Source organism: Paracoccus aurantiacus (genome assembly GCF_007993065.1).
Lineage (GTDB): Bacteria > Pseudomonadota > Alphaproteobacteria > Rhodobacterales > Rhodobacteraceae > Paracoccus > Paracoccus aurantiacus.
In genome coordinates this window covers 279,010-394,352 of sequence record NZ_VOPL01000002.1, presented here as the reverse complement: position 1 = coordinate 394,352, position 115,343 = coordinate 279,010, and the positions used below count along the sequence as shown (strand labels likewise).

102 protein-coding genes, 3 tRNA genes and 1 pseudogene (2 of these 106 only partly in view) are annotated in these 115,343 nt (G+C 62.3%); 34 read left to right on the top strand and 72 right to left on the bottom strand.

Features of this window, described 5'->3' with window-relative positions; all coding sequences use genetic code 11:
• Positions 1–6,948, bottom strand: the 5' portion of a protein-coding gene (locus FQV27_RS07405; RefSeq protein WP_147097217.1) for a hypothetical protein. It extends 684 nt beyond the left edge of the window; only the first 6,948 of its 7,632 coding nucleotides appear in the window; its start codon is at positions 6,946–6,948; its stop codon lies off the left edge, out of view.
• A gap of 490 nt (positions 6,949–7,438) precedes the next feature.
• On the opposite strand from FQV27_RS07405, the gene FQV27_RS07400 reads away from it, so the two are divergent.
• Positions 7,439–8,698, top strand: a complete 1,260-nt coding sequence (locus FQV27_RS07400; protein WP_246133028.1) for a hypothetical protein — start codon at positions 7,439–7,441, stop codon at positions 8,696–8,698.
• A 67-nt stretch (positions 8,699–8,765) separates the two neighbouring features.
• Here the strand turns inward: FQV27_RS07400 and ileS are convergent, their stop codons facing one another.
• On the bottom strand, positions 8,766–11,666 hold the full coding sequence (gene ileS / locus FQV27_RS07395; RefSeq protein ID WP_147097216.1) for an isoleucine--tRNA ligase: 2,901 nt from the start codon (positions 11,664–11,666) through the stop codon (positions 8,766–8,768).
• Between the two features lie 211 nt (positions 11,667–11,877).
• Between ileS and FQV27_RS07390 the strand changes: the two genes are divergently transcribed.
• The gene (locus FQV27_RS07390) at positions 11,878–12,708 is read left to right on the top strand and encodes a DUF6635 family protein (protein ID WP_147097215.1); all 831 of its coding nucleotides are present in this window, start codon (positions 11,878–11,880) and stop codon (positions 12,706–12,708) included.
• On the opposite strand, the gene queF is transcribed toward FQV27_RS07390, so the two are convergent.
• Positions 12,705–13,166, bottom strand: coding sequence for a preQ(1) synthase (gene queF / locus FQV27_RS07385; protein WP_147097214.1), 462 nt, complete (start codon positions 13,164–13,166; stop codon positions 12,705–12,707). The genes FQV27_RS07390 and queF overlap by 4 nt on opposite strands.
• A 146-nt stretch (positions 13,167–13,312) precedes the next feature.
• Between queF and FQV27_RS07380 the strand changes: the two genes are divergently transcribed.
• From FQV27_RS07380 to FQV27_RS07370, 3 genes are all read left to right on the top strand, one after another.
• Positions 13,313–14,215: a DMT family transporter gene (locus FQV27_RS07380; RefSeq protein WP_147097213.1), complete on the top strand. Its 903-nt coding sequence runs from the start codon at positions 13,313–13,315 to the stop codon at positions 14,213–14,215.
• 108 nt (positions 14,216–14,323) lie between these two features.
• Positions 14,324–14,728 (top strand): group III truncated hemoglobin, encoded by a 405-nt coding sequence (locus FQV27_RS07375; protein ID WP_147097212.1) that lies wholly within the window; start codon positions 14,324–14,326, stop codon positions 14,726–14,728.
• Between the two features lie 47 nt (positions 14,729–14,775).
• Complete coding sequence (locus FQV27_RS07370) at positions 14,776–15,099, top strand: VOC family protein (RefSeq protein ID WP_147097211.1); 324 nt, start codon at positions 14,776–14,778, stop codon at positions 15,097–15,099.
• Here the strand turns inward: FQV27_RS07370 and rnr are convergent.
• The 4 genes from rnr to FQV27_RS07350 are packed head-to-tail and all read right to left on the bottom strand — an operon-like array spanning position 15,096 to position 19,760.
• Complete coding sequence (gene rnr, locus FQV27_RS07365; RefSeq protein WP_147097210.1) at positions 15,096–17,351, bottom strand: ribonuclease R; 2,256 nt, start codon at positions 17,349–17,351, stop codon at positions 15,096–15,098. The genes FQV27_RS07370 and rnr overlap by 4 nt on opposite strands.
• A 58-nt stretch (positions 17,352–17,409) precedes the next feature.
• On the bottom strand, positions 17,410–17,823 hold the full coding sequence (locus FQV27_RS07360) for a GNAT family N-acetyltransferase (RefSeq protein WP_147097209.1): 414 nt from the start codon (positions 17,821–17,823) through the stop codon (positions 17,410–17,412).
• Positions 17,820–18,962, bottom strand: a complete 1,143-nt coding sequence (gene dapE, locus FQV27_RS07355) for a succinyl-diaminopimelate desuccinylase (protein ID WP_147097208.1) — start codon at positions 18,960–18,962, stop codon at positions 17,820–17,822. The genes FQV27_RS07360 and dapE overlap by 4 nt, the downstream gene beginning before the upstream one ends.
• Positions 18,963–18,992: 30 nt before the next feature.
• Positions 18,993–19,760 (bottom strand): sulfite exporter TauE/SafE family protein, encoded by a 768-nt coding sequence (locus FQV27_RS07350; RefSeq protein WP_147097207.1) that lies wholly within the window; start codon positions 19,758–19,760, stop codon positions 18,993–18,995.
• Positions 19,761–20,051: 291 nt separating this feature from the next.
• Between FQV27_RS07350 and FQV27_RS07345 the strand changes: the two genes are divergently transcribed.
• Positions 20,052–20,525, top strand: coding sequence for an META domain-containing protein (locus tag FQV27_RS07345; protein ID WP_186827248.1), 474 nt, complete (start codon positions 20,052–20,054; stop codon positions 20,523–20,525).
• Between the two features lie 6 nt (positions 20,526–20,531).
• Here the strand turns inward: FQV27_RS07345 and FQV27_RS07340 are convergent, their stop codons facing one another.
• The gene (locus FQV27_RS07340; protein WP_147097205.1) at positions 20,532–20,993 is read right to left on the bottom strand and encodes an Lrp/AsnC family transcriptional regulator; all 462 of its coding nucleotides are present in this window, start codon (positions 20,991–20,993) and stop codon (positions 20,532–20,534) included.
• A gap of 150 nt (positions 20,994–21,143) precedes the next feature.
• On the opposite strand from FQV27_RS07340, the gene ald reads away from it, so the two are divergent.
• A complete protein-coding gene (ald, locus tag FQV27_RS07335; protein WP_147097204.1) occupies positions 21,144–22,256 on the top strand; it encodes an alanine dehydrogenase in 1,113 nt (370 codons plus the stop codon).
• A gap of 80 nt (positions 22,257–22,336) precedes the next feature.
• Here ald and mscL read toward each other — a convergent pair whose 3' ends face one another.
• The 6 genes from mscL to argH form a co-directional block, all read right to left on the bottom strand.
• A complete protein-coding gene (mscL, locus tag FQV27_RS07330; protein WP_147097203.1) occupies positions 22,337–22,777 on the bottom strand; it encodes a large conductance mechanosensitive channel protein MscL in 441 nt (146 codons plus the stop codon).
• A 268-nt stretch (positions 22,778–23,045) separates the two neighbouring features.
• The gene (locus tag FQV27_RS07325) at positions 23,046–25,673 is read right to left on the bottom strand and encodes a DUF4175 domain-containing protein (protein WP_147097202.1); all 2,628 of its coding nucleotides are present in this window, start codon (positions 25,671–25,673) and stop codon (positions 23,046–23,048) included.
• A gap of 64 nt (positions 25,674–25,737) precedes the next feature.
• Complete coding sequence (lysA, locus tag FQV27_RS07320; protein ID WP_147097201.1) at positions 25,738–27,006, bottom strand: diaminopimelate decarboxylase; 1,269 nt, start codon at positions 27,004–27,006, stop codon at positions 25,738–25,740.
• Positions 27,006–27,245 carry a DUF2834 domain-containing protein gene (locus tag FQV27_RS07315; protein WP_147097200.1) on the bottom strand — a complete coding sequence of 80 codons (240 nt, stop codon included), beginning with the start codon at positions 27,243–27,245 and terminating at the stop codon, positions 27,006–27,008. The genes lysA and FQV27_RS07315 overlap by 1 nt, the downstream gene beginning before the upstream one ends.
• Before the next feature lie 13 nt (positions 27,246–27,258).
• Positions 27,259–27,402: a hypothetical protein gene (locus FQV27_RS18840; RefSeq protein WP_186827247.1), complete on the bottom strand. Its 144-nt coding sequence runs from the start codon at positions 27,400–27,402 to the stop codon at positions 27,259–27,261.
• The gene (gene argH / locus FQV27_RS07310) at positions 27,399–28,802 is read right to left on the bottom strand and encodes an argininosuccinate lyase (protein WP_147097199.1); all 1,404 of its coding nucleotides are present in this window, start codon (positions 28,800–28,802) and stop codon (positions 27,399–27,401) included. The genes FQV27_RS18840 and argH overlap by 4 nt, the downstream gene beginning before the upstream one ends.
• Before the next feature lie 23 nt (positions 28,803–28,825).
• On the opposite strand from argH, the gene FQV27_RS07305 reads away from it, so the two are divergent.
• Positions 28,826–29,383 (top strand): TlpA disulfide reductase family protein, encoded by a 558-nt coding sequence (locus tag FQV27_RS07305; RefSeq protein ID WP_186827246.1) that lies wholly within the window; start codon positions 28,826–28,828, stop codon positions 29,381–29,383.
• Here FQV27_RS07305 and FQV27_RS07300 read toward each other — a convergent pair.
• Entirely contained in the window at positions 29,361–29,945 is a 585-nt protein-coding gene (locus FQV27_RS07300; protein ID WP_147097198.1) for a DNA-3-methyladenine glycosylase I, read from the bottom strand. The two genes, FQV27_RS07305 and FQV27_RS07300, sit on opposite strands and share 23 nt — an antisense overlap.
• 84 nt (positions 29,946–30,029) lie before the next feature.
• Between FQV27_RS07300 and FQV27_RS07295 the strand changes: the two genes are divergently transcribed.
• The 3 genes from FQV27_RS07295 to phbB all read left to right on the top strand — a co-directional run bounded on the left by FQV27_RS07295 (position 30,030) and on the right by phbB (position 33,108).
• Positions 30,030–30,851 carry an EAL domain-containing protein gene (locus FQV27_RS07295; protein WP_147097197.1) on the top strand — a complete coding sequence of 274 codons (822 nt, stop codon included), beginning with the start codon at positions 30,030–30,032 and terminating at the stop codon, positions 30,849–30,851.
• Positions 30,852–31,109: 258 nt separating this feature from the next.
• Positions 31,110–32,282 carry an acetyl-CoA C-acetyltransferase gene (locus FQV27_RS07290; RefSeq protein ID WP_147097196.1) on the top strand — a complete coding sequence of 391 codons (1,173 nt, stop codon included), beginning with the start codon at positions 31,110–31,112 and terminating at the stop codon, positions 32,280–32,282.
• A 100-nt stretch (positions 32,283–32,382) separates the two neighbouring features.
• Entirely contained in the window at positions 32,383–33,108 is a 726-nt protein-coding gene (phbB, locus tag FQV27_RS07285; protein WP_147097195.1) for an acetoacetyl-CoA reductase, read from the top strand.
• Positions 33,109–33,241: 133 nt separating this feature from the next.
• Here phbB and FQV27_RS07280 read toward each other — a convergent pair whose 3' ends face one another.
• The 3 genes from FQV27_RS07280 to FQV27_RS07270 all read right to left on the bottom strand — a co-directional run bounded on the left by FQV27_RS07280 (position 33,242) and on the right by FQV27_RS07270 (position 34,425).
• Positions 33,242–33,406 (bottom strand): YdcH family protein, encoded by a 165-nt coding sequence (locus tag FQV27_RS07280; RefSeq protein WP_147097194.1) that lies wholly within the window; start codon positions 33,404–33,406, stop codon positions 33,242–33,244.
• Positions 33,407–33,470: 64 nt separating this feature from the next.
• A complete protein-coding gene (locus tag FQV27_RS07275) occupies positions 33,471–34,223 on the bottom strand; it encodes a tRNA1(Val) (adenine(37)-N6)-methyltransferase (protein ID WP_147097193.1) in 753 nt (250 codons plus the stop codon).
• Positions 34,216–34,425 (bottom strand): putative signal transducing protein, encoded by a 210-nt coding sequence (locus FQV27_RS07270; protein ID WP_147097192.1) that lies wholly within the window; start codon positions 34,423–34,425, stop codon positions 34,216–34,218. Before FQV27_RS07270 ends, FQV27_RS07275 begins: the two co-directional genes overlap by 8 nt.
• A 72-nt stretch (positions 34,426–34,497) precedes the next feature.
• Here FQV27_RS07270 and FQV27_RS07265 point away from each other — a divergent pair, with 72 nt between their 5' ends.
• Positions 34,498–35,496, top strand: a complete 999-nt coding sequence (locus FQV27_RS07265) for a polyprenyl synthetase family protein (RefSeq protein WP_147097191.1) — start codon at positions 34,498–34,500, stop codon at positions 35,494–35,496.
• 70 nt (positions 35,497–35,566) lie between these two features.
• Here FQV27_RS07265 and FQV27_RS07260 read toward each other — a convergent pair whose 3' ends face one another.
• Complete coding sequence (locus FQV27_RS07260; RefSeq protein ID WP_147097399.1) at positions 35,567–36,946, bottom strand: ammonium transporter; 1,380 nt, start codon at positions 36,944–36,946, stop codon at positions 35,567–35,569.
• Positions 36,947–37,222: 276 nt separating this feature from the next.
• Between FQV27_RS07260 and FQV27_RS07255 the strand changes: the two genes are divergently transcribed.
• Complete coding sequence (locus FQV27_RS07255) at positions 37,223–39,601, top strand: transglycosylase domain-containing protein (RefSeq protein WP_147097190.1); 2,379 nt, start codon at positions 37,223–37,225, stop codon at positions 39,599–39,601.
• 78 nt (positions 39,602–39,679) lie between these two features.
• Here the strand turns inward: FQV27_RS07255 and FQV27_RS07250 are convergent, their stop codons facing one another.
• Together FQV27_RS07250 and FQV27_RS07245 are read right to left on the bottom strand one after the other, a co-directional pair.
• Positions 39,680–40,240, bottom strand: coding sequence for an MlaC/ttg2D family ABC transporter substrate-binding protein (locus FQV27_RS07250; protein ID WP_246133045.1), 561 nt, complete (start codon positions 40,238–40,240; stop codon positions 39,680–39,682).
• A gap of 22 nt (positions 40,241–40,262) precedes the next feature.
• A complete protein-coding gene (locus tag FQV27_RS07245) occupies positions 40,263–40,970 on the bottom strand; it encodes an MlaA family lipoprotein (protein WP_246133026.1) in 708 nt (235 codons plus the stop codon).
• Between the two features lie 150 nt (positions 40,971–41,120).
• Between FQV27_RS07245 and FQV27_RS07240 the strand changes: the two genes are divergently transcribed.
• On the top strand, positions 41,121–42,860 hold the full coding sequence (locus FQV27_RS07240) for a type I secretion system permease/ATPase (RefSeq protein ID WP_147097187.1): 1,740 nt from the start codon (positions 41,121–41,123) through the stop codon (positions 42,858–42,860).
• The gene (locus FQV27_RS07235) at positions 42,857–44,185 is read left to right on the top strand and encodes an HlyD family type I secretion periplasmic adaptor subunit (RefSeq protein ID WP_147097186.1); all 1,329 of its coding nucleotides are present in this window, start codon (positions 42,857–42,859) and stop codon (positions 44,183–44,185) included. The genes FQV27_RS07240 and FQV27_RS07235 overlap by 4 nt, the downstream gene beginning before the upstream one ends.
• A gap of 179 nt (positions 44,186–44,364) precedes the next feature.
• Here the strand turns inward: FQV27_RS07235 and FQV27_RS07230 are convergent, their stop codons facing one another.
• From FQV27_RS07230 to FQV27_RS07210, 5 genes are all read right to left on the bottom strand, one after another.
• The gene (locus FQV27_RS07230) at positions 44,365–45,099 is read right to left on the bottom strand and encodes a dienelactone hydrolase family protein (protein ID WP_147097185.1); all 735 of its coding nucleotides are present in this window, start codon (positions 45,097–45,099) and stop codon (positions 44,365–44,367) included.
• A 63-nt stretch (positions 45,100–45,162) separates the two neighbouring features.
• Positions 45,163–45,747, bottom strand: a complete 585-nt coding sequence (gene plsY / locus FQV27_RS07225; protein ID WP_147097184.1) for a glycerol-3-phosphate 1-O-acyltransferase PlsY — start codon at positions 45,745–45,747, stop codon at positions 45,163–45,165.
• Positions 45,744–47,006, bottom strand: coding sequence for a dihydroorotase (gene pyrC / locus FQV27_RS07220; RefSeq protein WP_147097183.1), 1,263 nt, complete (start codon positions 47,004–47,006; stop codon positions 45,744–45,746). The genes plsY and pyrC overlap by 4 nt, the downstream gene beginning before the upstream one ends.
• A complete protein-coding gene (locus FQV27_RS07215) occupies positions 47,003–47,590 on the bottom strand; it encodes an aspartate carbamoyltransferase catalytic subunit (RefSeq protein WP_147097182.1) in 588 nt (195 codons plus the stop codon). The genes pyrC and FQV27_RS07215 overlap by 4 nt, the downstream gene beginning before the upstream one ends.
• Positions 47,583–48,548 carry an aspartate carbamoyltransferase catalytic subunit gene (locus FQV27_RS07210; RefSeq protein WP_147097181.1) on the bottom strand — a complete coding sequence of 322 codons (966 nt, stop codon included), beginning with the start codon at positions 48,546–48,548 and terminating at the stop codon, positions 47,583–47,585. Before FQV27_RS07210 ends, FQV27_RS07215 begins: the two co-directional genes overlap by 8 nt.
• Positions 48,549–48,649: 101 nt before the next feature.
• Here FQV27_RS07210 and FQV27_RS07205 point away from each other — a divergent pair, with 101 nt between their 5' ends.
• Complete coding sequence (locus FQV27_RS07205) at positions 48,650–49,492, top strand: uracil-DNA glycosylase (protein WP_147097180.1); 843 nt, start codon at positions 48,650–48,652, stop codon at positions 49,490–49,492.
• Between the two features lie 10 nt (positions 49,493–49,502).
• Here FQV27_RS07205 and FQV27_RS07200 read toward each other — a convergent pair whose 3' ends face one another.
• Genes FQV27_RS07200 through FQV27_RS07160 form a run of 10 tightly spaced genes read right to left on the bottom strand, consistent with a single transcriptional unit; the run spans position 49,503 to position 55,554 of the window.
• Positions 49,503–50,033, bottom strand: a complete 531-nt coding sequence (locus FQV27_RS07200; protein WP_147097179.1) for a hypothetical protein — start codon at positions 50,031–50,033, stop codon at positions 49,503–49,505.
• Between the two features lie 7 nt (positions 50,034–50,040).
• On the bottom strand, positions 50,041–51,411 hold the full coding sequence (locus FQV27_RS07195) for a glutamate--cysteine ligase (RefSeq protein WP_147097178.1): 1,371 nt from the start codon (positions 51,409–51,411) through the stop codon (positions 50,041–50,043).
• Between the two features lie 51 nt (positions 51,412–51,462).
• Positions 51,463–51,987, bottom strand: coding sequence for a hypothetical protein (locus FQV27_RS07190; protein WP_147097177.1), 525 nt, complete (start codon positions 51,985–51,987; stop codon positions 51,463–51,465).
• Entirely contained in the window at positions 51,978–52,415 is a 438-nt protein-coding gene (locus FQV27_RS07185) for a molybdenum cofactor biosynthesis protein MoaE (RefSeq protein WP_147097176.1), read from the bottom strand. Before FQV27_RS07185 ends, FQV27_RS07190 begins: the two co-directional genes overlap by 10 nt.
• Positions 52,415–52,666 carry a molybdopterin converting factor subunit 1 gene (gene moaD, locus FQV27_RS07180; RefSeq protein ID WP_147097175.1) on the bottom strand — a complete coding sequence of 84 codons (252 nt, stop codon included), beginning with the start codon at positions 52,664–52,666 and terminating at the stop codon, positions 52,415–52,417. Before moaD ends, FQV27_RS07185 begins: the two co-directional genes overlap by 1 nt.
• Positions 52,663–53,286, bottom strand: coding sequence for a CDP-diacylglycerol--glycerol-3-phosphate 3-phosphatidyltransferase (pgsA, locus tag FQV27_RS07175; protein ID WP_147097174.1), 624 nt, complete (start codon positions 53,284–53,286; stop codon positions 52,663–52,665). Before pgsA ends, moaD begins: the two co-directional genes overlap by 4 nt.
• A gap of 39 nt (positions 53,287–53,325) precedes the next feature.
• Entirely contained in the window at positions 53,326–53,541 is a 216-nt protein-coding gene (locus tag FQV27_RS19010) for a GNAT family N-acetyltransferase (RefSeq protein WP_222611673.1), read from the bottom strand.
• A 36-nt stretch (positions 53,542–53,577) separates the two neighbouring features.
• On the bottom strand, positions 53,578–53,790 hold the full coding sequence (locus tag FQV27_RS19005; RefSeq protein ID WP_222611672.1) for a GNAT family N-acetyltransferase: 213 nt from the start codon (positions 53,788–53,790) through the stop codon (positions 53,578–53,580).
• A 9-nt stretch (positions 53,791–53,799) separates the two neighbouring features.
• Positions 53,800–54,363 carry a L,D-transpeptidase family protein gene (locus FQV27_RS07165; RefSeq protein ID WP_246133025.1) on the bottom strand — a complete coding sequence of 188 codons (564 nt, stop codon included), beginning with the start codon at positions 54,361–54,363 and terminating at the stop codon, positions 53,800–53,802.
• 9 nt (positions 54,364–54,372) lie between these two features.
• The gene (locus FQV27_RS07160) at positions 54,373–55,554 is read right to left on the bottom strand and encodes a MalY/PatB family protein (RefSeq protein ID WP_147097173.1); all 1,182 of its coding nucleotides are present in this window, start codon (positions 55,552–55,554) and stop codon (positions 54,373–54,375) included.
• Between the two features lie 71 nt (positions 55,555–55,625).
• On the opposite strand from FQV27_RS07160, the gene def (FQV27_RS07155) reads away from it, so the two are divergent.
• From def (FQV27_RS07155) to FQV27_RS07130, 6 genes are all read left to right on the top strand, one after another.
• The gene (gene def / locus FQV27_RS07155) at positions 55,626–56,153 is read left to right on the top strand and encodes a peptide deformylase (protein ID WP_147097172.1); all 528 of its coding nucleotides are present in this window, start codon (positions 55,626–55,628) and stop codon (positions 56,151–56,153) included.
• A complete protein-coding gene (def, locus tag FQV27_RS07150) occupies positions 56,153–56,656 on the top strand; it encodes a peptide deformylase (protein WP_147097171.1) in 504 nt (167 codons plus the stop codon). Before def (FQV27_RS07155) ends, def (FQV27_RS07150) begins: the two co-directional genes overlap by 1 nt.
• A 58-nt stretch (positions 56,657–56,714) precedes the next feature.
• Positions 56,715–57,608 carry a methionyl-tRNA formyltransferase gene (gene fmt / locus FQV27_RS07145; protein ID WP_147097170.1) on the top strand — a complete coding sequence of 298 codons (894 nt, stop codon included), beginning with the start codon at positions 56,715–56,717 and terminating at the stop codon, positions 57,606–57,608.
• Positions 57,609–57,658: 50 nt separating this feature from the next.
• Positions 57,659–57,732 (top strand) — tRNA-Gly (locus tag FQV27_RS07140).
• Between the two features lie 125 nt (positions 57,733–57,857).
• A complete protein-coding gene (locus FQV27_RS07135) occupies positions 57,858–59,156 on the top strand; it encodes a tyrosine-type recombinase/integrase (protein WP_186827244.1) in 1,299 nt (432 codons plus the stop codon).
• Positions 59,157–59,298: 142 nt separating this feature from the next.
• The gene (locus FQV27_RS07130; RefSeq protein ID WP_147097168.1) at positions 59,299–59,844 is read left to right on the top strand and encodes a hypothetical protein; all 546 of its coding nucleotides are present in this window, start codon (positions 59,299–59,301) and stop codon (positions 59,842–59,844) included.
• Positions 59,845–60,764: 920 nt separating this feature from the next.
• Here FQV27_RS07130 and FQV27_RS07125 read toward each other — a convergent pair.
• Entirely contained in the window at positions 60,765–61,265 is a 501-nt protein-coding gene (locus FQV27_RS07125; protein WP_147097167.1) for a very short patch repair endonuclease, read from the bottom strand.
• A gap of 67 nt (positions 61,266–61,332) precedes the next feature.
• Here FQV27_RS07125 and FQV27_RS07120 point away from each other — a divergent pair, with 67 nt between their 5' ends.
• On the top strand, positions 61,333–62,868 hold the full coding sequence (locus FQV27_RS07120; protein WP_186827243.1) for a DNA cytosine methyltransferase: 1,536 nt from the start codon (positions 61,333–61,335) through the stop codon (positions 62,866–62,868).
• Between the two features lie 16 nt (positions 62,869–62,884).
• Here FQV27_RS07120 and FQV27_RS07115 read toward each other — a convergent pair whose 3' ends face one another.
• The 11 genes and pseudogenes from FQV27_RS07115 to FQV27_RS07060 form a co-directional block, all read right to left on the bottom strand.
• Positions 62,885–63,799 carry a DUF2971 domain-containing protein gene (locus FQV27_RS07115; protein WP_147097165.1) on the bottom strand — a complete coding sequence of 305 codons (915 nt, stop codon included), beginning with the start codon at positions 63,797–63,799 and terminating at the stop codon, positions 62,885–62,887.
• Positions 63,789–65,873 carry an AIPR family protein gene (locus FQV27_RS07110; RefSeq protein ID WP_147097164.1) on the bottom strand — a complete coding sequence of 695 codons (2,085 nt, stop codon included), beginning with the start codon at positions 65,871–65,873 and terminating at the stop codon, positions 63,789–63,791. Before FQV27_RS07110 ends, FQV27_RS07115 begins: the two co-directional genes overlap by 11 nt.
• On the bottom strand, positions 65,866–66,828 hold the full coding sequence (locus FQV27_RS07105; protein WP_147097163.1) for a PD-(D/E)XK motif protein: 963 nt from the start codon (positions 66,826–66,828) through the stop codon (positions 65,866–65,868). The genes FQV27_RS07110 and FQV27_RS07105 overlap by 8 nt, the downstream gene beginning before the upstream one ends.
• A complete protein-coding gene (locus FQV27_RS07100) occupies positions 66,815–69,565 on the bottom strand; it encodes a Z1 domain-containing protein (RefSeq protein WP_147097162.1) in 2,751 nt (916 codons plus the stop codon). Before FQV27_RS07100 ends, FQV27_RS07105 begins: the two co-directional genes overlap by 14 nt.
• Positions 69,558–71,066, bottom strand: coding sequence for an ATP-binding protein (locus tag FQV27_RS07095; protein WP_147097161.1), 1,509 nt, complete (start codon positions 71,064–71,066; stop codon positions 69,558–69,560). Before FQV27_RS07095 ends, FQV27_RS07100 begins: the two co-directional genes overlap by 8 nt.
• Positions 71,067–71,268: 202 nt before the next feature.
• Positions 71,269–71,622, bottom strand: a pseudogene (locus FQV27_RS07090) (site-specific integrase); the annotation flags it as partial.
• A 1,147-nt stretch (positions 71,623–72,769) separates the two neighbouring features.
• The gene (locus FQV27_RS07080; RefSeq protein WP_147097160.1) at positions 72,770–74,380 is read right to left on the bottom strand and encodes a PQQ-dependent sugar dehydrogenase; all 1,611 of its coding nucleotides are present in this window, start codon (positions 74,378–74,380) and stop codon (positions 72,770–72,772) included.
• A gap of 128 nt (positions 74,381–74,508) precedes the next feature.
• Positions 74,509–76,326 carry an ABC transporter transmembrane domain-containing protein gene (locus tag FQV27_RS07075; RefSeq protein WP_147097159.1) on the bottom strand — a complete coding sequence of 606 codons (1,818 nt, stop codon included), beginning with the start codon at positions 76,324–76,326 and terminating at the stop codon, positions 74,509–74,511.
• A gap of 61 nt (positions 76,327–76,387) precedes the next feature.
• On the bottom strand, positions 76,388–77,023 hold the full coding sequence (locus tag FQV27_RS07070; RefSeq protein WP_147097158.1) for a 5'-methylthioadenosine/S-adenosylhomocysteine nucleosidase: 636 nt from the start codon (positions 77,021–77,023) through the stop codon (positions 76,388–76,390).
• A 25-nt stretch (positions 77,024–77,048) separates the two neighbouring features.
• Positions 77,049–77,134, bottom strand: a tRNA-Leu gene (locus FQV27_RS07065).
• Between the two features lie 116 nt (positions 77,135–77,250).
• The gene (locus FQV27_RS07060) at positions 77,251–77,898 is read right to left on the bottom strand and encodes a TetR/AcrR family transcriptional regulator (RefSeq protein WP_147097157.1); all 648 of its coding nucleotides are present in this window, start codon (positions 77,896–77,898) and stop codon (positions 77,251–77,253) included.
• Positions 77,899–78,049: 151 nt separating this feature from the next.
• On the opposite strand from FQV27_RS07060, the gene FQV27_RS07055 reads away from it, so the two are divergent.
• Positions 78,050–79,477: a Glu/Leu/Phe/Val family dehydrogenase gene (locus FQV27_RS07055; protein WP_147097156.1), complete on the top strand. Its 1,428-nt coding sequence runs from the start codon at positions 78,050–78,052 to the stop codon at positions 79,475–79,477.
• An 80-nt stretch (positions 79,478–79,557) separates the two neighbouring features.
• On the opposite strand, the gene FQV27_RS19260 is transcribed toward FQV27_RS07055, so the two are convergent.
• The 9 genes from FQV27_RS19260 to FQV27_RS07010 all read right to left on the bottom strand — a co-directional run bounded on the left by FQV27_RS19260 (position 79,558) and on the right by FQV27_RS07010 (position 89,392).
• Positions 79,558–81,081 (bottom strand): cytochrome c1, encoded by a 1,524-nt coding sequence (locus FQV27_RS19260; RefSeq protein ID WP_147097155.1) that lies wholly within the window; start codon positions 81,079–81,081, stop codon positions 79,558–79,560.
• 12 nt (positions 81,082–81,093) lie between these two features.
• A complete protein-coding gene (petB, locus tag FQV27_RS07045) occupies positions 81,094–82,416 on the bottom strand; it encodes a cytochrome b (protein WP_147097154.1) in 1,323 nt (440 codons plus the stop codon).
• Between the two features lie 10 nt (positions 82,417–82,426).
• A complete protein-coding gene (gene petA / locus FQV27_RS07040; RefSeq protein WP_147097153.1) occupies positions 82,427–82,987 on the bottom strand; it encodes a ubiquinol-cytochrome c reductase iron-sulfur subunit in 561 nt (186 codons plus the stop codon).
• 250 nt (positions 82,988–83,237) lie between these two features.
• The gene (locus FQV27_RS07035) at positions 83,238–84,038 is read right to left on the bottom strand and encodes a purine-nucleoside phosphorylase (RefSeq protein ID WP_147097152.1); all 801 of its coding nucleotides are present in this window, start codon (positions 84,036–84,038) and stop codon (positions 83,238–83,240) included.
• Positions 84,022–84,987, bottom strand: a complete 966-nt coding sequence (locus FQV27_RS07030) for an ABC transporter permease (protein ID WP_147097151.1) — start codon at positions 84,985–84,987, stop codon at positions 84,022–84,024. Before FQV27_RS07030 ends, FQV27_RS07035 begins: the two co-directional genes overlap by 17 nt.
• A 3-nt stretch (positions 84,988–84,990) precedes the next feature.
• The gene (locus tag FQV27_RS07025) at positions 84,991–85,629 is read right to left on the bottom strand and encodes a LysE family translocator (RefSeq protein WP_147097150.1); all 639 of its coding nucleotides are present in this window, start codon (positions 85,627–85,629) and stop codon (positions 84,991–84,993) included.
• Positions 85,626–86,723: an ABC transporter permease gene (locus FQV27_RS07020; protein WP_147097149.1), complete on the bottom strand. Its 1,098-nt coding sequence runs from the start codon at positions 86,721–86,723 to the stop codon at positions 85,626–85,628. The genes FQV27_RS07025 and FQV27_RS07020 overlap by 4 nt, the downstream gene beginning before the upstream one ends.
• Complete coding sequence (locus FQV27_RS07015; RefSeq protein WP_246133024.1) at positions 86,723–88,399, bottom strand: ABC transporter ATP-binding protein; 1,677 nt, start codon at positions 88,397–88,399, stop codon at positions 86,723–86,725. The genes FQV27_RS07020 and FQV27_RS07015 overlap by 1 nt, the downstream gene beginning before the upstream one ends.
• 3 nt (positions 88,400–88,402) lie before the next feature.
• Positions 88,403–89,392 carry a BMP family lipoprotein gene (locus FQV27_RS07010; RefSeq protein ID WP_147097148.1) on the bottom strand — a complete coding sequence of 330 codons (990 nt, stop codon included), beginning with the start codon at positions 89,390–89,392 and terminating at the stop codon, positions 88,403–88,405.
• A gap of 185 nt (positions 89,393–89,577) precedes the next feature.
• Between FQV27_RS07010 and radC the strand changes: the two genes are divergently transcribed.
• Both radC and FQV27_RS07000 read left to right on the top strand, forming a co-directional pair.
• A complete protein-coding gene (gene radC, locus FQV27_RS07005) occupies positions 89,578–90,372 on the top strand; it encodes a RadC family protein (protein ID WP_147097147.1) in 795 nt (264 codons plus the stop codon).
• Between the two features lie 156 nt (positions 90,373–90,528).
• On the top strand, positions 90,529–90,774 hold the full coding sequence (locus FQV27_RS07000; protein ID WP_186827242.1) for a DUF333 domain-containing protein: 246 nt from the start codon (positions 90,529–90,531) through the stop codon (positions 90,772–90,774).
• 12 nt (positions 90,775–90,786) lie between these two features.
• Here FQV27_RS07000 and hflX read toward each other — a convergent pair whose 3' ends face one another.
• The 13 genes from hflX to FQV27_RS06935 form a co-directional block, all read right to left on the bottom strand.
• Positions 90,787–92,085, bottom strand: a complete 1,299-nt coding sequence (hflX, locus tag FQV27_RS06995; RefSeq protein ID WP_147097145.1) for a GTPase HflX — start codon at positions 92,083–92,085, stop codon at positions 90,787–90,789.
• Positions 92,086–92,319: an RNA chaperone Hfq gene (hfq, locus tag FQV27_RS06990; protein ID WP_147097144.1), complete on the bottom strand. Its 234-nt coding sequence runs from the start codon at positions 92,317–92,319 to the stop codon at positions 92,086–92,088.
• A 94-nt stretch (positions 92,320–92,413) separates the two neighbouring features.
• Positions 92,414–94,069, bottom strand: coding sequence for a potassium transporter TrkG (locus tag FQV27_RS06985; protein ID WP_147097143.1), 1,656 nt, complete (start codon positions 94,067–94,069; stop codon positions 92,414–92,416).
• The gene (trkA, locus tag FQV27_RS06980) at positions 94,069–95,445 is read right to left on the bottom strand and encodes a Trk system potassium transporter TrkA (RefSeq protein WP_147097142.1); all 1,377 of its coding nucleotides are present in this window, start codon (positions 95,443–95,445) and stop codon (positions 94,069–94,071) included. Before trkA ends, FQV27_RS06985 begins: the two co-directional genes overlap by 1 nt.
• 60 nt (positions 95,446–95,505) lie before the next feature.
• Positions 95,506–96,681, bottom strand: a complete 1,176-nt coding sequence (locus tag FQV27_RS06975; RefSeq protein WP_147097141.1) for an ABC transporter ATP-binding protein — start codon at positions 96,679–96,681, stop codon at positions 95,506–95,508.
• Between the two features lie 27 nt (positions 96,682–96,708).
• The gene (locus tag FQV27_RS06970) at positions 96,709–98,253 is read right to left on the bottom strand and encodes an alpha-amylase family glycosyl hydrolase (protein ID WP_147097140.1); all 1,545 of its coding nucleotides are present in this window, start codon (positions 98,251–98,253) and stop codon (positions 96,709–96,711) included.
• A complete protein-coding gene (locus tag FQV27_RS06965) occupies positions 98,253–99,383 on the bottom strand; it encodes an ABC transporter permease subunit (protein WP_147097139.1) in 1,131 nt (376 codons plus the stop codon). The genes FQV27_RS06970 and FQV27_RS06965 overlap by 1 nt, the downstream gene beginning before the upstream one ends.
• Positions 99,383–100,378: a carbohydrate ABC transporter permease gene (locus FQV27_RS06960; protein ID WP_147097138.1), complete on the bottom strand. Its 996-nt coding sequence runs from the start codon at positions 100,376–100,378 to the stop codon at positions 99,383–99,385. Before FQV27_RS06960 ends, FQV27_RS06965 begins: the two co-directional genes overlap by 1 nt.
• A gap of 55 nt (positions 100,379–100,433) precedes the next feature.
• The gene (locus FQV27_RS06955; protein ID WP_147097137.1) at positions 100,434–101,789 is read right to left on the bottom strand and encodes an ABC transporter substrate-binding protein; all 1,356 of its coding nucleotides are present in this window, start codon (positions 101,787–101,789) and stop codon (positions 100,434–100,436) included.
• Between the two features lie 464 nt (positions 101,790–102,253).
• Positions 102,254–102,329: transfer RNA gene (locus FQV27_RS06950), tRNA-Thr, on the bottom strand.
• Between the two features lie 74 nt (positions 102,330–102,403).
• Positions 102,404–104,260: a heme biosynthesis protein HemY gene (locus FQV27_RS06945; protein ID WP_147097136.1), complete on the bottom strand. Its 1,857-nt coding sequence runs from the start codon at positions 104,258–104,260 to the stop codon at positions 102,404–102,406.
• Positions 104,261–104,271: 11 nt separating this feature from the next.
• Complete coding sequence (locus tag FQV27_RS06940) at positions 104,272–105,747, bottom strand: COG4223 family protein (protein WP_147097135.1); 1,476 nt, start codon at positions 105,745–105,747, stop codon at positions 104,272–104,274.
• A gap of 58 nt (positions 105,748–105,805) precedes the next feature.
• Entirely contained in the window at positions 105,806–106,507 is a 702-nt protein-coding gene (locus tag FQV27_RS06935) for a uroporphyrinogen-III synthase (RefSeq protein WP_147097134.1), read from the bottom strand.
• Positions 106,508–106,569: 62 nt separating this feature from the next.
• On the opposite strand from FQV27_RS06935, the gene tsaD reads away from it, so the two are divergent.
• Genes tsaD through FQV27_RS06910 form a run of 5 tightly spaced genes read left to right on the top strand, consistent with a single transcriptional unit; the run spans position 106,570 to position 109,580 of the window.
• Positions 106,570–107,634: a tRNA (adenosine(37)-N6)-threonylcarbamoyltransferase complex transferase subunit TsaD gene (tsaD, locus tag FQV27_RS06930; RefSeq protein WP_147097133.1), complete on the top strand. Its 1,065-nt coding sequence runs from the start codon at positions 106,570–106,572 to the stop codon at positions 107,632–107,634.
• Positions 107,631–107,951 (top strand): hypothetical protein, encoded by a 321-nt coding sequence (locus FQV27_RS06925; protein ID WP_147097132.1) that lies wholly within the window; start codon positions 107,631–107,633, stop codon positions 107,949–107,951. The genes tsaD and FQV27_RS06925 overlap by 4 nt, the downstream gene beginning before the upstream one ends.
• The gene (locus FQV27_RS06920) at positions 107,948–108,892 is read left to right on the top strand and encodes an NAD(P)H-dependent glycerol-3-phosphate dehydrogenase (protein WP_147097131.1); all 945 of its coding nucleotides are present in this window, start codon (positions 107,948–107,950) and stop codon (positions 108,890–108,892) included. Before FQV27_RS06925 ends, FQV27_RS06920 begins: the two co-directional genes overlap by 4 nt.
• On the top strand, positions 108,892–109,164 hold the full coding sequence (locus FQV27_RS06915) for a YciI family protein (protein ID WP_147097130.1): 273 nt from the start codon (positions 108,892–108,894) through the stop codon (positions 109,162–109,164). The genes FQV27_RS06920 and FQV27_RS06915 overlap by 1 nt, the downstream gene beginning before the upstream one ends.
• Positions 109,164–109,580: an EVE domain-containing protein gene (locus FQV27_RS06910; RefSeq protein ID WP_147097129.1), complete on the top strand. Its 417-nt coding sequence runs from the start codon at positions 109,164–109,166 to the stop codon at positions 109,578–109,580. Before FQV27_RS06915 ends, FQV27_RS06910 begins: the two co-directional genes overlap by 1 nt.
• A 3-nt stretch (positions 109,581–109,583) precedes the next feature.
• Here the strand turns inward: FQV27_RS06910 and FQV27_RS06905 are convergent, their stop codons facing one another.
• Positions 109,584–110,255 carry an HAD-IA family hydrolase gene (locus FQV27_RS06905; RefSeq protein WP_147097128.1) on the bottom strand — a complete coding sequence of 224 codons (672 nt, stop codon included), beginning with the start codon at positions 110,253–110,255 and terminating at the stop codon, positions 109,584–109,586.
• 105 nt (positions 110,256–110,360) lie between these two features.
• On the opposite strand from FQV27_RS06905, the gene glmU reads away from it, so the two are divergent.
• From glmU to FQV27_RS06890, 3 genes are all read left to right on the top strand, one after another.
• Positions 110,361–111,728: a bifunctional UDP-N-acetylglucosamine diphosphorylase/glucosamine-1-phosphate N-acetyltransferase GlmU gene (gene glmU, locus FQV27_RS06900; RefSeq protein WP_147097127.1), complete on the top strand. Its 1,368-nt coding sequence runs from the start codon at positions 110,361–110,363 to the stop codon at positions 111,726–111,728.
• Positions 111,729–111,734: 6 nt separating this feature from the next.
• Positions 111,735–113,552 carry a glutamine--fructose-6-phosphate transaminase (isomerizing) gene (glmS, locus tag FQV27_RS06895; protein ID WP_147097126.1) on the top strand — a complete coding sequence of 606 codons (1,818 nt, stop codon included), beginning with the start codon at positions 111,735–111,737 and terminating at the stop codon, positions 113,550–113,552.
• Between the two features lie 64 nt (positions 113,553–113,616).
• The gene (locus FQV27_RS06890) at positions 113,617–114,789 is read left to right on the top strand and encodes a M20 aminoacylase family protein (protein WP_147097125.1); all 1,173 of its coding nucleotides are present in this window, start codon (positions 113,617–113,619) and stop codon (positions 114,787–114,789) included.
• Positions 114,790–114,806: 17 nt separating this feature from the next.
• Here FQV27_RS06890 and moaA read toward each other — a convergent pair whose 3' ends face one another.
• Positions 114,807–115,343, bottom strand: partial view of a GTP 3',8-cyclase MoaA gene (gene moaA, locus FQV27_RS06885; RefSeq protein WP_147097124.1) — the 3' portion only. The gene runs 468 nt beyond the window's last position; 537 of the gene's 1,005 nt are visible here — the last part of the coding sequence; the start codon falls outside the window, past its right edge — the gene reads right to left on this strand; its stop codon occupies positions 114,807–114,809.

Genomic DNA, 115,343 nt, shown 5'->3' with positions numbered 1-115,343 from the left:
CGCAGCGATGCTGGTATCGACATAGATTTGTCCCTGACCGAAACCCTGAACCGCCGTTGCAGAGCGAAGCGTTGCGGAGCCCGCGCCCTGTGCCTTCGGAAGACCCAATTCGCGCATGATGTCGTCCGTGATCGCATCTGTGGCATGGCCCGCCGATGCGGCCGCGCCCACCAAGTCGACGGTTTCGGTTACACCCGGCAATTGCCAGTGACGCGGCACCACGATCACGCTGCCGAACATCCCATGCGCGGGCTGCGAGATCATGTCGCCCGTGACGCGCAATGGAACAGATCCATAGGCATATGGGATCCAATGCACTTGCCCATCCGACAGCAGCATATGCGCCTGAACGGCTTCGGCAGCGATGGCATTTGCAAAACTGCGCACAGCCACCGCGCAATCATCCGCGCTCAGCGTGTGGGAGCACAACCTGTCGCTGATCGCGCCGGCAGCGCCCACGGGCGCAAACGGATCTGGACCCATGGGCTGGATCAACCACTCCGCAGGAGGCGTTGCAGTGGCTGCATCGACAAGTTTCAACGTCTTTCCGGCTGTCCCGGCGGAATAGGTGAAATCGCCGCTTTCGCCGGAAGAACCGGCGCTGAGCTCAAGCGGCGGATCGGCCTCAAGCCCGTATTGCGTCCGAAGCGCATCCAGACGCGCACCCACAAAATGACGGGTGCAGTTATCGAGCTGCGCCGAAAGCGGCACATCGTCGCGTGCGCAGGCCGGCCAAGGGCTGCCCGGCCCAGAAGCCTCTGGCCAGCCTCGATATGCTACACGACCGGCATAGTAAGCAAACAGGGGCGAGATTGTGGCCATTTTGCCCGACGCGGCCTCCATCGGGGCGGCATTGATCCCGAAGCCGAGCGGCAGATCGGCCACCGCCGCGCCGCCGGGAAGCCCAAGCGTCAGCGCCAGCCTTGCTGACGGGCGCAGCCCGGTTTCCGGCACATTGTCCGACACCATTTCACCGCTGAGTGATAGGCCGCTTTCATCCTCGTCGACAGAGTATTCCGGGTCAGTGTTCAACGGCGTGATCGGCGGCAGGACCGCATCGCCCAACAGATCGACGCCGCCCGCCCCGCGGCTGCTTTCGGTCAGCGTGTTGATAAAACGCAGCATCACGCAATCGCCCGCGTTCACACGCAGGGTAAATGGTTCTGGTCGGTCATAGGCCGCGCGTACGGCCGATAGCACCGCGTTGCGGTCGATCACGCCCCATGCCGACTGATCCGGTTCATTTGGCAGTTCAGGCAGCAGGGCGAGCATCTGTCCGTTCCGGTCGAACTGGCCCATCCCATAGGGGGTGCCGCGCAGCCGGTCTGTCAGGTTCGTGTAAAGATCGAATGTCCGCATCGCGACGACATAGGCCTTCGTGATCCGCAGCTTTCGCCCGGGAACCGGCAGCGGACATGTCGGCAGCCCCATCGAACTGACCAGAGAGGAAAGCGCAACTGGCGAGGCCGAGGCGGATTCGAACCGCTCGGGGGCGCCGGAGACGATAACGGGATCATACTGTTGCAGCGCAGCCAACCGGTCGCCAATCGCGGCACCGCCCTGATCCTGTTCAAGCGGGTGCGGGTCGGGTGCCGCCTCGTCCTGATAGATGCGGATCAGACCCCAATCGCCGTTCCACAGCGAATCGAGCGTCCCGAAGTTGTAAAGATAGTCGGAAATCCGATCATCCCCGTGATGCGCCCGTGTCCCGGAACCCGCAGGTTGAGAAGCCGGTGCGGTCTGCGATGTCACGCGCAGTTCGGGCGTGAAGGCGACATCCTGACGCAAACGACCGCGCATCTCGAAATGCTCGGAAATGCCCACCTCCTGCGCGAAGACCATCCCCTCGATATTGTCGCAACGGGCAAGCGCCTGGCTGACATCGTGCCAGCGTCGCTGCTGAGCGGGATCTGCTGATGCCGTGATCAGCGCCTCGGCCTCGGCAGGGCTGAGATCGTCATAGCTGGGGATGCGCCCACGCAGCCAGTCGTCATATTCCTCGGGGTGAGAGCGGCGCAGCGCGGCGAAACATTGTGCGCGCGCCGGGGTTTGCGTCTGGGCCAGCGGACGCATCGCCTGCGGATAGGTCTGGTCGATATTGCGCCGGAAGGGCAACCCGGCGACGTTGAAGACGTGCTGGACCTCTTGCGCGCCCTGGATCAGCCGGAAGACCAACCGCTCGCCCTGATAGCCTTCGAGGATCGGCGTTTCGGGGTCGCGCGCGGGATCGAACAGATGCGCCTGACGCGCCGCGTCATAAACCGGGTTGCGCGAACTGAATGCGAATGCCGCATCCCCCCTTTCGCCCGCAAGCTGAAAGCGGAACGAACAGGGCGGAAGACTGCCTTCGCTCAGCTTCGATACCACCGGGCTCGGCGCGCCGCTGCGCCCCGGCCATGACATCGGATACATCGCGCAATTGTCGTCGGGCGAGCCGTCGGCATTCTTCGTGCCCAACCGCAGCGGCAACGCCGCCATGCGGTAATTGACCAGATACGGATCGTGATGATCGACCGAGATCGATTCAGGCCGAGCAGGGGCCGCGACGGGCTGGGCAAGGAGCTGGCTTTGGTCGGTCGCCGCAGCTTGTGCCGCGGCGGTCGGATAGGCCGCCGCCAGACGATGGCCCAGAAGCTGCTCTCGAAGAATGTCTGCATCCGCCTTGTCGACGGGCTGGCCGTCAGCGCCGCGTTCGCCCGCGCGCAAGAACAGGTTGCCGGCAAGATCGCCCCGATGATCCTGTCGGTCGCCGGGCCGCCCCCCTGCAAGCCACGCAGGCGGCACATCTTCGCCGCGTGCGAAATGAAGCCCGCCCTCGGCGACAAGCGCCGAGCCACAGGCGCTTTCCATTCCGGCAGCGTCTTGGCGGGTCGCGTAATCGGCTTCGCAGAACAACGTCGCCATGCCCTTTAACGCCGCACCGTCCGCTGAACCGACCACGCCTGTTTCCGGAGGTGCGGGCGTTCGGTCGCGCGGATCATAAAGCAGCGCGAAATCGGCAATGGCGAGCGCATATTCGCGATAGTTCGGATGCAACGGGTCGTGGCGGCCCATGTCGATCATCTTGGACGCGCCGACCAGTCCGTCGGGGCTTTCGGCAGGCACATCCATCGAGGCGCGAAGCTCGGTGCAGCCCTGCGCGGGATCATTCGGGCAGACAGTCTGCGGGCCCGCCCCGGCAATATCCGGGCCTGCATACGGCTCGATCAGCAGCGCGGTGTAAAAGCCGTGCTGCTGAATCGAAGACGGCCCGAAGTGGTCGTGACTGAACACCGTGCGCATGGTCCGGTCGACCTCGTTGCCGTCACCGTCGCGCGTCAGGATCGGGTCGGCAAACCAGCGCTGGGTTGTCGTCTGGAAAAGATCGCGATTGGTCAGGTTGCTGCCTTCGACAGGCGGCACCGTATCGCCCAGCCTGCGCCGCCAGATGCCGCCGTCGTCGAGGCTTTCACATTCTGTCGCCTCGGGAATGCGCGTCCCCCACGCCGCCAGCTTGCCGGTATCGCCGCCGTGAGCCGCAAAGCCATCCGCCGCGACCGCGCAGCGCCGCGCCATCAGCTCATCCGCCGCGAAGGTTCCGTCTTCGTAGTTCCACCCATTGCCCGACCCGTCCGAGGCGGTGACATCGAATTTCACCAGATGGATGTGCTGCCCGATCGTGTCGGTCGGGGTCTTGACCTGAAAATCGTCTAGAGCAAGCTCCTTCGGCAGTTCGTTGGTGTGACGGAACTCGATACATTCACCCGAAAGCGCGCGGAAGAAAAACGGTTCTTCCTGATCGCTGATCCGTGGCGAAATGATGCCTTCGCCCAGCTTATAGGTGTCCGAATTCGCCGTCAGGACGTTTATGCGGGCCTGCGGGTCGTGCCAGCCGGCCTTGTTGACGACCATGTCCAGCTGGACTGCCGATGCCTCATAGCGGCGAAACCCGATCAGCTTCGGATCTGGCGCGAAATCGCCGCCCTCGGTCAGCGGGTCGATGCCGGCGGGGCGGTCTGCATCAGGCGCGACCCCGCAAGGGTCGGCGAAGGGCGCGCCGGGACGCGCTGGCGAGGCATTAACCTCGTAGCGCCCGGTTTCCAGTGGCGCAGCGCTCGCACCCGGCACAGGGGCCGTGTGCAACTGATAGCCGCCATCCGAGAACGCCGCGCCGGTGCCGTCCGGATTGGTCATACCAAGCCCCGCGCCGTTATGGTGAAAAGCCATCGCCGCCTTTTCCAGCTCAGTGCCCTCCGGGGGCAGGGTCAGGATTTCGGCATGGTGAAGATGCGCGGTCATATCGCCCATCGCCACTGCCTTGGCGAGGATCTGCGCGCGCAGGCGTTCCAGCTTCAGTTCGGCATCGGCATCACGGGTGTCGCGGTCTGCCGAAAGCCCGTCTGAAAGCGATTTATCGGCGTCAGCCGCGTCCTTCGGCAGATTGACCCCTGCTGTGCGCTCCGCCTCTGTCACGACATGGCGGCCAAGCCCGCCGGACAGAAGCTGGCCATCCGGTGCCTTCGCGATGTCCAAGGGTGCCTGCGGCGGCCGGTGGCCGGATTTGCCCGCGATATAGAACGGGTATCCCGGCATCGCGGACATCCGCGCGTCGGCCCCGGCATCGTCAGGCATGACATCAGCAGAAGGCGCTGCGGTTTGCGCTTGCATCCCCACATCCGGCGCTGCCGATGTTACAGGCGACGGTTCTTGCGCGGCGCTATCTGCCGGCACATTCATTTGCGTCCGAAATAGCTTTTCCGGCATCGCATCCGCCGCCATGCGCGCCTGACGCCGCGCACCGAAGCGCCCCGGCAGGTCCTTGGGCGCGCGAAGACGCAGATCGGCGCTGTCATCGGGGTTCGGGGCATAGCTGGGCAGCGGCGGCACCGGCTCGCCCGGCAGCGGAACAAGGGCCGGGATCGGCGTCCCCTCGGCATCGCTCCACCTGCCGGTTTCAGGGTCCACGCTGCCCTGACGGATCATCTTCGCCTCATCCGGGTTGCGGATATAGGTCGAAAGGCCCGGCTGCGCCTGCCCGTCTGGCAGCTTGCGGGTCCCGTCCTCCAGCACGTCGTGAACACGCCACAAAGCCCACATCCCCTGCGCGAAATGCGGATAGAGGTGGCAATGGAAGATCGAATCCCCGACCGTGCGATTTCGGTTGCCGGAACCGCCCGCGGCCCATTTGCCGGGCCGACCGTCGCGCCCACCGTGATAGATGTTATGGGTGAAACCCTGCGCGGGGCCGACGGTCTGGCTGTCCAGATAGCTGCCCCGCCCCGGATCATTGCCCGAGAACCATTGATGCGCATGAAGGTGGAAGACATGCGTTTCCTTCGGTCCGGCGTGAAAGTTCCGGAACACCACCGGATCGTTCAGGTAAGAATGATGAACGTTCGATGGATCGGCGTCGAATACCTCCAGCAGGGCCGGATCGCCATTCGCCCATGAGGTCAGGAAAAACTCCTCGTAAAGGCATTCCATGCAGGACGCGGCTGGCCCGATCCCCTTTCGGTTGGCCAGCAGCAATGTTCCCATGCCGGACGCGCCGTAGTTGATCGCGAAACCGTCCCGCACGCCTGCAAGCTGCCCGAAGCTGCCCAGCTCGGCGAAGTTGCGGGTATAGAAGGTCTTCAGCTCGTCGTGGAAGAAAACAGAAAACTCGCGGAATGCGCGCGTGTCAGGCTCCTGCGTTGGCTGCTGCGCCGCCGGTGCCCCGGCGTCACCAAGCGCCTCGGCGGTTGGCACCGCGCAGCCAAGGGGCCCGTCAGACTGACGAACATGCGCCACGCCCATGGTTTCATCGCAGAACACGATTGCATTCAGGTCGCCGTGAACAAGCTCCACCGCCTCCGCATCGGCGAAGTCAGCCTGCGGCACATCAAGCGCCTGCGCCATGTTCAGGTATGGAACATTCGTCGCAGGATCGGTCGCTTCATAGTCCAGCCTTGTCATCCGCGCGTGGCGGGGTGCGTCGGCGGGGGGATTGCCGCGCTGCCAGGCCTGATCCAGCGTGCGGGGCGAAACCTGACTGCGATACCACCGTGTCCCCGGTCGCTCTGCCAGGAGTGCACCGAAAAGCCCGTGGGTGACCGACCCGCCATCGCCCTCGCCCCCTGATGGTGCGGCGTTGGAGGCGAAGAAATGCGTTCCCTCCTGTCCGACCAGATAATGGCATTCGAACGTCTCGCCCGGCGGAACGGCATCGGTGCCAAGGCATGCGCCTGACACCTTTCCATCGACCGGCAGCGGCAGCATACCCTGAACCACAAAGCTGAGATTGCGCGTCCGGGGCCAGTTGCCATCAGGCTGCGAGGCCGTGGACAGCGCATCTTCGTCGCACGTGACCTCTCCATGATCGGCGCGGTCGGCGCTGCCGCGCGACAGTTCGGCGCGCACGGCCTCGCGCTGACGATCGCCGGTCGCCGCCCCGGCGCACATCCCGGCCGAGAAATCCGGTCCCGGCATCGGCTGAAGCAGGTTGGTGACGCGCAGCACCAGCGTATCGCCGACATTGGCGCGCAGAACCAGCGGGCGCGGCCGTTTGCAGTCGCGCAACCGCGCATCGCCTGCGCCCGGCATGTCTGCCTGCGCGAAGGACTGGCTATCCGTATCGTTTTCGCACTGCGGATCGACGCCAACGGGCACAGCCCCGTTCAGCGGGACGACTTCGCGCGAAAGCGAGAATATCATTCCATAGGGATTGAAAGAGCCGAAGCGGTTATAAACCAGTGTCTGATCCAGCGCGACAATATCAGCGCAAACGATCCGTCCACCATTTTCGCGCAGGATTCCCTTATCGAGAATATCACTGCAGAAGCGACTTCCATCGTCATTATCTGCAGCGGCCTGCCCTGAATTCGCCTCTGCGTCCGCGTTCAGCGAATAAGCGGGTGCAGCGGCGGCGCCAGCCGCCAGAATACCAGCAACAAAAAATGCGCGCGTCGCGTGACCAAAGGGGAAGACCATGAAAAAACACTCCCTTACAAGACCCTAGGGAAATAGAAACATGAAACTGCATAAAATAGCCTTGGAATTTACAGGATACTGAAATTGCGCGATTCGTTCCAATGAATATTGCCGGGAGAGCGCTTAATCTCATAATCGGCCGCATTATCTGATGCTACCGGAGGCGGAATAAGGCGCATTCACCTTGCGCCTCGCCATACGTGCAGAACTCGGGCACTGGCGCGAACTATCGCGGCAGTCGTCGCATCGATTCCTCAGGTCCGGTCTGCTGTGGGTGATCGTCCGGAATGCGAAACAGGCAGCAAGATTTTCTGATGAGGTGCAAAGCGGACGCGTATCAACGCCCCGCATCGACACCGCACTGATCGACCGTTACGCCATCTCTGCGGCGATCAACGACTGAACCCGCAGAAGTCCATCGGCGTTTTGGCGGTTTTTCTACCTGCGTAAACTTTGTAGACCTGCCGAAGCAGAGCGGGCGGGAAATGCCATGACGAAAGACGATACAGGCAAGCCCAGATTGACCGAGGCTGAAAAAATCGCCCGCCGCGCGAAGAATGCTGCAAATCGCGCCCGACGTGAAGCGAAAGCGGCAGCGCGTCTGGCCGCCGCAGAGCCTTCAAAACCGGCAGGAATCGGCAAAAAATCGCTTACGAAAACGCCTGACAAGGTCGAATCCAATCCCAAACCGCGTGCTGCGCTGCCGCAATCGGCGAAAACCGGCCGAAAACGACAAATCGCAGACATTACGAACAATAAGCCCGCCGCGCCATTCAATATCCTTGTAGTCGCGCAGTCAGGCAGGCTGGAATATGAGGCGCTTCTGTTTGCAGAATCCCTCCGTCGGAATGCCCCTGACTGGCCCGGTCGCCTGATCGTTGCCGAACCGAGGCCAGAGGCCGCATGGGCAAACACGGCCACCTCGATCTCGCCGCAGGTGCGCGATGCGCTTGAGGCGCGCGGGGCCGAGTTCACGCCCTTCACAGCGCGTCATTTCGGCGCGGCCTACCCGCATGGCAACAAGATCGAAGCGCTAAGCCTTCTGCCGGCAGGCGAGAACTTCGTGTTCCTTGACAGCGATACGCTGATTACTGGCCCAATCGACCGGGTCGGGTTTGATTTCAGCCGTCCTTCCGCCTCGATGCGGCGCGAAGGCACGTGGCCGAAGCCGCCGCTTTACGGGCCAGGCTATGCGGACATATGGGAGGCGCTTTACCGGCGCTTCGGCCTGGATTTCGCCACCTCGCTGGACCGCGACCAGCCCGACGAACATTGGGAACGGTATCTGTATTTCAACGCAGGCTGGTTCTTCGGTTCAGACCCGAAGATTTTCGGACAGCGCTATCTCGACTGGGCCCTTGCGATCCGGGACGATCCCGGCGACGCGCTCGCCTCTCAGGAACTGTTCCCGTGGCTTGACCAGATCGTGCTGCCGCTTGTGATCCACAGCCTGGGGGGGGGCCGCCCCGGTCCGGAGCTTGCCGGGCTGGATGGTTTCGCGACATGCCACTGGCGCAACCTGCCGCTGCTATACGCTCGGGAAAGCGAGATCGCCGTCGACGCATTGGAAAGCGCCGCCGAAGCCCCCGACATCAAAGCGTTGCTGCAGGGATGGGAGCCTGCGGCGCGCCTGATTTACGAGGGTAACGGTCGCAACGCACTGCGCCCGGCCATTGACCGTGAACGGTTGCCCCTGCGCGAACAGGGCTTGCGCAAGCAGATCAAGCGCTTGGGCTGGTGGTTGCTGTAATCGCAGGCTGCTGACGGTCGCCGCGCCCTTGTCAGGGACGCGGCGACCAACACAATGACCGGCGGGATCAGAGGCCCGCTTCGGTCAGAACCGCATCACAGCGGGCGCAGGTCCCCGGATGGCTATGCGTGCCGACATCGGGCAGGATCTTCCAGCAGCGTTCGCATTTCTGGCCCTCGGCCAGCTCGAACACGACGCCAACACCCTCGATATCGGGCATGCGGAACGCCTCTGCCGGTATCGGGTCGGCGGTCAGCGACAGGTCCGAGGTGATGCAGATATCGGCGAAATTCACCGATTTCAGCGCCTTCAGCATCGTGTCGTCCCGGACATGAACGATCGGCGCGGCCTCCAGACTGGCACCGATGGTCTTGTCGGCGCGCTTGACCTCCAGCGCTGCGGTCACCGCGCGCCGCGCACGGCGCACGCCGTCCCATTTCAGGGCCAGCGGCTCGTTCAGCCAATCCGCAGGCGTTTCGGGGAAGTCGTGCAGATGCACGCTGTCGTCGTCAGACGGGAAGCGCGACAGCCAGACATCCTCAATCGTGAAAGGCAGGATCGGGGCGAGCCATGTGACAAGGCGGTGGAACAGCAGGTCCAGCACCGTCCGCGCGGACCGGCGGCGGATGCTGTCCGGCCCGTCGCAATACAGCGCATCCTTGCGGATGTCGAAATAGAAGGACGACAGGTCCACCGTCGCGAACTGGAACAGAGCCTGGAACACGCCTTGGAAATCATAGGCGTCATAGCCCTGCCGGACCTTGTGATCCAGTTGCGCAAGGCGGTGAAGCACCCATTGCTCCAGTTCCGGCATATCCTCGGGCGCGACCTTTTCTGCGTCGCTGAACCCGGACAGATTCCCCAGCATGAAGCGCAGCGTATTGCGCAGCCGGCGATAGCTGTCTGCGGTGCCCTTCAGGATTTCCGGCCCGATGCGCTGATCGGCGGTATAGTCCACCTGCGCCACCCAGAGCCGCAGGATATCCGCGCCGTATTGCTTGATGACCTCGGCAGGCACGATGGTATTGCCAAGCGATTTGGACATTTTCATGCCCTTTTCGTCCAGCGTAAAGCCATGCGTCAGCACGCCGCGATAAGGCGCGCGTCCCTTGGTCGCAGAAGCCTGCAGCAGCGAAGAATGGAACCAGCCGCGATGCTGGTCGGTGCCTTCCAGATACAGATCGGCGATCCCGTCGGGGCTGCCATCCGCCCGGTCACGGATCACGAAAGCATGGGTCGAGCCAGAGTCGAACCACACATCAAGCACGTCCATGACCTGTTCGTAATCGTCCGGGTTGATGATGCCGTCCAACATCTGCTGCTTGAAGCCGTCGCGATACCAGACATCCGCGCCTTCGGCCTCAAACGCCTCGACGATGCGCTTATTGACCTGCGGATCGCGCAGCAGGAAGTCATCATCGGTCGGCTTCGCGCCCTTCTTCACGAAGGTCGTCAGCGGCACGCCCCAAGCGCGTTGACGCGACAGCACCCAGTCGGGGCGGTTTTCCACCATGCTGAAGATACGGTTGCGCCCGGTCTTCGGGGTCCATTTCACCAGATCGTCGATGCTGGTCAGCGCCCGCTGACGGATGGTCTTGCCATATTCGTCCATCCCATCGTCAAGATCCTTGTCGATGGCAGCAAACCATTGCGGCGTATTGCGATAGATCAGCGGCGCTTTGGAGCGCCAGCTATGCGGATAGCTGTGCTTGATCTTGCCCTTGGCCAGCAGCTTTCCGGCATAAGCCAGTTGCTTGATGTTTTCGACATTCGCGCCACCATCCTTGCCGTCCTGCTGGATGATGAACTGGCCACCGAAAAGCGGCAGATCAGCGCGATAGCTGCCGTCCGGTTCGACGTTATAGGTCATCGGCAGGCCATGCTTCAGGCCAAGCTGATAGTCGTCGTCGCCGTGGCTGGGTGCGTTATGCACAAAACCGGTTCCGGCGTCGTCGGTAACGAAATCGGCGCCAAGCAGCGGAACATCGTAATCCCATTCGCCATTGCCGCCCTCGACCCCGCGATAGGGGTGGGCAAGCGTCAGGCCCTGCAGTTCGTCCGGTGACACATCGCGCAGGCGTTTGTGGCTTTCGACCTTGGCCGACTGCATGACACCTTCGGCAAGGGCATCGGCCAGCACCAGCTTCTCGCCCGGTTGCGCGGTCGAGTTTTCGGCAACTTCCATGACCTCATACAGCCCATAGGCGATGTCAGGGTTGAACGAGACAGCGCGGTTCTGCGGAATGGTCCAGGGCGTCGTTGTCCAGATGACCACGGATGCACCGTCCAACTCGCCGCCCGTAGGCGAGAACCGCACCCAGATCGTGTGGCTGGTATGGTCGTGATATTCGACCTCTGCCTCGGCCAAGGCCGTCTTTTCGACGGGCGACCACATCACGGGCTTGGACCCCTGATACAGCGAGCCGTTCATCAGCAGCTTCATGAACTCCTCGGCGATGACCGCCTCGGCGTGATAGTTCATGGTCAGATAGGGGTCGTCCCATTTGCCGGTGACGCCCAGACGCTTGAACTCCTCGCGCTGGATATCGACCCATTGATCCGCGAAGCGGCGGCACTCCTGACGGAACTCGACCGTATCGACGGTGTCCTTATCCAGACCCTTCTGGCGATACTGCTCCTCGATCTTCCATTCGATCGGCAGGCCGTGGCAATCCCAGCCGGGGACATAGCGCGCATCGCGGCCCATCATCTGCTGGGACCGGGTGATGAAATCCTTCAGCACCTTGTTCAGCGCGTGGCCGATATGCAGGTTGCCGTTCGCATAGGGGGGGCCGTCATGCAGGATGAAGGGCTTCCGCCCCTCGCCCTTGGCACGCAGCGTGTCATAGATGTTCAGCCGCGCCCAGCGGTCCAGCCATTCCGGTTCGCGCTGCGGAAGGCCGGCGCGCATGGGAAAGTCGGTTTCGGGCAGGAAAACGGTGTCGCGGTAGTCGGGGGTATCGCTCATCGGCGGGAATCCTTCAGGGGTAGATCAGGCATGCGAAATCCCGGCGGCGAGGAACCCCTACGCCGCCGGGCGGATAATTCGTATGATCCGGCCCGTTCTGAACATGCTGCGCTATATAAAAAGCGCAGGCCGGGGCTGCAAGCGGACTTGGCACTTGCCGGGCCGCGCGCAGCACCTATCTGCAAAGAACACGCCCCTGCGGACATGAATGATGCCCCAACCCGCCCCTGCCCGCTTCGACATGGCGCGAGAAACCGCGGTCAACCGCTTTGTGCGCGCCCGTTACGGGCTGCGCGGCACCTTGGCGCTGCACCGAGAGGCGCTTGGCTGGGATCTTCTGCGTGCGCCGCTGAACGTGGCGCTATCGCCGATCTTTCTGCTTTTGCGGCTGACAGGCGGGTTGCTGTCGATGTTGGGCGCGAAACGGGCGGGCGACTGGCTGAAGTCGCGGCAGGTCTTCCTGACCTCTGACGTGGCACGCCGGATCGAGGCGGATGTGACCCAACTGACCGAAGACCTGACCGCGCAGGGCATCGGCCCCAAGGCAGATCCGCAGGTCGTCCGCGCCGAAATCACCGCCCATGCCGAGACGCGCAACGCGGTGGCCGAAATTACCACCTCGCTGCTGGTGCTGGCGGCGGGGCTGTTTCTGTTCCGGCAGGCGACGCCGGGGATCATTTCACTTGCCGGGCCGTTGGCCGAGTACCGCGCCCATGGCACCGCCGTGCGGGATTTCTGGCTGGGGGACCGACTGGGTAGCGCGTGGTATTGGGCCTTCCCGGTCGAGCTGTCGCCCTGGGCCGTTATCCTGACCGGCGTCGTTCTGGCGGTGCTGGCGTCGCTTGCCACGACATTCGCCGGATTGATAGCCGACCCGTTCCAGTTGGCCACCGGCACCCATCGCCGGCGCTTGATGCGCATGTATTCCCGCCTCGACCGGGCTGACGCCACGCAATCGGGCGGGCTGGCGCGCGAACATCTGCTGGCGCGCTTGGGTGATCTGTCTGACGCGGTGCTGAGCCTGCTGCGCGTCTGGCGTTAACCGCGCCCGCGATAGGTGGCGACGCCCTGATCGGGCAGCCAGATGCCATCCGGCACAGGCCCCGTCTGCCAGAACACGTCGATCGGCATGCCACCCCTTGGATACCAGTAGCCGCCGATCCGAAGCCAGCGCGGATCGAGCACTTCGACCAGTCGCTTGCCGATTGTGACCGTGCAATCCTCGTGAAAGGCACCGTGATTGCGGAAGCTGCCAAGAAACAGCTTCAGCGACTTGGATTCGACCAGCCAGTCGCCCGGCACATAGTCGATGACCAGATGCGCAAAGTCGGGCTGGCCGGTCATCGGGCACAGGCTGGTGAATTCGGGCTGGGTGAAGCGCACGACATAGCCCTCTCCGGCCTGCGGGTTCGGGACGCGTTCCAGCACGGCCTCATCCGGGTTGGCGGGCAGTTTCGTGTCCTGACCAAGCTGGGTCAGGTTGTCTGTATAATGCGGCATGTCGGCTCCTGTTTTGTCCGGGTGGGCTGCGACCGGGTGTGGTGCAGATATCAGCAAGCGGTGGCCGGGTCAAAGCGGCAAGGTTGCAGCGTCGGATCGTTAGCGTTAACATCATAGTATTCATTGGGTTGATACAGGGTGCTGGCATGTATGTTACGCCACAGGAAAGCGTGAATGGCGGCGTCTGGTTGCGGTTGCTGGCGGCGTTCCTGATTACCGCCATGTCGGCGCTGATCCGCGAGGCATCCGACACGGCCACGCTGGGGCAGATCATCTTCTGGCGCTCGGCGATCGCGATCATCCCGATTTGCATTTACATGGCGATCCGCGGTCAGTTTCCGGCTGCACTGCGCACCCGCCGCCCGGGCGCGCATTTTCTGCGCGGCGCGTTGGGGGCGGCGGCGATGGCGCTGTCCTTCATATCGCTGGCCTATCTGCCCGTCGCCTATGCCGAGGCGTTGGGCTTTCTTGGCCCGGTCCTGTCCCTGCCGGTCGCCGCGTATTTCCTGCGAGAGCGGATCACGCTTTGGCTGGCCGCGGCAGTTGCTATTGGCTTTGCCGGAGTCATCGCGATCCTGTGGCAAGGGCTGACCATGCCGGGCGAAGGCGCGCTGATCGGCATCGCTGCGGGTCTGGGTTTTGCCGCGCTGATCGCGGTCTATCGGGTTTACGTGAAAACCATGACGCGAACCGAAAGTGCGGCGACGATTTCCTTCTATTTCGCGCTGTTCACCACCTGCGTCGGTCTGGCGACATGGCCCTTCGGCTGGAACAGCCTTGGCCTTTACGCGACGCTGGTACTGATCGGCGCGGGGCTTCTGGGCGGGCTGGCCCATATCGCCGCGACCGAGTCGATGGCCCGCGCCCCGGTATCCGTCCTTGCCCCGTTCGAATTCACGGGCCTCGTCTGGGCGGTCATCTTCGATTTCGTGCTTTTCGCGACGCTGCCCGGCGTTCCGGGCTGGATCGGCATCATCGCGATCACGTTGGCTGGGCTGATGGTCGTGATCCCGCCAGAGCGGTTGTTGCGGCCTCGGCGCGATGCTTGACGAAATGCAGCACAGGGCTCTGATCGCGCAATAACATGATTCAGGGTGCCGAAGACTGCGACAATTCCGACCCTTGCCGCGCAGCATGGACAACGCCATCTAGACGGCATGAGCATTCCGCCCCGCCTTGACGTGACCCCCGACCAGATCGACCGCGTGGTCGCTGTCTTCTACGCCGCGATCCGCCGGCACGAGGTGCTTGGCCCGATCTTCGCCAACCATGTCACCGACTGGCCCGCGCATGAGGAAAAGATCGCCCGTTTCTGGCGCAACGCGATCCTGTATGAGCGCAGCTATGACGGAAACCCGATGCGCACCCATATCCAGGCAGGCGATGTGCGGGCCGAACATTTCGCGCCTTGGCTGATGCTGTTCGACGAAACCCTGCGCCGCACCCTGCCTGCAGATGCCGCTGCCGGCTGGTCGGCACTGGCGCACCGCATTGGTGGCGGTTTGCGCATGGGGGTCGAGGATCTGCGCAAATCGCCCTCCGGTCCGCCGATCTTGCGTTAACGCGTGAATAGGCGCAAACAAAAGAAGAACATCGAAGGGGATTCGCCATGAAAATCGACTATATCGAATTCGCGTCACCCAGGATGGAGGCAACCAAATCCTTCTTCACCGATGCCTTCGGGTGGAGCTTCAACGACTACGGACCCGACTATCAGGAACTTGCAAATGCGGGCGTGTCGGGCGGGATCGCAGCGGGCGAAGCGTCGCCGCCACTGGTGATCCTGAAAGCCGACGATCTGGAAGCCGCATTCGCCAAGGTCAGCAGCGCGGGGGCCGAAATCACGCGGGAAATCTACAGCTTTCCCGGCGGTCGGCGCTTCGAGTTCCGCGAACCCGGTGGCACCGCGATGGCCGTCTGGTCCGAAACCTAACTGCGGCGCTTGCGCTTTTCCTTCTTCGCCGCAGCCCGTGCCTTGGCCTTGACCTGCGCGGGCCTGCGGCGGACCGGGCGACCGCGCCGTGACTTCGGACCGGCCGGGACGGTCGCACCATCGAGTTCCAGCAGCTCAAGGATCAGACCCCCGGTCAGCGGTGACGCTTCCGCAAGCCGCACCTTCACGCGCTGACCGATTGTAATCTCGACGCCCGTTTCCGACCCGACCAGCATCTGTGCGTCCCGGTCAAAATGGAAATACTCGTTTCCGATCTCGCGGATCGGCAGCAGACCGTCAGCCCCCGTGCCGTCCAGCTTCACGAAAGCGCCGAACTTCTGGACTCCGCTGATCCGGCCCGTCATCTCGGAACCGACACGCTCTGCGAGGTAGGCCGCAAGATAGCGGTCGGTGGTGTCGCGCTCGGCCTCCATGCTGCGGCGCTCTGTGGCAGAGATCTGGGTCGCGGTATCGGCAAGGTTTTCGATATCCCAGTCCGACAACCCATCCTTCCCCCAGCCATGACCGGCAATAAGTGCGCGATGCACGATCAGGTCCGAATATCGCCGGATCGGGCTGGTGAAATGCGCATAATTCTTCAGCGCAAGACCGAAATGGCCCAGATTGTCGGGGTGATAATAGGCCTGCGTCATCGACCGCAGCGTACTGATGTTGATCAGTTCATCGAAATCCGATCCCTCGGCCTGCGCCAGCAGCTTGTTCAGGTGGCTGGTATGCAGCACCTGCCCCTTGGCCAGCACGAACCCCGACGCCTGCGCAACTTCGCGCAGCGCCTCCATCTTCTCGGCCGACGGCTCCTCGTGGACCCGGAACAGCAGCGGGCGTTTCAGGCGGGTAAGCTCCTCGGCTGCGGCGACATTGGCCAGGACCATGAATTCCTCGATCAGCTTGTGCGCATCGAAGCGGTCCTTGAAGTTCACCGACTTGACGCGACCGTCATCGCCCAGAACGATCTGACGTTCCGGCAGATCCAGGTCGAGCGGTTGCCGCCGCCCGCGCGCACCCTTCAGCAGATCATATGCCTGCCAGAGCGGTTTCAGCGCCGTGTCCAGAAGCGGTGCCGTCACATCGTCCGGCCGGCCGTCCATCGCCGCCTGAGCCTGTTCATAACTGAGGCTGGCGAGAGAATTCATGATCCCGCGATGGAATTTCTGACCGATCTTGTTGCCCTGCGCGTCGATCCGCATCCTGACAGCGATGACGGCGCGGTCCACGCCTTCATGCAGGCTGCACAGATCGCCCGACAGCACATCGGGCAGCATCGGAACCACCCGGTCGGGAAAATAGGTCGAATTGCCGCGCTTACGGGCCTCGCGATCCAGCGCACTGCCGGGGGTGACGTAATGGGCGACATCCGCAATCGCCACCCAGAGGATCATGCCGCCCGGATTTTTCGGGTCGGTATCGGGCATGGCAGCCACCGCATCGTCGCGGTCGCGCGCATCGGCGGGGTCGATTGTCAGGAACGGAATATCGCGCAGATCATCGCGGCCCTTCATCGTCGCGGGCTTCTGTGCGTCGGCCTCGGCGATTACCTCGTCAGGGAAGTCATCGGGGATATTATGCTGATGAATGGCGATCAGGCTTACGGCCTTCGGCGCAGACGGATCGCCCAGCCGGTCGGTGATCCGCGCCTGCGGCAGGCCCAGCCTGCCCTTGGGACCGGATTGCTCGGCCTCGACCAACTCGCCGTCTTCAGCGCCCTGACTGTCCGCCTCGCGCACACGCCATTCGCGGTCGGCGCCCTTGTCGATGGGCAGGATGCGCCCGCCTTCCGTGCCTTTGCGATAGACGCCCACGATCTTGTGCTTTGCCTCGCCGATGCGGCGGATCATCCGGGCGATGTAGTCGTGATCCTCGCCCCGCTCCTCGATCAGGCGGGCGAGGATACGGTCGCCGGGGCCAAGTGCGGGGTCAGCGTCGCGCGGACGGAACAGGATGCGCGGCTGTGGCCCGTCGCCGCGCAGTTCCATCGGCTTGACGAAAATATCCCCGCCCCCATCCGGCGGCAGGATCTGGACCACGGTGACGGGCGGCAGCGTTTCGGCATCCCGATAGGTCTTGCGGCGACGCTCCAGCCGGCCTTCTTCCGCCAGCTCCTTCAAAAGCCGCTTGAGATCAATCTTCTCCTGTCCCTTGACGTTGAACGCCTTCGAGATGTCGCGCTTCGATGCGGCGTCAGGATGATCTGCGACCCAGTCGAGGATCTGCTGTTTGTTCGGCAATGCCATGACGGTCCTTTCCCCGGACCGTTCACGCGGTCCGCCCAGACACAATACGCAGGCTGCGCTACAGTTCCAGAACCATGTCCCGATGCGGGATGCCGGCATCAGTATATTCCGGCCCATATGCCGTAAACCCGAGCCTTTCATAGAACGGTATCGCCTGCACCTGCGATGACAGCTTCGCCTTCGCGATCCCTCGCTCGCGCAGGGCATCGACTGCATATCGCATGATTGCCGCGCCTGCCCCCGTCCCGCGCGCGCTTCGCAACACGCAGACCCGGCCGATCTTGCCTGTATCGCCTTCGATGAACATTCGCGCGGTCGCCACCGGACGATCGTCCTGCCAGCCGAGGACATGCAGCGCCTCAGGGTCGCGGCCGTCCCATTCCTCGGCCTCGCTCACGCCTTGCTCTTCGATAAAGACGCGGCGGCGCAAATGCCGGCAGGTTTCCAGATCATCAGTCAGCTCGACCTTCATGCGAAATACTCCGACAGGATACGGCCATAGACGCGCTGAAGGGCGCGGATCTCGCTTGCAGGGACACGTTCGTCCACCTGATGCATGAAGCGTCCGACAAGCCCGAATTCCAGCACCGGGCAGTGATCCTTGATGAAACGTGCATCCGATGTTCCACCCGTGGTGGACAGGACAGGCCGGATGCCGGTTTCCGCCTCGACCACGCGGGCGACCAGATCGACAAAGGGGCCGGGTTCGGTCAGGAAGCTTTCGCCCGAGACATCGCCCGACAGCGTGATCTCCACGCCGGTCTGGTCGCTGATGCGCGCCGCCCGCGCCTTCAATGCCTGATCCAGCGCTTCGGACTTGTGCAGATCATTGAAGCGGATGTTGAAAACGGCAGACGCCGTTTCGGGCACGACATTGCTTGCCATATTCCCGCAATCCACCGACGTCACCTGGAGCCCAGACGGATCGAAATGTGCCGAGCCCGCGTCAAGCGGCGTCGAGGCCAGCTCGTCCAGAAAGCGGACAAGGGCATGCAGCGGATTGCGGACGCGTTCGGGATAAGCGACATGCCCCTGAACGCCCCGCGCATTCACCCGGTATGTGACCGATCCGCGCCTGCCGATCTTGATCATCTCGCCGAACACCTCTGGATTCGACGGCTCTCCGACGATGCAGACGCTCATCCGTTCATTCCGGGTGTCCATCCAGTCGAGAATGGCAGTCGTGCCGTCTCTCGCCGGGCCTTCCTCGTCGCCGGTAATCGCGATCAGGATGGCCCCGTCCGGCGGGGTGTCGGTGACAAAGTCGATTGCGGCGCCGACAAAGGCCGCGACGCCGGATTTCATGTCGGTGGCACCCCGGCCCCAGATCGTGCCGTCTGTGTCGAGATGACCCGAAAAGGGCGGATGCGTCCAGCTATCGGGATTGCCGGGCGGCACGACGTCGGTATGGCCATTGAACCCGAAGCTGAGCGGCGCGCCTCTCTCGCCCCATCGCGCGAAGAGGTTCGGCGTGCCGTTCCGGTCGATGCGCGAGCACTCGAATCCGGCAGCTTCCAGACGCGCCGTCAACAGCGCCAGCGCGCCGCCTTCTTCGGGCGTGACCGATGGGCAGCGGATCAGTTCGGCGGTCAGTTCGGCGGCATCGGTCATCGCGAATCCTTCTTTACGCAAGGGATAGGGTCAGCCTGCCAGAAGTTCCAGCCCGCGCCGCACAAGGTTAAGTCCGCTGAGCACGAGCAGCACCAGCGTCCATCGGCGGAACTGGGTCACGTCCAGCCGGTCATGCACCTTCAGCCCTGCCCACATCCCAAGAACGCCCGGCACGATCAGCACCGCAGACAGCGGCAAGGTCTGCCCGTTCAGCACCCCAGAACCAAGATGCGCGAAGGTCAGCACAACCGCGCCCAGCAGGAACACCACGCCCTGCACCCGCATCTGTTCGTCCTTCGGCGCGCCGACAGACAGCAGATAAACAATCAGTGGTGGCCCCCAGATCCCGGAAATCCCGCCATATAAGCCCCCGATTATGCCGGTCACGATCTCGAACCTGCGTTCGTGATGGACGGGCAGCTTCAGCGGACGGCCCGACAATTGCCAAGCCGCGAAGGCGACAATCGGAATGCCAAGCAGCAGATACATCAGACTTTGCGGCACCGCGCCGATGAACGCGGCCGAAACAAGGATGAATATCCCGACCATCGCAATATGCCAGCGGAACCGCCTGACCGATCCCCAGGCAGCGCCGAACCCCTGCCGCCCGGCTTGCATGACATTCGTCACCAAAGTCGGCAAGATCAGCGCCGCAAGTGCCAGCTTTGGCGGCAGCACCGATGCGAAGGCGGACATCATGATCATCGGCATGGCGAAACCGACCGCGCCTTTCACGAAACCCGCGAACAGCGTCACCCCGAAAACGAACCAGAAGATGCCAGGATCAAGGCCGAACATGCTGCGACACTAGCGCCACGGTTTGCCGCTGCAACGGCTATCGCACCGCATTGCGTGACATGTCCGCAACAGAACGCGACGATTTTGCAACCTGACATGTTGTCGCGCGCGCGTCCTTGCAGCCCACGCTGTCCCCGCAGAGCCTTGATTATCCTTGCACCACACGCAAATCGCGGATCAGTTTCATTGCCGAAGCCCCCGATTGCTGACATATCAGTGAGTTGACCGGAAAAGCCTGCGATGCAATTCGGCCTTCAATAGAAAATGTTTCATCCAACCGGAGACGCTGCCATGTTCCGCCAACTGACCGCTGCCGCGCTTGCAACGCTCGCGCTTGCCGCCTGTGAACCGACCGCGACGACGCCCGATGATCCCTATTCCACCATTCCGACCGGCGACTATGTGCTGTTCAATATCGGTGGCGAGGTTCTGAGCGTTCGTCACACCACGATGACCATCTCGCCCGAACAGATGGTCGGCCGCACCGGCTGTAACTCTTTTGTCGTTCCGGTTTCGGGCACGCCGCCTGAATTCGTTGCCGGCCCGATCCAGTCCGCTGGTCAGACCTGCCGGTGGAGCGCGCAAGAAACGAAGTTCTTCAACGCACTGCGTCAGGCCAACCGCATCAGCTATGAAGACGGCGTTCTGCGCATCTCGGGCGGTCCCGATACGCTGACCTTCGAATACGGCCATCTGGCGACACCAGCCGGTCCGATCGGGCGCAACCTGAACCCGAACGATCAGGCGGCTGCCGAGGGTCAGTAAGCCACGCTAAAGCGGCAGGGCCGTCGTTTCGGCGACGGTCCTGAGCGCAAAGGAAGAATGCATCTGCGCCACGCCGGGAAGGCGGGTCAGATATTCGCGGTGGATACGTGCGAAATCGTCCGTATCACCGACCGCAAGCTTCAGCAGGTAATCTGCCGTTCCCGCCATCAGATGACATTCCAGCAGGTCCGGGATTGCCCGCACCGCACGCTCGAACGCCTCCAGCAATTCGGTCGCCTGACCGGACAGGGTAATTTCGACGAATACCGTCGAAGGGCGCCCGATAAGCCTGCGGTTCAGCAGCGCGACATATGACTTAATCAGGCCCTCTTCCTCCAGCCTTTGGACCCGGCGATGGGTTGCAGAGGCGGACAGATTAACCCGCGCCGACAGGTCGGCATTGGTGATTCGACCATCCTTCTGCAAGATCGAAAGGATACGACGATCAGTCGCGTCAATCTCGGTCATTTGAAAGAAATCTCCGGCATAGTTGCAATATGGCGCAATATTCTTCGAACAAGAGGTGCTGGCAAGCGCCAGATCGAAAGCACCCGCACGGCAATTCGTGTCACTCTCGTGACAAGGCGATACGCCAGTCAGAACCAACAGGAGAGCGCGATGCTGATAGGTTGCCCGACCGAGATCAAACCACAGGAATTCCGTGTCGGCCTGCGCCCGGACGCGGCGAGAGAGGCTGTCGCACATGGTAACAAGGTGCTGATCCAGGCCGGCGCGGGCATCGGGTCCGGCTATACGGACGACCAGTATATCGCCGCCGGTGCCGAAATCGTGCCCGATGCACGAACGCTGTTCGAACGGGCAGAATTGATCGTCAAGGTGAAGGAACCGCAGGCGGTGGAGCGTGCCATGCTGCGCCGCGGTCAACTGCTTTTCACCTATCTGCATCTTGCCCCAGACCCGGACCAGACCCGAGAGCTTCTGGACAGCGGCGTCACCTCGATCGCTTATGAGACCGTGACCGATGCGCGCGGCGGCCTGCCGCTTCTTGCGCCGATGTCAGAGGTCGCCGGCAGACTTGCCCCGCAGGCCGGCGCCTGGGCACTACAGAAGGCGAATGGCGGTGAAGGCGTGCTGCTTGGCGGCGTGCCGGGCGTGCGCCCCGCAAATGTCATCATCATCGGCGGCGGGGTCGTCGGGACGGCCGCGGCACGTGTTGCCGTTGGGATGGGGGCGAATGTGACGGTGCTCGACCGCTCGATCCCGCGGCTTTCATATCTTGACGATATTTTCATGGGGCGGCTGACGACCCAATATGCGACCGCCGCGGCGACGGCGGAACTGCTGCGTGCCGCAGACATGGTCATCGGCGCGGTTCTGGTGCCGGGTGCCGCCGCACCCAAACTTATCAGCCGTGCGCAGCTTGCGTCGATGAAGCCCGGCGCGGTTCTTGTCGATGTCGCCATCGACCAGGGCGGCTGTTTCGAAACCTCTCATCCGACCACCCATCAGGACCCGATCTACGAGGTCGACGGCATCGTTCACTACTGCGTTGCCAATATGCCCGGCGCAGTGCCGCGCAGTTCGACCCAGGCGCTTGGCAATGCGACACTGCCCTTCGTGCTCGCGCTCGCTGACAAGGGCTGGCGACAGGCGGTGCATGACGACGCGCATCTGCGCGCGGGGCTTTCCACGCATGAGGGCAAGCTGACCTCTGCCCCGGTTGGCGCGGCGCTGCGTAGCCCAAGCATATCGCCCGAATCGCTGCTGTAGGCGATCGCTCTTGCTCGGTCGCATGAAAAAGGGCCGGAAGGCTTACGCCCTTCCGGCCCCTGTCGGCTTCGGGTGATGGATCAGACCGTCGGACGTGCACGCAGCTCGTCGCGGATCTGAACCAGAAGCTCTTCCGAGGTCGGGCCGGCGGGTGCGGCTTCCTCTTCGGCTTTCTTGCCGATTGCGCCGTCCTTGATGCGGTTGACGGCCTTGACTAGCAGGAAGACCACGAAAGCGATGATCAGGAAGTTGATCACGGCCGAGAAAAACGCCCCGTAGGCAAAGACGTTGGCACCGGCGTCACGTGCTGCCTGAAGCGAAGCGCCTTCCGGCGCAGTGCCCGACAGGACCACGTATTTGCTGGAAAAGTCGGTGCCGCCGGTGATGACGCCGATGATCGGATTAATCAGGTCCGACACCAGCGAGGTAACGATTGCCGTGAAGGCAGCACCGATGATGATGCCGACGGCCATATCCATGACATTGCCCTTGGCAATGAATTCCTTGAACTCTTTGATCATGCGTTTAACCTTTCCTCGTTCGCGCGCATGGCAGCCGCCCCTATACCATTTCGAACATAAATCAAGAAATACGTTACAGCATCGTGATCGCATTTTTTGCGGAAGCGCGCGCATGCGCCCGCTCTCTCTCAGCAAAACTTGCCGAATGCTTGAAGTCCGGGCGCCGTTGTGACGTAGCGGCACCCTAGCAGATCGCGCACAGGCTATCGGTGCCTGTGCCTGGCATTGCGAAGCAACAAGGATTGGCAGTGTTCGCGTCGCGCAGGCCTCAGAACTGGTCGATCAGCCGGTCGAGATAGTCACGCTCTGCCTGCGGGCGGTCATGTTCACCAAGTCTGCGGCGGATTTCGTCCTGCAGATCGCGGGCGCGGTGATCGTCGGATTCCCCTTCGGCAAGCGGATCGTCCGTCCCGATCCCGCCGCCCTGACCCTGCAGGGCACGGCCCAACGGATCGCGACGCTGCGCGAGCCTGCCGCCGCTGTCCTGACCAGACGAGTTCTGACCATCAGGACCGTTCGCCTGATCCGATTGGCCCTGCCCTTCCGAACCGCCCTGCTCGCCCGCTCGCTGGTTCTGCCCGCGGTCAAGCGCACGAATACCATCGCGCAGCGCTTCGATCGCTTCGGCCTGACGGTCCATTGCACCGGCCATATCGCCATCGCGCAGCGCCTGCTCGGCGTCGCGCATTGCGCGCCCGGCACGGTCCATCGCATCGCCTGCGGCGTCGCCTTCTGGCGTGCCACGTTCGGGCAGCAATCCGCGCTGCATGCCAAGGTCGTCACGCAAGCGGCCCTGCTCATCCGCAAGATCCTGCGGGCGATTTCCCTGCTGGCCGCCACCCTGCCCGCCGTTCTGTCCGTCGTTCTGTCCGGGCATTTCATCGCCCGTGCCAGCCTGACCTTGCTGCTGTCCCGGCTCGCCCTGCGGGCCACCGTTGTCCTGCGGCCCCTGGTTTTCACCGTCCAGGCCCAGCCACTCGTCCTGCATGCGCCGAAAGGCCCGGTCGGCAAGCTCCTGCTGTTCGCGCAGCGTTTCGGCCATGCGCCCGGTCGATCCCTGACCCCGGCCCTGACCTTCACCCTCGGTCCGGCGAACCTGCATGTTTTCCATCATGCGGTTGAACTGCTCCAGCAGGGCCTGGGCTTCGGCCATTTTGCCTTCGTTCATCAAGCGCTGGATCTCGTCCATCATCTGCTGGATCTGGTCACCCGACATCATCTCGACCGGGGCGCGGTTGAAACGGTCCGAAGGGTCGTTCTGACCCTGTTCGGCAAGCCGGTCCAGATAGTCATCGGTCGCGCGGCGCAGCTCCTCCATCAGCTCGCGTATTTCGTCGGGCGACGCACCGCGGCGCATCGCCTGTGCCAGCCGCTCCTGCGCGCGACGCATGCGCTCCAACGCATCGGCCAGGCCGCCATCCTCCAGTTGGACGGCAACACGCCACAGCGCCTCGGCCAGTGCATCGCGCTGAAGATCGCTGAGATTTTCAGTCTCAAGGCCCATCGTCACGGCCTGCAGATCGCGCAGCACAGCTGGGTCAACCACCCCTTCGGGCTGCCACAGGACCGCGCGCAGCAACTGCGCCGAGTTCGCCGCATTCCGGCGCGACCAAAGGATGTCGCGGCGCAATTCGATCAGCGCTGCGGCGAAGGGGTCGAAGAAGCGCCGTCCCGGAAGCTCCATCGAAAGGCCGTCGGACTGGCCGCTTTGCCCGATCCCATCCTGCACGTTCAGACGAATTTGCACCGGCAAGTTGGCCCAGGCATGTTTCTTGAGGTCGGCGGTCAGCTGCCCTTCGACATCGGCGCGCGCCCCGCGCAGGGGAAGCTTCACCACCAGCATGTCCCGAGGCTCTGGCTCTGTCGCAAGGCCGTAGCGGCGGTCGATATTGGCCATATCCAGGGTGATCTGCGCCACGCCCTCGGTCACGCCATAATCGTCGCCCGCCTGAAAGGGCTGGACAAGCTGGCCGTCGGCCCGGCGCTGCGCCGGCGGTCCAAGCGACACCGTCGGCGCGTCATCCGGCCTGACCGAGACCGAGAAGCTGCGCCCGCCGATGCGAAACTGACCCGAACGCTCGACCCGGAATTCGGGCGCAAGCTCGTCGCCGCCCGGAACCGGGTTGCCGATATCCTGTTCGATCGTGGCGGGATCGCCATACAGGCGCAGACTGATCGTTGTGCCCTCGGGCAGATCGAGCGATGCACCGTCTGGTTGATTATTCAGATAAATCGTCGGCTTGCGGGTATAGGCAGGCGGTTCGGCCCAGCCTTCCCAGCCAAGGCCGCTGGTCACAGGCTGATCGGGAAGCTCAGGTCGGCTGGGTGCCAGCGCGGCCAGACCCTGCCCGAGATTTCCCGCGCTTCCGAACAGCACCGCCATTGCCAGCGCGGTCAGCGCCGCAAGACGCAGCGCGAACGGATCGCGGCTTGTCAGCCCTGCATCCGGCGCGACCGCACGCGCCGCCGACGCCCGCGCCGCCATCTGCGCACGGTGGGCGTGCCAAAGGGCCCCGTCCCCGCCAATTGCCGGCTCGTCGTCAAGCGCCGAGAGCGGACGCCCCGGCAGGGTCGCATCCACGCGCCGCGCCGCAGCACCCGCTCCTGGTGCGCGAAAGCGCAGCCCGCCCCAGATCAGGGTCGCAAGCAGCGCGATACCCATGCCAGAGACCACATAGGGCTGCGCCGCACTGCCAAGCAGGTCGACGAGTCCAAGGCTGAGCGCGGCGAGAACAAGCAGCGCCAGCGTCGCAAAAGGCCAAAAGGCGCGTGCCAGTGCCTCCCACCAAAGGCCGAGTCCGGTCAGGCGCAGCGCACGCGAAAGCCCCCGCCCCCCCGATAGGGTCAGATCGGCCTCTGCCTCGTCGGCGATATGTTGATCCGGTTCTGTCGTCATGGCGCGGCTTTTCAGCCCCTATCCTGCGGCTTGGGGGACAATCCGGCAAGCGATTACTGCGTGATCAGAACCAGTCCGGCAAAGCCTCGCGCGAGAGCATGTCTTCCAGCGTCGGACGCGGGCGAATGACCGCAAAACGGTCGCCATCGACCAGCACTTCAGGCACCAGCGGACGTGAATTGTATTCAGACGACATCACCGCGCCATATGCACCGGCCGAGCGGAAGGCGATCAGATCGCCCGGCGCAGGCGGCGGCAGCTGCGTGCCCTTCTGGAAGGTATCGCCCGATTCGCAGATCGGACCGACCACGTCATATGCGGAAACGGGCGTGCCGGGCGCGGATTCAATCACCGGGACGATGTCGTGATGCGCGCCGTACATGGCCGGGCGGATCAGGTCGTTCATCGCCGCATCGAGGATCAGGAAATCGCGCCCCTCGCCGCGCTTCACATAGATCACCTCGCTCAGCAGAAGGCCCGCGTTTCCGGCGATGTTGCGGCCCGGCTCGATCTCGATCTCGCAATCCAGATCGCCTACGGCTTCACGGATCACCTGACCATATTCGATGGGCAAAGGCGGCGCGTTATTGTCGCGGCGATAGGGGATGCCAAGCCCCCCGCCCATGTCGAGCCTGCGGATATTGTGACCATCGGCACGCAGGGCGCGGGCCAGATCGGCCATCTTGGCATAGGCCTGACGGTAAGGGTCCAGATCGGTCAGCTGGCTGCCGATATGCATGTCGATGCCGACGACCTCGATCCCCGGCAGACTCGCGGCGGCGGCATAGACCTCACGCGCGCGGGCGATGGGGATGCCGAACTTGTTTTCGGATTTGCCGGTGGCGATCTTTTCGTGGGTCTTTGCATCCACATCCGGATTTACACGGATGGCGATGGGCGCCTTGACGCCAAGCGAGGCAGCCACCTCGGACAAAGCCAGCAGTTCCGGTTCGGATTCGACATTGAACTGGCGGATGCCGCCTTCCAGCGCCAGCCGCATCTCCTTGCGCGTCTTGCCGACGCCGGAAAAGACGATCCGCTCGCCCGGCACGCCCGCCGTGCGGGCACGGGCATATTCGCCGATAGAGACCACGTCCATCCCCGCACCCAGATCGCCCAGCAGTTTCAGCACCGCGATGTTGGAATTCGCCTTCACCGCATAGCAGATCAGGTGATCCGGCGCCCATTCCAACGCCTCCTGAAAGACATTGAAATGCCGGGTCAGGGTCGCTGCGGAATAGACATAGACCGGCGTCCCGACCTCGGCCGCGATGCGGGTCAGGGGCACGTCTTCGGCGCACAGCACCCCGTCTTTGTAGTTGAAATGGTCCATCAGACGATCCTGCGAGAGCGGAGTAGAAGATAAAGCGGCAGCGCGCAGCCGATGCCAAGCGCCATTGCCGGGAAGGTCAGCAGCGCCAGCCAGTTGCGCCGCACCATTGTTTCGACAAGTACCCAGACGGCAAGCGTTGCCAGCGCGATCACGACAGTCGCATCCGGCGCTTCCAGATGACGCCCCAGCCACGCGCCGATCAGCGCCAGCATCAGCCAGCAGATGCGCAACGGGGTCATCGGCAGTTGCCCATTACAGCGTCGTCGCCACACCGATGCGCGCGTCCCCGGACACAGTGAGGCCCGGCGGTGGCGTCTCAGGGTCGGGCCGGACCGGCGGTCCGTCGACGCCACACGCGGCAAGGGTCAGCAGCGCAAGTATAGCAAGCGATTTCACAGCATTTCCTTCCAGCGGGCAATCTGGGCGCGAACCTGATCGGGCGCAGTTCCGCCATAGCTTTGCCGGGAAGCGACCGAATTGTGAACGCCCAGCACGTTGAAGACATCCTCGGTGATCGCCGCATGAACCGACTGCATGTCCGCCAGCGTCAGGTCGGGCAAATCGACGCCCTTCCCTTCCGCCATTGCCACCAGCGAGCCGGTGACGTGATGAGCATCGCGAAAGGCCAGCCCGGCCTCGCGCACCAGCCAGTCGGCCAGATCGGTGGCGGTGGAAAATCCGGCAGATGCCGCGGCTTCCAGCTTCTCGCGATTGGCAGTCAGGTCGGACAGCATCCCCGCCATCGCCGCCAACGCCAGCATCAGGCTGTCGGCGGCGTCAAAAACCTGTTCCTTGTCTTCCTGCATGTCCTTTGAATAGGCCAATGGCAGACCCTTCATCACGGTGAACAGCGCCACGGTCGCGCCAAGGATACGGCCGATCTTGGCGCGGATCAGTTCGGCCGCGTCGGGGTTGCGCTTCTGCGGCATGATGGAACTGCCGGTCGACCACTTGTCGGACATGGACACGAAGCGGAACTGGGCCGAGGACCAGATGACCAGTTCTTCTGACAGGCGCGACAGATGGACCGCGCAGATGCTGGCCGCCGACAGGAATTCCAGTGCGAAATCGCGGTCGCTGACCGCATCGAGGCTGTTGCCCATCGGGCGGTCGAAACCCAAAGCATGTGCCGTTGCCTCGCGGTCGATGGGATAGCCGGTGCCTGCCAAGGCAGCGGCACCCAACGGCGATTCGTTCATGCGCTTGCGCGCGTCCTGAAAGCGGCCAAGGTCACGCCCGAACATTTCCACATAGGCCATCATGTGATGCCCCCAGGTCACCGGCTGCGCGGTCTGCAAATGGGTAAAGCCCGGCATCACCCAATCGGCCCCGGCCTGTGCCTGCGCCAGCGCCGCGCCGATCAGCGCGCGCAGCCCGCCGATCGCGGCATCGCATTGATCGCGCACCCACAGCCGGAAATCCGTCGCCACCTGATCGTTGCGCGACCGACCGGTATGCAGGCGGCCCGCAGGTTCGCCGATGATTTCCTTCAGGCGCGCCTCGACATTCATGTGAATATCCTCCAGCGCCTCGCTGAAGGGGAAATCCCCGCCCTCGATCTCTGACAATACGGTGAGCAGGCCTTCCCGGATCGCATCGGCATCTTTAGACGTGATGATGCCCTGCGCCGCCAACATCGCGGCATGGGCCCGGCTGCCCCGGATATCCTGGGCGTAAAGCCGCCGGTCAAACCCGATCGAGGCGTTGATCGCCGTCATGATCGCGTCGGGACCAGCGGCGAAGCGCCCGCCCCACATGGCATTCGCGGTGTCGTTGGGGGTCTTGGCGTCGGTCATCTGTCTGGTCCGAAAGGTTGAAGATGCTGCGTATGCTGATCCTTTATACGGCGCTTGCTGCCGGTGCAAACATGGCTGTCGCTGGAAGTACGCTTGCCGGGGAAATCGACCTTGCCGCCGCCAAGGCGGGTGGACTGGAACTTGCAGCCGGCAGTGGAGAGCAGGTCTCTGACACGCCATACACCGATCAGGAGGGCGCCGAGTACCGGCTGTCCGATCATCGTGGCACGGCGCTGCTGGTCAATTTCTGGGCAACCTGGTGCGCACCCTGCCGGGAGGAGATGCCGGCGCTGAACAGCCTTCAGAAAGAATTTGGCGGCGAAGGTTTCGAGGTTCTGACCATCGCCGCAGGCCGGAACCCGCCAAGGGCCATCGAAAAATTCCTTAAGGAAGCCGAGATAGACGCGTTGCCTGTCCTGTTGGACCCGCGCCAGAAACTCGCCCGCGAATTCGGCGTGCTCGCGCTGCCCGCGACGATCCTGATCGACGCTGACGGCAAGGAGGTCGCGCGGCTGATGGGGCCGGCCGACTGGGCCTCGGATACCGCGAAAGACGTGGTCAACGAACTGAAAGCGCCCTGACCTTCTGGTGACAGTGGCAGGTCGTTATGTGGTCATTGACCATACCGACCGCCTGCATGAAGGCATAGCAGATCACCGGCCCGCAGAAGTTGAAACCGCGCTTTTTCAGCGCCTTCGACATTGCCACTGATTGTTCGGTCGATGCCGGAACCTGCGCGAGGCTGGTCCAGTCGTTCTGGATCGGCGCGCCGCCGACAAATCCCCACATCCAGGGCGTGAATCCCTCGGCCGATTCGATTTCCAGAAACCGGCGCGCGCCCTTCACGGTCGCCTCGATCTTGCCGCGATGGCGGATGATTCCAGGATTTTGCAGCGCTTTTTCAATATTTTTCTCGTCCCAGCGGGCCACTCGCTCGGGGTCGAATTCTTCGAAAACCTCTCTGAACGTGTCACGCTTGCGCAGGATCGTGATCCAGCTGAGCCCGGCCTGAAACCCATCCAGCACCAGCTTTTCCCACAGCGCGCGCGGGTCATATTCCGGGACGCCCCATTCGGTATCGTGATATTCCACATAGATCGGGTCTGTTCCGCACCAACCGCAACGCTCGGTCATTCGATTCATCCTTAATTCCAAATCCATTCGGGCTTCATCCGATCTTAAGACATCATCGCGAGACTGCAGAAAGACAGCAAGGATTCGGTCGTTATGGATTGGCAGCAAGATGATATTGCCGGGAACGCCTCGGCGTTGGATTATGTGATTGAACGCAAGACGCGCCTGACGCTTGACGTCGTCGAACGTGCGATCGCCTCGGGCGACGGCGTCCTTGCCTATCAGCCGATCGTGCAAGCGGACCGGCCCGGCCTTGCCGCATTTCACGAAGGGCTGATCCGCGTCATCGACGATACCGGGCGATTCGTGCCGCTGCGCGACTTCATGCCTGCGGCGGAAACGACGGAGCTTGGCCGGCAGATAGATTGCACCGCGCTGACACTGGGTCTCAGCGCGCTTCAGCAGGACCCCTGCCTGCGCCTGTCGGTCAACATGTCGGCGCGCTCGATCGGGCATCCTCTGTGGATGGAAACGCTGCGCAGCGGGCTGATGAGGGATGAGCAGATCGCCGAGCGCCTGATCCTTGAAGTCACCGAAAGCTCGGCAATGGACATGCCGGGAAAGGTGGTGCCGTTCATGCGCGACCTGCAGCAGCGCGGCACCAGCTTCGCGCTCGACGATTTCGGCGCGGGTTATACCTCGTTCAGATATCTGCGCGAATTCAGCTTTGACATGATCAAGATCGACGGCCAGTTCATCCGCAAGATCGCTGGACAGCCGGACAATCAGGTTCTGACCGCCGCATTGCAGGCCATCGCGCATCACTTCGATATGTTCACTGTCGCCGAATCGGTCGAGACGGCGGACGACGCTGCCTATCTGATCGATATGGGAATAGATTGTCTGCAGGGCTATTACTTCGGCGCGCCGACGATCACCCCGCCCTGGTCAACGCCAAAGGCTGCCCGCCGCTGATCGCAAGCCGACTCGGTTGCGGCCTGACGGGCTTGCTATGCTGCACGGCCTGGCTTCGTTCGACGCATCAGCGGCGCGTCGACAGGCAGGGCTGATACGGGCTTTGCACCAGCATAATTTTCTGCGGCGCAGCACAAAAATCCTCTCAGATCAATGCGCCGTTGTCCGGACTCTGCCTTGACGCTGCGTCGCAGTTCGGCATGTTGAAAGGGAACGGCACCGCGCCGGCACGCCTGCAAAATCCGAGAGGACCCTTTCATGACAAATGCTGTAATCGTCTCAGCCGCCCGCACGCCCGTGGGCAGCTTCATGGGCTCCTTCGCCAATATTCCTGCGCATGACCTTGGCGCGGCGGTACTGGCCGAAGTGGTCAAGCGCGCCGGCATCGACCCCGCCGACGTAAGCGAAACCATTCTGGGTCAGGTGCTGACCGCCGGTCAGGGCCAGAATCCGGGCCGTCAGGCACATATCAATGCGGGGCTGCCGAAAGAAGCTGCCGCATGGCTGATCAACCAGGTCTGCGGGTCCGGGCTGCGTGCCGTGGCGCTTGCCGCGCAGCAGGTCATTCTGGGGGACGCGCAGGTCGTTCTCGCTGGTGGTCAGGAATCGATGTCGCTTGCCGCCCACGCAGCCTATCTGCGCTCGGGTCAGAAAATGGGCGACATGAAGATGACCGACACGATGATCAAGGACGGCCTCTGGGACGCGTTCAACAACTATCACATGGGTCAGACCGCCGAAAATGTCGCAGAAAAGTGGGGAATTACCCGCGAGGCCCAGGACGAATTCGCAGTCGCCAGCCAGAACAAGGCTGAAGCGGCTAAGAAAGATGGCAGGTTCAAGGACGAGATCGTTCCGTTCACAGTGAAGGGCCGCAAGGGCGATGTCGTTGTCGAGGATGATGAATATATCCGTGACGGCGCCAATATCGAGGCGATGCAGAAGCTGCGCCCGGCCTTTGCGAAAGAGGGCAGCGTCACGGCAGGCAATGCATCGGGCCTGAATGATGGTGCCGCCGCCGTCATGGTAATGACCGAAGAAGAGGCGGCGCGCCGCGGTCTGACCCCGCTTGCCCGCATCGCGTCCTATGCAACGGCAGGGCTTGATCCTGCAATCATGGGCACGGGTCCGATCCCGGCCAGCCGCCGCGCACTGGAAAGGGCGGGCTGGAAGGTCGGCGATCTCGACCTTGTCGAAGCGAACGAGGCATTTGCTGCGCAGGCGCTCGCCGTGAACAAGGACATGGAGTGGGATCCCGCAATCGTCAACGTCAACGGCGGTGCCATTGCAATCGGGCACCCCATCGGCGCATCGGGCGCACGCATTCTGAATACGCTGCTGTTCGAAATGGCGCGTCGCGACGCGAAAAAAGGGCTCGCCACGCTGTGCATCGGCGGCGGCATGGGCGTCGCGCTTTGCGTCGAACGCTGAACTGATTCGATCACGCCGGGGCATAATGCGCAATGATCTTGCGCATTATGCCCCGGGCAATTAGCAATATTTCACTGAACAAGCTTGAGGAGGGGGAAACATGTCCAAGGTTGCCATCGTCACCGGGGGGTCGCGCGGAATCGGCGCGGCAATTTCCAGAGCTTTGAAAGATGCCGGTTTCACCGTTGCCGCCAACTATGCAGGCAATGACGAAGCGGCGAAGGCTTTCACTGACGAAACCGGCATAAAGACCTATAAATGGTCGGTCGCCGATTACGATGCCTGCGCCGCCGGGATCAAGCAGGTCGAGGATGAGCTCGGCGAGATTGCGGTTCTGGTCAACAATGCCGGCATCACCCGCGACGCCATGTTTCACAAGATGTCGCCGCAGCAGTGGAAAGAGGTGATCGACACGAACCTCACCGGGCTGTTCAACATGACGCATGGCGTGTGGGGCGGCATGCGCGACCGCAAGTTCGGCCGGATCGTGAATATCAGTTCGGTCAATGGGCAGAAGGGTCAGGCAGGTCAGGCGAATTATTCCGCCGCGAAAGCCGGCGATATCGGCTTCACCCGCGCCTTGGCTCAGGAGGGTGCGCGCGCTGGCATTACAGTCAACGCTATCGCGCCGGGCTATATCGGAACCGAGATGGTGCGTGCGATCGACGAGAAAGTGCTGAACGAGCGCATCATTCCGCAAATTCCGGTCGGACGCCTTGGTGAACCAGAGGAAATCGCGCGCTGCGTGGTGTTCCTCGCCTCTGATGATGCAGGTTTCATCTCTGGCTCGACAATTTCCGCGAACGGCGCTCAGTTCTTCTCCTGATCGCGAAGTGCGCTCAATGCTGGCCGGCTCTGTAAACAGGGCCGGCCTTTTTCGTGATCTTCGCGGCAGGCGCCAGTCCAATAAAGAAGGCCCGCGCAAATCGCGCGGGCCGACGTTCAAAAACTACTGTCGTTCAGGCGTTCAGGCGTGTGATTTCTTCCTTTAAGCGCAGCTTTTCGCGCTTCATCTCTGCGATTTCGAAATCGGAGCTGCCGGGCGCACGTTGCGCCTGTTCCACGGCCCTAGAAACCTTGTCATGCTTTTCACGGAGCATTTCGATGTGAGCATCGACCGACATATTAGTCCTCCTGTACGCTTGTCGAACATCTTGATTCCAGCACAGAAGAACGATTCTGTCACCCTTAAACACGGGAATTTAACAGTAATGCGACAGCATGGCGCAGGACTGCCTGCGCGTCGGCCGTCAGACTTTCGGCATCGCGCAAATGTGCCTGGCCTTCATGCATGATGAATGGCGGCAGCAACCGCAGGGGACCGCGCGCGCCCTTCCGTGCCTGCACGATGACGCGGCCTGCATCACGGCCTTTGCGTGCGGCGATCGGCAGTATGGCGACAGCCCCAGCACGACCAGCCAGCGCCTGCAGAATGCTGTCGAGACGCTGAGCGAGGTGAATGATCGTCATGGTTCCGCCCGGCAGAAGCCGCCGGAGGCCAACATCCATCCATGTCGCAAGCGGCGTCTCCTCATGCCTTGCCGTCGCGCGCGTCGCATCTGGCGAACGCGTGCCATCGGGAAAAAACGGGGGGTTCATCATCACGTGATCGAAACGGGTTTCGCGCAGATCACGCGGCATTTCGGCAAGATCGCTGACCACCACGTGGAAGGCCATGCTGTTCCGCTTTGCATTGCTGCGGGCGAATGCGGCATAGTCGTGATCGCGTTCAATCCCGGTCAGCACGGCGCCCGGCACCCGCGCGGCAAGACAAAGCGACGCCACACCTGCCCCACAGCCCAGTTCCAGCACCGATTCGCCAGGTCTGGCCGGACAGGCAGCAGCCAGCATTACCGCATCGGCACCTGCCCGATAGCCCGAGCAGGGCTGTTCGATTCGCAATCGACCGCCAAGGAAGTCGTCAACACGGCTTTCAGCCATCCAGCGCGTGATCCCGCAGAATCGCCTTTGCCAGAAAAAGGTCGCGATCCGCGACCATCAGGCGACGTGGCACCACACCGATCGACCCTTCAAGCACGCTCATATGCTGATCCAGCGCATAGCTTTCGATTCCGTCAACGCGCAGAACGTCCTGCGCGCGCATCAATTGCAGCGGATCGGTGGTGCGAAGCAGTTCTTTCATGCGTCAGAGGCTAACGGGCAGTTGCGCCGCTGTCCATCGCGTGGCAATTGGCTGCCAGGAAAGGGAAGTGTCATGGATGCAGCCGTAACCGAGAGCCCGATTGACCGCCTCTCGGGCCTGCTTGGCCCGGAAATGGCGGCCGTCAATACGCTGATCCGCGAACGTATGGCGTCTCGTCATGCCCCGCGAATCCCCGAAGTGACTGCCCATCTGGTCGAGGCCGGCGGCAAGCGTCTGCGCCCGTTGCTTACGCTGGCTGCAGCGAAGCTGTTCGATTATCAGGGGCCGTATCACATCCACCTCGCCGCAACGGTGGAGTTCATTCACACGGCGACCCTGCTGCATGACGATGTCGTCGATGAAAGCGAGCAGCGCCGCGGTCGACCAACGGCAAATCTGCTTTGGGATAACAAGTCCAGCGTTCTGGTCGGCGATTATCTGCTTGCGCGCGCCTTCCAGCTGATGACCGATACCGGGGTCATGCGAGTGCTGGAAATTCTGTCGAATGCCTCGGCCACCATTTCGGAAGGCGAGGTGCTGCAGCTCAGCGCGGCACAGGACATCGCGACTGACGAAAGCGTTTACCTGCAGGTCATTCGCGGCAAGACCGCGGCGCTGTTTTCCGCCGCGACAGAGGTCGGCGCCGTCATTGCCGGGGCGGATGAGGCACGGGTCAAGGCTTTGTTCGATTTCGGCGATGCGCTTGGGATTGCGTTCCAGATTGCCGACGACCTGCTTGATTACGGCGGCAGCAGCGCTGCGATCGGCAAGAATACCGGCGACGACTTCCGCGAGCGCAAGCTGACCTTGCCGGTGATCAAGGCCCTTGCGCGCGCTGATGAGCAGGAACTGGCGTTCTGGCGGCGGACCATCGAGAAGGGCGATCAGCGCGACGGCGATCTGGACGAGGCGCTGCGTATCATGACGCGCCACGGCGCGCTGGAATCAGCGCGTGACGATGCGCTTGCGTGGTCGGCCAAGGCGCGCTCGGCCCTTGAGACGCTGCCTGATAACGAAATTCGTGAGCTGCTGGATGAGCTTGCGGAATTTGTGGTCATGCGGATCGCCTGAGATCCGCGACCCGAGATCCGGAAACGAAAAAGGCCCGGCATTGCCGGGCCTTTCGCGTTGAATATCGCCTTTAGTTGTAAGCGTTTTCGCCGTGGGTTGTGATGTCGAGACCCTGACGCTCGTCATTCTGTTCGACGCGAAGGCCCATCAGCGCCTTCACGATATGTATGGCGATGAAGGACACGACCGCCGACCAAACGATGCAGATCACGACGCCCAGCGTCTGGACATAGACCTGGTGGCCTATCGCGAATTCGCCCGCTTGCCCGGTCGCATAGTCCCAGATCCCTGCGCCACCCAGCGAGGGTGCGGCGAACACGCCCGTCAGGATCGCACCGACGATGCCACCGACACCGTGAATGCCGAACACATCAAGGCTGTCGTCAATGCCCATCCGGCCCTTCAGCCAGATCACCGCCCAAAGGCAGATGAAGCCAGAGGCAAGCCCGATCACGATTGCCCCCATCGGACCGACGAAGCCTGCCGCGGGGGTAATCCCGACAAGACCCGCGACGACACCCGAAACCGCGCCCAGAAGCGAGGGGTGGCCACGCGTGATCCATTCGCCGACGCTCCATGCAAGGGCTGCGGCGGCTGGGGCGACGACCGTATTCAGCAGCGCCATTGCCGTCAGCCCATTGGATTCGAGGTTCGAGCCGGCGTTGAAACCGAACCAGCCAATCCAGAGAAGGCAGCCACCGATCAGGGTGAATGTCAGGTTATGCGGGGCCAGCAGCTCTCGTTTGTAGCCAAGGCGCGGGCCCGCCACATAGGCAGCCACAAGTCCCGCGATCCCTGCATTGATATGGATGACCGTGCCGCCCGCGAAGTCGAGCGCGCCGTGACCGAACAGCAGCCCCGACGGCGCGTCATAGGCGCTCGGGCCGCCCCACCACCAGACCATGTGGGCCATCGGCAGATAGGAAAAGAAGAACCAGATAATCACAAAGACCAGAATGGCCGGGAACTTCAGCCGCTCTGCCGTGGCACCGACGATCAGCGCGGGGGCGATGCAGGCAAAGGCGAGCTGGAAGATCACGAAGCTGAGTTCCGGAATATAGACCCCGGCAGAGAATGTTTCAGCGATCGACGATGGTGTGACACCAGCCAGGAAGGCCTTAGAGAAGCCGCCGATATATGGCGTCAGCGCCCCGGCAGAGGCCGCGTCGCCTGCGCCGGTAAAGGCCAGCGAATAGCCAAACATGACCCAGAGAAGCGACATGACACAGAATGTCGTCAGAACCTGCATCAGCACCGACAGCACGTTCTTGGACCGCACCAGCCCGCCATAGAACAGCGCGAGCCCCGGAATAGTCATCATCATGACCAGTATCCCGGACAGCAGCATCCAGGTCGTGTCGCCCTTGTCCGGCACCGGCACCGCAGCGGCGGCATCCTGCGCATGCGCGCCCCCCGCCAGCACGGCGAGGGCGATTGCGAGGGGGATCATCTGTCTCATACGGCATCACCTTTTCGTTCGAAACAGCCGCACCATTCCGTGCAGCAATTTGGCCCAGAAGGCGGATCAACCCCTTGATGCTCAAGCCTTCAGCAGACTGTGGGCAGGTCGGAAACCGGATTCGATCAGAAAATGGGCGAATTACAGCCTGTATGCCCGCTTTTCAGGCATATCACATACGGGTCATTTGACTTCGCATCCCGGCCTGGGTCGTGTATGCTATCCGCAACCAGGCCGGGCGAACCGGTCGTGCAGGAACGCAGGCATATGGCAGAACCTCCCCGCAAGCGCCGCCCCGTGGTGGCGGAACGGCGTTATTCAAATCCGACGAAACCGTCCGGCAAGACGCCGCGCGGCAAATCCGGTCGGCGCGCCCCCGTGCGTCGCGGAAACGCGGTTTCGCGTGGCGTGACCGGTTTCTTCCGGCTGATATGGCGCGCAATCTTCGGCACGATCTGGGCCTCGATCCTGACGGTGTTCCTGATCGTCGGGCTTGCGACCTTCTACTACTATTCTCAGCTTCCGGAGGCATCGGCGCTGTTTGACGGGCGCGCACGCGGCGGCGTCACCATGCTTGACCGCGAAGGGAAGGTCTTCGCCTGGCGCGGCGAAACCTATGGCAACGTCGCACCCGACCAGATCGCACCTTCTTTGCGCAATGCGGTCGTGGCGACCGAAGATAAGCGTTTCTACAGCCATCTCGGCGTCGACCCCCGCGGTATCGCCAGCGCGATCAAGATCAACATGGCCGAAGGACGCGGACCGCTTGACGGGAACGGGGGTTCGACCATCACGCAGCAGGTATCGAAACTGCTGTGCCTTGGCGAAACCTTCGATCCGACGCGCTGGAAGGACGAATCCGAATACGAGGCCGAGTGCCGGACCACCAGCCTGTGGCGCAAGATCAAGGAAGTTCCCTTCTCGTTCGCGATGGAGTTGAAATACACCAAGGACGAGATCCTCGGCATCTATATGAACCGCTCGTATCTGGGCGGCGGCGCGCGCGGTTTCGAAGCGGCATCCGAGCGGTATTTCGCCAAGCATGCCAGTGAAGTCAGCGTCGCCGAATCGGCGATGCTCGCCGGTCTTCTGAAAGCGCCCAGCTATTTCGCGCCGACATCGAATATCGAGCGTGCGCAGGACCGCGCGGCGGTGGTTCTTGACCTGATGCACGAACAGGATCGGATCACCGACGCGGAATACGAAAAGGCCAAGGCCAATCCGGCGGTCCTGTCGCAAGCCGCGCAGGCGCGGGCGGGCGGGTATTTCGCCGACTGGCTGATGGAATCCGGACCGGGCTTTCTGACGACGGAAACGACCGAGGACGTGACGATCCTGACGACCTTCGACCAGAAGGTGCAGCTTGCCGCCGAACGTGCGCTGAAAAAGATCTTCGACGAGAAGGTGCGCGAAGGCTCTAAAGCCGAGGCAGCGGTCGTGGTTCTGTCTGCCGACGGTGCCGTCCGCGCCATGATCGGCGGTCGCGATACGGTCGTTCAGGGTGTTTTCAACCGCGCGACGCAGGCGAAACGTCAGACCGGGTCCAGCTTCAAGCCCTTCGTCTATGCCGCCGGGCTGGATCAGGGCATGACGCCCGACAGCATCATCAATGACGGGCCGCTGACGATCAACATCAAGGGCGGTCGCCCCTGGTCGCCGCAGAACTATACGCGCCGCTACTATGGCGACGTGACGATGGCCACCGCGCTGAAACAGTCGCTGAACACCGCCACGATCCGCATACAGGAACAGGCTGGCCGCGCCTCTGTTCTGCGAATTGCCGAGGAATTCGGCGTCGGCACCGACCTGCCCAATGTGCCCTCGCTCGGTCTTGGCGTATTCGATTCGACGCTGCTGGAAATGACCGGCGCCTATGCAGGCATCCGCAACGGTGGTCGTGCGGTGCGACCCTACGGCGTGGTCGAGCTGCGCATACGTGGCGAGGACAGCCCGATGATCGCGAAATCTGGCGGCATGGGGCAGCGCGTGATCTCGCAGCAGGCTGCCGCAAACCTGATTTCGATGATGCGCGGCGTCATTCAGGGCGGCACGGGAACCCGCGCCAAACTGGGAGAGCGTGACGCCGCCGGCAAGACCGGCACGACCTCGTCCTATCGCGATGCATGGTTCATCGGTTTCACGGATCAGTTCGTGACCGGGGTCTGGATGGGCTATGACGACAATACGCCGTTGACCGGCGTCACCGGCGGCGGGCTTCCTGCCGAAATCTGGCAGGCTGTGATGACCGAAATACACGAGGGCCTGCCGATGGAGCCGCTTGGCCGATTCGTCGGCGACGAAGGTTCTCGGATCGGGGACGGGGTCGCGCCTTCGGTGCGTGGCGACGACGCGCTTTCCAGCGCGCTGAGCGCGGCGCTGACGGATATGCAGGGCGATTCCCCCTCTGCCCCTGCCGGTCAGCCGGTTGTCAGCGGATCGGGCGAGCCCTTGGCCGACGCGCTGTCGCAGGCGCTTGGCCAGCCCGCACCGCAGCAACAACAGACGCAGACGCAAGGTGGACCGCCCCGGTCGCCCGAAACGACGGTCAGTTCGACCGAAGCGCGGCGCGGCGTGACCAATGCGCCCGAATCCGCGCAAAATGATCCGTTGAGCGACATCCTGCGCGGGATCGAAGGCGTCAACTGAGGCGGCATCCAACGCCGGAACCACAACAAAAAAGGCGCGCCCCGGGCGCGCCTTTTTCGTCCGATCAGTCGTCTTCTTTCAGCCGGCTTGCTGAAGCGCCGAGGTCAGTGCTGCGATATCGCCGCGATTGGCCGCCAGCATCGCGCCGATCTCGGTCCTTTCGGCGGCAAGCATATTCACGCCTTCAATGACGATGTTGAAATACTTGCTTTGCCCCGACTTGTCCGAGACATGCCATTCAACCTGCATCGGCGCGCGCCCGTTCAGCTTGGCAACCGAGGTCACAACATAGAAGGATTTGACCGGTTTCGCGTCCGTCACCTGAACCTGAGAGCCGATGAACTCACGAAACCGCGCGCCGTATTTGCGACCGATATAGCCCTGAAATGCCTGCTTGTAAGCGGCGAACTGCTGCGGGCTAACCTGACGCGCGGCCGGGCCGAGCGCCGATCGTGCAATTACATCGACATCCGCATAGCGCGCAAAAATCGCCTCGAAGGCCTTGTACATCTGTGCCGGTGGCTGGCCGGAATTGATGACTGCGTAAACCTCGTTCAGCGATTGCTGGATCAAGGCCCGCGCCTCGTCGGTGTTCAGCGAAAATGCAGGCATTGCCACGACGCTTGCGCCAGCGGCCATCAGCCCCAGAAAGCCGCGGCGGCTACTGGTCTTCGTAAGGATCGTAAGGGTCAATTTCGCCCCCTTCCATGCCAAGTTCATATCTGCGGTGCTGCAGATACAGCAGCCGCGCCTGCGCATAGCTATCCGCACTGCCGTATAGAATGGAATCGATCGTGTCGCCAAAACGCGCCCTCTCACCGGCTTTTGAACCAAGCCGGATCACGGTTTTGACGCGCGCCTCGTTGTCATCCAGCACGTGATCAAGCGGATCGATAACCCAATCGACGACCTTTCCAACGGCATCACGCTCGGTCGTCGGTCCGATCAGCGGCAGCTCAAGATAGGCCCCTTCGGGTGCGCCCCAGACGTGAAGCGTTTCGCCGAAATCGGTATCGACCTCGGTCAGGCCGAATTCCTGTCCCGCCGGGTCGTGGATGCCGCCAAGCCCGAGCGTCGTGTTAACCACAAAGCGCCCTGCATTCTGCGCGGCCTTCCCCGGCCGCCCCTGCAACAGGCTGTTCACCACCTTGCCAGGAAGCGCAAGATTGCCGCCGACATTGCCCAGAACAACAAGCGCGCCGTCGGTCGAGGCGCCATCGCTGTTCTTGAAGGGTGATGTTACCGGCCGGACAATTCGCTGATCGAACCCCTTGTTGAACGCGTGCATCCGGCGATTGAAGCCCTCATGCGGGTCGTTGATCCCGGTTTCAGGAGCAGTCGCACAAGCCGAAAGAGCAAGCGTGGCCATGACAATTCCACGGCGTAAAGGGTTTGGTAACATCTCGCCTCTATCTAGGTCCGGCTGATTCTTGCCGCCGCAGTTGCCGGGGGCCGGCGAAACGGGAATAAGGAACGCGGCCCGCCCGAGCAAGGCGGGCGGTGATCAGATCGGAACACAATGTCGCGCCCAGACCGAGAACTTCAGGGATTTGCCGAACTGCGTGCCGCGCGGGGCGGCAGTTTCGGGCTGCTGGCGGCGGTCGCGGTGTTTTCCTTTGCGGTCAATATGCTGATGCTGACAGGCCCGCTGTTCATGCTGCAGGTCTATGATCGGGTTCTCGGCTCGCGCTCGGTCGAGACGCTGACGGCGCTGTTCCTTCTTGTGGTGTTCCTGTTCGCGATCATGGGCATCGTCGATCTGGCACGCGGACGAATCATGCAGCGCGTCGCGCTGCGCTTCCAGCAGCGCATGGAAAAACGCGTGTTCGCCGCAGGTCTGGAAGACGGTGTCACGACCGGCAGCGACGCGGTTGCGCGCGGCGGAATGCGCGATCTGGAGGCGGTGCGCAACCTGATCGGGTCGCCCGTCAGCCTTGCGATGTTCGACCTGCCCTTTGCCCCCTTCTATCTGGCAGCGGTCTATATCTTTCATCCGATGCTTGGCGTTGTCGCGACAATCGGCGGGCTTGTGCTCGTCGCGACCACCTTTCTTAACCAGCTTTCGGGCAAACGCGCGCTACAGGAAGGTGCGGTCGCGTCGCAATCGGCGGAACGCATGTCCGACATGTTCCGCGACGAGGGAGAGCTGATCGGCGCGCTCGGCATGCGTGAGGCGAGTTTCACCCGGTGGAGCAGCGCCCGAAGCGTCGCGGCCGAAGCCGGTCTGGCAGGGTCGGACAGCAGCCAGTTCTATACCGTCTTTTCACGCAGTTTCCGGCTGTTCCTGCAAAGCGCGATGCTTGCGGCGGGCGCGTGGCTGGTGCTGCAACAAAGCCTGACGCCCGGCGCGATGATCGCGTCGTCGATCATGATGGGCCGCGCGCTTCAGCCAGTCGAGGTTCTTGTCGGGCAATGGTCGCTTGTTCAGCGCGCGCAGGACGGGTGGCGCCGTTTGGGCGCGCTTCTGTCGCGTCGCCCGCAATTGCCGGACAGAACCGCATTGCCCCGGCCCGAGGCGCGGCTGGATGTCAGCCAACTGAGCGTGGTGCCGCCAGGCCAGCGTGTTGCGACCCTGCGCGGTGTCAGGTTCGAAATCAAGCCAGGTCAGGCGCTTGGTGTGATCGGCTCCTCTGGTGCGGGCAAATCGACGCTTGCGCGCGCGGTCATCGGCGCGTGGCCCGTCGCGGCGGGTTCGATCAGGCTGGGTGGCGCGTCGCTGGATCAATATGCCCCCGATGAGCTTGGCCGCCTGATCGGCTATCTTCCCCAACAGGTGACGCTGTTCGACGGCACCGTCGCGGAAAACATTGCCCGCCTCTCACCCCGCCCCGATGACGCGCGCGTCGTTCAGGCGGCGACTGCGGCGGCGGCGCATCAGATGATCCTCAACCTGCCGCAGGGCTATGATACGCCCTTGGCTCAGGCCGGTGGCCAGCTGTCCGGAGGCCAGATCCAGCGGATCGGCCTCGCGAGGGCGCTTTATACGGACCCGGTGCTGCTGGTCCTCGACGAACCCAATGCGAACCTCGACAATGAAGGGTCGCACGCGCTTAACCTCGCTATCCGGCGCATCAAGGCACAGGGCGGCGCGGTGATGATTATGGCCCACCGACCGGCCGCAATCGCCGAATGCGACCTGCTTCTGGTGCTGGATCGCGGCACGGTGCGCAGCTTCGGACCCCGCGATGACGTTCTGAAATCGGTCGTCCAGAATGCACAGGCTATCCAAAGCGCCAAAGCCGGGGGAGGCGTGGCATGACGCAATCCACGCAGAATTCCCGATACGCGCCGCGTGACCCACGGTCGGCCCGCAGGCCCGTTCTACTGGGTGTCGTGGCGCTTCTTGCGCTGTTCATGGGCTTCGGCGCCTGGGCCGTCGGCGCGCAGATCGCCGGCGCTGTCGTTGCCCCCGGTCAGGTCGAGGTCGAACAGCACCGCCAAGTCGTACAGCACCCAGATGGGGGCGTCGTTGATCGGATCGAGGTGCGCGAGGGCCAGCGAGTCGCCGCGGGCGATGTGCTGATCCGGCTGGACGGAACGCTGCTTCGCACCGAACGCGCAATTGTCGAGGGGCAGTATTACGAAGTGCTCGCCCGTCGCGGCCGGCTCGAAGCGGAACGCGATAGCGCCGCGAAGATCAGCTTTCCGCAGGTTCTGCTGGACAGTTCCGCCTCGCAAGAGGAATTGCAAAATCTGATGGCCGCGCAGGAAAGCCTGTTCGAGACACGGCGCAGCACATTGCAGCAGTCGCTCGATCAGCTTGAGACGCAGTCCCAGCAGGTTGGCAGCCAGATCGAAGGAATTGCGGCACAGTCCGTCGCCGCCGAAAGCCAGCGCAAGCTGATCGCACAGGAACTGAAAGACCAGCGGTCACTGCTGGAAAAGGGCCTCGCGCAGGCTCCGCGCGTGCTGGCGCTGGAACGCGAGGCGGCATCCATTGACGGCCAGATCGGCGAATTGACGGCGATGAAGGCACAGGCCGAAACCCGCAAGACCGAAATCGGCATCACCCGTTTGCAAAAGACCAGCGAACGGCGTGAGCAGGCCGAGACAGAGCTTCGCGAACTGGGCTATCGGGAACTGGAGCTTGCCGAGCGCCGCCGCTCGCTGATCGAGCAGCTGTCGCGGCTGGATATTACGGCACCCGTCGCGGGCATTGTGCATCAGTTGCAGGTCACGACGCCACGTTCGGTCATCCGCGCGGCCGATCCGATCATGTATCTGGTGCCGCAGGACCGCCCGCTGGTCATCGCTGCACGCATCGCGCCGATCAATATTGACGAGGTTCATCAGGGTCAGGCAGTCAAGCTGCATTTCGCGGCGTTCAACTCGCGCACGACGCCTGAAATCGACGGCATTCTCAGCCAGGTTTCAGCGGATGCGCTGACCGACGAGTCGACGCGCAGCTCATACTATCGGGCAGAGGTGACGATCCCGCCAGACCAGAGGGCACGTTTGGGCGATCTGGCACTTGTCCCCGGCATGCCTGTCGAGGTCTATATCCAGACCGGAGAGCGCAGCCCCGCCGCATATCTCATCAAGCCGTTCGCAGACTATTTCTCGCGCGCTTTCCGCGAAAGCTGACGAAAGCGCGCGAAGGCTGCTGTGGACGGGTGCCACTGCACCAGGGACCTGTGGTGCTAAGCAGGCGGTCGACAAGCGGCGCCATGCGAGGCCGCCATCCCTGTGCTTGGTCCTTCATCAGCGTTTGGTCCTTCATCAGCGCGACACGACACGCGCCGCTGATAAAACGACCGCTGCCGTCAGACGCCGGGCATCGTCTCGCCAAGGAAGGCAAGGAAGTCTGACCAGCTTCGCTGATCCGCCTCTTCGCGGTAGCGATCAGATCCGAAAACGGTGAACGCATGCGGCGCGCCGGCATAGATCTCTGCCTTGTAGGGCGTGCCCGCGGTTTCAAGCTGGTCGATGAAGCCCGCGAATGTCGCCATGTCCGGCCCCGTATCGGCACCGCCATGATAAATGCGGATCGGCGCCTTGGCAGCGCTGTAATCCTGCCCCTCCGGCGTGTCGAGCCCACCGTGGAAAGTGGCGTAGCCAATAACCTCCTGCGGCTGCTCGCGGGCCATCTCCAGTGCCGCTGCGCCACCGAAGCAATACCCGGCCACGACCGGGGTCGTGACACCTTGTTCGGCCGCCGCCGCAAGACCTGCATTCATCAGCGCGCGCATGGTTTCGCGGTCATTATAAAGCTTCTCGGTCTCGGCCCGGTTTCCCTCGACGGAATCGGGGCGCACGCCCTTGCCGTAAAGATCGACAGCGAAGGCGTTATAGCCCTGCTCTGCCAGCATGTCGGCGCGTTTCTTCTCGTAGTCCGTCAGCCCGTCCCAGTCATGGATGATAACCACGGAGCCTTTCGGGTTTTCGGCCTTCGCCACATAGCCCTCAAACTCGCGGTCGTCGGCGCTGTAATCGACGGCTTCCCCCGCGAAGGCGGCACCCGAAAGCGCCATAGCCGCAGTCGCTGCAATGATTTTCATGGTGATCCTCGCTTTCCCCTGAGTAAACAGAACAGACAGCGGGCAGCGCGGGTTCCCTGAATGTCAGCCTTTGCGACCGATCTTCGGCTCGGTGCCTGCAGCAAGGCGCGATATATTTTCGCGGTGACGCCAGAAGATCAGCGCAGCCATGAACAGCGCCGCAGCCGCGATCATGCCCTTGCCCATCAGCAATGCGACAAGCGGCGATGTCCCCACCGAGACGAGCGCGGACAATGAGCTGATGCGGAAGATCGCGGCACTCAGCAGCCAGATGGCGCAGGCCGCAAGACCAAGCGGCCAGTACAGCGCGATCAGGGTGCCAAGGAAGGTTGCCACCCCTTTGCCGCCACGAAATCCCAGCCAGACCGGAAAGCAATGCCCCAGCAGAGCGCCCGCCCCGGCCAGCACGGCGGCCGCTTCGCCACCCAGCCAGCGGGCAAGAAGGACGGCGATCGCGCCTTTTCCGCTGTCCAGCAGCAGTGTGGCAAGCGCGGCGCCCTTATGCCCCGTGCGCAGAACATTGGTTGCGCCGATATTGCCCGAACCGATCTGGCGCAGGTCCCCCAGCCCAAGCAGGCGCGTGATGACGATGCCAAAAGGAACCGAGCCGAGAAGATAGCCGAGTACTGCCCAGATTGCCGCGCTCATCCAAAGACCCTTTCACCGCCGACCCAGGTGCCCAACACCTTGCCCTGCATTCGTGCGCCATCGAAAGGCGTATTCTTGGATTTCGAAAGCAATGCGAAGCGGTCCAGCACGAACGGCGCGTCGGGATCGAAAAGCACCAGATCGGCCGGCGTGTCGACGGCCAGCCGCCCGGCATCCAGCCCGAGCCGGCGCGCCGGGTTCAGCGACATGGCGCGGAACAGCTGCGGCAGGCTGAGCCCGCCCTGATGATAAAGGCGAAGTGCCGCGGGCAGAAGGGTCTGCAGCCCGACGGCACCCGGCGCAGCTTCCGCAAACGGCAGACGCTTGGATTCTTCGTCCTGCGGGGTGTGGAAACTGGCGATCACGTCGATTTCGCCATCAGCAACCGCTTCGACCAACGCGGCGCGATCATCCTCGGCGCGCAGCGGCGGCGTGAAGCGGAAGAAGGTGCGGTATCCGCCCACATCGAATTCGTTCAGCGTGAGGTGGTGGATCGAGACCCCCGCCGTCACGTCGAGCCCAGCCTTGCGCGCGCGCCCAAGCGCCGGCAGCGCGGCGGCGGTGGTGATCTGATCGGCGTGGTAGCGCCCGTTCGTCATCGCCACCAGCGCCAGATCGCGTTCCAGCCCCATCAGCTCTGCCAGTGGAGAGACATCGGGAATGCCATAGAGCGACGCGAATTTGCCCTTGGTCGCGGCTGCGCCTTGCGAAAGCGTCGGCTCTTGCGGGTGGCCGACAATCAATGCGCCCAGCCCGCGCGCGTAACCAAGGCAGCGATTCATCAGCTTGGTATCGCGGATCACCCGAACCCCGTCGGTGAAGGCGACGGCACCGGCATCCATCAGGAACGCCATTTCGACCATCTCACGCCCTTCGCGGGCCTTGGTCAGAGACGCCATGTGGCGCACACGGACCGGCGCATCGGCAGCGCGCCGGGCGACGAATGACAAGCTTTCGGGTGTGTCGATGGGCGGCTGTGTATCGGGCCGCACGATCATCGTCGTAACACCGCCCGCAGCCGCGGCGCGTCCGGCGCTCGCATAGGATTCCTTGTGCCGCTCTCCGGGTTCGCCGATCTTCACGCCCCAATCGACGATGCCCGGCGCAAGGCAGCGTCCGCGGCAATCTATTACCTCGGCGCCCTCGGGCGCGGCCTCGTCGCGGGCGGCGATGAAGCCGTCGGCGATGGTCAGGCTGCCAGGCGCGTCGGTCCCGGCCTCGGGGTCGATCAGACGCGCATTCTCGAAATGCAGGATCATGTCGCGGGTCCTCTGGCGTCGTCCGAGGGGCTTGGGGCGGTGTCGCCGCGCTGCATCCGGCGCATCAGCGCCATGACGCGGTCGGCCTCGGGGATGAAATGGAAGCCGGCGCGATTACGCGGGTTCCGGGTTTCGGGCCCGAACAGGATCGAGGGCGGATCGCCCGCGACATATTCCATCGGCGTTCCCGCGTCGATGGGATAGCTGAGCAGGCGGCGGCCCCGGATCGGCATGTCCGTTGCCACGATGGCGCGGCGGTCGGTCAGCGTATACCAGCTGCGAGAGCGGATATAGGCGGGCAACAGGACGGGCCTGGCCATTTCACGAAGGCCCGCGAACAGGAAAAACAGACCGAATAACGAAAAAACAAGGCTGCCCTGTGCGGCATTCCACATCCAGAAAAGCGAGAAGCAGGTCATGAAAAGGCCGGGCGCAGATTTCGCCAGATCGCCCGGCGCGAAGCGGAAGCGGCGGTCGGGTTGGCCCTGCCACAGGATCTGCTCGCCCGGCTCCAGAATGCCTTGCCAGCCCGGATAATCCGTCGAGCCGTTTTCCGTGTAAACGCTTGGGCGCTGCTCAGACATAAGTGCCCTCGGCCATGGCGCGGCCGCGTTCAGCCCGCAGGTTGCGCGCAAGCAGGTCCATCGCGGCCATACGCACCGCCACGCCCATCTCGACCTGGTCCTGGATCACGCTGCGGTTGATGTCATCGGCAATCGTTCCGTCGATCTCGACCCCGCGATTCATCGGCCCCGGATGCATGACGATCGCATCGGGCTTGGCATGGGCCAGCTTCTCGGCATCCAGCCCCCAACGGTGGTAGTATTCGCGCTCGGACGGGATGAAACCGCCGTCCATGCGTTCCTTCTGAAGGCGCAGCATCATGACCACGTCGGCGTCGGCAAGGCCTTCGCGCATATCTTCGTAAATCTCGCAGCCGAATTCGCCGGCGCCCGCGGGCATCAGCGTCGCCGGACCGACAAGGCGGATGCGGCTTTCCATCTTGCCAAGCAGGATCAGGTTCGACCGCGCAACGCGGCTATGCGCGATGTCACCGCAAATGGCCACGGTCAGGCGATGCAGCCGGCCCTTGGCGCGCCGGATCGTCAGCGCATCCAGAAGCGCCTGCGTCGGATGTTCATGCCGCCCATCGCCCGCATTCAGCACGGCGCAGTTGACCTTCTCGGACAAAAGATCGACCGCGCCCGATTGCGGGTGGCGCACCACCAGCAGATCGGGCCGCATCGCGTTCAGCGTCAGCGCCGTGTCGATCAGCGTTTCGCCTTTCTTCACGCTGCTGGTCTGCATCGACATGTTCATTACATCCGCCCCAAGCCGCTTCCCTGCCAGTTCGAAGCTGGACTGGGTGCGGGTCGAGTTTTCGAAGAACATATTGATCTGCGTCATCCCGGCCAAAGCGTCAGAATGCTTGATCGTGCGCCGGTTAAGGTCGACATAGCTGTCCGCAAGGTCGAGAATGCTGGTGATTTCGGGCGGTGAAAGCGGTTCTATCCCCAACAGGTGGCGGGCGCGGAATGTCATCGGAAACCCCCTAGCGGTCTTGCGCCTCTCTATCGCAAACCGGGCGGGCTGCGGCAAGGGCCGGACTTGCCGGCAAAGCCTGCGCAGCCTAGTTTCACGACATGGAATCGGAACTGGTATGGCGCGGCGCCGAGATCGACGGCTGGACCGCACTGGCGTTGCTGGAATGGCAGCGAGAGCTTGGCGTGGACGAGCCGATGCTGGATGCGCCGCTGGACCGCACCGATCTGCCAGCGCCGCCAAAGCCCGCGGCCGCAGCCGCGATCGTGCCCCCGGGCGCTAACACGACCGCGAACACGGCTGCAACCTCGGCGCCTCATGCGGCAGGACTTGACCTTCATGCGGACGCCCTGAAAGAGGCCGAGGCGCTGTCCGCCCGCGCCCGGAGCCTTGACGATCTGGCCGAACTTCAGACTGGGTATGATGGGCTGCAACTGAAGCGCGGGGCGCGCAATTTCGTCTTTGCGGACGGCAATCCGGCGGCGCGCGTGATGATTGTCGGCGAAGCCCCCGGCGAAGAGGAGGACGCGCAGGGCAAGCCCTTCGTGGGGCGCGCGGGGCAATTGCTTGACCAGATGCTTCGCGCCATCGGCATGGGTCGCGACCTGCCGGATTCGACGCGCGCCGTCTATATCGCGAATGTCCTGAAATGGCGTCCGCCCGGCAACAGACGCCCGAATGCTGACGAAATTTCCCTGTCCGTGCCGTTTCTGCGCCGGCAGGTCGAACTCGCTGACCCCGAAATCGTGGTGCTGATGGGCAACACGCCCTGTGCCGCAGCGCTGGGTCGTGAAGGTATCACGCGCCTGCGCGGCACATGGACACAGGCGTTTGGCCGCCCTGCCCTGCCGATGACGCATCCGGCCTATCTGCTGCGCAATCCCGTCGCGAAAAGAGAGGCATGGGCTGACCTTCTGTCGCTGGCCGACCGGCTGAAGCTTTAGCGGCGTCCGATCAGGAGGCCGGACCGATACGGCGCGACTGTCCACGAAGTACAGGCACAGCGGCACCTGTCTGCGTGGCACTGCGCAAGGTTGGCGACGGACCAAATTTAGGCGGGGCCGAAAGGTCGCGCGCCGGGTCGCCCGCAATGTGGGCAGTGACAGCAGAGAAAACGGGCGGACGCGCAGCTTCGGTCTGCGCAGCATGATGCGTGGCCGAGGTGGCCGGCTGGGCAGGCGCTGCCATATCGGTCCGCACAGCCCCGGACAGCCGACGCATTCCCCCGGCACCCTGACGCGCCAGACGGTCAAGCGCATCGGCATTGCGCCGGGTATTGTGGTAAATGCCGATCAGAACAACCAGTACGGCCATCACCGCACCGATCGTCAACAGCCCCGGCGCAGCAAGGTCGAGCATTGCCCGCCACCCCTGATCGCGCAACGCCCAGATGCGCCGCGCCAGCGTTCCAAGGCCGGCGGCGGCCCCCAGCCAAAGCAGGATTTCGACAAATTGGATCAGGCGATAGCGAATATTAACTCTCATGGCGCGATCAGTACGAATATTCCGCGTAGATGCGATTCAAATCTCCGTGCCATTCGCCGTGATATTTCGCGAGAAGCTCGTCCGCCGGCGTAATCCCCGTCTCGACGCTTTCCTTCAGCGCGTTCAGAAAATGAGTTTCGTCGGGAACCAGCCCGCCCGCGCCAGCGCGTGCGCGTGACTTGAGGCCCGCCTCGGCGATATTCACCGCTTCTCGGGCCAGATCGTGCAGCTTCACGCCGTCCGCCTCGCCCTGCAATGCATCCTTCGCGGCGGCGCGACGCAGGCCCTCGCGGGTTTCGGCAGTCAGCCCCTTCACGAGATCCCATGTTGCATCAAGCGACGACTGGTCATAAAGCAGCCCGACCCAAAGCGCTGGCAGCGCACAAAGCCTGCGCCACGGGCCGCCATCCGCGCCCCGCATCTCGATGAATTTCTTGACACGCGCCTCGGGGAAAACGGTCGTCATGTGATCGGCCCAGTCCGACAGCGTCGGCAGTTCGCCCGGCAGCGCCGGCAGTTCACCTTTCAGGAAATCCCGGAAGCTCTGCCCAAGCGCGTTGATGTATTTCCCGTCGCGATAGACAAAATACATCGGCACATCGAGAACGTAGTCGACCCATCGCTCATAGCCGAAGCCATCCTCGAAGGCGAAAGGCAGCATCCCTGTCCGCGCCGGATCAAGGTTCTGCCAGATATGCGCGCGCCAGCTTTTATAGCCGTTGGGCTTGCCATCGAGGAAAGGCGAATTCGCAAACAGCGCCGTCGCGACCGGCTGCAGCGCCAGCGATACCCGCAGCTTCTGGACCATATCGGCCTCGGACGCAAAATCGAGATTAACCTGCACGGTGCAGGTGCGATACATCATCTGCGTCCCAAGCGTGCCGACCGTCTTCATATAGGGCGTCATCAGCGCATAACGGCCCTTCGGCATCATGGGCATCTGATCCTCGCGCCAGATCGGGGCGGCACCAAGACCGATGAAGCCCGCGCCGATATGTTCGGCCACTTCGCGGACCTCGGCCAGATGCTGGTTCACCTCGTCGCAGGTCTGATGGATCGTTTCCAGGGGCGCGCCCGAAAGCTCCAGCTGTCCGCCGGGTTCCAGGCTGACATTGGCCCCGTTGCGCTGCAGGCCGACGATCTTGTCCTGTTCGAAAACCGGGTCCCAGCCAAAGCGCTGCTGCAGGCCTTCAAGCATCACCTTGATCGAGCGTTCCCCATCATAGGGCAGCGGCAGCAGGTCATCCTTGCAATAGCCGAACTTCTCGTGCTCGGTCCCGATGCGCCAATCGTCGCGCGTCTTCTCGCCCGAGGATATGTATTCGGCAAGCTGCTCGCGCCGTTCGATCGGGCCGCCGCCCTGCTGGGGAATGGACATATCTGGCCCTCGTTTGGTTCTGCTGACAGGTGGCGCGGCCAGAGGCCTAAGTCAACCCGACTTAGGCAGCGTAGCCGGGGCCTGCCAGACCACACGCAAGGATGGGCCGCCTTTCTGCGCCAGCGCGGCAGAAACCCGCCCGAGATCAAGTCCCGGCAGCGCTGTAAACGCGTCGGCAAGCTGCTCGGCCCCTTTGGCCTCGACCGGGATCAGCAGCGCCTCTCCGGCCCGCGTCCGAAGCCGCCAGTGATCGCGTCCGTTCAGCCTGAGCAGCCGTATCTCGGCCAGATCGCGCAGCGCGACGGTGCCGCCGAGCGCGCGGGCGGCGTAATAGCGGATAGCACCCTCATCGACCTCGACGACTCCGGGCGCTGCGATGTCGTGCAAAAAGGCCAGCCGCCGCCAGCTGCCCAGCATCCAGACTGCGCAGATCGCGAAGCAAGCGAAACCGATCAGCGCGAAGAACCAGCCGCCCCGGCTTGCAATCCAGCCGGACAGCGCGATGCCCAGGGCGGACGCGATGAATTCGCGCCGCGGGGCCAGCCAGCGGGCCAGTTCGGGGCGGATCAGTCCCATCGGTTCAGCGCGTCTTCATCCGCAGCCTTCGCCTCGACCCAATCGCCGGGGCCGTCGGGGCCGATCTCTCGTTTCCAGAATGGGGCGCGGGATTTCAGATAATCCATCAGGTATTCGGCCGCCTCGAATGCCTCGGCACGGTGGCGGGCGGCGGTAGCGACGCACATGATCGCCTCGCCCACGGACAAACGGCCGTAACGGTGGATGACGGCAAGATCGGTCAGGTTCCAGCGGGCCTGCGCCTGTTCCGCAATCGCGGTCACAGACTTCTCGGTCATGCCGGGATAGTGTTCAAGTTCCAGCGCCACCATCTGGCCAGTGTCATCGCGAACGATCCCTGAAAAGGTCACGATCGCCCCTGCCCCCGCACCGAAGCCGTCCAGCAGCGCGGCCAGTTCGAACGGCGCGGGCTGGATGCGGATCAGCATCAGCCGCCCGTCATCGGCGGAAAGAACGCGACCTCACGCGCGTGATCCAGCCGGTGGTCGAAATCGACCAGTTCCTGATCGACGGCGACGCGATAGGATTTCACCTCGGAAAGCGCGGCCTCGTATCGCTCGCCCCGCGCGACAAGTTGGCTGACCAGATCGCGCACCGTCTCGGCCCCGGTCTCTATCTCTTCGCGCGGCTCGCCGATGCGTTCGCGTATCCAGGCGAAATACAGCACATCCAGCTTCATTTCGGCCCCCGCAGGTAAGGCATGGCCTTGCGGAAATAATCCCATCCGGTCCACGCGGTCAGCCCGGCCGCGATCCAGATCAGGATCAGCCCGATAAAGGTCGCGATCGAGGACCACCGCAAATCGCCCGGCAGGCCCGTTTCACCGACCAGCGGCGGGCGACCATGTTCGACATAGGCAAGCCCCGTGCCCAGAAACAGCACCGAGATCGCAACCATCTGGGTCGTTGTCTTCCACTTCGCAACCTTGGTCACGGCCAGTTCCGTCGCCTTATCCCCAAGCGATTCGCGCAGACCCGACACGAACACCTCGCGGAACAGGATCACGGTTGCGGGCAGGATCAGCCACGGGTTCATGCCGGAATAACCGGTGATCACCACAAGCGCGATCAGCACCATCGCCTTATCGGCAATCGGGTCCATCGCCGCGCCGAAGCGGCTTTGCTGGTTCCATGCCCGCGCCAGATAGCCGTCGAACCAGTCGGTTATGGCGGCCAACAGGAACAGAGCCAGCGCCGCCCAATCCGCCCAGGGGCGGTGGAAATACAGAAACATCAACGGCAGGCCAGGTGCCGCGATCAATCGCAGGATGGTCAGGATATTCGGTATGGTCCAGGTCATGCGTGCAACCTAGTGATATTGCCGCGTCGCGGGAAGAGGTTACAGGTCAAGCCGGTGCGGGGTACGGCCTTCACTTTTGCGATAAGGCCGAAAGCCCATCGCCTGATAATAGGCGAATGCCGGCGCGTTGTCGTCACCGATGCTGGCGTCGATATGTCGCAACCCCGCACCCTGCGCCGCTGCAAGCGTTTCCGCGAACAGCCGCCGCCCAATGCCGCTGCGCCCCGCATCGGGACGGATATGGGTGCCGATCATCCCCCAGCCAGGCGCGACGCCATATTCATTGTCGGGTCACGCGGTGCCAAGCCACTGAAAGCCCAGCACCTTGCCTTCACGTTCGGCAATCGTCAGGCGGATGGTGTTCGGATGGTTCAGATACAGCGCGCGCATCCGGTCCTCGTCAACGGCGGTCTTGCGCAGGCCGGCATCGAAAATCGCGTTCTGAACGGCTGCCATGCCTGCGGCATCGTCGGGGCGCGCGCTGCGCAGGGTGATATCGGGCATGGTTTCCTTTCAGGGGCGGATCTCGACTTCGGTGCCGATGCGGGTGGCGGCGAAAAGTTCTTCGATCTGGTGGTTGTCGATGGCGATGCAGCCTTCAGTCCAGTCGCCCTTGACGCGATAGCCCTCGGCGATCTGGTTGGGCTGGCCGTGAATGAAGATGTCGCCGCCGGGGCTGTAGCCGCCGTCGCGCGCGCGTTTGCGGTCGTCGGCCTGCGGATAGTCGATGCCGAGCGACAGGTGGAACTTGCTGCGATCATTGCGGCGGTCGACCTTGAAAACGCCCTCAGGTGTCTTGCCGTCCCCCTGCTTGACCTTGTCCCCATCCGGCGCAAAGCCGAGCGCAATACGGTATTCGCGCACCAGATCGCCCTTCTGATAGACCGTCAGCCGCCGCGCGCCCTTTTCGATCAGGATGCGGTCGATATTGCCCTGAATGGGCCGGGTCAGATCCGGCCTTTCCGGACGCGTGACGGGTCGCTGCGGGTCGGGACCGACGGGCGTGCGGATCGTTTCAGGACCCAGCATCGACCAGAGCAGCCAGCCGATCAGCAGCAGAAACAGCAGACGCAGCAAGTTCGTCCCCTATTGCAGATCGGCGAATGCGGATTGCAGCCGTGTCACCGCCGCTTCGACATTGGCGAGCGGGGTGGCGAGGTTGAAGCGCAGAAAGCCCTCGCCCCCCAGCCCGAAAGTCTCGCCCGCATTCGCAGCGATCTTCGCATCCTTCGCAACCCGCGATTTCACCTCGTCCGGGGTCATGCCGGTGCCGGACAGATCGACCCATGACAGATAGGTCGCCTCCAGCGGCATGGATGACAGACCGGGGATCGCATTCACCCCGTCGTCGAACAGCCGCCGGTTCGCATCAAGGTAAGGGATAAGCGCATCCACCCATGCCGCCCCTTCCGGGGAATAGGCAGCCGTCACCATGTCAGTGCCGAACATGCCGGTGGACAGGCCCAGCCCCAGCATCTGCGCCTTATAAGCCGCGCGCAGCTTCGGATCGGAGATGATTGCGTTGCCGACATGCGCGCCCGCAAGGTTGAATGTCTTGGTCGCCGCCGTCAGCGTGATCAGCCTGTCGGCAATATCGGGGGCCGCATTGGCCATGACCGTATGCTTGTGGCCCGGCATGACCAGATCGTGGTGGATTTCGTCACTGACCAGCAGCAGGTCATGGGCCTTGCAGAAATCGGCGACCTCGCGCAGTTCCTGTGGCGTCCAGACCCGCCCGCCGGGATTATGGGGGCTGCACAGGATCAGCATTTTTTCGCGGCCCGTCAGCAGCTTTTCCCACGCCTGCCAGTCGAAGACATAGCGGTCGTCTTCGCGGGCGAGCGGAAACTCGGCAACCTCGCGGCCCTGCGCCCGGATAACGCGGGAAAAGGCGTGATAGACCGGCGTCATCAGAATTACCCGGTCGCCCGGATCGGTGAAGGCTGCAATCGCCAGCGCGGTGCCGTTCACCAGCCCAAGTGCCGTGACGATCCAGTCGGGATCGATTTCCCAGCCGTGCCGGTTCTGCATCCACCAATGGATCGCGGGCAGATAATCCGGGTTCTGCGACGGATAGCCATAGACCCCATGCGCGACCAGCCCTTCCAGCGCGCGCTGCACCGATGCGGGCGGGCGGAAGTCCATGTCTGCCACCCACATCGCCAGACCACCATCAGCGGGCACGCCATAGACGGCTTCCATATCGTCCCATTTGTTGCAGTTCGTGCCGCGGCGTTCGATGATTTCGTCGAAATTCGGTGTGGTCATGTGGGCCTCCTGTCCGTGACATGGATAGGCGGCTTATTGCGCCGCGCCAAGCCTTCGCCTAGATCACAAGCATGACAATACGCCCGATCCTGCTGCATCCCGATCCGCGCCTGAAAAAGGCCGCCGAACCCGTCGCCCGCATCACCCCGGAAATCGAGGCGCTGGCGGCGGATATGCTGGCCACCATGTATGATGCGCCGGGCATCGGTCTGGCGGCGCCGCAGGTCGGCGTGCTCAGCCGTCTTTTCGTGATGGACGCCCAACGCGACCCAGAGGCAGAGCCGCGCCCGATGGTACTGATCAACCCGGAGATCACCTGGGAATCCGAAGGCGAAAACGTGTACGAGGAAGGCTGCCTGTCCATCCCCGATCACTATGCCGAGGTGACGCGCCCGGCAGAGGTCAGGGTCAGCTGGCTAGGGCTTGATGGGAAGCAGCACGAAGACGAATTCGACGGGCTGTGGGCCACCTGCGCCCAGCACGAGATCGACCATCTCGACGGTGTGCTGTTCATCGACCATATCAGCGCCATGCGCCGCCAGATGATTACCCGCAAGATGGTCAAGCTGAAGCGCGAACGCGCGCGCGAGCAGGCCTGATGCCGACACGGCCCTTCCTGCCTTACACGGACAAACGCCTGCATACACCCGCCCAGCCGGTCGAGGCGGTGACGGAATCGGTGCGGATGATCTGGGACGACATGGTCGACACGATGGAGGCGATGCCGGGCGTGGGTCTGGCCGCGCCGCAGATCGGGATCATGCTGCGGCTGGCGGTGGTCGATGCCTCGGACAAGCGCGGTCAGGCGGTGCGGATGGCGAACCCCGAAATCCTGCACGAATCCGTCCAGTTCCGCGACCATGACGAGGCAAGCCCGAATCTGCCCGGCGTCTTCGCCCGCATCACCCGTCCCCGTGCTGTCACCGTGCGCTTCCTGAACGACGCCGGAGAGGTCGAGGACCGCGACTTCGTCGGGCTTTGGGCGACCTCGGTCCAGCATCAGATCGACCATCTGAATGGCAAGCTGTATGTCGATCATCTGACGCCGCTGCGCCGCAAGATGCTGGTCGCGAAATCGGCGAAGCTGTCAAAGCGCGGATAGGCCGACCGGGACCAGCCCCGGACCCCGGGACATTTGAATCAGAATGAAAGAGTGCGCGATGCGGGTTATTTTCATGGGAACGCCCGATTTCTCGGTTCCGGCATTGCGCAGGATTGCCGCCGCGCATGAGGTGATCTGCGTCTACAGCCAGCCGCCGCGAGAGGCGGGGCGGGGGCAAAAGCCGCGACCGTCCCCGGTGCAGCAAGCCGCCGAGGAGCTGGGTATTCCTGTCCGTCACCCTCGCAGCCTGAAGGGCGAGGAAGCGCAGGCAGAGTTCGCGGCACTTGGTGCCGATGTGGCGGTGGTGGTTGCCTACGGGCTGATTCTGCCGCAGGCGGTGCTGGACGCACCACGCCTTGGGTGCCTGAATATCCATGCCTCGATCCTGCCGCGCTGGCGGGGGGCGGCGCCGATCCACCGGGCGATCATGGCAGGCGATGCAGAAACCGGGGTGGCAATCATGCAGATGGAGGCGAGGCTGGATACCGGCCCCGTGCTGGCAGAAGCTCGGACGCCGATCACGCCCGATCTGACAACGGCCGATCTGCATGACCGGCTGTCAGAGATGGGCGCGGACCTTATCGTCGATGTGCTGGGACGGCTGCCTTTGCCGGCGCAGCAGCAGTCCGACGACGGCGTCACCTATGCCGCCAAGATCGACAAGGCCGAGGCCCGGATCGACTGGACCAGACCTGCGGTCGAGATTGACCGGCAAATTCGGGGCCTGTCCCCCTTCCCCGGTGCCTGGTGCGACATCGCGGGCGAAAGGGTCAAATTGCTGCGGTCCCGGCTGTCAGAAGGCGCCGGACAGCCCGGCGAGGTGCTGGGTGGTTTCCGTATCGCCTGCGGCACAGGCGCCATCGAGGTGCTGGAGGCCCAGCGCGCTGGAAAGCGCCCAATGCTTGCCGCGGAAATCCTGCGAGGGCTGACCCTGCCTGCGCGAATTGATTAAGCGACAGTCCCTTGCGCGGGTCAGCTACTGGCCCTAAAAGGGTCGGCGTCGCGGGTGTAGCTCAATGGTAGAGCAGCAGCCTTCCAAGCTGAATACGTGGGTTCGATTCCCATCACCCGCTCCAAAATTCCAAGTCTCGCGCACCTGGAAACACCAGAAATTGCTGTAATTTACTGCTATTAATGGAAAATTAACCCGCATCAGCCTAGAAGTATGCATCAACAATTGCATCAACATTCGGGCTGTTCAATGGGCATCACGCGGCATCGTAATCACTTCTACTTCGTCATGAGGGTGCCGCGCCGGTTTGCGCATATCGACCCGCGGGCGCAGGTGCGTCGGGCGCTGTTCACCGATTCTGAGCGCGAGGCGCACTCGAAAGAGCCAGCAATCCGGGCCGAGTTTCTGACCTATTGGAAGGCTCTCGCAGCCGGCGAACATGGCGATGCCGCCACGGCCTTCGATGCGGCCAAGAAACTGGCTGCCGCACGGGGGTTCAGGTATCGGCCCGCCGCCGATCTGGCGGCCGATGCAAGCCTTGAGGAAGTCCTGACGCGACTTGAGGCACTGATCCGGCCGGATGGTAGTTATGCGCCGTTGGTGGAGGGAATAGCGCTGTTGGGTGGCATCGAGCCACCAGCGACAAAGATCACCGAGGCCCTGCGCGAAATGATGGAGTTTTCCGCAATCGACCGGCTGGCCAAGTTCTCGGACGACCAGCGAAAGCGCTGGCGGCAGCCGCGTGAGACCGCTGTTGCTGATTTCGTCGCCGTTATTGGCGAAGACCGCCCGATACTGGAGATCACTAGGGCCGATGCTCAGGCGTTCCGCAAATGGCTGGATGGCCGCATCACCGGGCCAGGCAAGTTGACGCGCAACACGGCCAACAAGAAAATCGGTTTTCTTTCCGATCTGTTCAGCACATGGACCGAATATCACGCGATCAAGGCGGAAAGCCCCTTTGCCAAACTGCGCTTTCGCGACGACCAGCGCCGCACGAAACGGTTGCCCTTCTCGGCTGACTGGATCAGGCAGCGACTGCTGGCGCCCGGCGCTCTGGATCGGATGAACGAGGAGGCGCGCGACGTCTTGCTGGTGATGGTCAATACCGGCGCCAGACCGAATGAAATCATTGGCGCCGGGCTGGCCGATTTCGCGGTTGATGCCGAAATCCCCTATCTGGATATCCGCGAGAATGAAAACCGGGCTGTGAAAACCGAAACTTCGCCCCGGCAAATCCCGCTGGTGGGGGTATCGTTGGATGCCGCCCGGCGCATCGTGGCGCGAGGCGGCGTAGCGCGCTATGTCGGCAAGTCCGACAGTTGGTCGGCGGCGGTTGGCAAGTATCTTCGCGAAAACGGCTTGCGGGAAACGCCGCAGCATTCCGCCTATTGTTTGCGCCATAGTTTTGAAGATCGGATGACCGAGGCCGGGGTCGATGACCGGATCAGGGCCGAATTGATGGGGCACAAATACCACCGGCCGGATTATGGCCGGGGCGGCTCGATGGAAAAGCGGGCCAAGGTCTTGAGGCCGATTTCGTTCTAGTGCTGCAGGCCAGCACATAAAATCTAATCATCTGTAGAAGCGCTTTCGCGCATCACCCAGTCGGATGCAATTTGCGCTTGACAGGTGGCCTGTCGACTCTGTTGGTCAATTGCTCTTTTTCTTGCAGCCCAAAGGAAGCTGAATGAACGTAAGCCTGACGCCCGCGAATGAAACTGCGCTTCGCATCTCTGCCCGCCCCCTAAGGCGCGAAGCGGCCGACCGGCTGGACCTGAAGGAAAACGATGGCGCGAATGCCGCCCGGCTGATCGGCGCCTATGCCATGGCCGTTGAACAGGTGGAAGCGGGCGGCGCCACCGATCCCGAAGCCGTCACCCGATCCGGGGCGAGAAGTGCCGCCAAGGAAGGCCGCCAGTTCCATGCCGTCAAACAGGTGGATTTCTGGCGCCGCCTTGATCGGGCGATCAGCGGCGGCCGTGTCACCATTGGGGCCAAGTCCATCAGTCACCGTGACCTGATGCGCGCCATTGCCATTGACGGGCTGTCAGTGGCGCAACTAATCGCCGCCATGGGCTTCGCCCGGTCCAATGTCCGGCAATTCAAGATGCTGGCCGGGGTTGTGGACGCCGCAACCGCCATGGCCGTTGAATTGGGCATGATGGAAGCCCCCGAACCGGCCAAACAGGAACCGAAACCGAAAAAAACAGCGGACCCCAAAAAAATGCGTTGACAAATCGCGCTGCGTTCTGTTGCTCGTTATCACGTTGCGATAGTGCGCCCGGCGAAAGGGGACGCCGGTTGAAGGCTGCGACAACGGGGCTTGTGGCGGCGCGAGCTAGGAGCAGATGCCTGCCGCTTAATTCTGAAAGGTCCAGCCGCGCGAACCGCGATCGCTAGCATCAGAGAGCCTGGGCAGGACCTGTCCGGTATTAGCCCTAAGAAAGCGCCCGTCCCGAATTCGTTAGCCATCGCCGAAACGCTTGACGATATCGAACGCAAAAACATGAACCACATGCCCCGGATGTTTGACAGCTCAACGCCATGACCGCCGCAATCACAACTTAGGTACCCGGAACATGCGAACCACCGCCAAGGCGCCCTTGGGTCCTTCCCAAGCTTCGTAGCGTGGGGTCATTTGCAGGCGCGCTGCACAAGACGATCTGCAGGCCTCCAACACTGGCGGTTTCGGTTGCGGTTGTTGTTGTAAACCCTGCTGCTAAGCATTGAAGCACTATCGGGCTTCTCGCCTTCTCGCGTCAACCAACTGATCGAGGCGGGAAGCGGTCGTTCGCGCGAGTACAAACACACTGAGCAATTCCAACAAACCGGACGCTCGAATCCCAATCGCACCGCCACATGCCGTCGCGAAAGCGTTCTCCGGATCAGGCTCCGACCGGACTTTCTCGTTGTTTTCGAAGGGTTATGAGGGTAGGGCTGAGCACTTGCCCCGTCGCCGGTGGCCTAGAAGCGGTTTCTGCAGGCCAGTATTCTCCGGACCTCATGACTGCCCGTTTTGGTGAAATCTTTACAAACCATTGAATTTGCTACGGTTAAATACTTTCCTGTTGAACGCTTCGATTTCAGGGGCACGCCTCGAGAAGGAACCGAAATCGAACGATATCCATGTCGGTGAGGGGGCGGGGTGAGGGTTCAGCAGCCGCATTCCTTAATCCGTAGCGACGATCCCGCTTGAAATACATCCCCCCCTTCACCGATCTCAATGCCGACCGTCCGCGCGAGCAGCCAGGCCGCGAGGCGATCAGTTGTGGCACTAACCTTATCCGGCTTCCGCAATGCGCACTCCCACACTGTGGCCACTCGCCATCCGTCTTCGAGGAGTTTTGCACCAACGGCGCTGTCCCTAGCGACATTCGCCTCAAACTTCTTCCGCCAGAACTCCGGCCGGGTTGCCGGTACGGTCGCGTAGCGGCACCCCTCGTGTCGGTGCCAGAAGCAGCCGTGCACGAAGACCACGGCCCGGTGCTTCGGAAGGACAAGGTCCGGCCGGCCGTGAACCTTGCCGGAATGAAGCCTGAAACGAAAACCGCGCGCGTGCAATGCCCGCCTGAGAGCCAGCTCTGGCTTGGTGTTCTTTCCCCTGATCCCCGACATCATCCGGGATCGGGTCTGCTTGTCCACGATATCGGTCACATCCGTCCTGGTCTTCGTCCCTGAACCTGGTATACACCGGCTGAATGAAATTCGTCAGGAGCATGATTTGCCTGCCACTTTCGGCATTGTCGATCTGTTCGCCGGCCCGGGCGGACTTGGCGAGGGGTTCGCTTCCCTCGTCGAGGACGGCCATGCGCCGTTCCGGATCGGCATTTCGGTCGAGAAGGAGGCGTCGGCCCATCGGACCCTGACACTGCGTGCCTTTCTGCGCGAGTACCGTGCACGTCATGGCGTCTTGCCGAAAGAGTTCATCGATTTCCATTCCGGGCTGGCATCCGAACCGAACTGGTCAGCCGTCGATGCCGAAGCGTGGAAGCATGCCATCGACGAAGCCCGCGCGCTCGAGCTCGGCACCGGGGCTGCGGCGACCGCCATAGATGGCGCCATCGCGACGCTGAAAGCGAAGTACGACGACACGATCGTGATCGGCGGCCCGCCCTGTCAGGCCTATTCCCTGGTGGGACGCGTTCGCTCCAGAGGCAAGGTCGGTTACGTCCCGGAGGAGGATGCGCGGCACTACCTCTTTCGCGAGTACATCCGGGTCCTCGACAAGCTTCGCCCGGCCGCCTTCGTTATGGAAAACGTCAAGGGCATGCTTTCGTCGACCGTCGAGAGCCGGCTTGTCTTCGAGATGCTGATGGAGGATCTGTCCTCGCTCGGCACGGGCCATGCCCATCACTACGAACTTCGTGCCGTCCGGGTCGAGGATGGCAAGGCCAGCCTGCAGGAGGCGGCACAGCCTTCGGATTTCATCGTGCGCGCCGAGGCGTTTGGTGTTCCGCAGCGTCGTCACAGGGTGATCATTGTCGGGATCCGTTCGGACCTCGCAGGACGGGCCGCCGATGCGGAGATCGCTGTGTCCGGGATGGCGAGGACCGTCAGCGAGGTCATCGAAACGATGCCCGCCTTGCGAAGCGGTATCAGCCGCGGGCGCGACGACGCGGCTGCCTGGCGCGGAGAGGTCCTCGACGCCGCAAAGCTGCTGGCCGGCATCTCCAAGGGGAAGGAGAAACGTGCGCTCCGCGAAGCGTTCCTGACCGTTTCGGAGCGAGTGAAGGAAAACCCGCCTATCGTTCGGGCCGCGTCACGGTTGCCAGACGGCTACGGCACTTCGAACGATGAGTTGCTGCAGTGGATCGAGCGACCGGAACTTCGCGCGATCGCCCAGCACGAGACGCGCGGGCACATGACGTCGGATCTGGGTCGCTACCTGTTCGCTGCCGTGTTCGGGACCGTTCGTGGCTACAGCCCGAAGGCCGCCGATTTTCCTCTGGTGCTCAGCCCCGATCACCGCAACTGGCACAGCGGTGTGTTCAATGACCGCTTCCGGGTTCAACTGGCGGACGAGGCATCGACCACGATCACGAGCCACATCTCGAAGGATGGCCACTACTTCATTCACCCCGATCCGATCCAGTGTCGTAGCCTGACTGTCCGCGAGGCCGCTCGTCTACAAACTTTTCCCGACGATTACCTGTTCCTCGGCAACCGCACGCAGCAGTATGTCCAGGTTGGCAATGCCGTACCGCCGTTTCTGGCTCGCCAGATCGCCGAACTGGTCTTGTCGAGTGTTGCTGGGTGAAAGAGATTGCTGCGGCTCACACTATCTTCAAGCAGTAGGTTGAAGATGATCTACTTGCGGTGGTGACTGGAACGTCGCCGCAGGTCTTCGAAAGAACTACCTCGAGGCGACGTCTGTAGTCTAGTGGCATCCTCTCGCCCACAACGACCTGCTTGATGGCTTCGAAGGGATATCTACGCAGGATCGGCAATTCGTCCTTACGGCCAGACTGCACCAATAAACGTCGTTCGCGCTCGTAGCTCCATTCGGTAGGCTTGGTGCCAAAGGCGTGCCGCCAGATATCATGCATCATCCTGACTGCTTCAGCGCCAGCTTCTTCGTACATCGGGATTTCCGCCTTCAATTCCTTCCTGCCTTGGTACTCGATCGCCGTCGTCGTCTCATCGATAGCGATCTGGCTGAACCAGTCTTGATCCCAAGCTATCCCGTAAACTAAACTGTCTACAGTGGGCGGCGTCTGAAGATAGGCCACATCGAGCAAGTAGCATTCCGGGTCGGCATCCGCGACCAAGACTTCGTCGAACACGAGGCAGAACCCGCGAAGACCATCACCATAGTGGGACCACATTAGCAAATTGTCCTGTTCGGAACCGAAGCAGGCAATGCGAACACCTTGCCGCATTGCTCCAAATGGTGGCGCATAGTGCTGACACTCGTCAAAGTAATCTTCCATGTTCTCAGAGAACGTTTGATCAGCCATCAACTCGTCGACTGAATTCGCCGGAAACCCCCATGCCGATGCAGCGGCAAGAAATCTCTCTGGTTCGACCCTTGGATCGGGAATTCCCTCGTAGATGTTGCTCCAGAATTCGAATGGATCATTGTATGCTGAGTAGTGCTGACAAAAAATCACCCCGTTCTCCAGGTTCTGGAGAGCGTACTCGGTTGGGCCACTGAACTTGTATAGCTTTCTTTTTTCGTCAGGTCGCATCGGCGTTCACGTCAGTTGAAAAGCCTTCACCTTGAAGCTTTCTGAGCGCACTCATGGCAATCGCACACTGCTTGTCCGACGGCATCTTGCCCGGGATTGCGGCGCAGGTTTCCAGAACCCCATTTTCTCTTGGAGACAGAAGCCCACGTTCCCGTGCCCAGTTTCGTGCGTCTGCCCAGAACGCGGCGCCGAGCCTGTGCACCTCGAGTTCTGCCTCGACGCTGGTCTCGACAGCCTTGTCCGAGCGGGCCTCTCTCGTCCGTTCATTTGCCAGATCCGGGGAGAGCAGAACACGGTCGAATTCCTCCGGATAGCTCAAGTCGCGATCTTCCAGCCCCTTCCAGCAAGCCTGTTTCTTGGCCCATTCGCTGAAGTTGCGCACGCCCTCGGGCGGGTGCGTGATCACGTCCTGTGCTTCTGCCGCTGCCACCAACAAGGCCGCCTTCAAGTCGGGAGAGACATCCTGGTATCTCCAGACCTCGTCGAGATCGACGACCATATCCCGTTCCTCTGCATCATGGAAGAGCTTGGCAATTGCGTAGGTCACAATGTTGGCGCGGTAGCCGCCTTCGTACCATTCCGCACCCGAAACCAGCTTCTCGGTAGCCCGGAAGATGATGGCCTTCGCGATCAAGCGCTTGAACCAGAGCTCATCGAACGCCACTCCTTCGGAACCCCAGCGTTTGCCGATGTGTTTGGCGAATTCCGCGAAGTTCTTCTGCGCTCCGAGGCTCACGATATGCGGCATGCAGGCCCAAGTGTTCTCGAACTTGGCAAGGTCGGTCTTCGTGAGGAACTGAGATCGCGGGAACTCGGCATCGAACCTCTTGCGCTCCGCAATGGTCCTGCGTGCGCGTTCGTCGGCATATTGCCCCCGTGCGCGCTCGTAGAACCATTTGGTGTCCCGATACCCGTCTTCTCCCCGCGCCAGGACCTTGCGCGATAGCTCTTCTGTCCGGATGTGGAAAGGATGGTTGGCGAAGAAGTCCGCGGCGTTCACCTTGTTCTGGCTGTTTGCGTATTCCGAAATGCGCGGGACCACGAGTTCGGATTGTTCGCGCGGCACGATGGTCAGCTTCATCTGGACGTGGACCCAATCCAACTGCTCGGCAAACGCCTTTCGCGCCGCGTGCAGTGAGGCAGTTGTCTGACCGCCGTTGACGATCTGGAGATTATCCGCCCGCACCAGCTGGAGGCCCTGATCGGTCTGTTCCATCTCGATCGCGTCGGCCGTCGCACTAAGGCCGTTGTTGTAGGAGAAGAACATGTGCGGCTCATCGCGGATCGTGTTGCGAATGCCTTGGTTCACCTTGCCGCGTGCCTGCAGAAAGCTTCTGACGTTGGCCTCGAGCAGGCGCGGTCCCCACTTGTCGTAGATGGCCGCCAGCTGTTTTCCGGGAATGACCGCCAGGTAACTTTCGAGCGCACTATCGCTTCCGGAGGCTGCAAGAAGGGGAACGCTCCCGCCGAAATCCCTGTCGAAATCGATGATCAGGTTCGCCCGCGCCTGCCCCTGCTCCATGTATTGCTTCAGGCGCTTCAGGTCCCAAACACTGAGGGTGACAGGTCTGCCATCAAGATCCTTCACGTTTGCCGCATCGGCACGGGCGCGAAAGTCGGCGTTGGTCACGATGATGAGTTTGACCTTCTCGACATCCTTCCAGGTCGTGGCGATGAGATCGGCCACGCCGAACCCGGCACTTGTCTCTTCCAATTGCTCTCGGAAATCGGTCTTCAGGCTTGAAACAACGAACCTGTAGAGTCGCTGCAGGAGGCGCTGAATCTGATCCTTGTTCTGAACACGCACCTCGTCGGAAAGCTCGAAGTCGCATAACACGAGGCTCAGGACGCCATCGCCATCTCTTGGGTCGCCACCGTAACCGTCGATCCGCAAGGGGTTGCTGGCGCCACCGCCCTCGAAGTAAGCCCTGTTGGCTCCATCCAACTCCCCGGCTTCGGTAAGCAGATCGCCTACCTTCTCGAAAAACGCCTCAACCGTCACAAGTCCGAGGACGTCCGCATCGCCCTGGATATCGGCGATGAGTTCATGATGAAATTCTTCGAGATCACTCATTCTCAATCCCCTTCCGGATCACGTCGATCAGATCACCTTCCAGTTTGAACGGCTCGCAGGCATCGAGAGCGATCGAATACCTGACGTTCTCTACGCCTGGCGCAAGTGGCGCGGAAATCCGCGGGAAACCCTCTTTAACCTCATAATCGGTCGCAGCGCCGAGAAGCCATCGCCTGTCGTCGTAACTGTTCTCGGGATCATATCCTGTCGAATAGAGCGTCTCTTCCCACGTTTCGAACACCGCGCCGTCTTCTTCGATCATCTCGGCCGTCATTCTCACGTGATCATGCAGGCTCTGACCTTCCGGCAGGACGGCCGACGCCACATTGACCACGCGCAGGCAAAGGCGGCTTCCTTCGACATCAGCAAGTTGGTCTTCCGACGAAATGGTCACGAACGGCTTTGCCGCCACTCGCCTTGCCTTCACCTCGACACAGCTTCCGATTAGCTCGAAATCCTTGGCGGAACCGGTCGGTCCGGTCCACGCCTCGATTGCAGTGTCAGGTCCGAAAGCCGAAACAAGGTCCCGAAGGAAGGCCAACTCGCCGACAAGCCCCCGCTGCTCTTCAACGGATAAACCGTTTGTCTTTCCGCCACGCAGAAGGTGATACCAGCGCCGCGTGCGTTGAAGCGCTCTCGCGAGCGCTTCGTCGCGATCCGTGCCGGCTTCGCCGGCCTCGACTACATCCCGGCAAAGAGTTTCGAAGATCTCGACCTGACTTCTTTCCTTCAGGCCGAGAACGAATGCTGCTCCGCCCGAAACCGGTCGGAAGGAGGCGACGAGGTTCTTCAACTTTGGCAGACGTGGTAGTGGTTGCGGCAGGCCGGGCAGCTTCAACATCAGGCCGGGCATGCCGGCGTCCAGCACAACCCAGAAGAAATCGAAACAGCCCGCTACATCGACCCTCTTTGCTTGGTCTGGGTCGAGACCTTTCCAAGGATCACGAGGCTTCAAGAGCTGCCTCCTGATCTTCGTCTTCGTCTTCTTCACCGAAGAGTTCCCGATAGCGTACCGTATTCACCACGTATTCAACGCGTTCGGCCGGGCGAGAAGAAACTGGAAGGCTTATGCCCCACGCCACAACGGGCTCAGCAGGGATCAGGTCGACTTGCTTGGCATCTTCCTTTCCATCTGGCGCCTTCGCCTTGACGAAATGGAGAATGAATAGGCCGCGATCTCTTTCGCGGCGGTAGATCGAGTCCGGATAGTTCACGCGTTCACCGTCTGTCTTCCCGTTTTCTTCCCGATACCGCGACTCGGCTGCCTCAGCCCTTGCCGGGTCTACACCAGCCTTCTCGATACCCCGAGACGCGACGCGCATTCGCTTCCCGCTGAATGACATGAAATCATGTTGCAGATCGTGCAGGTCCACATATCGCGTCGCGGGCACGATCGGCATGCCTAGCGTTCTGTCGGACTCGCCTTTGGTTAGGCTGGGCACTAATACATCCCAAGTTTGCAACTCGTCCGAACTTCGCGCATCGATGTATTTTCTGACCGGGTCCGGGTCAGTCGTTACGCTCTGCTCGGCGTTTCGCCACGCGGCAAGAAATTCGTCTATGAACTGGACCGGTACGCCGCGATACAACACCCCCCAAGACGATCGCTCCTCCTCTAAGCCCGCGCTCTTAAGCTTTAAAAACAAAGACTTGGCCGCATCAATATTCGCGGAAAGATCGGCCGATCTAATGCTTACTCTCGATGTCTCGACAAACTTGTTAGAGAGTCCGATCTGCGTCGTGACCTTTGTTCCCGACCCCATCTTGTTGCGTGCTGTGACGAGCAACGAAGCTGGATGACTTCGCACCGCCAGACCGAAATCCCTGGGAGTGGCTGTCGGAACAGCCGCCATATCGTGAATTTCTGAGTGCAATTCCTCTGTCGCGTTCGCAATGTATGCGTACCATCCAATAGCTTCGGCTGGCATCCATATACGGCAAAGATCTTCGTATCCGGTCCGATACCCGAACCAACGCCCCATCTGCATGAGGGTATCGTACATCTTCGTGTTACGTAAAAACCAGGTTACCGTCAGCCCCTCGAGCGTTAGTCCGCGCGATAGAGAAAAACCGCCGACTGCAATGTATTTTCTACCCGCTTTGCCACGAATTTCATCGGGATACTCCAAGACATCTTTCGACTTGTAGTTCACCAACACGACCTGTGCTGCGGCTATTGCCTCATGCAGCGCAACCTGAATCTCATCCCATGAGGAATAGGTCTCTTTGAATTCGCTTTCCCACACCTCTTTCAAAGCTGCAATCTCAGGGTCTGCAATTCCCTTGCTACCAGTTGAGCCGTTCACTCTGACAGCATTCTGAATCCTTTGAAGTACTTCATGCAACCGATTCCGCAGCTGTGATTGAATAGGGTTCCGAAAGCTTGCGTTCACCAACATCGAGCAGTGTTTGTGCTCTTGGTTTCTTAGCTTACGAATAGCAGCAGCCAGCACGAAGGCGCGAACAGCTCTCACCAACGAGGCCGGCAGTGCTTCCACGAAAAAATCCTGTGGATGTTTGACGGGAAGCACATCTTCATTGTCGTCGACATACCTCAACCAAGTTGGCTCCTCATCATCGGGCAAGCCTTCGACAAAGACTTTTTTGCCGCCAAAATAATTGGATGGCGCATCGAGGCCGATGATAAAGTCCTTCGGAAACAGGTCTTCCGCCAGCATTTCATCGTCTTGGTCAGGGTCGATGAAGATATTCGCGAAAGGAGTTGCGGTATAGCCGACATAGCAACTCCGGTGGAAAGTGTTCAGAAGCTCGCGGATCAACCTATTTGTGGTTGTGACTTCCTCCTTATTGTACATGGTATTGATCGAAGCGTTGTCAGCCTCGTCATCAATGAGCAGCATAGGCTGATCAATCATCTCACGGTCGCCGCGAGCACTATTGTCCTTGAGCCATTGCAGCAGGTTGCGGAGTGTATTCGACTGCTTCTTGATCACGAGGACGACAGGAACCTTGTAGGAGTCAATCTCGCTCGTGTTAGTTGAGGCCGTGGCCTTGTTGAAATCCCGTAGAGTGTTGGTAAGGCTGACCGGTGTGTTGTTAGGGTCGAAATGGCCGACGCCGATAATGTGTTTTGCACCCCCCTTCTTGGTTTCGTGGGACTTTCCGGTATCACGACCAATGAAGCCCTCGTCGATCCGGGCCTGTGTCTGGTTTCGAAGGTTGTTGTGAATACCCGCAATAACGATGATCAGCCTGTACCCTGCATCAGCCGCCTTGCAGATCAAGCCCGTATAATTGGCGGTCTTGCCGCTTTGGACGTGGCCAACCACCATGCCGCGCCGATCCCACGGCACATGCTTCTCGGGGTTGCCAAGACGGCTGAGGATTTTATCCGTAACCGTGTCCGTGGAAATCACAACGTCTTTCGGCAGGCCGTTTTGCAACAGTAGTTTCTGGTAGCGGTTCCAGTAGAACGGCTCGATCGACGGCTTGGCGTCATCCAGCCAAGGTTCGAAATCCTCGCTGTCGACCACCGCGCCAAGGCCTGCCTTGATCCCCTGCTTGTGCTCGATCTCTCGCGCAATCTGTTCGAGATCTTCATCATTGAGCCCCGGCGGGACTAACGCAGCAACTCCCCGGATCATCTTGCGAAGCTCATCTTCAGACTTCCGAGCCTGATTGAACAGGCCGCTTTCGACCATGTTCTTCACCGTCTCGATTGCTTCATTCATCAATTCGCGCCCTTAAGAAATCCCCCAGCATCGGTGCCGCGGCTTCCCACCGCACTCGCAAGAACGGGTTGCTCTGCATCGTGACCGACAGAGCCTCGGAGGACACACCGTTTTCCATCAGTGTCACTGCAAGGGAATAGACCAACTCTTCGAGGTCAGTTGCTAAAGTTTCGTCAGCCGTGACCGCTTCCGCGTTCCCGACGAGTTCAGCATGCAGCGCCTCGATCGGTAGACCAGACCCGACGATGCGCAGGCAACGTTCGAAACCATCTCGCAGCTCTTCTGGCAACTGACGGGAATATGTTCGAAAGACTGGGTGCTCCAAGTTGGGGCGGAAGATGATCTGCCCATCCTTTTGCACCCGATTCCAGATCGGAAAACGAGTCTCATCGACGAGCTTTTGGCCTCGGCTGCGATAGGTGCGCTTGGATGTACCGACGAACCTTTCCACCACCTTCTTCAGTCGCTCACGCACCACCGGCGGAAGTTGGGCTGACGCCTTCTTGACGTCGATCTTCCACTCGGCGTCCATCGTATTCGGGATATCGACGGCGATCCGGCAGAGCTTTGTGAGTTCGGTCTGGCGCGCGAGGCCCAGCCATCCGCCCGCGATGATTAGACGTTTCTCGCGGTAGACATACAGACCCTGAGACTTCAGATGCCCCTCAGGACCGCTAATTTCTTCCCACTCTTCCCGGCTCATCCGTTTGTGATGGGGAAGCGTGTGGCATCTGATCAGGACGTCACCCTGACGCAGGCGAAGCACCTCCTCCGGGTCCTTCTGTGTGGCCGCATGAGACGTTGCCATAGGGTCGTTGGGTTTCAGCAGACGACCGTTGAGTGAAAGTTTCAGCCGTGGCTTGGCACCCTCCATAAAGCGATGAAACACCAAGCGCAGATGATGCTCTGCACGGGACAACTCAGAGTTCATGTGCTCGGCCCGCTTAACGCGGTCATAGGTGTAGCCGCCACTCAAGCGATCAAGTTTCTCCCAGATGACAACCGTTCCGTTCTCCGCAAGGAGATCGTGCCCGGTCACTAATTCGGGGTTGTCGATGAGTTCCAGGCGCCAGTCGTTCCGTTTCGCGACGCGATCCAAGTCCCATCGCGCACAGGAAGTTCGACCGTCTTTCCGCGTCAGAACCGTCAGACTTCGGCACTGCGAGAAACTTGCACTCTTCAAACCGAGACCGAAACGCCCAAGGTCTTCGGCTGCGCGTTCGTCCGTCGGATTCTTGGAGCCGAGGCGCATAGCTTCGACGAGCACGGCCTCCGTCATGCCCGAGCCGTCATCCGCTAACGCTATCCACGGTTCATCGGCGACGGTGTCGGCGACAAGTTCTATTTGGCGAGCTCCTGCGGTGATCGCGTTGTCGATGACGTCGGCAAGTGCGGTCTCAAGACTGTACCCGAAGTCTCGATGCCCTTCGATCAGCGAAGCAGCGTAAGGGGTCGCATCGACCTCTCTTGAATTGGGTATCGGATTCGTAGCATCTCTCATGGCGTAAATCTTATCGCGCGCTCAATGGTATACAAGCGTCAGCAGAGAGACGACCTAGATTAGTTTACGGCGAGAGAGCCGACTGCTCCGCTTTCGTGGCAAGTTCACGCGAATGGCTGCTTCTGGGAAGAAGCACCGCGGCATCGCGCCACCTGCGCAAGTCTGGTCAGGGCCGCCCCTCAACAAGGCGACCCAGTTCCCGTCAGATCTCGATAGCCTCGGCGATCGCGAATGCGTCCTCGAGCTCAACGCCCAGATACCGCAATGTGCTGTCAATCTTGGTGTGACCAAGCAAAAGCTGATCCGCACGCAGGTTGCCGGTCTTCTTGTGGATCTCCGTGACCTTGCTCCGCTGCAACGAATGCGTTCCATAGGCCGTCGCCCTGAGTCCGACCGATGTGACTCAGTCGCGGACAATCCGCGCATATTGCCTGGTCGAGATATGCAACCGTTCGTGGAACCGCCCAGGCCAGAGATACTCCGAGCCAACCATCAGCGGATGCTCCATCCAGCGCTTGACCAATGCTCTCGTGCCTTCGGTGATCTCGAACCGGACGATCTGGCCTGATCCGGGCCGCCTGCGGACTTGAAGCGCCGTTGGACCGATCGCGGCTGATTGCAAAAGGTGCTTTTCCAACCAAACTTACGTCGGCCGCGCCATCATGCGGGAACAGCGTTCGACGGAGAGTACCTGTTTCAGATCGCGGAGGATCGAATTCAGAAGATCGATCCGCAATCCGGCGATGTGCTTTCTAGCGTTCCCGCGCCTGGAGGTGGAGCCGGTTCGGGTCTTGCATGAGCGGAAGGAACGCTTTGGGTCGGGCAACATCGCGGCCGACGGATCCACCAAGTTGATCCGGACACAGGCGCTGTTCTCAAAACCCTTGAATCCAATCGTTTCTTTACCGGGGTGGCCTGGGTGGACGCCGAACTGTGGCACGCGACATGGGATGATGACGGAAGCAACTTGCGACACATCGACCGTGATACCGGAGAGGTACTCGAAAAGCTCGACATGCCATCAGAGAGGGGAATGTCAGCGCTGGATTCCGATGGCGGCGACCAGTTCTTTTGCGGCGGAGGAAACACGGGGAAAGTTCGGATCATACGACGGCCGCGGGATTAGGAAGCGGCCTCGTTGATGAGATAATAAGAGCCCGATCCGTTCCGAAGTTACCGTCCGACTGGATGTAGTGCTGATTTTCACGAGACGAGTCACGTGCTTGGACCTCCGGCATATCAGTTCATGCCCCCATTCCTTGAGGGGCGCCCGTTGCGAAGGGCGCTGGGCTTGCGGGCTACAACGGGGATGTAGTGCAAGGGATCGACTATGGCTTTTCGCGCCCAGGCGCTGAGCCATGGCGATGCGGAACGCCGTTGGCAGCGCTAGCAAAGAACCGCCTTCATCGTACACATCACTCCCCAAAAAAAAGGTCAATCAAATGGCACCTCAAGCGCTGCACAACCGCTCGTGCATCCAACCAGCGGGCGGTTGGCCCGAGTTCCACAGGGAGAGGAGCGCCCCTGATTTAGCTGTTCAATGCATAACATTCGCATCAACATTGCGACACAGGGAATGCCGATGAATTCTATTTATCTATTTGTTTTTAAGTGATAAATTATGCAATAAGTACATCGTCAGAAACTCAGTTGGTGCCCATCACCCGCTCCATCTCCCCCAGCGTTTCTTGGGTCGCCGGTTTTCAGCGCAGCAATGGCAGCTCGGTCATCAACTCTGCAATCTCGCCATCGCTCAGTCCCAGGTCAGGCATCGCGGTTCCGGGCGCGAACTCCTGCGGCGCGCGCAGGAATTTTTCGAGCGACTCGATATCCCATGTTCCTGTCGACTTCGCGAGCAGGGCCGGGCTGTAGGTCGAATAGTCACTGGCCGAGGCAATGGGCCTGCCCATGAGGTTGCGCAGATGCGGCGCATCGCGGGTTGAGACCGGATAGTTCAGGTTGTGACACCCTCCGCAATTCGACAGCGCATTGAGGTTCGTGTTCAAGCCGGTTTCGGTCCGCGCAAGCTGCACATTCTCGACCGGGGTCAATCGTATGATCTTGCCGCTGTCCGTCGCCAGAAGCATCGCCTTGCCGACGATATCGACATCGCGAATGCGGTCACCGATATAGATCTGCTCTGTATAGCTGCCCCCAACCCAGCGCCGCACCCGCATCAGCGAACGCGCCTTCAGCGTGGCAACCATCAGATCCCCGTCCCAGGCCGGATGAAACCCTTCGATATGGGTGACCGCGCTGATCCCCGGACTTGGCAGGTAGGCCGCGATCGGCGGGGTATAGCCGCCATGAACCTCTCCCGCGCGCAGCGGCTTCTCGGGGAACGAATAAGTGCCGTAAACCGTGCCCATCGAGGCGTAGGGCCACCCGTAATTGCGGCCTTCGGCGATAAGATTGATCTCGTCGCCACCTTTCGGCGCATGTTCGGTCGAAATCAGTTCGCCATCCGAAGATATCGAAAGCCCCTGCGGGTTGCGATGCCCCATCGACACGATATGGCTCTGTCCGGTTTCGCGGTCGATACGCAGGATTTTTCCGATATCGCTGTCCGGCGATTGCGACGGCGGCACTGCGCCGGAATACACATTCGCGATGCCGTTCAGGCTGTAATCGCCGACAGCGACGATGATTTCGTCGGTCTTCGGGTCATATGCCATCGCCCCACCGGCAGAGCGGGGCGCATGCCCATTGCGCAGCGAAAACGAGCGCGACAGAAATACGGGCTTTTCGACGGGTTGCAGCGATTTGCCGCCCTCGTCCTCTGGCAAGACAAAGCGGCTGATTGCGAATGACTTGTTGAAGCCTGCGGCATCCGGCTGACCATAGGACACATACCAATCGCGCCCGCCTTCCCTCTCAAGCGACAGAAGATCGTAAATATCGTCAAGCGCGGTGCCGTCGGGCCGCACAAGTCGCCCGATCTGACGCAGGCATCCGTCACCGGGGCAGGCCGCGCCCGTCATGCGAAACAGCGTGCCTTCGGCACCAAGCGCGATGGCATCCTCGCCACCAGCAGCTTCCAGCGCCAGAAGTGGCAGCGGCGTGCCTTCGGAGGAGGTCACAAGGATTTCGTCCTGATGCAACGGCAAAAGCGTGGAATCGAGGAAGGCGCGGTCGGTCATATCCAGCCGCATCTCCGGGGCGGCAGTTACGAGAGGGGCGGGGTTCATCGCGCGCGCGCCGCGCACGATCATCTCGAATACGACATTCTTTCGGAAGCCGGAGTAAAATCCGACGCTGAAAGCAAGCGCTGCGACAAGCAGCAAAACGAAGGCAGGAAACAGATAGCGACGCATGAACTGATTACCGAACAGGCAAGTGTTACACGCCAATAATCAGCATATGTGCCGCGCTGACAAACAGGAAATACGGATTCTGGCCGAAACGGCAGGCCAAACTGTTAATAATCAACCATAGGTTTTACTTATTGCCGAGAATACACGCGTTCAAATGCCGAATCGCCGGCAATTCCTTCGGTAAACTGCAGGCGCGCCAGGCGCGCATAAAGCCCGCCGTCTGCGACCAGTTCGTCATGGGTTCCCTCGGCCACGATTTCGCCGCCGTCAAAAACGACGATGCGGTCGGCCTTCTTCACGGTCGCCAGCCGATGGGCGATAATGATGGTCGTGCGGCCCTGCGCAAGCTGATCGACCGCCTGCTGAACCGCATGTTCCGAGGCCGCATCGAGCGCGCTGGTTGCCTCGTCCAGCAGCATGACTGGCGCATCGCGCAGGATGGCACGCGCAATTGCGATCCGCTGCTTCTGGCCGCCAGACAGCATCACCCCGCGCTCGCCCACCTGACTGTCATAACCTTCGGGCAATGCCATAAGAAATTCATGCGCATGCGCGGCGCGAGCAGCGGCCTCGACTTCGGTATCCGACGCATCCGGGCGACCGAAGCGGATATTTTCGCGCGCGGTCGTGGCAAAGATCACCGGGTCCTGCGGGACAATCGCGATCTGGCTGCGAAAGTCATCGCGGTCCATGTGGCGCAGGTCGATCCCGTCCAGCGTCACACGCCCCTTCGCAGGGTCCCAGAAGCGCTGGATAAGTTGGATGACCGTCGTTTTGCCCGCCCCGGACGGACCGACAAGCGCGACGGTTTCGCCGGGACGTATCGACAGCGAGACATCGCGCAGCGCGGACTGATCTGGGCGGGATGGATAGGCGAATGTCACATCTTCCAACGCGATTGCGCCACGTGCTGGCCGCGGCGCAGGGACAGGTTCGGCAGGGTCGCGGATGGCATCGCCTGCCGCCAAAAGCTCTGCCAGACGCTCGGTCGCACCGGCGGCGCGCTGCAACTCTCCCCATATTTCGGACAGCGCACCAACGGCACCGGCGACGAGAACCGCATAAATCACGAACTGAACCAGTTCGCCCACGCTCATCACACCGCTTTCGACATCGCGCGCGCCGATCCACAGCACACCGATGACACCAGCGAAGATCAGGAAGATCACGATCATCGTCAGCACCGCGCGCGTCGCGATGCGCTTGCGTGCCGAGATAAAGCTTTCCTCGGTAACGCGCGCGAATTCGGCGCGGGTCGCGGCCTCATGCGTGAAGGCCTGCACCGTTTGCGCGGCCTGCAACGCCTCGGACGCGGACCCGGACGAGGCTGCGATCCAGTCCTGGTTCTCTCGCGCGAGGACGCGCAGCCGCCGTCCCAACCCGATGATCGGGATCAGGATGACCGGCACCAGAAGCAGCACCAGCCCGGTCAGCTTCGCAGAGGTCAGAAGCAGCATGACCACCCCGCCCAGCATCAGCAGCATATTGCGCAGCGCGACAGACACGGATGAGCCGATGACAGACAGAATGACGGTCGTGTCGGTGGTGATGCGGCTGACAATCTCTCCGGTCATGACACGTTCATAGAAGCTGGGCGAAAGCCCGATCACGCGGTCAAAGACAGCCTTGCGGATATCGGCAACGACGCGCTCGCCCAGCCGTGTAACGAGGTAATAGCGCAGACCCGTCCCAAGCGCGAGCAGCGCGACAATCATCAGGGCCGCGCCGAAATATTCGTCCAGCAAGGCAGAGCCGACGTCGAAACCGTCCACCACTCGCCGCACCGCAAGCGGCAGGATCAGGCTGATGCCGGCGGTCAGCGTCAGGGCGAGAAGTGCCGCGAACGCGGTGGCGCGATGGGGGCGGACAAATGGCCATAACGCGGAAAGCGCGCCGACGCGGCGGCTTGCGGGACGGTCATTCTGGGCCTTGGGTGCGCGTGCCATGCGTGCCTGTATCGGGTTTTGCGCGGCAAGCTTTAGGCCCCGCGCGCCTCAGCGGCAACCGTCAAACATGGATCTTGCCGGATGACAAAGCGTCGCGGAGCGCGTCAACCGCGCCCGCCAGCTTCTCGTCCACGATATGAAGGTAGCGCGTCCAGTCGCCGACATGGGCAAGCTCCTCTGCCCCGTCAGAGATACCGCGAAGCGCAATCAGCGGCAGCCCGAACTGCTGGCAAGCACGCAGGACGGCGAAAGTCTCCATCTCGACCATATCTTCGGCGATTGCTTCATACGCCCGGCCCGAAACGATATTCGCCCCGGTGGACAGGGTCGCGGTCGGGATGCCGGGAATTCGCAGTTCCAATGGCAGGGTCGCCGGCAGGTCCAGAAACGGCGTCACGCCCTTCTCAAAACCCAGTGCAGACGCATCCATGTCGCGCCAGCTTACCGATTCAGCCTGATACAGCCCGGCTTGTTCAAGCCTAGCCGATCCCGCAGAGCCGAGCGAGACGACCAGTTTCGGCATCGTGCCTGCCGCGTCCAGCCTTGCCAGCGCAATGCCGGTTGCCAAAGCGGCCTCGACGGGGCCGACGCCGGTAATCAGCGGGGTTATCCGCGCCTGAAGCGCCGGTCCGTATTCGGCATCGGCTGCCATAATGAAAAGAACTGGCACCCCGGCGAGGCTGGTGATGCCGGTCATGGCCGCTTGCAGTCTTGCCGGATCGTGGTGCGGGCCGCGGGACTCGAACCCGCACGGCCTTTCGGCCCAAAGATTTTAAGTCTCATGCGTCTACCATTCCGCCACGCCCGCAACGAACTGAAAACAAGAGGAATATTTTCAGGACATGCGCAAACTTATCATGCCGCTCGGCAAGGGCAAGGCACAGGCTGGCGGTTGGGCGAATTGGTCCCTTCGATCCCGGCGTATCAGTCGATCAGCCGAAGCGCCGCCTGCGTTCCGTATGCGCGAAGGAAAACCCGCACAGCATTGTCGACGGCACGCCGGATCGTCGCGTCATCAACATGTTCCCGCCCGAGAAGCATCATCGGATCACGCACCCGGACCGCACAAAGTTGAACGAAGCTATCCGCAGCCATGTTCAGATCCACCACCTCGGTGGAGATCATGCCGTCCTTCTGCCAACTGCGTATCTGACGTTCAAGCGTCCGTTGCAGGGCCGCCGGGCCGATTTCGTAATATTCAACGGCCAGTTCCGGGAAGCGCTGCGCTTCGGCAATGGCCAGCCGCAGGATGCGCGACCCGAATTCCGACACGGTATGGCTCGCGATCATGTGGCCCGTAAAACGAAGAACCTCGTCGATCGGCAGCTCCATGCGCAAAAGCGCATCGCGGTCGATCTTCGCGCGTTCCAACTCGTCGCGGAAGACGACGGTAAACATGAGTTTCTTGTCAGGAAAATAGCTGTAAAGCGTCGCCTTGGAAACGGAGGCTTCACGCGCGATATCGTCAACGCTCGCGCCTTCGTATCCATCGCGCAAAAAGACGCGACGCGCGCCTTCCAATACCTGATCGAATTTTCGGCCCCGCGTAACGGACCGGTCCTCGTTAAACATGACAACTGCCTGAACTGGCTCCCTAGTGCCAACTTATGCTACACAGCCGCGCGGCCACAAGGCGTTATGTAACCCCACGAATGTGATTGCGAATTTCCGCCACAACGGTGATGCTCTGCCAATCGAATAGGCAAATAGCGGAGTCTGTCCCATGGCCAGCAATCATCCCTCCTTCCGCGATTCAGTCGATCGCATGTTCACCCACGCGGCGTCGCTGATGAAGCTGCCGCCGGGGCTGGAGGAAAAGATACGGGTCTGCAACTCGACCTATACCGTTCGTTTCGGCGTTCGACTGCGCGGCGCTATCCATACCTTCACCGGCTACCGGTCGGTCCATTCGGAACATATGGAGCCTGTGAAGGGCGGGATTCGCTATGCTATGTCCGTTAATCAGGACGAGGTCGAGGCGCTGGCGGCGCTGATGACCTATAAATGCGCCCTGGTCGAGGTGCCGTTCGGCGGGTCGAAAGGCGGGCTGCGCATTAATCCGCGCGACTGGGACGAAGACGAACTGGAACGTATCACCCGCCGCTTCACCTACGAACTCTCCCGCCGCTCGCTTATCTCGCCTTCGCAGAACGTTCCGGCGCCGGATATGGGCACGGGCGAACGCGAAATGGCCTGGATGGCGGATGCGTATAAGCGCCTGCATCCCGACGACATCAACGCCAAAGCCTGCGTGACCGGCAAACCTGTGACCATCGGCGGCATTCTGGGCCGGGTCGAGGCGACCGGGCGCGGCGTGCAATATGCGATCCGCGAATTCTTCCGTCATCCCGAAGCGCTGAAGCGCACCGGGATCGAAGGCGAGTTGTCGGGCAAGCGCATCGTGGTGCAGGGTCTGGGGAATGTCGGCTATCACGCCGCCAAATTCCTGCAGGAAGAAGATGGCTGCGTCATCGTGACCGTGGTCGAATATAACGGCACCGTGCATAACCCGGACGGTCTGGATATCGAGGCGCTGAAAGACCACATCCGGGAAACCGGCGGGGTCGAGAATTTTCCCGGCGCCAGCTTCCGCCCTGCGGGGCTGGAGGGGCTGGAGGACGATTGCGACATCCTCATCCCCGCAGCCGTCGAAAGCGTCATCACCGAGAAGAACGCCGGCAAGATCAAGGCCAAGCTGATTATCGAGGCCGCGAACGGTCCGACCACCTCGGAAGGCGACAAGATCCTGAAGGATCGCGGCATTGTCGTGATCCCGGACATGTATGCCAACGCGGGCGGTGTGACCGTGTCCTATTTCGAATGGGTCAAGAACCTGAGCCAGATCAGCCTCGGCCGCCTGGAACGCCGGCACGAAGAAGCACGCAACCGCCTGCTGGTTTCAGAGATCGAGCGGCTGTCGGCGGATTCGGGCGTCAAGTGGACGCTGTCCGAGGGCTTCAAATCGGCCTATCTACACGGCGCGGACGAGCTGGAACTGGTGCGCTCTGGCCTCGATGACACGATGCGCGAAAGCTACATGAAGATGCAGGAGGTCTGGTTCGGCGATGACCGCGTCGATGACCTGCGCACGGCGGCCTATGTCGTGGCGATCCGGCGCATCACGAATGTCTATGGCTCGCTCGGGCTTTAAGCCAGTGCCGAAAACCTTGATGTGAAACAGAAAAAAGCGCGCCCCTCGGGGCGCGCTTTCTTCAATAAGCGATCAGGCGGTCAATGATCGCCGTGTTTCACCGACCACCAGAGGCGTTTGTTGGTCAGATACAGCAGCGACGCCATCACGATCAGGAAGATCACCGACACGAAGCCGACTTTCTTGCGGTTCATCATGTGCGGCTCTGCCGTCCACATCAGGAAGGCCGAGACGTCTCGCGCCATCTGATCCACCGTCGCAGGGGTGCCGTCCTCGTAGGTGACGAGATCGTCGGACAGGGGCGGAGGCATCCCGATCCAGTTCCCGGCAAATGCGGCGTTGTGATACAGGACCGAACCGGCCTGCTCTTTCTCTTCGCCATTATAGCCGGTCAGGACTGCGTGGATATATTCGGGGCCGCCAATGCCGTTGAACAACTGGCTGATACCGGTGCCGTAAGGGCCGTGGAAACCGGCCCGCGCTTTGGCCATCAGCGACAGGTCAGGCCCCATGCCATTGCCCTGAACGATGGTCGGGAAGTGATCGGTCGGCAGTCGCGGACGATCCTCGCCGGTTTCCGGGTCGGTAATGTCCAGATTAGCTGCATAGGCGCGGACCTGATCTTCGGGCAGCGCCGGACCGCCTTCATCCGCAAGCGTGCGCAGGGCCACCTGCTTCATGCCGTGGCAGGCAGAGCAGACTTCGGTATAGACCTGAAGGCCGCGCTGAAGCTGGAACTGGTCGAACTTGCCGAACGGGCCTTCGAAGCTGAAGGCGATGTCCGGGATGTGCTGCTCGGCATGGCCGGCACCTGCTTCCTCGGCATGTTCAGCCTCGGCCTCGCCCACCTGCTCGGCCTCAGCGCCTGCATTCTCGACCGCAGCGGTAGGCGCAGCAGCATCTTCAGTCTCGGCTGCGGTTTCGGCGGCGTCACCAGCCGGCGCGTCTTGCTCGGCAGCAGTCACTTCCTGCGTGCTGTCGACCGGCTCGGGCGCGGTTTCGCCTTCGACGGCAACCTCGGCGGCGGGTTCGTCAGCGGACTCGTTTGCAGCGGGCTGATTTCCGGCATCCGGTGTCGCCTGCGCGTCCTCAGCAGCCTGAACCTCTGCCGGGGCCTCGCCTTCGGGGGCCGGGACCGTATCGCCGGCTTCGACCTGCGCCGAATCCGGCGTGGCCGTGCCGGTCGCGGCATCCTCGGTCGCTTGATCCTCGGCTGCGACGGTTTCACTGGCGGATGCGCCCGCAGCGTCGCCTTCGGTTGCGACGGCGTCAGCCTCGGCATCCGCGTTGGCCGTGTCAGCGGTATCTGCGGTATCGGCTGCGGTTGATGCGGCCTGATCCGTCTGAGCAGCCGCGTCGGTCGCCTGTTCGGCGGCCTGTGCGGTTGCGTCGGCGGCTGCATCCGCGGCAGCGGCGGCAGCGTCACCCGCAGCGTCGCCAACAGCTTGCGCTGCGTCAGCAGCCGCGTCGGCGACGGCCCCGGCGGCTTCCGCCGGGGTCGGATTTTCCGGGACCGGAATAACCACGGTCGCGTCCTGCGCCCAGGCTGCCGCGCCAAGGGTCAGCGCGGCCACGGCCGTGAGGGTCTTGATTCTCAGGGTCATGCTTGCCTCTCCTTACTCGGCAGGATGGGTGTTGTTGCCGTAATGCGCGGCGAAATCTTCCTCGATCGTCGAGGGCATCGCATCCGGCTTCTCGATCACACCCAGCAACGGCAGGATGATGAGGAAATAGGCGAACCAATAGGCGGCCCCCGCCAGCGCGATATAGGGATAGATCCCCTCGGCGGGCATCGCACCGACCCACATCAGCACGACGAAATCTATGCAGAGCAGCCAGAACCACCATTTGAACATCGGGCGGAAACGGCCCGAGCGGACGCGGCTGGTATCCAGCCACGGAACCAGTGCCATGACCAGAATCGCGCCGAACATCGCCAGAACGCCGAAGAACTTGGCGTCGATGATCCCGAAGGAAATCCAGTTCACCAGTTGAACCACCCAGACATCAGCCGTGAAGGCCCGCAGGATCGCGTAGAAGGGCAGGAAATACCATTCAGGCACGATATGCGCTGGCGTCGCGAGCGGGTTCGCCTCGACATAGTTGTCGGGGTGGCCAAGGTAATTCGGCATGAAGCCGACAACCGCGAAGAACACGACCAGGATCACGGCAAGCGCGAACAGATCCTTGATGACGAAATAGGGCCAGAAGGGCAGCGTGTCCTTCTGCGCATCTTCCTTCGAGGTGCGGCGCACTTCGATGCCCGTCGGGTTGTTGTTCCCGGTCGTGTGGAACGCCCAGATATGGACGACGACAAGCGCCGCGATAATGAAGGGCAGCAGGTAATGCAGCGAGAAGAAGCGGTTCAGCGTGGCGTTATCGACAGCCGGTCCGCCAAGCAGCCATTCCTGAATGCTGGGCCCGATGCCGGGGATCGCCCCGAACAGGCCGGTAATCACGGTCGCGCCCCAGAAGGACATCTGACCCCAGGGCAGCACATAGCCCATGAAGGCAGTCCCCATCATGCACAGATAGATCAGCATGCCCACGATCCACGTCACCTCGCGCGGCGCCTTGTAGGAACCGTAGAACAGGCCGCGGAAGATGTGGATATAGACCGCAAAGAAGAACAGCGACGCGCCATTGGCATGCAGGTAGCGCAGCATATGCCCGCCATTCACATCGCGCATGATATGTTCGACGCTGCGGAAGGCCATGTCGACATGGGGCGTGTAATGCATCGCCAGGACGATGCCAGTGACGATTTGAAGCGCCAGGCAGAAGGCCAGGACGATGCCCCAGATCCACCACCAGTTCAGGTTCTTCGGCGTCGGGATCATCAGCGTGTCATAGACGATGCCCATGACCGGCAGTCGGCGGTGCAGCCAGCGCTCGGGTGCGGTCTTCGGTTCGTAATGGTCGTGCGGAATTCCAGCCATCGTCGCCTCCTCAGCCGAGCTTCAGCGTAGCGTCATCGACAAAGGACGCGACGGGGATTTCAAGGTTGCGCGGCGCAGGGCCGCGACGGATACGGCCGGCCGTGTCGTAATGCGATCCGTGGCAGGGGCAGAACCAACCGCCGAAATCGCCGGCACCATCGCCGATCGGAACGCAACCCAGATGGGTGCAGACGCCGATCATGACCAGCCATTCACCGGCTTCGTCCATGGTCCGGTTCTGGTCGGTCGCAGGCTCTCCGGGCTTGTTCTCGTTCTCGGCGCTCTGGTCGATCAGCTCGCCCAGTTCGACCGCACGGCCTTCCTCGATCTCCTGCGGGGTGCGGCGGCGGATGAACACGGGCTTGCCAAGCCATTTGACCGTAAGCTGCGTGCCCGTCTGCACACCGCTGACATCGACCATGATCGAGGACAGCGCCTGCACATCGGCCGAGGGGTTCATCTGGTTGATCAGGGTCCAGGCAGCCGCGCCGGTCGCGACAGCCCCTGCCCCAGCGGTGGCGTAGTAGAGGAAGTCCCTCCGCGTGCCTTCGTGTTCTTCGACGTGGGTCACGGCTTTTCTCCGGTTGGGCCCGCGGAAACGGACCGGCTATGTTTTATTGGGCCACTTGAATCGCAGCCTCGGCAAGGGCATCTCTACCGATCAATTTCCCGCCAGTCCAGCGGGGCAGAGCCCTGAACTTTCCGCAAATGACCGCAGGTGTTGCGTTTTCGCCTTGAGGCATGTCAAGGGGTCGCGACATTCGGCCGCAGATACCGAAAGCTGCGCGACGTCGGCACGCAGGCTTCGGCGACGATCCGGCTTAGCCACGCAAGAACCGGCGCAGGACCTTTTCCAGTTTCGCTGCACCCAGCGGCGCCATATGCTTGGTATGATCGTGACTGATGGATTCGTCCGACATTCCTGCACCCATATTCGTGATGACCGAGATCGCCGCGCATCTGAGGCCAAGGAAGCGGGAGAGGATGATCTCCGGCACTGTCGACATGCCGACGGCATCCATGCCCAGTACGCGTGCGGCGCGTATTTCTGCCGGGGTTTCAAAGCTCGGGCCTGAAAACCAGCCATAGACGCCTTCGGGCAGATCGACGCCCTCGGCGTTCGCCGCTGCCTTCAGCGCGTCGCGCAATTCCGCATCATGGGCGTCCGTCATCGGCACGAAACGTGCATCCGTCTGCTCGCCGATCAGCGGGTTCGTTCCGGCAAAGGCGATGTGATCGGACAGAAGCATCAGCCCGCCGGGCGACAGCGCCTCGTTCACGGCGCCGGCGGCATTGGTCAGGATCAGCTTGGTGGTGCCAAGCGCGGCCAGGACCTCCAGCGGCAACCGCATCGCATCCGCCCGCCCGGATTCATAGTAGTGCGACCGTCCGCCGAACACCGCCACGCGCTTGCCTTCCAGATCCCCGATAACCAGTCGGGGAACGTGGCCGGATACGCCCGCATGCGGGAACCCCGGCAGGTCCGTATATGGAATAGACACCCCGTCCTCTATCGCGCCCGACAGATGACCGAGGCCAGAGCCAAGGATCAGCCCGTATTCCGGTGCAACGTTCCCTGCGCTGGAACGGATCAGATCGGCAAGCTCAGCGCTCTTTGACATAGGGTTCTCCGCCCGCGCGTGGCGGGATGGCGCGGCCGACAAAGCCGGCCAGAATGATGACGGTAAGGATATAAGGCAGCGCATTCATGAACATCGACGGGATCGTGATCGGGCCGACGTCCAGATTCGGATAGCGGTTCGCAATCGCCTCGAACAGGCCAAACAGGAAGGTTGCGAACAATGCTCCCCAAGGCCTCCATTTCGCGAAAATCAGCGCCGCAAGGGCGATGAACCCGCGTCCGGCGGTCATTTCCTTCACAAATCCCGCAGAAAGCCCGGTCGCCAGATAGGCGCCGGCTAGCCCGCAAAGGACACCGCAGATCGCAATGGCAATGTAGCGCAGGCGCGTGACCGACACGCCAGCCGTATCGACCGAAGCCGGGTTTTCACCGACCGCGCGCAGGCGCAGGCCGAAACGCGTCCTGTACAGCAGCCACCATGTCGCAGGCACGCACAGAAACGCCACGTAAACCAGGATCGTGTGACCCGAGATCAGATCCGCATAGATCGGCCCGATTACCGGCACATCGCGGAGCTGATCGGCGAATGGCAGCTTGATCTCGGAAAAGCGTGCTCCACCGCTGAGACTGGGGGTGCGTCCGCCAAGGCCGAAGATTTTCTGGCCCAGCAAGACCGTGAGACCCGAGGCAAGAAAGTTGATCGCGACGCCAGAGATAAGCTGATTGCCGCGAAATGTGATCGAGGTCACGCCGTGGATCAGAGACAGGGCCATTGATCCCGCAATACCTGCAGCAAGGCCCAGCCAGACAGATCCGGTCAGCGCGGCAACCGTCGCAGCGGCAAAGGCCGCCATCAGCATCTTGCCTTCCAGCCCGATGTCGAACACGCCCGAGCGTTCCGAATACAGCCCGGCAAGACAAGCAAGCAGCAATGGCGTCATCAACCGGACAGAGCTGTCGAGAATCTGGATGATCGTGTTGAAATCCATGTCTCAGCTCCGGTCGGTTGCCAGGCGGAAGGCAACATAAGTCAGAAAAGCGCCGATCACGCCCTCGATCCAGCGGCGTGCGCGGTCATAGGCCAAGCGGAACGGCTGCGACGACAGCAGCACCGCATAGGCCGCGTGGCCCGCCAGCGACAGCAGGAAGGCCCCCAGAATGAACAGCGCGACCACCGGCAGTGGTGCCGCTTTCGTCGCACCCACGGTGGCAATTGCCAGCCAGAAGACGATGGCCTTGGGATTGGTGATCTGAAGCAGATAGCCGCTGAGGAATACGCGCGAAGGCGACATGGCCCGAACCTTCGCGATGCTGACCTGCGGAGGCGTCAGTGCCTTTCGCCACGCCTTGAAGGCCAGCCACAGCAGATAGCAGACGCCTGCGATGCGGACGATTGTCGACAGCCAGGCGACCCGCTCCATCAGCAGGCCAAGACCCTGCGTGGTCGCAAGCGCCAGAGACGCGGAGCCGACAGCAATCCCAAGCGAGCATAGCAGCGCGGCACGGCGGCCCTCGCTGACCGCATGACCGAGGATCAATGCGACGCCCGGGCCGGGTGACGCGACGGCCACAACGAGAATCGCATATGCTGCGACGAAGCCGGGAAGATAGGGGATCAACTGGTCGATCATGCCCGTTTCCCCAGCCTGCGCGCGGTAAAGAAGCGTTCCAGCGGCATGCGGACCATGTTGTCCAAAGCGCCCGTGAACAGGATCACCAGCGCCTGAATGACGATGATCAATTCGCGCGGGATGGATGTCCACAGCGCTAGCTCGCCGCCTCCCTGATAGAGAAAGCCGAACAGCAGGGCTGCCAGAAGCACCCCGAACGGATGGTTGCGGCCCATAAGTGCCACGGCGATGCCGATGAAGCCCGCGCCTTCGACATTGTTCAGAACCAGACGCTCTGCCTCTCCCATCACGTTATTGGTGGCCATCATGCCGGCCAGTCCGCCAGAAATGAGCATCGCGATCACGGTGATCCGCGTCGGCGAGATGCCGGCATAGCGTGCGGCGGTTTCGGACTTGCCGAAGGCGCGAATTTCGTAACCGAGACGTGTCCGCCAGATCAGCAGCCAGACCCCGACACAGGCAAGAAGTGCCACGAAGAAGGTGACATTCGCGGGCGTGTGGTTGCCCCATTCGATGCCCACGCCGGCAAACATGTCGGTAATCTTGGGCAGATGCGTCGCGGCCGGGAAATTGGCCGAAGCCGGGTCCATGCTGCCGACCGGACGCAGCCAGTTCACCAGCGCCCAGTTCAGAAGCGCGGCGGCGATGAAGTTGAACATGATCGTGGTAATCACGATATGGCTGCCGCGTTTGGCCTGAAGGATCGCGGGGATATAGGCCCATGCCGCACCGAACAGCGCCCCGCCCGCAATCGCACCCAGAAGCGCCAGCGACCAGTGCGGCCACGGTATGAACAGGCAGACAAGCGCCACGCCAAGCCCGCCAAGCCCCGCCTGCCCTTCGCCCCCGATATTGAACAGCGAGGCGTGATAGGCGACTGCGACCGCAAGCCCGGTAAAGATGAAGTTTGTGGTGTAGTAAAGCGTGAACCCCCAGCCATAGCTGGACCCGAGCGCCCCCGTCACCATCGTCTTAAGCGCCTCCCACGGGCTTTCGCCGATGGCGAGGATCACCAGTGCAGAAATCGCGAAGGCGAGGAAAAGAGAGATCAGCGGCGTCAGGATCACATCCGCCCATTTCGGCATCTTGTCCATCAGAGACGGCCCTCCGGCGCTGCAGTCGGCTCATCCGGGTGATCGGCAGGATGGCCGTGTTCGGGCGGGACGCCTGCCTCTTTCGGCGCATTCTCGGTATCCGTCACGCCCGCCATCAAAAGTCCAAGCTCGCCCGCGCTGGTGGCTTCCGGATCGCGTTCGCCCATGATCATGCCGTCGAACATGACCAGAACCCGGTCTGAAAGCGACATGATCTCGTCAAGCTCGACGCTGACCAGCAGCACCGCCTTGCCCGCATCTCGCAATTCGACGATGCGCTTATGGATGAATTCGATCGCGCCTATATCGACGCCGCGTGTCGGCTGCCCGATCAGCAGCAGGTCCGGGTTCCGTTCGACCTCGCGCGCGACGACGATCTTCTGCTGATTGCCGCCGGAAAAGTTGCGCGCCGCAAGTTCAGGGTTCGGAGGCCGCACGTCGAAGCGTTCGATCTTGCCTTCCGCATCGGCACGGATCGCCTTGCGGTCCAGCCAGATCCCGTTCGAATATTCCGGCGTGTTGTGATAACCGAACGCCACATTTTCCCAGGCCGCGAAGTCCATGATAAGGCCCTCGTCCTGCCGGTCCTCGGGCACGTGGCCGATGCCGCGCGCGCGGCGCGTTGCCGCATCGGAATGGCGGCCGCTGAGGTCCAGCGGCTGGCCATTCAGCCGGATCTCGCCCGTGACCTGTGCGCCGTTCTCGGGGAATCCGCCGAGAAGTTCCAGAAGTTGCGTCTGCCCGTTGCCGCTGACGCCCGCGATGCCCACGATCTCTCCGGCGCGAATGTCGAAGCTGACCCCCCGGATACGCTCGACCTTCTCGTCGTCGATCATCCGCAGGTCGCGCACCTCCAGCACCGGATCGCCGGGCTGTGCGGGGGATTTGTCGACCTCCAGCAGAACCTTGCGGCCGACCATCAGCTCGGCCAGTTCCTCGGGCGAAGTCTCTGCGGTGCTGACAGATGCGACCATTTCGCCGCGGCGCATGACGCTGACCGTGTCGGTGATCTCCATGATCTCGCGCAGCTTGTGGGTAATCAGGATGATGGTCTTCCCCTCATCGCGCAGGCCATTCAGGATGCGGAACAAATGGTCCGCCTCGGCAGGCGTCAGCACGCCTGTTGGTTCATCGAGGATCAGGATATCGGCCTGCCGGTACAGCGCCTTCAGGATCTCGACCCTCTGCTGGTGGCCGACGGACAGTTCGTCGATCGTTTCATCCGGATCGACCTGCAATTCATATTCCTCGGCCAGTTCGCGCAGGCGGGTCCGCGCCCGCGCAAGCGAGGGGCGCAGCATCGGTCCGTCTTCGGCTCCGAGGATGATGTTTTCCAGCACCGTGAAGTTCCGCACCAGCTTGAAATGCTGAAAGACCATGCCGATTCCGGCACGGATCGCGGTCATGGAATCGGTGATCTGGATGGGCTTGCCGTTAATGCGTATCTCGCCCGAATCGGGTTTGTAGAACCCATAAAGAATCGACATGAGCGTCGATTTTCCGGCCCCGTTCTCGCCGATGATCCCGTGGATCGAACCGCGTGCGACGGTCAGGTTGATGTCCTTGTTGGCCTGAACCGGACCGAACGACTTCGATATCCCGACAAGTTCGATCGCGGGGGCGACGGATTGGGGGGCCGAACCCGGCCCCCCCGATTTCATATCGTCAGCCTGCATCAATCAATCGACCGGGCAGGTATTGTCGGTCATGTAGTCATGAACCTCGATCTCGCCCGAAGCGATCTTGGCCTTGGCGTCATCGACCGCAGTGGTCATTTCGGGCGTGATCAGCGGGGCGTTATTGTCGTCCATCGCGACGGCAACCCCGTCAGAGGCGACATCCCATGTCTTTACACCCGGCTCGACGCCCTCGCCCGCCGTGAAGGCATCATAGACGGCGTTGTCGACGCGCTTGACGACCGAGGTGAGGATCTGGCCCGGATGCAGGTGGTTCTGGTTCGAATCGACGCCGATCCCCAGGACGCCTTCGTCCGCGGCGGCCTGCAGAACACCGATCCCGGTGCCGCCGGCTGCCGCATAGATCACGTCTGCGCCTTGCGATTTCTGTGCCTTCGCAAGCTCGCCGCCCTTCACCGGGTCGTTCCAGGCTGCGGGGGTCGTGCCGGTATAGTTGATCAGCACTTTTCCGTCCGGCTTGGTTGCCAGGAAGCCCTGACGATAGCCGCATTCGAACTTGTGGATCAGCGGAATGTCCATGCCGCCGATGAAGCCGACCGTGCCGGATTTCGACGCCATCGCCGCCAGCACGCCGGCCAGATAAGAACCCTCGCCTTCATTGAAGACGTTCGACTGCACGTTCGGCTGTTCAACGACAGCGTCGATGATGACAAATTTCGTGTCGGGATAGTCGGGCGCGATCTTGTTCAGCACCTCGCCAAAGGCGAAGCCGGTCATCACGATCGGATTGGCGCCGGTTTCGGCCAGCCGGCGAAGCGCCTGTTCGCGCTGTGCCTCCGACTGCATCTCCAGCTCCTTATAGGTGCCGCCGGTTTCTTCCTTCCATCGCTCGGCGCCTTGATAGGCGGCCTCGTTGAAAGACTTGTCGAATTTACCGCCAAGATCGAAGATCAGGGCGGGTTCGGCAAGCGCAGCACCAGCCATCAGGCCAAGTGCGGTCGCCGAGGCGAGAAGGGATTTCATCAGGGTCATGGCAACCTCTTGTTTCGAGCGGGCGATTCTGCCGGCAGATGACCTAGAGTTTAGGGCGGAAGGCGGGCCAGCGGTCAAGGCGATTTCTTGGAAGTGACCAAAGGTCAATTGCGCAGGCGCCCTTGCCATGCAGGCAAAAGCCGCGATTAGCACTTTCTTCACCATATGCGTGCAAGCCTGTCAGGATGACCGCGAATCGTACATTTCAGGAACCGCCACTGCCGTTGTTTCTCGACCCCGAGGGCGACAGCGACGAAGCTCCCGCACAGCCTGTCGCCGCGCGGCCCGGCGAACGGCGCGGTGCCGCGCCGTCCTATCTGGCCGATCACCGCGCCCGGTTGCGAGAAAGGTTCATCGCCGGCGGGGCAGACCCGATGCCCGATTACGAACTGCTTGAACTGATTCTGTTTCGGGCCATCCCCCGGCAGGACGTGAAGCCGCTGGCGCGCCGGCTGATCGACACGTTCGGGGACTTTTCCCGCGTGCTGTCCGCCACGCCTGCCCGCCTGTCATCGGTTCCGGGTGCAGGGCCTGCGGTCGTGACCGAGCTGAAGATCGTCGCGGCAGCCGCGAACCGGCTCGCGCGGTCGCGCGTGATGCACCGGCCCGTGCTGTCCGGCTGGGATGCCCTGCTGGATTACTGCCACACCGCCATGTCCCATGCCGGGACCGAAGAATTTCGCGTGCTGTTCCTCGACCGCAAGAACGTGCTGATCGCCGATGAACCGCAGGGCCGGGGCACCGTGGATCATGTGCCAGTCTATCCCCGCGAGATATTGCGGCGCGCGCTGGAACTCGGGGCATCTGCGATTATTCTGGTCCATAATCATCCCTCGGGCGATCCGACGCCATCGCAGGCCGATATCACGATGACCCAGCGCATCCAGATCGGGGCCGATGTCATGGGCATCACGGTCCATGACCATCTGGTTATCGGCGCGGGCCGCGAGGTCAGCTTCCGGCGCGAAGGACTGCTTTAGTCTGCGGGTTCGGCGGCGCGCAATGGTTCTGCGGGGCTGAGCTGAAGCACCGGCACAGCCTTCTGCGATTGGCCTCTGGCGGGTCCGAACTGCCCTTGCGTCCCGCGACGCTTCGGCGGAATATCGCCATGATTGTGTTGCCCGACGGAGGTCACGTTGCGTCTTTTTATTTCTCTGCCCGCGCTTCTGGTTCTGGCCGCATGCGGCGGTTCAACAACGCAGACCGGCACCGCCAGCCGGCCCGGTCAGGTCGCCGTCGATCCGGCTGCGCTTTACTGCCAGGGCACAGGTGGTCAGGTTCTGCCGCGGATCTCCGGCGGAAGGCGCGCAGATCTGTGCCGGATGCCGGACGGCCGCACCGTCCGAGCTGCCGATCTGCTCAACTCGCATAACGACCTTTAGATCGGCCTTGCGCTAAAGCGCCTCGAATGCGGCACGCTGACGCGCGGTCCAGTTGACGCGAAGATGCAGCCCGTTTTCCGCGAGCTCCTCTTTTTCGACCACCCCGGCCTCGTGCAGCCACGCGCGACGGCGGCCATCGCCGAAATCAAGATGCAGCTCTGCCAGCTCTTTCGGTTCGGCCAGAACGGCTGCCAGCGCAGCGTCTATTGCTGCGGTCAGGTCGTCGATGCCTTCACCGCTCAGTGCGCTGATCGCCTGCACGCCTTCGGTGCGCCGGTCGGTATTGCGCAGCGCCGCGCGCGTCGCATCCGACAGCGCATCAATCTTGTTCCAGACCTCGATCAACGCGACATCCTCGTCCACGCCGAGCGATTCGAGGATTTCTGCGACATCTGCTGCCTGCTCTTCGGTTTCGGGATGCGAGATGTCGCGGACATGCAGGATCAGATCGGCCTCCAGAACCTCTTCCAGCGTGGCGCGGAAGGCGGCGACCAGCTCGTGCGGCAGATCGCTGATGAAACCCACCGTGTCAGACAGGATGATGTCGCGCCCGCCGGGAAGGCGAATTGCGCGCATCGTCGGGTCCAGCGTGGCGAACAGCATGTCCTTTGCCAGCACCTCGGCACCGGTCAACCTGTTGAACAGCGTCGATTTTCCGGCGTTAGTATAGCCGACAAGGGCAACAATCGGATACGGAACCTTGGCGCGCGCGGCGCGATGCAGCGTTCGCGTCTTGACCACGCGGTCAAGCTGCCGGCGCAGGCGTGTCATCTGTTCGTCAATGGCGCGTCTGTCCGCCTCGATCTGGGTTTCGCCGGGGCCGCCGACAAAGCCAAGACCGCCGCGCTGACGTTCCAGGTGCGTCCAGGCCCGGACCAGCCGCGTCCGCTGATAGCTGAGCGCAGCGAGTTCGACCTGCAACACACCCTCGCGCGTGCGGGCGCGATCCGCGAAGATTTCCAGGATCAGGCCGGTCCTGTCCAGAATCTTCACATTCCACGCCTTTTCCAGATTCCGCTGCTGCACAGGCGTCACCGGGCCGTCGATCAGCACCAGCTCAGCCTCGGCCGCTTCAAGTGCCGCGCCGACTTCCTTCAGCTTGCCCGACGAAAAAAGCTGTCCAGGTGACGGTTTGCGCAGCCGCACGACCTGCCCGCCGGTGATATCGACACCCGGCAATGCATGGGCAAGTGCGACGGCTTCCTCAAGCGCGTTCTCGGGGATGCGGCGGTTGCCGCCGCTGCCGTCGATATCAGGATGGATCACATAGGCGCGCGTCGGCGCGCGTTCCGTGACGTACGAATCTGCCAATCACTCTTCGCCTTCATACAGGCTGATCGGGGCACCGGGCATGATGGTCGAGATCGCATGCTTATAGACAAGCTGCGACTGCCCGTCACGGCGCAGCAGGACGCAGAAATTGTCAAACCACGTGATAACGCCCTGCAATTTGACGCCATTTATCAGGAAGATCGTCACAGGCACCTTGGCCTTGCGCACATGATTCAGGAATGCGTCCTGAAGATTTTGTTTGTCGCCAGCCATGATACGTCCCTGTTTTAATTGTTTATCAAATCTATGAGAGGAATCGTGACCTGACAAGCGGGCGGGGGCGGCAAAAAAGTCGCCCTGTGGCCGATCAGCGACGCCAGAAATCCGGCGTGAAAAGCGCAAGAATGGCCAAGGTTTCCAGCCGGCCGACAATCATCGCCCCGGCAAGCACGGTTTTGGGCAGAAGTGCCAGGCCCGACCAGCCCTCCCACGGGTTCGACGCGATGCCCGCGCTCGCCTCGAAACTCGGCGTCAGGTCGATCGTGCCGGCCAGCGGGCCGGTATTGGTCAGCGCCGACACCGACAGCATGACGGCAGTGTCAAATTCGATCTGGTGAATGGACACCAGAAGCACCGTCACCGCGATCGAGACAGCGAACAGCATGAAGAAGATGAAGGCAAGATATGCGCCTTCGACGCGCAGACGACGGGCGACGCTGCCGCCGCCCGCGACCGAAGCCGGATGCACGATGCGGTCAAGCTCTCGCTGGCTCTGCCGGGCAAGCGCATAGACCCGCAGCAGCTTGACGCCACCTGCCGTCGTCGCGACGCCGCCCCCCATCATTGCCAGACCAGCCAGCAGAAGGCCCGGCGATTGCAGCCCGGACCAGCTGCGCGCGCCCTGCCAGTCGATGGAATTCCAGCCTGTCGTTGTCAGGAATGACATGGCGTTGAACAGTCCGCCCCAAGTGGCCACGGCGGCGTTGCGCAACGAAATCGCGGTGCCTGCGGGAATGCTGTTCTGCGAAGTCGTGATCTCTATGGTGGCGAAAAAATGCCGTGCGAAAAGCGCCAGCGCGACCAGAACGGCGACACCAAGGCCCAGCCGGATTTCCGGGTCATCCCACAGGGATTCAGACGCGCGAAGCTCTCCTCCGCCGGGCCAGAAACGCCGTGACAGCGCAAGCATCAGGAAAACGAATACGACGAACTCACCGACCAGTCCCGAATGCACACCCAACTGCCCGGCCTGCCCGCCCGACGCAACCGGAACCGGCGAAATGCCAGAGGTAGACAGCGTTCCCATTGCACGGCACAGCGCGATAAGGCCCGGATCACCCGCCAGAAGCAGGATCACCCACATCGCAAGCGTCAGCCCGGCATACCAGGGCGCGACCTGCGCAGCGATCTTCAATGCGCGCCCTGTCGGGGTGACGTGATTCCCGGCGAGGTTCAGCATCTGCGAGGGCGTGCGCCGCTCACCTCCGGCGCTTTTTGGCAGGGGCGTGAACTTCTCGCTTCGGCCATATGGCGAAGACAGGATTTCGAACCCGCCGACCTTGAGCGGGGCCAGAACGGCCACCGCCGTGACAAGAATGAACAGCCCGCCCAACCAGCCGACAAGCGAGCGCCACAGGTGCAGCGGCGGGGCCAGCATGTCGGCGGCATAAAGTGTCGCGCCCGTCGTAGTCAGACAGCTGACCATTTCCCACCAGGCATTGAAAATGCCGGTATCGGGCAGCGCCATGGCAAGGGGTATCGCCATCGCAAGTGGCAAGATGACAAGCGCACCCAGCATCGTCGCGAGAACCGCGCGCCCATGCGTCTCGTGCAGCCCCTTTCCGCCCATCGATGCGACACCAAGCAAGACCGACAAGACGATCAGCAGCACCGAGCAGAACAGGAATATCCGCGCGATTTCGCCATATCCCGTAACGGTCGCGTGCGCCGCCGGGATCAGCATGGCCATGCCGGATACGGCAATCAGAACGATGAAAAGCGGCAGGCGGGCAAGACCGGCCATCAGAAGAAGTCGATCGCGACTTGCAGCAGACGCTCGACCTCGGGGACGTCCTCGGACAGCGCGAAGATGCAGACGATATCGCCCTCGTCGATGCGGGTATCTGGCATCGGCTTGATGACGCGGTCGCCCTTCAGGACGCTGCCGATCAGGGCGCCTTCAGGCAGGTCGATATCGCGGATCGTGCGTCCCGACATGGACGAGGTCGGCAGAACCTGCGCCTCGATCACTTCGGCCTCGGCATCGCCAATGGAATAGATGTCGCGGACACGGCCATGACGAACATGTCGCAGGATCGTCGAAACGGTGATCGAGCGCGGGTTGATATAGGCGTCGATATCGAGCGGCCCCATGAGCGAGACGAGCGTCGGATCATTCACCAGGCTGACGACCAGCTTTGCACCCGCCTGCTTGGCACGAACCGCGGCGAGGATATTTACCTTGTCGTCATCGGTCAGCGTCATGACCGCGTCGGCATGCCGGATCGAGGCTTCTTCAAGCAGTTCAAGCGACAGGCCATCGCCATGCAGAACGATGGTGCGTTCGAGCGAATCCGCCGCAAGTTCAGCCCGGTCGCGATTACGCTCGATCATCTTCACGCGAACCCGATCGCGGCCGGTTTCCAGCTTGCTTGCCACGGCAAGCCCGACATTGCCGCCGCCGATGATGATAACCCTGTCGGGGCGCGTCGTCTGCTTGCCGAAAATCTCCATCGTGCGCTCAACATCGTCGCGGTCGGTGAAGACATAGATCTGGTCGCCCTCGAACAACTGGTCACCCGCCTCTGGCACGAACAACCGCTCATCCCGCCGCACACCGACGACAATCGCGCGCAGGCTTGAAAACAGCTCGTTCAACTGGCGAAGCGGCGTGTTGAGCGCCGGGCTGTCATCGTCCAGCACCAGCCCAAGCAGCCGGACGCGGCCATCGAGGAAATCCTCTGCCTCGAAGGTCTGCGGCGCGCGAAGCCGTGCCAGCGCGGCCTGTGCAACCTCGCGTTCCGGGCTGATGACGACATCAATGGGCAGGTGATCGGTGCGGTAGAGATCGGAATAGATCGCGTCCAGATAGGCGGGGCTGCGCAAACGCGCGATCTTGCGCGGCACCTTGAACACCGAATGCGCGACCTGACAGGTGACCATGTTCACTTCGTCGGAATGCGTCACCGCGATAATCAGGTCGGCGTCCCGCGCCCCGGCGCGGTCCAGCACGTCGGGATGACTTGCGAATCCGGTCACGCCCTGGACGTCAAGCGCCTCGGTCGCGCGGCGAACCAGCTCGGCATTATTGTCAATGACGGTGACGTCATTGCGCTCGCCCGACAGATGCCGGGCGATCTGCCAGCCGACCTGACCGATGCCGCCAATGATGATCTTCATGCGATCCCTTTCGCCTTTGGGCCAGCATTAGGCGCCTTGGCTTTGGGCGTCAATGAAGCCTCAGCCCACGGGCGGCGGGGCAATGATGTCGGTCAGTACGGCCGGGTCTTTCGGTGTCTGCGTCCACCGCATCGGCGTCGTCGGCGGCCCGTCACGGTAAAGCAGGGACTGCCCGTCATGGAACAGATGCATGGTTTCGGGGTCCGCCGTCAGCCGCACTGTCTTGCGGTTCAGCCCGGTGTGAATGCCCGGCAGCTTTGCGATAAACGGCTCTGCCTCGCCGGTCGTGCCGAAGTAAAGCAGCGTGACCTCGCCCAGAGCTTCGGTCAGATCGACTGTGCCTTCGAACAGCGCCGGGCCGTCTGTCACGCGCAGATCCTCTGGCCGGACACCCAGCTTGACGGCCATCCCCTCATCGCCGGGGCGCGTCGGGATATCGACCTCGCAGGTGCCGCCGCCGTCAAGCTGAACCTGCGTCCGTTCGCCTGTCGCAGTGACCTTGCCGGGCAGCAGGTTCATGGCCGGGCTGCCGATGAACTGGGCCACGAATTCGTTGATCGGGCGTTCGTAAAGCTCCAGCGGCGCGCCCACCTGCGCGATGCCGCCGCCAGCCAGAACGACGATCCGATCGGCCAGCGTCATCGCCTCGGTCTGGTCATGGGTGACATAGATCATCGTGCGGTCGGGCATCGATTCCTTCAATTGCGCAATCTCGATGCGGGTCGCGACACGAAGCGCCGCGTCGAGGTTCGACAGTGGTTCATCGAAAAGATAAACCTTCGGATCGCGCACGATTGCCCGGCCAATGGCCACACGCTGGCGCTGTCCGCCCGACAGGGCCTTGGGCAGACGGTCAAGATAAGGCGTCAGTTGCAGCATCTTGCCCGCTCGGTCTGTCGCGGCCTTGATCTCATCAGCGGACTTGCCGGCGATCTTCAGCGCAAAGGCCATGTTGTCGCGCACTGTCATATGCGGATAGAGCGCGTAGGACTGGAACACCATCGCGATGCCGCGCTGGCTGGGCGGGATGTCGTTCATCCGCACCCCGTCGATATGAAAATCGCCGCCGGTGATCTGTTCCAGCCCCGCGATCATGCGAAGCAGCGTTGACTTGCCGCAGCCCGAAGGGCCGACGAAAACGATGAACTCGCCCGAGTCGATCTCGAGGTTGATGTCTCTCAATACGTTCACATCGCCGTAGGATTTGGCGACATCCTTGAGCTTGAGATTTGCCATTTTCGTCTCCCCCCGGATCAGTTCCGGCTATGCTTCATTCAATTCGAACTGCCACGGACCAAGCCCGTCCACCTCTTCGCCGGACAGGTTGATGCGCAGCGTGACCATGTCATCGTCGTGCCGACGTTCGATCGTCAGCACATCGCCATCGGCAGACAGCGTCTGTTCACCGACCTGCAGCGCCGGGTGGCGGTGGCGCAGGTCGATCGCCCAACGGTAGTGATTCAGGACAGAGCCGATCCGCTTGTCCTGTTCCGAAACCGCAAGCTGCAGATGTTCATGCGCGATCGGCAGCCAAGGCACGCCGGTCGTAAAACCAGCATTGGTATTGGTGTAGGATTCCCAGACCATGGGCGTCCTGCAACCGTCGCGGCCCTTGAATTCGGGCCAGAACTCTATGCCATAAGGATCGCGCAGCGCCTCGAATGGGACTTCGGCTTCGGGCAGGCCAAGCTCCTCGCCCTGATAGATGCAGACAGATCCGCGCAGGCACATCAAAACTGTGACATAAGCGTTAATCGCAGGCTCGTTCAGGCCCCAGCGGGTCGAATGACGCACGACATCGTGGTTGGAAAAGGCCCAGCACGGCCAACCCTCGGGTGCCTTCTCGGTCACCTGCTGAAAGACATCGATAATGCGTCCGGCACTCAGATCGCTGCCCGAGAGGAATTCGAACGCATAGGACATGTGCATCCGCTTGTCGCCTGACGTGTATTCGCCAAGCAGTTCCAGCCCGCGCTGGCTGTCGCCGATCTCGCCCACCGCAGCAGCGCCGTAGGGTTCCATCACGGCGCGCAGCTTTTCAAGAAAGATCAGGTTCTCAGGGCGCGATTTGTCATAGACGTGGCGCTGATGGTTATACGGGTTCACCTTCGGCGCAGTCTGGTCATTGCGCTCTTCCGGGGGCAGACCGGGGTTGTCGCGCAGCTCGGCGTCGTGGGTATAGAAGTTGATCGTGTCCAGCCGGAAGCCGTCCACGCCGCGTTCCAGCCAGAAATGCGCCACATCCAGCAGCGCCTGCTGCACATCAGGGTTGTGGAAGTTCAGATCCGGCTGCGAGGTCAGGAAATTGTGCAGATAATACTGCTCGCGCCGGGCATCCCATTGCCACCCGCTGCCGCCAAAGATCGACAGCCAGTTGTTTGGCGGTGTCCCGTCGGGCTTCGGATCGGCCCATACATACCAGTCGGCGCGCGGGTTGTCGCGGCTGGCGCGGCTTTCGACAAACCACGGGTGCTGATCCGAGGTATGCGAAAGCACCAGGTCGATCATGATCTTCAGGCCCAGTTCATGGGCGCGCGCGATCAGGGCATCGAAATCGGACAGCGTTCCGAAGATCGGGTCGATGTCCAGATAATCGCTGACATCATAGCCGAAATCCTTCATCGGCGAGCGGAAGAAGGGCGAGATCCAGACAGCGTCCGCGCCAAGGCCGGCGATGTAATCCAGCCGCTGCGTTATGCCCGGCAGGTCGCCCGTGCCGTCGCCCGTCGTGTCCTGGAAACTGCGCGGATAGACCTGATAGATCACCGCGCCCTTCCACCAGTTCTTCGCCTTCTCGAGTTGTGTCATCATCCACCTTTGACAGATCCGGCCAGCAAGCCGCGGACCAGATATTTCTGCATTGCGAAGAACACAAGCAGCGGCACAGAGATGGAGATGAAGGCAGAGGTGGCAAGGATCTCCCACTCACCACCTTTTGATCCCATGAGCTCGCGAAGCACGCCGGTCATGACCAGCTGTTCGCGCGTGTTGCCCAGAAAGACGGTGGCGACCAGCAGGTCGTTCCAGACCCAGAGGAACTGGAAAATCGCGAAGCTGGCAAGCGCGGGGAAGGACAGCGGAAGAATGATCTTGCGGAAGATCTGGAATTCTGTCGCACCATCGACACGGGCGCTTTCGATCACCTCGCGCGGCAGCCCGGCCATGTAATTTCGAAGCAGATAGATCGCGAGCGGCAGGCCAAAGCCCGTGTGGGCAAGCCAGATGCCAAGATACCCTTTCCCGATCCCGATCTCGTTATGCAGTCGCAACAGCGGAATCAGCGCGACCTGCAGTGGCACGACCAGAAGCCCGACAACGGCAGCCGTCAGCAAGGCGCGGCCGGGGAACTCCATCCAGGCAAGCGCATAGGCCGCGAAGGCCGCAATCAGGATCGGTATGATCGTTGCGGGGATCGTGACGGTCATCGTGTTCATGAAGGCGCGGCCGATCCCTTCGGCGCTGAGAACGCGGGAATAGTTGGACAGCGTGAAATGGGGCGGGCTCGCGGTGGTCACGAAAATCCGCTCACCCCGTCGCATCTCGAAGGGGGCGGTCGATTCCAGACGGTAAGATCCGTCCTCGTTTACGGTCAGTTGCGCCCCATCCAGTTCCGCAGTTTCGCCGGCCTTGTAGGCTGCCGGTTCGCGTGAACGCGTCCCCCAGCCGACCAGCGACTGACCCTCGCCAAGAACGTTTCCTTCCAGCACATAAAGGTCGCCGTCCTGCGTCTGGTCATCGGCGGTGCCGGTGCGCACGAAGCCCGTCTGCTCGGACGAGGTCATGGATTTCCACCACCCCGTCGCGGAAATCTGATCGCGGTCGCGAAACGACGACACGAACAGCCCCGCCGTCGGAATGGTCCACATGACGACAAGAACCAGCGCCGCAATATTGACCAGCCAGGTGAGGCTGGATTTCTGTCCGGCCATGCCTTCCATCAGCGCATCTCCTTGCGAACGTTGCGAATGTTCCAGATCATGATCGGCAGAACGAGAATCATCAGGACAATCGCGATGGCCGAGCCGCGCCCGTAATCCGGGGTTCCGCGGAACATCCAGTCATACATCAGGTTCGCCAGCACCTGTGTGCCCCATTGGCCGTTGGTCATGACGAAGACGATGTCGAAGACCTTCAGAACGACAATCGTGATGGTCGTCCAGACCACGGCGATCGTGCCCATGATCTGCGGCACCTTGATCTTGAAGAAAATCTGCCACGGCGAGGCGCCGTCCAGCACAGCGGCCTCGATGGTTTCTTCCGGAATGCCGCGCAGGGCAGCGGACAGGATGACCATGGCAAAGCCGGTCTGAATCCAGACGAGCACGATCATCAGATAGAAGTTGTTCCACGGCTGAATTGTCAGCCAGGTCTGCGGCGTGCCGCCAAAGGCCTGCACGATGGCATTCAAAAGGCCGATCTGCTCGGTTCCCGGCTCTCTGTATTCATAGATGAATTTCCAGATCACACCGGCGCCGACGAATGAAATCGCCATCGGCATGAAGATCAGCGATTTGCCGATATTGCCCCAGCGGATGCGGTCGGTCAGTTGTGCAGCGATCAGCCCGAAAAGCGTCGAGAGCGCCGGCACAACCAGCAACCAGAAGAAGTTGTTGATCATGGATTCGCGGAACTTCGCGTCACCGGCCAGCCAATTATAGTTGCTGGCACCGACAAAGGTGCTGCTGGACGCGTTGCGCATCGACAGCCACAGCGAATTCAGGACCGGATAGACCAGATAAATCCCGAGAAACAGGATCGCCGGACCAAGGAAAAGCCAGGGCCGGATCATCCCCGCGCGACGGATATTGTTGCCTGCATTTGGCCCGCGCGGCGGGAAAACAGTGTCGAGAATGTAGTTCGATCCCCAGAACCACGCGACACAGCCAAGCACCCCGACGGCAATCGTCACGACTGCCAGAAGAAACAGATCCATCGCTGACCCCCCCTTTCAAGAAGGCCGGCCCCGGAAAGGGCCGGCCGGTCGTTTCTTACTTGATCGTGTCCCAGGTCGCCTGGATCTGATCGGCGACTTCCTGCGCCGACTTGCCGCCGACGAAGTCGACCATGCCAGTCCAGAACGCGCCCGCACCGATTGCGCCCGGCATCAGGTCAGAGCCATCGAAGCGGAAGGTGGTCGCGTTCAGAAGGACATCGCCCATGCGCTTGACGGTCTCGTCGGTATAGGCTTCCGGGTTGACGCCCGTATGCGGGGTCAGGAAGCCCTGCTGCGCCATCCAGATTTCATGCGCGAGCGGTGTCTGCAGGAACTCGATGAAAGCGGGCCCTGCAGGATTGTCCGTCAGGACCGAGAACAGCGTGCCGCCACCGACGACAGGCTGGCCAAGCGATCCATCGGCAGGCGCCGGCATGTAGAAGAAGTCTGCATCCTCGCCCACAATCGTGCCTTCCGGGAAGAATGTGGTGATGAAGCTTGCCGCGTGATGCAGATAGCAAGCAGGCGGGCTTTCAAACAGGCCCTTCGGGCTGTCGCGGAAGTCAGTCGCCGCGACCGAGCCGACGCCACCTGCGACGAAATCCTCGTTCTTTGCGAACCAGCCGAAATCGTCGATTGCCTTGACGACCTTCGGATCGTTGAATTTCAGCTCGTTGGTCGTCCAGGCGTCATAATCCTCGGGCGAGTTGGTGCGCAGCATCATGTCCTCGACCCAGTCGGTCGCGGGCCATCCGGTTGCGCCCCCCGAACCGAGCCCGATGCACCACGGCTTCTCGCCATCGGCTGCGATCTGTTCGGTCAGCGCACGCAGATCTTCCAGAGTCTCGGGAACCTCGTATCCCGCATCCTCGAAATTCTCGGGGACATACCAGACCAGCGACTTCACATCAGCCTTGTAGGGGAAGGCATAAACATGTTCCGCGCCGTCCGGACCCGCATAGGTGACCAGCTTCTTCCAGCTGTCACCGGCCGCATAATTATCGGTGATCCACTGGCCAACTTCGTCGGGCAGCGGCTTAAGCTGGCCCTTCGCGGCCAGACCCGCCGCCAGACCGGGCTGCGGGAAAACTGCGACATCAGGGGGCGAGCCCGCTTCGCTGTCGATGACGATCTGCTGTTCGAAGCTGTCAGAGCCGCTGTATTGCACGTCGACGCCGGTTGCGTCCTCGAAATAGGGGATGACCGATTCGAACAGGTCCTTGTCGCCGCCCAGCCACGGCCCCAGAACCGTCAGCGTCTGACCGGACAGATCGCCATGGGCGGCTTTGAATTCCTCAAGGCTCGCCCAGTTGAAGGTGTCATCCTCGCCAATCGGGAATTTCATCTGTGCCTGCGCCGCGCCAGATGTCAGCGCTATCATTGCCACCGAAACCAATAGGTTGCGTTTCACGTCTTTTCCTCCGTCTGTTGTTGCCCGCTCGCGCGATTTCTCTCAGCTACAGCCTTAAATCCGGGAATTGTCAAATATCCGGGAGGTGCGCAATCCTTGCTGCAACTGCATTATACAAGGCCGCGCGGAAATGAGGTTTTGCTTTCCCCTGCTGCACGGGCGCGACACAGGAGACGGTCAGAGAATGCTGCATATGCAGCATGTTTCCGCGACCGAGAGATCGGCGAGGGCAGACATAAAGATTTGATAAGAATAAATTTTTCGATGTCAGCAGCAGGATTTTTCATTCCCGACACAGTCTTTCGAAAATTGTGGGTTTGACGCATCAGAATGTGAGTTCTCGCTGGTCCGAACGGACCCCTGTCGAAAAGGACAGGTCGAACAGACGCCCGAAGGTGATTCGAGCGGTCGGCACCGGCAAAGCAGCTGACATGACAGAGTGTGAGTGAGGGATGACGCAGAGGTGGTGCCGCTGAAGGGACTCGAACCCCCGACCCCATCATTACGAATGACGTGCTCTACCAGCTGAGCTACAGCGGCCCCGTCTGCGTGCCGCGCCGGATAGCAGGTTCCGGCGCGGGGGAAAAGCCCCTTTTCGGGGCTTCAGCCGTCGCTTAGCGCGGCTTTCCCGAAGGTGTGTCGATCGGTTCCACATCGGGGCGCACGGGCATGTCGGGGTCAATCACCCGCGCGCTGCTTCCGGGCCGGGTGCGTGACTGCGGCATCGGCGTATCCTCAGGCGGCTCGACGTCGGGGCGAACGGGACTGTCATCGGCGGGCGCGTTCGAACGTGTCTTCCACGCCGATGCCGAAGCTGTCGCCGTCGGCTGCTGATCGACGCTCTCGCGCGTCGGCTGCGGTTCAGGCTTGGCCGGCGGCTCTGCCGGATGGGTCGGCACCTCGGGGTCGGTAATCGTGCGCACGGGTTCGGCCGCGTCCTGATCCTTGTAATCGGATTCGCGCGGCACCATTCCGGGTGCCACATCCGCGTCAACCGAGCTTGCGGCAGCGACCGCGGCCGCCGTTGCGGCGGCAGAACTCGTCTCGCCAGGACGGGCGGGCGCGCTGCCATCGGCAACGGCGTCATCCTTGCGGCTGCCGATCAGCAGCGGCAGAAGCTCTGCACCGGCCGGGGTATTTACCGGACGCTTATGCGCGGGCTCGCGCCAGCTCAGCGTGTCAAAGCCAGCGCAGCTTGCGCAGACCGGCGCCCAGTCCTCCATGACGTTCTCGCATTTGTCGCAGACCCATTGCGGGCCGCGCGATGCGCCCATTGCCTTGACCAGCCATGCGCGCACGGCGGCATCGCTTCCACCCTCGCCGCGTTCAATCGCCGCCATGATTGCAAGGGTGCGCGTCGTGGGATGCGTTTCGGCAAGATCACCAAGCGCACGGCGCGCCGCCGGGAAGTCTTCATTCGCGAGCAGAAGCTCGGCCCTGAGAAGCCGGGTTTCCTCGTCATCGGGATTTTTCTTCATCAGCGCCTCGAAGCGGCGCAGGCGCTGCTTGGGCGTTTCGTCCGGCGCAACGGCGGCATAGGCCTCGGCCAGATCGGGATGGGGACGAACCGACCATGCCTTTTCCAGCAGGCGCTCGGCATTCCGTCCATCCTTTTGGTCGATATAGGTCCGTGCGGCCAGGACCACCGCCGGGACCAGATCCGGCGACGCCTTGGCCGCCGAAATGGCCGCCTCGCGCGCCGAGATAGAGCTTCCTTGTGCCAGCACGTCGCGCGCTTCCTGAAGCGCCATGACCGCATCGCGGCGGATATGAACATCCTGCGGAAGCTCTCCCTGCTTGCGCTTGTCCTTCAGGATACCGCGCGCGCCCTTCCAGTCGCCTTCCCTGGTCGAAAGCTCCAGCAGCGTGTTCTGGATTTCGGCATGGCGGGGCTTCAGCGTATAGGCCTTCTGCGCCAGTTGCAGCGCGGTCTGGGTATCGCCCTGCGACAGCTTCTGCTTCATGAGGCCACGCACGCCGACAAAGCGGGTCCGGTCATCCTCCAGCATTTCGCGATAGACCGATTCCGCCTTGACCTCGTCGCCCGCAACCTCTGCCGCCTGCGCGGCCAGAAGCCGGGTGGCGCGGTTGTCATCAAGGTATTTCGCAGCACGGTTGGCCATGTCCTGCGCCTGCTTGCCCTCGCCCGAGGCGACGGCCAGAAGCCCTTGCGACAACGCCTCGATCCCCTTTTCGCGGCGCGAACGCGCGAAATAGCGATTGATGGCGGTTTCATCGCCCATGATGAAGCGAAGGAAGGCCCAGATCATGCCGAGGATCTTGAACAGCAGCCAGGCCACGACCATCAGCAACACCAGCGCCGCCACGGCGGCAATCGGTCCAAGCGTGTATTCGGTGCCGTTGAACACCAGCCTCACGCCTTCGCTGGTGGCGGAAAGCGTGTTCAGCCCGACGGCGACGGCCAGGATGATGGCGAAAAACAGAAGGATCTTAAGCAAGGAGGCGAGCATGGTCTTTTCCTTCAGTTCAACGACTTGGCAACGTCATTCAGCGCCGCTTCCGCATTCAGGTAAGCGTGTGCCTGCTCGGTCCATGTGGACATGGCCTGCTGTCCCGCTTCGGGCAGCGCAGCGATCTCGTCCAGTGCAGATTGCAGTTCACCCTGCTGGACAAGGGCGGCGGCCCGCGACAGGACTGCGTCCGGATCATCGCCTTCGCGCGGCTCGACCGAGCGCGCGCCAGTCTGCACGCGCAGGAAGTTGCTGACCGCGCCGAGCGGCCCTTCATTTTTCGACTGCGCCTTCAGCGAAACGCGCAAGGCTTCGCGCGCCGGGGCGTCAAAGCCCATCTGCAACTGGTCGAGCGAGGGCAAATCGCCCTGCGCAAGTGGCTCGGGGACACTGACCCCGGCCCGTTCAAGCTGTTGGACGGCTTCGGTCGGCGATCCGCCCCCGCCATCCAGCACCGCGCCAAGCACGGCGACTGAGGCAACTGCCTGCGCCCGCTGTGACGCAGCGTCGGCTTCGGTCTGCACGGTGGCAAGAGTGTCGCGCGCCTGTGCGGCCGCGTTTTCGATATCGGCTTTCACCTGATCTGCATTCTGCGCCAGCGCCTGCACACGTTCCAGTGCCGCCGGATCAAGTTGAGGGCGCGCGCGCAGTTCTTCGATCCGCTGCTCTTGCGCGTTCAGCGCATCCTGAAGCGCGGAAATCCGGCTCATCATATCCGAAGGCGGCGCGGCTGCGGATGATCCGGCGGCGTCATTGGCCGGTGGCGGGGCGGCAGGCTGCGGCGCGCTCGGGGCCGGGTTGGCGGCAAGCGCGCTTTTGATCTGTTCGTCAACAAACGCCTTTATCTGTACGTCATCAGGCGGCGGCATTTCCGCGAGCGCCGCCCGCGCCGCATCCCCGCCCGCCTTGGAGGCAGTGGCGAGTGTCTCTTCGCGAAGCGAGGCGACTTCGCTTCGCGCGGCCTCGGTCGCGGCGGCTACGGCGTCGGCTTTGACTGCCGCGACATCTGTGCCGGCACCCTGACCGCCGCGCCACGATTCGGGCAGATGCGGCAGCGCGTAAATCGTCGCGGCGGCCCCCAGCCCGGCGGCAACGACGCCGCCAAGCGCAACGGGCCAGAACCCCGTCCGCTGAACCACCCGAGCGGACCCATTCTGCGCCCCACTTTCAGCCTTCGAACCCGCAGGCAAAGTCGCGGCACCGGCAGCGGTAGGCTCTGCCGGCTCTGTCAGTCTGACGGGCTTTTCCGCCCCCTCGGAGGGAACAGGTTTGCGCGCGGCGGCGGGTCTTGCGTCGCCGGACGTGCCAAGAAGATTCGAATCAATCGGCTGGGACGGAGGGATACGCGAAATCGTAACGCTGGGATCGGTATCGACCGGCTTCGAGGGAACGACCGTCCCGGTCGCTGCATCCTTCGCCTTGCCGCCTGCGGCTTTGCCTGTCGATTTCGATTTATTGCCTGTGCTGGATTTGTCGGACGTCACCACGTCGTATCCCCCTGAGAACTGCCGGCGGCCGGGTAGGCATACCGCGCTTCGGGCCAGTCTAGCGACGGCCCCTTTCTGCCTCAACCCACGGGATTTCAGTTCGTTCCACAACAGAGGCTGCGGAAATGAGACTTCGTATCGCGCTGATCATTCCTTCGGCATCGGGCTGGTCCGCGACCCGGCGTGTCGCAGCCGGGCCGGTATAGCTTGCATCCGTCCGCTCGCTGATCGCAACCGTTGCGACGGGCGCGACCGCATCGCGCAGCGCGCCGGACAGGATCAGCGCGCTGCGCGGGGAAAAGAGCGGCAGGACCAGCGGGCGCGTCCCTAATATCGCGGCCTCTGCATCGTCCGAAAGCGCCTGCTCGACCTGATCGTAAGCCTCGACCCCGTCGATTGGCAGCACGAGCGCCCTGTGACGGCCATGCAGATGCAACCAATCCTTGCGCCCTGACAGCAGCGGAAGCAGCCCCTTCGCATCGCCCGGCCCGATCTCGACTGAGAACCCGGCCTGCCTGGCGGCTAAAGCCGTTTGCGGTCCGACGCAAAGGGCTGACCGCCCGGCGCCCGGCCCCGCAAAGGGGACCGCATTGGCCGAGGTGAAGACAAAGCCCTGCGCGGCTTCGACTTTCGCACGGTCAAACGGAAGCGGTTCAATCCGCAGAACGGGCGCGATCAGCACCTCGACCCCTGGCAAGCGGGCAGCGAAAGCGCGCGACTGCGCGGCAGGCCGGGTCAGAAGGCAAAGGGGCGCGGTCATTGCGGCCTCGGGTCAGGGTGGCTATCTGAAGTGCTAACCCCAACGCGCGCAAGGCCGCAACCATGACCCTGACCTTTCTTGGCATCGAAAGCAGTTGCGACGACACCGCTGCCGCCGTGGTGCGCGAAGACGGCACAATCCTGTCCTCGGTGGTTGCAGGCCAAACGGCGCTGCATGCGGAATTCGGTGGCGTCGTGCCCGAAATCGCCGCCCGCGCCCATGCCGAAAAGCTGGATATCTGTGTCGAACAGGCCCTTGCCGAAGCCGGTATGGGACTGTCTGATCTGGACGGGGTGGCCGTCACTGCCGGGCCGGGGCTGATCGGCGGGGTCATGGCGGGCGTAATGCTCGCCAAGGGGCTTGTCGCGGGTGCGGGCCTGCCGCTTGTCGGTGTGAACCACCTTGCCGGGCATGCGCTGACCCCCCGGCTGACCGACGCAATCGGTTACCCTTACCTCATGCTTCTCGTCTCGGGCGGGCATTGCCAGCTTCTGCAGGTGGATGGCCCGGACGCGTTTCGCCGTCTTGGCGGCACCATCGACGATGCCCCGGGAGAGGCCTTCGACAAGGTTGCCAAGCTTCTGGGACTTGCCCAGCCCGGCGGTCCATCGGTCGAGGCCGAGGCACGACGCGGCGATCCGGCACGCATAGCGCTGCCCCGTCCGCTGTTGGACCGGCCCGGATGCGACATGTCATTTTCCGGCCTCAAGACGGCTGTGCTTCGCGCCCGCGATCAGCTTGTCGATGCGCAAGGCGGACTGACCGTGCAGGACCGCGCAGATCTTTGCGCCGGCTTTCAGGCTGCGGTCGCGGATGTGCTGGCGGAACAAACCCGCCGCGCCCTTGCGCAGCATCCCGCGCCGGTGCTGGCCGTGGCCGGTGGCGTCGCGGCGAATGCAACCATACGCGCGGCACTGGAAAACGTCGCAAGCGATGCCGGGGCGCAGTTCGTCGCACCGCCCTTGCGGCTTTGCACGGACAACGCGGCCATGATCGCTTGGGCGGGGATGGAGGCGTTCCGCCTTGGCCGCCGCGACGGTATGGGGCTTGCCGGGCGCCCCCGCTGGCCGCTCGACCAGAGCGCGGCGCCGATGCTGGGCACCGGCAAGCGCGGGGCCAAGGCATGACGCCGGAACTGAAGATCCTGACCATCAACGCGACCATCATGGCTGTGGCGTATCTTGGCATCTACCCGTCGCGCCACATCACCCGGATCAGCCAGATGATGCCGACCGATCTGGGCCTGACGGCACTGTCGCTTCTGGCCGCGGGCGGTCTGTTTGCGGGCAGCGGGATACGGTTCAACCTTATCCTGACAGAGACGAACTGGGCCATTTTCGCGATCGCCACGCTTGCGCTGATCGAGTTTCCGCTGATGATCTGGTTCTGCCGCAGGAACGGAATCGAGATCGGCGGCGATGACACCAAAGGGGACGGGCCATGACCGCGATCATCGGAGCGGGCGCATTCGGCACGGCGCTGGCGGCGGCTCTGTCGGTGCAGCAGCCCGTCACGCTGTGGGGCCGCAGCCTTCCCAAGGGGCGCACGACACCGCGTTTGCCCGGCGTGGTGCTGCCCGATGCCGTCACCCTGACAACCGATCTGGCAACCGCGCTTGAGGGTCAGACGCATGTCATCCTCGCCCTTCCTGCGCAGGCCCTGCGCGATTTTCTGGCCGTTGAAGGGCTGCGGCTTGATGGGCGCGGGCGCTGGCTTGTGAACACCGCGAAGGGCATCGACCTGACGACGGGCGAATCGCCATCATCGCTTATTCGCGCGGCCTGCCCGGCGGCGCTGATCGCGACGCTGACGGGGCCAAGCTTTGCCGCAGATATCGCGCGTGGGTTGCCGACCGCGCTTACGCTCGCATCGGGCGATGCCGGGCTGCCAGCGCTTCAGCACGCACTTTCGACACCGACCTTGCGGCTTTATCGCAGCGACGATCTGCGCGGCGCGGAACTGGGCGGCGCGCTGAAGAACGTCATCGCGATTGCGGCGGGCGTGGCCATCGGCGCGGGCTTTGGCGACAGCGCCCGCGCAGCCCTGATCACGCGCGGCTTTGCCGAGATGTCTCGCCTTTCGACCGCGCTTGGCGCACGGGCCGATACCCTTGCCGGGCTGTCGGGGCTTGGCGATCTGGTGCTGACATCAACGTCGGAGCTTTCGCGGAATTTCCGCTTTGGCCGCGCACTTGGTGCGGGGGAAGGCTTCGACGCCTCGGTCACGGTCGAGGGTGCTGCAACAGCGCGCGCGGTTCGCGGACTTGCCGCAGCGAAGGGCATTGCGATGCCCGTTGCCGAAGCCGTGGCCGCCCTTGCCGAAGGTCGCGCCGACGTGGCAGAGACGCTGGAAACCCTGATGAGCCGCCCCTTGAAGGAGGAATGATGCCCTATTTCGCCGTGATCTGCCGTGACAAGCCCGGTGCCCTGTCGATCCGGCAGGAAAATCGCCCCGCCCATCTGTCCTATATCGAGGAAACCGGCATCGTCTTCATGGCCGGTCCGCTGATCGAGGATGGGCAAATGGCGGGTTCGCTGGTGATTCTGGATGCGCCGGATCTGGCTGCCGCGCAGGATTGGGCAGGCAACGACCCCTATGCGAAGGCCGGGCTCTTTGACAGCGCGACTGTCACGGAATGGAAGAAGGTGATCGGCTGATGGCTTACTGGCTTTTCAAGTCGGAACCGAACGTCTTTGGCTGGGACGATCTGGTCGCAAAGGGCGATGCGGGCGAAGAATGGGACGGCGTGCGGAACTATCAGGCGCGCAACAACATGCGCGAGATGAAAAAAGGCGACCGCGGGCTGCTGTATCATTCTAATATCGGCAAGGAATGCGTCGGTATCGTCGAGGTCGCCGCCGAAGCGCATCCCGATTCGACGACTGACGACAAACGCTGGGAGTGTGTCGACATCAAAGCGGTGAAGCCGCTGAAAAACACGGTCACACTGGATCAGGCAAAGGCGGAGCCGCGCCTGAAAGACATGGTGCTGGTCAACAATTCCCGACTGTCCGTGCAGCCGATCAGCGACGACGAATGGAAGGTGCTGATGGAACTGGGCGGCGTCGAGTAACGCTCAGCCCAGCCAGTCGCGTGCCAAGTGCGGCAGGGCGTCGAAATGGTCCAGCATCGCGTCGGGGTTCAGCTTCGACAGGCCCTGCCCCTCTGGTCCGAAGCTGACAAGTGCCACGCGAACGCCGCAGTTTCGCGCGGTTTTCAGGTCCGTCTCTGTATCGCCGACCAGAAACGAGGCCGCGACCTCGCCGCCTGCACGCGTCACCGCCGCACGGTAGGCCGCGGGGTCCGGCTTCCTGACGGGCAGCGTATCGGCCCCGATCAGTGCGGCAAACGCATCGCGGATGCCGAGCTCGCTCAGCAGTTTGTTCGCCAGCCCCTCGGGCTTGTTGGTGCAGACGGCCAGACGAAACCCCGCGCCGTCCAGTTCGCGCAACGCCGGCTGAAGGCCCGGATACATGCGCGAATGCACCGAAATCGCCGCGTCATAGGCATCCAGCACATGCGGGAAATCCTCATCCTCGGCCTGCGGCGGGATAAGTGTCGCGGCGCTGGCGCGCGCATAGCCTGCGCGCAGCATCGCCCGCGCGCCCTGCCCGGCGACGCGCGCATCAGCAACCGGGTCCAGCCCCGTCAGACCGCGCCGGGCCAGCACGTGATTGGCCGCCGCGATAAGGTCTGCTGCCGTATCGACCAGGGTTCCGTCCAGGTCGAACACCACGGTTCCGGTCATGCTGTAACCTTTCGTTAAATCAAGTGAAGCACCGAACGCTTGCGGCCTTGCCCCGGCAAGGGGTAAACCGCGCGGCGGGAAACGGCAAATAACGAAACGGGCGGCATGACGGCAGAACAGAAGAAACGTGAAATCGCGGTGGTCATTCTGGCGGCCGGTCAGGGTAGCCGGATGAAGTCCGATCTGCCGAAGGTGCTGCACAAGGTCGGCGCGGTGCCCCTTGTCGGCCACGCCCTTGCCACGGCGCGCAGCCTTGATCCGGCGCGGGTCGTCGTGGTCGCCGGCCACGGCGCCGAAATGGTGACACAGGCCGTGGCCAGGCTGGACAAAGATGCCGAGATCGCGCTGCAGGCGGAACAGCTTGGTACCGGCCACGCCGTCGCGCAGGCGCTGCCGATGCTGGAAGGTTTCGAAGGCCGCGTGATCGTGCTTTACGGCGACACCCCGTTTATCGGCACTGCGACGCTTACCAGTCTTGCGCAGCACGAATCCGATGTCGTCGTGCTGGGCTTCGAGGCCGCCGATCCGGGCCGCTATGGTCGTCTGGTGACTGATGCCGATGGCACGCTGCAACAGATTGTCGAATTCAAGGATGCTGACGATGCTACGCGCGCGATCCGGCTGTGCAATTCCGGCGTCATGGCGATGGATGCCAGCCTGCTTCGCCAGTTCATCAGCCGGATTGGCAATGACAATGCCGCCGGTGAATATTACCTGACCGACATTCCGGGCCTCGCCCGCGCAGAAGGTCACAACGCCGCCGTCGTGACCTGTGAAGAAGCCGAAACCCTCGGCGTCAATTCACGCGCCGAACTCGCGCGGGCCGAGGCAATTTTTCAGGCCCGCCGCCGCGTCGAGGCGCTTGAGGAAGGCGTTACCCTTACCGCCCCCGAAACCGTGTTCTTCGCGCTCGACACCCATATCGGACGCGACGCGATCATCGGGCCGAATGTCGTGTTCGGTCCTGCGGTCACGGTCGAAAGCGGTGCTGAGATCCTGGCCTTTTGCCATCTGGAAGGCTGCCATGTCTCGTCGGGCGCGACGGTCGGGCCTTTCGCGCGGTTGCGTCCGGGAACAGAACTGGGCGGCGACGTGCATGTCGGCAATTTCGTCGAGATCAAGAATGCCGTGCTGGACGAAGGCGTGAAGGTCGGGCACCTGACCTATCTGGGCGACGCGCATATCGGCGAGCGAACCAATATCGGCGCGGGCACTGTGACCTGCAACTATGACGGGGTGATGAAGCACCGCACCGAAATCGGCGCGAATGCGTTCATCGGCTCGGACACGATGCTGGTTGCGCCGGTGACGGTGGGCGATGGCGCGATGACAGCCTCTGGTTCCGTGATAACAGAGAATGTGCCGGCGGACGGACTTGGCCTCGGGCGTGCGCGCCAGACGAACAAGCCCGGTCTTGCACGCCGCATCATGCAATCGCTGCGCGAGCAGAAGGCGAAGAAGGGTAAAGGGTAACAGGTTATGTGCGGTATCATCGGTATTCTGGGGAACCATCAGGTCGCCCCGCAACTGGTCGAGGCGCTGAAGCGTCTGGAATATCGCGGCTATGACAGCGCCGGGGTGGCCACGATCGATGATTCCGGAAAGCTGGACCGCCGACGCGCGGTTGGCAAGCTGGTGAACCTGTCTGACCGCCTTGTGACCGAGCCGCTGGCCGGGCGTTCGGGCATCGGTCACACGCGTTGGGCGACACATGGCGCCGCAACAGAGGTGAACGCTCATCCCCACAAGCGCGGACAGGTTGCGGTGGTCCATAACGGCATCATCGAAAATTTCCGCGAACTGCGCGAGGAACTGGTCGCCGCAGGATACGCACCCGAAACGGAAACTGACACCGAGACCGTCGCCATGCTGACGGCGAAATATCTGGATGACGGGCTCAGCCCGGTCGAGGCAGCGCGCGCCACGTTGAAGCGGCTGCACGGGGCCTTTGCGCTTGCCTTCCTGTTCGATGCGCATGGCGATCTGATGATCGCCGCGCGTAAGGGAAGCCCCTTGGCAGTGGGCCACGGCGATAGCGAGATGTTCGTTGGATCTGACGCCATCGCGCTCGCGCCCTTCACGGATCGCATCTCCTATCTTGAAGAAGGCGATCACGTCATCCTGACCCGCGACGGGGCAGAATTCTTCGACGCCGAGGGCCGGCCGGCCAATCGCGAGATCGCGCAGATTGATGTCGGCGCAACCGCAATCGACAAGGGCGGCTACCGGCATTTCATGGCCAAGGAAATCGCCCAGCAACCGGCCGTGCTGGGGGATGTGCTGAACCATTATATCAAGGACGGTCGCATCGTTCTGCCAGACTCGATTGATTTTCGCGATGTGGACCGCCTGACTCTGGTTGCTTGCGGCACCGCATATCTTGCGGGCTACGTCGCAAAATACTGGTTCGAGAAGCTGGCTGGCCTGCCCTGCGATCTGGATGTCGCGTCGGAATTCCGGTATCGCGAGCCGCCGCTTTCGGAAAAAAGCTGGGGCATTTTCATCAGCCAGTCGGGTGAAACCGCCGATACGCTGGCCGCGCTTCACTACGCAAGCGGCAAGGTCGCCAGGACGCTTGGCGTGGTGAATGTCGGCACCTCGGCCATCGCGCGCGATACCGATGTCGCGCTTCCGACACTTGCCGGGGTCGAAGTTTGCGTCGCCTCGTCGAAAGCATTCACCTGTCAGTTGGCGGTGCTGGCCGTGCTCGCGCTGAAGGCGGCGCATGATCGTGGCCGCCTGAACGAGGCAGAGCTTGCCGCGCATCTGGACGATCTGCGCTCCATCCCCGCACTGGTGAATCAGGCGCTTAGCACCGCCGATGATTGCGAGAAGCTTGCAGGCTGGTTGTCGGACAGCACGGATGTGCTTTTCCTTGGTCGCGGCCCGCTGTTCCCGGTCGCGCTTGAAGGGGCGCTGAAGCTGAAGGAGCTGAGCTATATCCACGCAGAAGGCTATGCGTCGGGTGAATTGAAGCATGGCCCGATCGCGCTGATCGACCAGAATATGCCGGTTGTCGTCGTCGCACCGCGCGATGCGCTCTTCGAAAAGACCATATCGAACATGCAGGAGGTCATGGCCCGTCACGGTCAGGTTCTGCTCGTCTCGGATGCCGCGGGTATCCGCGAAGGCGGCAGCGGCATCCGCGCATCGCTGACCATGCCCACGGGCGGCGGCATCTTTCAGCCCATCATCTACGCTGTGCCGATGCAATATCTCGCGTATTTCACGGCAGTCGCGAAGGGCACCGACGTGGATCAGCCGCGAAATCTGGCAAAGTCGGTGACGGTGGAATAGGCCCCGGCGAAATCAGTTGCACCGCGACCGCAGGTGCGCCAGCCTGCCGCGAAAGGAGAGCGCCATGCCCGTGAAGAACCGTTTTGCCGAGCTTCTGCCCGAGATCACGGGCTGGCGACACGATTTCCACAGTCATCCCGAACTGCAATATGACGTCCACCACACCGCCGGTCGCGTGGCTGAACTGCTGCGCGGTTTCGGCATTGACGAGGTCGTTGAAGGCGTCGGGCAGACCGGGGTCGTCGGCGTAATTCGCGGCCGGCAAGACGGGTCGGGCAAGGTGATCGGCCTGCGCGCCGATATGGACGCGCTGCCTATAATCGAGGCGACGGGCCTTGATTATGCCTCGACCGTGCCGGGCAAGATGCACGCCTGCGGGCATGACGGCCACACATCCATGCTGCTCGGAACGGCGAAATATCTGGCCGAGACGCGGAATTTCGACGGCACGGCGGTGTTGATTTTTCAGCCCGCCGAGGAGGGCGGCGCAGGCGCGCGCACCATGCTGGAGGACGGGTTGCTGGACCGCTGGAATATTCAGGAATTCTATGGCTTGCATAACATGCCCGGCGTCCCGGTCGGCGAATTCGCGATATGTGAAGGCCCGATGCTGGGTGCCGCGGACGAGTTCGAGATTACGGTGACGGGCCGGGGCGGGCATGCCGCGCAGCCACATATGTGCACCGATACGATGCTGGCCGCCGCACAGATCATCGTGGCGCTGCAATCGATCGTTTCGCGCAATGTCGATCCTTTGAAAAGCGGCGTCGTCTCATGCTGCGCGGTCGAGGGCGATTCGACGGCGCATAACGTCATCCCCGGCACCGTGACCATCCGGGGGACCGCCCGCAGTCTGGCCGAGGATGTCCGAGAGCTTCAGGCAAGCGCGATCCGGCGGGTCGCGGAAAACACGGCCCGCGCCTTCGGGGCAGAGGCCGTGGTCGATTATCATACCGGCTATCCCGTCACCGTGAACCACCCCGAGCCGACGCGCCATGCCATCGAAACGGCGATCACGGTTGCCGGCGCGCAGAAGGTGAATGATGCATATACGCCGATCATGGCCGGCGAGGATTTCAGCTTCATGCTGAACGCCCGGCCGGGTGCGTATATCTTCCTTGGCAATGGCGACAGCGCGCCGCTGCACCACCCCGAATACAACTTCGCCGACGAGGCGATCCCCTTCGGCTCCAGCTGGCTTGCGGCGATGGTCGAGGCACGGATGCCCGCAGCCTGATCCTGCTGTGGCGACGTTCAGCCGCCCGTATGGCTCATGTGGCGGCTGATCTGACCTGCAACCTTCTGGCGCGAATAGTCGAAATCGTGCCCTTTTGGCTTGCGCGCGATTGCCGCGCGAATGGCTTGCGTCAAAAGCAGATCATCTTCGGATGCGCGCAGCGCCGCACGCAGGTCGGCGCGGTCTTCCTGGCCCAGACACATGAACAGTTCGCCTGTGCAGGTCACGCGCACGCGGTTGCAGCTTTCGCAGAAATTATGGGTCAGCGGTGTGATGAAACCGACCTTCTGCCCGGTCTCCGCGATCCGGACATAGCGTGCAGGCCCGCCCGTCCGTTCGGCAAGCTCGATCAGCGTGAAGCGCTGCGCCAGACGCGCGCGCAGGTCCGACAGCGGCCAATACTGGTCCAGCCGGCTTTCCTCGGACATATCGCCCATCGGCATGACCTCGATAAAGGTCAGGTCGTGATCTTCCGCGGCGCACCAGTCGATCAGCGAAAACAGCTCATCCTCATTGAAGCCCTTCAGCGCCACAGCGTTGATCTTGACCCGCAA

Coding starts and splice junctions, on each gene's coding strand:
- FQV27_RS07160 (WP_147097173.1), bottom strand. CDS start 55,554: ATGACCACACCGAATTTCGACGAAATCATCGAACGCCGCGGCACGAAC.
- FQV27_RS07300 (WP_147097198.1), bottom strand. CDS start 29,945: ATGAATCGAATGACCGAGCGTTGCGGTTGGTGCGGAACAGACCCGATC.
- FQV27_RS07235 (WP_147097186.1), top strand. CDS start 42,857: ATGACGCAATCCACGCAGAATTCCCGATACGCGCCGCGTGACCCACGG.
- plsY (WP_147097184.1), bottom strand. CDS start 45,747: ATGAGCGCGGCAATCTGGGCAGTACTCGGCTATCTTCTCGGCTCGGTT.
- FQV27_RS07250 (WP_246133045.1), bottom strand. CDS start 40,240: ATGGCCGCTGGCGCAAGCGTCGTGGCAATGCCTGCATTTTCGCTGAAC.
- FQV27_RS07340 (WP_147097205.1), bottom strand. CDS start 20,993: ATGACCGAGATTGACGCGACTGATCGTCGTATCCTTTCGATCTTGCAG.
- FQV27_RS06945 (WP_147097136.1), bottom strand. CDS start 104,260: ATGCTCGCCTCCTTGCTTAAGATCCTTCTGTTTTTCGCCATCATCCTG.
- FQV27_RS07295 (WP_147097197.1), top strand. CDS start 30,030: ATGGATTGGCAGCAAGATGATATTGCCGGGAACGCCTCGGCGTTGGAT.
- def (WP_147097171.1), top strand. CDS start 56,153: ATGCCGACACGGCCCTTCCTGCCTTACACGGACAAACGCCTGCATACA.
- FQV27_RS06920 (WP_147097131.1), top strand. CDS start 107,948: ATGACCGCGATCATCGGAGCGGGCGCATTCGGCACGGCGCTGGCGGCG.
- moaD (WP_147097175.1), bottom strand. CDS start 52,666: ATGAAGCTGGATGTGCTGTATTTCGCCTGGATACGCGAACGCATCGGC.
- tsaD (WP_147097133.1), top strand. CDS start 106,570: ATGACCCTGACCTTTCTTGGCATCGAAAGCAGTTGCGACGACACCGCT.
- pgsA (WP_147097174.1), bottom strand. CDS start 53,286: ATGACCTGGACCATACCGAATATCCTGACCATCCTGCGATTGATCGCG.
- FQV27_RS07130 (WP_147097168.1), top strand. CDS start 59,299: ATGAACGTAAGCCTGACGCCCGCGAATGAAACTGCGCTTCGCATCTCT.
- queF (WP_147097214.1), bottom strand. CDS start 13,166: ATGCCGCATTATACAGACAACCTGACCCAGCTTGGTCAGGACACGAAA.
- FQV27_RS07380 (WP_147097213.1), top strand. CDS start 13,313: ATGTATGTTACGCCACAGGAAAGCGTGAATGGCGGCGTCTGGTTGCGG.
- FQV27_RS06915 (WP_147097130.1), top strand. CDS start 108,892: ATGCCCTATTTCGCCGTGATCTGCCGTGACAAGCCCGGTGCCCTGTCG.
- FQV27_RS07135 (WP_186827244.1), top strand. CDS start 57,858: ATGGGCATCACGCGGCATCGTAATCACTTCTACTTCGTCATGAGGGTG.
- FQV27_RS07035 (WP_147097152.1), bottom strand. CDS start 84,038: ATGTCAAAGAGCGCTGAGCTTGCCGATCTGATCCGTTCCAGCGCAGGG.
- lysA (WP_147097201.1), bottom strand. CDS start 27,006: ATGGACCATTTCAACTACAAAGACGGGGTGCTGTGCGCCGAAGACGTG.
- FQV27_RS07060 (WP_147097157.1), bottom strand. CDS start 77,898: ATGTTTAACGAGGACCGGTCCGTTACGCGGGGCCGAAAATTCGATCAG.
- FQV27_RS19260 (WP_147097155.1), bottom strand. CDS start 81,081: ATGACCCTGAGAATCAAGACCCTCACGGCCGTGGCCGCGCTGACCCTT.
- glmU (WP_147097127.1), top strand. CDS start 110,361: ATGACGGCAGAACAGAAGAAACGTGAAATCGCGGTGGTCATTCTGGCG.
- FQV27_RS07350 (WP_147097207.1), bottom strand. CDS start 19,760: ATGTTCGGCCTTGATCCTGGCATCTTCTGGTTCGTTTTCGGGGTGACG.
- FQV27_RS07375 (WP_147097212.1), top strand. CDS start 14,324: ATGAGCATTCCGCCCCGCCTTGACGTGACCCCCGACCAGATCGACCGC.
- petB (WP_147097154.1), bottom strand. CDS start 82,416: ATGGCTGGAATTCCGCACGACCATTACGAACCGAAGACCGCACCCGAG.
- FQV27_RS07075 (WP_147097159.1), bottom strand. CDS start 76,326: ATGGCACGCGCACCCAAGGCCCAGAATGACCGTCCCGCAAGCCGCCGC.
- FQV27_RS07195 (WP_147097178.1), bottom strand. CDS start 51,411: ATGTCCATTCCCCAGCAGGGCGGCGGCCCGATCGAACGGCGCGAGCAG.
- FQV27_RS06935 (WP_147097134.1), bottom strand. CDS start 106,507: ATGACCGCGCCCCTTTGCCTTCTGACCCGGCCTGCCGCGCAGTCGCGC.
- radC (WP_147097147.1), top strand. CDS start 89,578: ATGACCGCGAATCGTACATTTCAGGAACCGCCACTGCCGTTGTTTCTC.
- FQV27_RS06985 (WP_147097143.1), bottom strand. CDS start 94,069: ATGGCCGGTCTTGCCCGCCTGCCGCTTTTCATCGTTCTGATTGCCGTA.
- FQV27_RS07185 (WP_147097176.1), bottom strand. CDS start 52,415: ATGCTGATCCGCATCCAGCCCGCGCCGTTCGAACTGGCCGCGCTGCTG.
- FQV27_RS06975 (WP_147097141.1), bottom strand. CDS start 96,681: ATGGCAAATCTCAAGCTCAAGGATGTCGCCAAATCCTACGGCGATGTG.
- FQV27_RS07260 (WP_147097399.1), bottom strand. CDS start 36,946: ATGATCCCCCTCGCAATCGCCCTCGCCGTGCTGGCGGGGGGCGCGCAT.
- FQV27_RS07205 (WP_147097180.1), top strand. CDS start 48,650: ATGGAATCGGAACTGGTATGGCGCGGCGCCGAGATCGACGGCTGGACC.
- fmt (WP_147097170.1), top strand. CDS start 56,715: ATGCGGGTTATTTTCATGGGAACGCCCGATTTCTCGGTTCCGGCATTG.
- mscL (WP_147097203.1), bottom strand. CDS start 22,777: ATGATCAAAGAGTTCAAGGAATTCATTGCCAAGGGCAATGTCATGGAT.
- FQV27_RS07370 (WP_147097211.1), top strand. CDS start 14,776: ATGAAAATCGACTATATCGAATTCGCGTCACCCAGGATGGAGGCAACC.
- FQV27_RS07020 (WP_147097149.1), bottom strand. CDS start 86,723: ATGGACAAGATGCCGAAATGGGCGGATGTGATCCTGACGCCGCTGATC.
- FQV27_RS06965 (WP_147097139.1), bottom strand. CDS start 99,383: ATGGAAGGCATGGCCGGACAGAAATCCAGCCTCACCTGGCTGGTCAAT.
- def (WP_147097172.1), top strand. CDS start 55,626: ATGACAATACGCCCGATCCTGCTGCATCCCGATCCGCGCCTGAAAAAG.
- FQV27_RS07270 (WP_147097192.1), bottom strand. CDS start 34,425: ATGAAAGAACTGCTTCGCACCACCGATCCGCTGCAATTGATGCGCGCG.
- FQV27_RS07100 (WP_147097162.1), bottom strand. CDS start 69,565: ATGAATGAAGCAATCGAGACGGTGAAGAACATGGTCGAAAGCGGCCTG.
- FQV27_RS07290 (WP_147097196.1), top strand. CDS start 31,110: ATGACAAATGCTGTAATCGTCTCAGCCGCCCGCACGCCCGTGGGCAGC.
- FQV27_RS07305 (WP_186827246.1), top strand. CDS start 28,826: ATGCTGCGTATGCTGATCCTTTATACGGCGCTTGCTGCCGGTGCAAAC.
- FQV27_RS07240 (WP_147097187.1), top strand. CDS start 41,121: ATGTCGCGCCCAGACCGAGAACTTCAGGGATTTGCCGAACTGCGTGCC.
- FQV27_RS19005 (WP_222611672.1), bottom strand. CDS start 53,790: ATGCCCGATATCACCCTGCGCAGCGCGCGCCCCGACGATGCCGCAGGC.
- FQV27_RS07400 (WP_246133028.1), top strand. CDS start 7,439: ATGACGAAAGACGATACAGGCAAGCCCAGATTGACCGAGGCTGAAAAA.
- FQV27_RS07315 (WP_147097200.1), bottom strand. CDS start 27,245: ATGACCCCGTTGCGCATCTGCTGGCTGATGCTGGCGCTGATCGGCGCG.
- FQV27_RS07010 (WP_147097148.1), bottom strand. CDS start 89,392: ATGACCCTGATGAAATCCCTTCTCGCCTCGGCGACCGCACTTGGCCTG.
- FQV27_RS07200 (WP_147097179.1), bottom strand. CDS start 50,033: ATGAGAGTTAATATTCGCTATCGCCTGATCCAATTTGTCGAAATCCTG.
- FQV27_RS06890 (WP_147097125.1), top strand. CDS start 113,617: ATGCCCGTGAAGAACCGTTTTGCCGAGCTTCTGCCCGAGATCACGGGC.
- FQV27_RS06960 (WP_147097138.1), bottom strand. CDS start 100,378: ATGGATCTGTTTCTTCTGGCAGTCGTGACGATTGCCGTCGGGGTGCTT.
- FQV27_RS07030 (WP_147097151.1), bottom strand. CDS start 84,987: ATGGATTTCAACACGATCATCCAGATTCTCGACAGCTCTGTCCGGTTG.
- FQV27_RS06925 (WP_147097132.1), top strand. CDS start 107,631: ATGACGCCGGAACTGAAGATCCTGACCATCAACGCGACCATCATGGCT.
- FQV27_RS06970 (WP_147097140.1), bottom strand. CDS start 98,253: ATGACACAACTCGAGAAGGCGAAGAACTGGTGGAAGGGCGCGGTGATC.
- glmS (WP_147097126.1), top strand. CDS start 111,735: ATGTGCGGTATCATCGGTATTCTGGGGAACCATCAGGTCGCCCCGCAA.
- FQV27_RS07230 (WP_147097185.1), bottom strand. CDS start 45,099: ATGAAAATCATTGCAGCGACTGCGGCTATGGCGCTTTCGGGTGCCGCC.
- rnr (WP_147097210.1), bottom strand. CDS start 17,351: ATGGCATTGCCGAACAAACAGCAGATCCTCGACTGGGTCGCAGATCAT.
- FQV27_RS07345 (WP_186827248.1), top strand. CDS start 20,052: ATGTTCCGCCAACTGACCGCTGCCGCGCTTGCAACGCTCGCGCTTGCC.
- pyrC (WP_147097183.1), bottom strand. CDS start 47,006: ATGATCCTGCATTTCGAGAATGCGCGTCTGATCGACCCCGAGGCCGGG.
- FQV27_RS07215 (WP_147097182.1), bottom strand. CDS start 47,590: ATGTCTGAGCAGCGCCCAAGCGTTTACACGGAAAACGGCTCGACGGAT.
- FQV27_RS07095 (WP_147097161.1), bottom strand. CDS start 71,066: ATGAGAGATGCTACGAATCCGATACCCAATTCAAGAGAGGTCGATGCG.
- phbB (WP_147097195.1), top strand. CDS start 32,383: ATGTCCAAGGTTGCCATCGTCACCGGGGGGTCGCGCGGAATCGGCGCG.
- FQV27_RS07115 (WP_147097165.1), bottom strand. CDS start 63,799: ATGCGACCTGACGAAAAAAGAAAGCTATACAAGTTCAGTGGCCCAACC.
- FQV27_RS06905 (WP_147097128.1), bottom strand. CDS start 110,255: ATGACCGGAACCGTGGTGTTCGACCTGGACGGAACCCTGGTCGATACG.
- FQV27_RS06910 (WP_147097129.1), top strand. CDS start 109,164: ATGGCTTACTGGCTTTTCAAGTCGGAACCGAACGTCTTTGGCTGGGAC.
- FQV27_RS07265 (WP_147097191.1), top strand. CDS start 34,498: ATGGATGCAGCCGTAACCGAGAGCCCGATTGACCGCCTCTCGGGCCTG.
- ald (WP_147097204.1), top strand. CDS start 21,144: ATGCTGATAGGTTGCCCGACCGAGATCAAACCACAGGAATTCCGTGTC.
- dapE (WP_147097208.1), bottom strand. CDS start 18,962: ATGACCGATGCCGCCGAACTGACCGCCGAACTGATCCGCTGCCCATCG.
- FQV27_RS07325 (WP_147097202.1), bottom strand. CDS start 25,673: ATGACGACAGAACCGGATCAACATATCGCCGACGAGGCAGAGGCCGAT.
- FQV27_RS07190 (WP_147097177.1), bottom strand. CDS start 51,987: ATGGGACTGATCCGCCCCGAACTGGCCCGCTGGCTGGCCCCGCGGCGC.
- FQV27_RS07390 (WP_147097215.1), top strand. CDS start 11,878: ATGCCCCAACCCGCCCCTGCCCGCTTCGACATGGCGCGAGAAACCGCG.
- FQV27_RS07015 (WP_246133024.1), bottom strand. CDS start 88,399: ATGCAGGCTGACGATATGAAATCGGGGGGGCCGGGTTCGGCCCCCCAA.
- FQV27_RS07080 (WP_147097160.1), bottom strand. CDS start 74,380: ATGCGTCGCTATCTGTTTCCTGCCTTCGTTTTGCTGCTTGTCGCAGCG.
- FQV27_RS07255 (WP_147097190.1), top strand. CDS start 37,223: ATGGCAGAACCTCCCCGCAAGCGCCGCCCCGTGGTGGCGGAACGGCGT.
- FQV27_RS07070 (WP_147097158.1), bottom strand. CDS start 77,023: ATGACCGGCATCACCAGCCTCGCCGGGGTGCCAGTTCTTTTCATTATG.
- FQV27_RS07275 (WP_147097193.1), bottom strand. CDS start 34,223: ATGGCTGAAAGCCGTGTTGACGACTTCCTTGGCGGTCGATTGCGAATC.
- FQV27_RS07360 (WP_147097209.1), bottom strand. CDS start 17,823: ATGAAGGTCGAGCTGACTGATGATCTGGAAACCTGCCGGCATTTGCGC.
- ileS (WP_147097216.1), bottom strand. CDS start 11,666: ATGAGCGATACCCCCGACTACCGCGACACCGTTTTCCTGCCCGAAACC.
- FQV27_RS07280 (WP_147097194.1), bottom strand. CDS start 33,406: ATGTCGGTCGATGCTCACATCGAAATGCTCCGTGAAAAGCATGACAAG.
- FQV27_RS07210 (WP_147097181.1), bottom strand. CDS start 48,548: ATGACATTCCGCGCCCGCCACCTGTTGGGGATAGAACCGCTTTCACCG.
- trkA (WP_147097142.1), bottom strand. CDS start 95,445: ATGAAGATCATCATTGGCGGCATCGGTCAGGTCGGCTGGCAGATCGCC.
- hfq (WP_147097144.1), bottom strand. CDS start 92,319: ATGGCTGGCGACAAACAAAATCTTCAGGACGCATTCCTGAATCATGTG.
- FQV27_RS07110 (WP_147097164.1), bottom strand. CDS start 65,873: ATGAGTGATCTCGAAGAATTTCATCATGAACTCATCGCCGATATCCAG.
- FQV27_RS07055 (WP_147097156.1), top strand. CDS start 78,050: ATGGCCAGCAATCATCCCTCCTTCCGCGATTCAGTCGATCGCATGTTC.
- argH (WP_147097199.1), bottom strand. CDS start 28,802: ATGACCGACGCCAAGACCCCCAACGACACCGCGAATGCCATGTGGGGC.
- FQV27_RS07245 (WP_246133026.1), bottom strand. CDS start 40,970: ATGGCCACGCTTGCTCTTTCGGCTTGTGCGACTGCTCCTGAAACCGGG.
- FQV27_RS19010 (WP_222611673.1), bottom strand. CDS start 53,541: ATGATCGGCACCCATATCCGTCCCGATGCGGGGCGCAGCGGCATTGGG.
- FQV27_RS07025 (WP_147097150.1), bottom strand. CDS start 85,629: ATGATCGACCAGTTGATCCCCTATCTTCCCGGCTTCGTCGCAGCATAT.